The organism is Mycolicibacterium chlorophenolicum, assembly GCF_001044235.1.
Classification (GTDB): domain Bacteria; phylum Actinomycetota; class Actinomycetes; order Mycobacteriales; family Mycobacteriaceae; genus Mycobacterium; species Mycobacterium chlorophenolicum.
The window spans coordinates 225,668-338,402 of the sequence record NZ_JYNL01000023.1 but is presented as its reverse complement, the minus strand read 5'-3'; the positions used below and the strand labels follow the sequence as shown (position 1 = coordinate 338,402).

116 protein-coding genes, 2 pseudogenes and 1 riboswitch (2 of these 119 cut by a window edge) are annotated in these 112,735 nt (G+C 68.3%); of the genes and pseudogenes, 36 read left to right on the top strand and 82 right to left on the bottom strand.

Features of this window, described 5'->3' with window-relative positions:
• The 4 genes from MCHLDSM_RS13800 to MCHLDSM_RS13785 all read right to left on the bottom strand — a co-directional run.
• Positions 1 to 118 carry the 5' portion of a histidine phosphatase family protein gene (locus tag MCHLDSM_RS13800; protein WP_048470706.1) on the bottom strand. The gene continues 464 nt to the left of window position 1, outside the view, so 118 of the gene's 582 nt are visible here — the first part of the coding sequence; it begins with the start codon at positions 116 to 118; its stop codon lies off the left edge, out of view.
• A 35-nt stretch (positions 119 to 153) separates the two neighbouring features.
• Complete coding sequence (gene hemL, locus MCHLDSM_RS13795) at positions 154 to 1,458, bottom strand: glutamate-1-semialdehyde 2,1-aminomutase (protein ID WP_048470573.1); 1,305 nt, start codon at positions 1,456 to 1,458, stop codon at positions 154 to 156.
• 179 nt (positions 1,459 to 1,637) lie between these two features.
• Complete coding sequence (locus tag MCHLDSM_RS13790; protein ID WP_131722640.1) at positions 1,638 to 2,747, bottom strand: hypothetical protein; 1,110 nt, start codon at positions 2,745 to 2,747, stop codon at positions 1,638 to 1,640.
• 50 nt (positions 2,748 to 2,797) lie between these two features.
• On the bottom strand, positions 2,798 to 3,148 hold the full coding sequence (locus tag MCHLDSM_RS13785) for a hypothetical protein (protein WP_063899034.1): 351 nt from the start codon (positions 3,146 to 3,148) through the stop codon (positions 2,798 to 2,800).
• A 300-nt stretch (positions 3,149 to 3,448) separates the two neighbouring features.
• On the opposite strand from MCHLDSM_RS13785, the gene MCHLDSM_RS13780 reads away from it, so the two are divergent.
• From MCHLDSM_RS13780 to MCHLDSM_RS37740, 6 genes are all read left to right on the top strand, one after another.
• Positions 3,449 to 3,865 (top strand): hypothetical protein, encoded by a 417-nt coding sequence (locus tag MCHLDSM_RS13780; protein ID WP_048470571.1) that lies wholly within the window; start codon positions 3,449 to 3,451, stop codon positions 3,863 to 3,865.
• Entirely contained in the window at positions 3,862 to 4,020 is a 159-nt protein-coding gene (locus MCHLDSM_RS38115; protein WP_156455011.1) for a hypothetical protein, read from the top strand. The genes MCHLDSM_RS13780 and MCHLDSM_RS38115 overlap by 4 nt, the downstream gene beginning before the upstream one ends.
• Entirely contained in the window at positions 4,017 to 4,265 is a 249-nt protein-coding gene (locus tag MCHLDSM_RS38455; protein WP_170216884.1) for a hypothetical protein, read from the top strand. The genes MCHLDSM_RS38115 and MCHLDSM_RS38455 overlap by 4 nt, the downstream gene beginning before the upstream one ends.
• A gap of 61 nt (positions 4,266 to 4,326) precedes the next feature.
• A complete protein-coding gene (locus tag MCHLDSM_RS13775) occupies positions 4,327 to 4,653 on the top strand; it encodes an ion transporter (RefSeq protein WP_048470570.1) in 327 nt (108 codons plus the stop codon).
• A 357-nt stretch (positions 4,654 to 5,010) separates the two neighbouring features.
• Positions 5,011 to 9,855: a DEAD/DEAH box helicase gene (locus MCHLDSM_RS13770; protein ID WP_048470569.1), complete on the top strand. Its 4,845-nt coding sequence runs from the start codon at positions 5,011 to 5,013 to the stop codon at positions 9,853 to 9,855.
• Between the two features lie 29 nt (positions 9,856 to 9,884).
• The gene (locus MCHLDSM_RS37740; RefSeq protein WP_131722639.1) at positions 9,885 to 11,363 is read left to right on the top strand and encodes an ApeA N-terminal domain 1-containing protein; all 1,479 of its coding nucleotides are present in this window, start codon (positions 9,885 to 9,887) and stop codon (positions 11,361 to 11,363) included.
• Between the two features lie 28 nt (positions 11,364 to 11,391).
• Here the strand turns inward: MCHLDSM_RS37740 and MCHLDSM_RS36035 are convergent, their stop codons facing one another.
• The 7 genes from MCHLDSM_RS36035 to MCHLDSM_RS13730 all read right to left on the bottom strand — a co-directional run bounded on the left by MCHLDSM_RS36035 (position 11,392) and on the right by MCHLDSM_RS13730 (position 18,097).
• Positions 11,392 to 12,798 carry a phage major capsid protein gene (locus MCHLDSM_RS36035; protein WP_234713969.1) on the bottom strand — a complete coding sequence of 469 codons (1,407 nt, stop codon included), beginning with the start codon at positions 12,796 to 12,798 and terminating at the stop codon, positions 11,392 to 11,394.
• Positions 12,799 to 13,224: 426 nt separating this feature from the next.
• Positions 13,225 to 13,437: a hypothetical protein gene (locus tag MCHLDSM_RS13755; protein WP_131722638.1), complete on the bottom strand. Its 213-nt coding sequence runs from the start codon at positions 13,435 to 13,437 to the stop codon at positions 13,225 to 13,227.
• A gap of 347 nt (positions 13,438 to 13,784) precedes the next feature.
• The gene (locus tag MCHLDSM_RS13750) at positions 13,785 to 14,108 is read right to left on the bottom strand and encodes a hypothetical protein (protein WP_060937543.1); all 324 of its coding nucleotides are present in this window, start codon (positions 14,106 to 14,108) and stop codon (positions 13,785 to 13,787) included.
• A 130-nt stretch (positions 14,109 to 14,238) separates the two neighbouring features.
• Entirely contained in the window at positions 14,239 to 14,466 is a 228-nt protein-coding gene (locus MCHLDSM_RS13745) for a hypothetical protein (protein ID WP_048470565.1), read from the bottom strand.
• Between the two features lie 32 nt (positions 14,467 to 14,498).
• On the bottom strand, positions 14,499 to 16,199 hold the full coding sequence (locus MCHLDSM_RS36030) for a DUF3987 domain-containing protein (RefSeq protein WP_082168864.1): 1,701 nt from the start codon (positions 16,197 to 16,199) through the stop codon (positions 14,499 to 14,501).
• Between the two features lie 474 nt (positions 16,200 to 16,673).
• Positions 16,674 to 17,594, bottom strand: coding sequence for a tyrosine-type recombinase/integrase (locus MCHLDSM_RS13735; RefSeq protein WP_201780376.1), 921 nt, complete (start codon positions 17,592 to 17,594; stop codon positions 16,674 to 16,676).
• A gap of 116 nt (positions 17,595 to 17,710) precedes the next feature.
• On the bottom strand, positions 17,711 to 18,097 hold the full coding sequence (locus tag MCHLDSM_RS13730) for a nitroreductase/quinone reductase family protein (protein ID WP_048470563.1): 387 nt from the start codon (positions 18,095 to 18,097) through the stop codon (positions 17,711 to 17,713).
• A 22-nt stretch (positions 18,098 to 18,119) separates the two neighbouring features.
• Here MCHLDSM_RS13730 and MCHLDSM_RS13725 point away from each other — a divergent pair, with 22 nt between their 5' ends.
• From MCHLDSM_RS13725 to MCHLDSM_RS13715, 3 genes are all read left to right on the top strand, one after another.
• Complete coding sequence (locus MCHLDSM_RS13725; RefSeq protein ID WP_048470562.1) at positions 18,120 to 18,500, top strand: nitroreductase family deazaflavin-dependent oxidoreductase; 381 nt, start codon at positions 18,120 to 18,122, stop codon at positions 18,498 to 18,500.
• The gene (locus MCHLDSM_RS13720; RefSeq protein WP_048470561.1) at positions 18,497 to 19,585 is read left to right on the top strand and encodes a hypothetical protein; all 1,089 of its coding nucleotides are present in this window, start codon (positions 18,497 to 18,499) and stop codon (positions 19,583 to 19,585) included. Before MCHLDSM_RS13725 ends, MCHLDSM_RS13720 begins: the two co-directional genes overlap by 4 nt.
• Positions 19,586 to 19,759: 174 nt before the next feature.
• A complete protein-coding gene (locus tag MCHLDSM_RS13715) occupies positions 19,760 to 20,671 on the top strand; it encodes a hypothetical protein (RefSeq protein WP_131722637.1) in 912 nt (303 codons plus the stop codon).
• Here MCHLDSM_RS13715 and MCHLDSM_RS13710 read toward each other — a convergent pair.
• The 15 genes and pseudogenes from MCHLDSM_RS13710 to MCHLDSM_RS13645 all read right to left on the bottom strand — a co-directional run bounded on the left by MCHLDSM_RS13710 (position 20,643) and on the right by MCHLDSM_RS13645 (position 31,343).
• Positions 20,643 to 22,010 (bottom strand): cytochrome P450, encoded by a 1,368-nt coding sequence (locus MCHLDSM_RS13710; protein WP_048470559.1) that lies wholly within the window; start codon positions 22,008 to 22,010, stop codon positions 20,643 to 20,645. The genes MCHLDSM_RS13715 and MCHLDSM_RS13710 overlap by 29 nt on opposite strands.
• A complete protein-coding gene (locus MCHLDSM_RS13705; protein WP_109788813.1) occupies positions 21,995 to 22,480 on the bottom strand; it encodes a pyridoxamine 5'-phosphate oxidase family protein in 486 nt (161 codons plus the stop codon). Before MCHLDSM_RS13705 ends, MCHLDSM_RS13710 begins: the two co-directional genes overlap by 16 nt.
• Positions 22,481 to 22,525: 45 nt before the next feature.
• A complete protein-coding gene (locus MCHLDSM_RS13700; RefSeq protein ID WP_048470558.1) occupies positions 22,526 to 22,861 on the bottom strand; it encodes a hypothetical protein in 336 nt (111 codons plus the stop codon).
• A gap of 47 nt (positions 22,862 to 22,908) precedes the next feature.
• Positions 22,909 to 23,249: pseudogene (locus MCHLDSM_RS39275) on the bottom strand (TetR/AcrR family transcriptional regulator); the annotation flags it as partial.
• A gap of 1 nt (position 23,250) precedes the next feature.
• A partial coding sequence (locus tag MCHLDSM_RS39270; RefSeq protein ID WP_234713968.1) for a helix-turn-helix domain-containing protein occupies positions 23,251 to 23,472 on the bottom strand: 222 nt, incomplete at its 3' end.
• Complete coding sequence (locus MCHLDSM_RS13690; protein ID WP_048470557.1) at positions 23,459 to 24,319, bottom strand: oxygenase MpaB family protein; 861 nt, start codon at positions 24,317 to 24,319, stop codon at positions 23,459 to 23,461. The genes MCHLDSM_RS13690 and MCHLDSM_RS39270, both read right to left, overlap by 14 nt.
• 116 nt (positions 24,320 to 24,435) lie before the next feature.
• Positions 24,436 to 24,690: a hypothetical protein gene (locus MCHLDSM_RS13685; RefSeq protein WP_048470556.1), complete on the bottom strand. Its 255-nt coding sequence runs from the start codon at positions 24,688 to 24,690 to the stop codon at positions 24,436 to 24,438.
• Positions 24,687 to 25,187 (bottom strand): transport-regulating membrane protein Mce1N, encoded by a 501-nt coding sequence (locus MCHLDSM_RS13680; protein WP_048470555.1) that lies wholly within the window; start codon positions 25,185 to 25,187, stop codon positions 24,687 to 24,689. The genes MCHLDSM_RS13685 and MCHLDSM_RS13680 overlap by 4 nt, the downstream gene beginning before the upstream one ends.
• Complete coding sequence (locus MCHLDSM_RS13675; RefSeq protein ID WP_174545674.1) at positions 25,184 to 25,627, bottom strand: hypothetical protein; 444 nt, start codon at positions 25,625 to 25,627, stop codon at positions 25,184 to 25,186. The genes MCHLDSM_RS13680 and MCHLDSM_RS13675 overlap by 4 nt, the downstream gene beginning before the upstream one ends.
• A gap of 18 nt (positions 25,628 to 25,645) precedes the next feature.
• On the bottom strand, positions 25,646 to 26,059 hold the full coding sequence (locus MCHLDSM_RS13670; protein ID WP_048470554.1) for a hypothetical protein: 414 nt from the start codon (positions 26,057 to 26,059) through the stop codon (positions 25,646 to 25,648).
• The gene (gene hemB, locus MCHLDSM_RS13665) at positions 26,056 to 27,036 is read right to left on the bottom strand and encodes a porphobilinogen synthase (protein WP_048470553.1); all 981 of its coding nucleotides are present in this window, start codon (positions 27,034 to 27,036) and stop codon (positions 26,056 to 26,058) included. Before hemB ends, MCHLDSM_RS13670 begins: the two co-directional genes overlap by 4 nt.
• 14 nt (positions 27,037 to 27,050) lie before the next feature.
• Positions 27,051 to 28,733, bottom strand: a complete 1,683-nt coding sequence (locus tag MCHLDSM_RS13660) for a bifunctional uroporphyrinogen-III C-methyltransferase/uroporphyrinogen-III synthase (protein ID WP_048470552.1) — start codon at positions 28,731 to 28,733, stop codon at positions 27,051 to 27,053.
• On the bottom strand, positions 28,730 to 29,665 hold the full coding sequence (hemC, locus tag MCHLDSM_RS13655; protein WP_048418727.1) for a hydroxymethylbilane synthase: 936 nt from the start codon (positions 29,663 to 29,665) through the stop codon (positions 28,730 to 28,732). The genes MCHLDSM_RS13660 and hemC overlap by 4 nt, the downstream gene beginning before the upstream one ends.
• Positions 29,662 to 31,032 carry a glutamyl-tRNA reductase gene (locus MCHLDSM_RS13650; protein ID WP_048470551.1) on the bottom strand — a complete coding sequence of 457 codons (1,371 nt, stop codon included), beginning with the start codon at positions 31,030 to 31,032 and terminating at the stop codon, positions 29,662 to 29,664. The genes hemC and MCHLDSM_RS13650 overlap by 4 nt, the downstream gene beginning before the upstream one ends.
• Before the next feature lie 56 nt (positions 31,033 to 31,088).
• Positions 31,089 to 31,343 (bottom strand): glutaredoxin family protein, encoded by a 255-nt coding sequence (locus MCHLDSM_RS13645; protein WP_048418729.1) that lies wholly within the window; start codon positions 31,341 to 31,343, stop codon positions 31,089 to 31,091.
• A 39-nt stretch (positions 31,344 to 31,382) separates the two neighbouring features.
• On the opposite strand from MCHLDSM_RS13645, the gene MCHLDSM_RS13640 reads away from it, so the two are divergent.
• Positions 31,383 to 32,288, top strand: coding sequence for an HAD family hydrolase (locus tag MCHLDSM_RS13640; RefSeq protein WP_048470550.1), 906 nt, complete (start codon positions 31,383 to 31,385; stop codon positions 32,286 to 32,288).
• A 58-nt stretch (positions 32,289 to 32,346) separates the two neighbouring features.
• Positions 32,347 to 32,886, top strand: coding sequence for an FAS1-like dehydratase domain-containing protein (locus MCHLDSM_RS13635; RefSeq protein WP_048470549.1), 540 nt, complete (start codon positions 32,347 to 32,349; stop codon positions 32,884 to 32,886).
• A gap of 13 nt (positions 32,887 to 32,899) precedes the next feature.
• Here MCHLDSM_RS13635 and MCHLDSM_RS13630 read toward each other — a convergent pair whose 3' ends face one another.
• From MCHLDSM_RS13630 to MCHLDSM_RS13595, 9 genes are all read right to left on the bottom strand, one after another.
• Entirely contained in the window at positions 32,900 to 33,964 is a 1,065-nt protein-coding gene (locus MCHLDSM_RS13630) for a lysophospholipid acyltransferase family protein (RefSeq protein ID WP_048470548.1), read from the bottom strand.
• Between the two features lie 55 nt (positions 33,965 to 34,019).
• Positions 34,020 to 35,099, bottom strand: coding sequence for an SDR family oxidoreductase (locus MCHLDSM_RS13625; protein WP_048418733.1), 1,080 nt, complete (start codon positions 35,097 to 35,099; stop codon positions 34,020 to 34,022).
• Between the two features lie 27 nt (positions 35,100 to 35,126).
• Positions 35,127 to 35,228: a 30S ribosomal protein bS22 gene (locus MCHLDSM_RS36025; RefSeq protein ID WP_003402602.1), complete on the bottom strand. Its 102-nt coding sequence runs from the start codon at positions 35,226 to 35,228 to the stop codon at positions 35,127 to 35,129.
• A gap of 99 nt (positions 35,229 to 35,327) precedes the next feature.
• A complete protein-coding gene (locus tag MCHLDSM_RS13620; protein WP_043404963.1) occupies positions 35,328 to 35,591 on the bottom strand; it encodes a helix-turn-helix domain-containing protein in 264 nt (87 codons plus the stop codon).
• Between the two features lie 139 nt (positions 35,592 to 35,730).
• Complete coding sequence (gene proC, locus MCHLDSM_RS13615) at positions 35,731 to 36,603, bottom strand: pyrroline-5-carboxylate reductase (protein ID WP_109788830.1); 873 nt, start codon at positions 36,601 to 36,603, stop codon at positions 35,731 to 35,733.
• A gap of 34 nt (positions 36,604 to 36,637) precedes the next feature.
• Complete coding sequence (locus MCHLDSM_RS13610) at positions 36,638 to 37,459, bottom strand: thioesterase family protein (RefSeq protein WP_048470546.1); 822 nt, start codon at positions 37,457 to 37,459, stop codon at positions 36,638 to 36,640.
• 16 nt (positions 37,460 to 37,475) lie between these two features.
• Complete coding sequence (locus tag MCHLDSM_RS13605) at positions 37,476 to 38,321, bottom strand: sugar phosphate isomerase/epimerase family protein (RefSeq protein WP_048470545.1); 846 nt, start codon at positions 38,319 to 38,321, stop codon at positions 37,476 to 37,478.
• A gap of 4 nt (positions 38,322 to 38,325) precedes the next feature.
• The gene (locus tag MCHLDSM_RS13600) at positions 38,326 to 39,543 is read right to left on the bottom strand and encodes an Rv0497 family membrane protein (protein ID WP_048470544.1); all 1,218 of its coding nucleotides are present in this window, start codon (positions 39,541 to 39,543) and stop codon (positions 38,326 to 38,328) included.
• Positions 39,544 to 39,570: 27 nt separating this feature from the next.
• Entirely contained in the window at positions 39,571 to 40,563 is a 993-nt protein-coding gene (locus MCHLDSM_RS13595) for a Ppx/GppA family phosphatase (RefSeq protein WP_048418738.1), read from the bottom strand.
• Between the two features lie 12 nt (positions 40,564 to 40,575).
• Here MCHLDSM_RS13595 and MCHLDSM_RS13590 point away from each other — a divergent pair, with 12 nt between their 5' ends.
• Positions 40,576 to 41,373 carry a DUF3109 family protein gene (locus MCHLDSM_RS13590; protein WP_048470543.1) on the top strand — a complete coding sequence of 266 codons (798 nt, stop codon included), beginning with the start codon at positions 40,576 to 40,578 and terminating at the stop codon, positions 41,371 to 41,373.
• A 56-nt stretch (positions 41,374 to 41,429) separates the two neighbouring features.
• Positions 41,430 to 41,669, top strand: coding sequence for a YciI family protein (locus tag MCHLDSM_RS37215; protein WP_109788829.1), 240 nt, complete (start codon positions 41,430 to 41,432; stop codon positions 41,667 to 41,669).
• A 20-nt stretch (positions 41,670 to 41,689) separates the two neighbouring features.
• Here the strand turns inward: MCHLDSM_RS37215 and MCHLDSM_RS36020 are convergent.
• The 17 genes and pseudogenes from MCHLDSM_RS36020 to MCHLDSM_RS13505 all read right to left on the bottom strand — a co-directional run.
• A pseudogene (locus MCHLDSM_RS36020) lies at positions 41,690 to 44,113 on the bottom strand (glutamate-1-semialdehyde 2,1-aminomutase); the annotation flags it as partial.
• Entirely contained in the window at positions 44,094 to 45,128 is a 1,035-nt protein-coding gene (locus tag MCHLDSM_RS13580) for an NAD-dependent epimerase/dehydratase family protein (protein WP_048470542.1), read from the bottom strand. The pseudogene MCHLDSM_RS36020 and the gene MCHLDSM_RS13580, both read right to left, overlap by 20 nt.
• Entirely contained in the window at positions 45,125 to 45,784 is a 660-nt protein-coding gene (locus MCHLDSM_RS13575) for a PIG-L deacetylase family protein (protein ID WP_048470541.1), read from the bottom strand. The genes MCHLDSM_RS13580 and MCHLDSM_RS13575 overlap by 4 nt, the downstream gene beginning before the upstream one ends.
• Complete coding sequence (locus MCHLDSM_RS13570) at positions 45,781 to 46,584, bottom strand: glycosyltransferase family protein (RefSeq protein ID WP_048470540.1); 804 nt, start codon at positions 46,582 to 46,584, stop codon at positions 45,781 to 45,783. Before MCHLDSM_RS13570 ends, MCHLDSM_RS13575 begins: the two co-directional genes overlap by 4 nt.
• Entirely contained in the window at positions 46,581 to 47,825 is a 1,245-nt protein-coding gene (locus MCHLDSM_RS13565; protein ID WP_048470699.1) for a class I SAM-dependent methyltransferase, read from the bottom strand. The genes MCHLDSM_RS13570 and MCHLDSM_RS13565 overlap by 4 nt, the downstream gene beginning before the upstream one ends.
• Positions 47,822 to 49,927, bottom strand: a complete 2,106-nt coding sequence (locus MCHLDSM_RS13560) for a hypothetical protein (RefSeq protein ID WP_053082976.1) — start codon at positions 49,925 to 49,927, stop codon at positions 47,822 to 47,824. Before MCHLDSM_RS13560 ends, MCHLDSM_RS13565 begins: the two co-directional genes overlap by 4 nt.
• Positions 49,920 to 52,037: a family 16 glycosylhydrolase gene (locus MCHLDSM_RS39265; protein WP_063840629.1), complete on the bottom strand. Its 2,118-nt coding sequence runs from the start codon at positions 52,035 to 52,037 to the stop codon at positions 49,920 to 49,922. The genes MCHLDSM_RS13560 and MCHLDSM_RS39265 overlap by 8 nt, the downstream gene beginning before the upstream one ends.
• On the bottom strand, positions 52,034 to 53,320 hold the full coding sequence (locus MCHLDSM_RS13550) for a glycosyltransferase (RefSeq protein WP_048470696.1): 1,287 nt from the start codon (positions 53,318 to 53,320) through the stop codon (positions 52,034 to 52,036). The genes MCHLDSM_RS39265 and MCHLDSM_RS13550 overlap by 4 nt, the downstream gene beginning before the upstream one ends.
• Complete coding sequence (locus tag MCHLDSM_RS13545; RefSeq protein ID WP_082168861.1) at positions 53,317 to 54,315, bottom strand: glycosyltransferase family 2 protein; 999 nt, start codon at positions 54,313 to 54,315, stop codon at positions 53,317 to 53,319. Before MCHLDSM_RS13545 ends, MCHLDSM_RS13550 begins: the two co-directional genes overlap by 4 nt.
• Positions 54,290 to 55,243 carry a glycosyltransferase family 2 protein gene (locus tag MCHLDSM_RS13540; protein WP_082168860.1) on the bottom strand — a complete coding sequence of 318 codons (954 nt, stop codon included), beginning with the start codon at positions 55,241 to 55,243 and terminating at the stop codon, positions 54,290 to 54,292. Before MCHLDSM_RS13540 ends, MCHLDSM_RS13545 begins: the two co-directional genes overlap by 26 nt.
• Before the next feature lie 30 nt (positions 55,244 to 55,273).
• Positions 55,274 to 56,038, bottom strand: a complete 765-nt coding sequence (locus tag MCHLDSM_RS13535) for a glycosyltransferase family 2 protein (protein WP_048470693.1) — start codon at positions 56,036 to 56,038, stop codon at positions 55,274 to 55,276.
• Between the two features lie 549 nt (positions 56,039 to 56,587).
• Positions 56,588 to 57,274 carry a two-component sensory transduction protein RegX gene (gene regX / locus MCHLDSM_RS13530; protein WP_048470539.1) on the bottom strand — a complete coding sequence of 229 codons (687 nt, stop codon included), beginning with the start codon at positions 57,272 to 57,274 and terminating at the stop codon, positions 56,588 to 56,590.
• A 7-nt stretch (positions 57,275 to 57,281) separates the two neighbouring features.
• A complete protein-coding gene (locus MCHLDSM_RS13525; protein WP_048470538.1) occupies positions 57,282 to 58,466 on the bottom strand; it encodes a sensor histidine kinase in 1,185 nt (394 codons plus the stop codon).
• 139 nt (positions 58,467 to 58,605) lie between these two features.
• Positions 58,606 to 59,358: a phosphoglyceromutase gene (locus tag MCHLDSM_RS13520; protein WP_048470537.1), complete on the bottom strand. Its 753-nt coding sequence runs from the start codon at positions 59,356 to 59,358 to the stop codon at positions 58,606 to 58,608.
• A gap of 18 nt (positions 59,359 to 59,376) precedes the next feature.
• Positions 59,377 to 59,898, bottom strand: a complete 522-nt coding sequence (locus MCHLDSM_RS13515) for a type III secretion system chaperone family protein (RefSeq protein ID WP_048470536.1) — start codon at positions 59,896 to 59,898, stop codon at positions 59,377 to 59,379.
• Positions 59,895 to 61,205, bottom strand: coding sequence for a D-inositol-3-phosphate glycosyltransferase (gene mshA / locus MCHLDSM_RS13510; RefSeq protein WP_048470535.1), 1,311 nt, complete (start codon positions 61,203 to 61,205; stop codon positions 59,895 to 59,897). The genes MCHLDSM_RS13515 and mshA overlap by 4 nt, the downstream gene beginning before the upstream one ends.
• Before the next feature lie 37 nt (positions 61,206 to 61,242).
• Entirely contained in the window at positions 61,243 to 62,538 is a 1,296-nt protein-coding gene (locus tag MCHLDSM_RS13505; protein ID WP_048470534.1) for an ROK family transcriptional regulator, read from the bottom strand.
• Positions 62,539 to 62,729: 191 nt separating this feature from the next.
• On the opposite strand from MCHLDSM_RS13505, the gene MCHLDSM_RS13500 reads away from it, so the two are divergent.
• Positions 62,730 to 63,488, top strand: coding sequence for an SDR family oxidoreductase (locus MCHLDSM_RS13500; protein WP_048470533.1), 759 nt, complete (start codon positions 62,730 to 62,732; stop codon positions 63,486 to 63,488).
• Here the strand turns inward: MCHLDSM_RS13500 and MCHLDSM_RS13495 are convergent.
• Both MCHLDSM_RS13495 and MCHLDSM_RS13490 read right to left on the bottom strand, forming a co-directional pair.
• Positions 63,485 to 64,783 carry a L,D-transpeptidase gene (locus tag MCHLDSM_RS13495; protein ID WP_048470532.1) on the bottom strand — a complete coding sequence of 433 codons (1,299 nt, stop codon included), beginning with the start codon at positions 64,781 to 64,783 and terminating at the stop codon, positions 63,485 to 63,487. The genes MCHLDSM_RS13500 and MCHLDSM_RS13495 overlap by 4 nt on opposite strands.
• Positions 64,784 to 64,798: 15 nt before the next feature.
• On the bottom strand, positions 64,799 to 65,848 hold the full coding sequence (locus MCHLDSM_RS13490; RefSeq protein ID WP_048470531.1) for a UDP-N-acetylmuramate dehydrogenase: 1,050 nt from the start codon (positions 65,846 to 65,848) through the stop codon (positions 64,799 to 64,801).
• A 26-nt stretch (positions 65,849 to 65,874) separates the two neighbouring features.
• Between MCHLDSM_RS13490 and MCHLDSM_RS13485 the strand changes: the two genes are divergently transcribed.
• The 5 genes from MCHLDSM_RS13485 to MCHLDSM_RS13465 all read left to right on the top strand — a co-directional run bounded on the left by MCHLDSM_RS13485 (position 65,875) and on the right by MCHLDSM_RS13465 (position 70,189).
• A complete protein-coding gene (locus tag MCHLDSM_RS13485) occupies positions 65,875 to 66,381 on the top strand; it encodes a DUF2505 domain-containing protein (RefSeq protein WP_048418753.1) in 507 nt (168 codons plus the stop codon).
• Positions 66,382 to 66,389: 8 nt separating this feature from the next.
• Positions 66,390 to 67,199, top strand: a complete 810-nt coding sequence (locus MCHLDSM_RS13480; RefSeq protein ID WP_048470692.1) for a hypothetical protein — start codon at positions 66,390 to 66,392, stop codon at positions 67,197 to 67,199.
• A gap of 52 nt (positions 67,200 to 67,251) precedes the next feature.
• Positions 67,252 to 67,318, top strand: a riboswitch (guanidine-III (ykkC-III) riboswitch).
• Positions 67,319 to 67,329: 11 nt separating this feature from the next.
• Entirely contained in the window at positions 67,330 to 68,487 is a 1,158-nt protein-coding gene (locus MCHLDSM_RS13475; protein ID WP_048470530.1) for an agmatinase family protein, read from the top strand.
• 14 nt (positions 68,488 to 68,501) lie between these two features.
• Positions 68,502 to 69,326, top strand: a complete 825-nt coding sequence (locus MCHLDSM_RS13470; RefSeq protein WP_048470529.1) for a carbon-nitrogen hydrolase family protein — start codon at positions 68,502 to 68,504, stop codon at positions 69,324 to 69,326.
• Positions 69,323 to 70,189 (top strand): LmeA family phospholipid-binding protein, encoded by an 867-nt coding sequence (locus MCHLDSM_RS13465; protein WP_048470528.1) that lies wholly within the window; start codon positions 69,323 to 69,325, stop codon positions 70,187 to 70,189. Before MCHLDSM_RS13470 ends, MCHLDSM_RS13465 begins: the two co-directional genes overlap by 4 nt.
• 3 nt (positions 70,190 to 70,192) lie before the next feature.
• Here the strand turns inward: MCHLDSM_RS13465 and deoC are convergent, their stop codons facing one another.
• The 6 genes from deoC to MCHLDSM_RS13435 form a co-directional block, all read right to left on the bottom strand.
• On the bottom strand, positions 70,193 to 70,861 hold the full coding sequence (deoC, locus tag MCHLDSM_RS13460) for a deoxyribose-phosphate aldolase (RefSeq protein ID WP_048470527.1): 669 nt from the start codon (positions 70,859 to 70,861) through the stop codon (positions 70,193 to 70,195).
• The gene (locus MCHLDSM_RS13455) at positions 70,861 to 71,250 is read right to left on the bottom strand and encodes a DUF2599 domain-containing protein (RefSeq protein WP_048470691.1); all 390 of its coding nucleotides are present in this window, start codon (positions 71,248 to 71,250) and stop codon (positions 70,861 to 70,863) included. Before MCHLDSM_RS13455 ends, deoC begins: the two co-directional genes overlap by 1 nt.
• 20 nt (positions 71,251 to 71,270) lie before the next feature.
• Positions 71,271 to 71,552 (bottom strand): DUF2516 family protein, encoded by a 282-nt coding sequence (locus tag MCHLDSM_RS13450; protein WP_048470526.1) that lies wholly within the window; start codon positions 71,550 to 71,552, stop codon positions 71,271 to 71,273.
• Between the two features lie 58 nt (positions 71,553 to 71,610).
• Positions 71,611 to 72,234: a hypothetical protein gene (locus MCHLDSM_RS13445; RefSeq protein WP_048470525.1), complete on the bottom strand. Its 624-nt coding sequence runs from the start codon at positions 72,232 to 72,234 to the stop codon at positions 71,611 to 71,613.
• Positions 72,235 to 72,249: 15 nt separating this feature from the next.
• A complete protein-coding gene (locus MCHLDSM_RS13440) occupies positions 72,250 to 72,756 on the bottom strand; it encodes a helix-turn-helix domain-containing protein (protein ID WP_048418760.1) in 507 nt (168 codons plus the stop codon).
• Between the two features lie 92 nt (positions 72,757 to 72,848).
• Positions 72,849 to 74,174, bottom strand: a complete 1,326-nt coding sequence (locus MCHLDSM_RS13435; RefSeq protein ID WP_048470524.1) for a DUF445 domain-containing protein — start codon at positions 74,172 to 74,174, stop codon at positions 72,849 to 72,851.
• 83 nt (positions 74,175 to 74,257) lie between these two features.
• Between MCHLDSM_RS13435 and MCHLDSM_RS13430 the strand changes: the two genes are divergently transcribed.
• Positions 74,258 to 74,962, top strand: coding sequence for a TetR/AcrR family transcriptional regulator (locus tag MCHLDSM_RS13430; protein ID WP_048418762.1), 705 nt, complete (start codon positions 74,258 to 74,260; stop codon positions 74,960 to 74,962).
• Positions 74,963 to 74,966: 4 nt separating this feature from the next.
• Positions 74,967 to 75,833, top strand: a complete 867-nt coding sequence (locus MCHLDSM_RS13425; RefSeq protein ID WP_048470523.1) for a polyphosphate kinase 2 family protein — start codon at positions 74,967 to 74,969, stop codon at positions 75,831 to 75,833.
• A 78-nt stretch (positions 75,834 to 75,911) separates the two neighbouring features.
• Here the strand turns inward: MCHLDSM_RS13425 and MCHLDSM_RS13420 are convergent, their stop codons facing one another.
• The 4 genes from MCHLDSM_RS13420 to MCHLDSM_RS13405 form a co-directional block, all read right to left on the bottom strand.
• The gene (locus tag MCHLDSM_RS13420) at positions 75,912 to 76,787 is read right to left on the bottom strand and encodes an endonuclease domain-containing protein (protein ID WP_234713967.1); all 876 of its coding nucleotides are present in this window, start codon (positions 76,785 to 76,787) and stop codon (positions 75,912 to 75,914) included.
• Positions 76,788 to 76,814: 27 nt separating this feature from the next.
• The gene (locus MCHLDSM_RS13415) at positions 76,815 to 77,669 is read right to left on the bottom strand and encodes a 3-hydroxybutyryl-CoA dehydrogenase (protein ID WP_048418764.1); all 855 of its coding nucleotides are present in this window, start codon (positions 77,667 to 77,669) and stop codon (positions 76,815 to 76,817) included.
• Positions 77,670 to 77,744: 75 nt separating this feature from the next.
• The gene (gene aceA, locus MCHLDSM_RS13410; RefSeq protein WP_048470522.1) at positions 77,745 to 79,037 is read right to left on the bottom strand and encodes an isocitrate lyase; all 1,293 of its coding nucleotides are present in this window, start codon (positions 79,035 to 79,037) and stop codon (positions 77,745 to 77,747) included.
• Positions 79,038 to 79,275: 238 nt separating this feature from the next.
• Positions 79,276 to 80,052 carry an acyl-[acyl-carrier-protein] thioesterase gene (locus MCHLDSM_RS13405; protein WP_048470521.1) on the bottom strand — a complete coding sequence of 259 codons (777 nt, stop codon included), beginning with the start codon at positions 80,050 to 80,052 and terminating at the stop codon, positions 79,276 to 79,278.
• Positions 80,053 to 80,181: 129 nt separating this feature from the next.
• Here MCHLDSM_RS13405 and ramB point away from each other — a divergent pair, with 129 nt between their 5' ends.
• Positions 80,182 to 81,615: an acetate metabolism transcriptional regulator RamB gene (gene ramB, locus MCHLDSM_RS13400; RefSeq protein ID WP_048470520.1), complete on the top strand. Its 1,434-nt coding sequence runs from the start codon at positions 80,182 to 80,184 to the stop codon at positions 81,613 to 81,615.
• A complete protein-coding gene (locus MCHLDSM_RS13395) occupies positions 81,612 to 82,151 on the top strand; it encodes a carboxymuconolactone decarboxylase family protein (protein ID WP_048470519.1) in 540 nt (179 codons plus the stop codon). The genes ramB and MCHLDSM_RS13395 overlap by 4 nt, the downstream gene beginning before the upstream one ends.
• 3 nt (positions 82,152 to 82,154) lie before the next feature.
• On the opposite strand, the gene MCHLDSM_RS13390 is transcribed toward MCHLDSM_RS13395, so the two are convergent.
• From MCHLDSM_RS13390 to MCHLDSM_RS13350, 9 genes are read right to left on the bottom strand one after another with little or no spacing between them, the layout of a single operon-like run.
• Positions 82,155 to 83,240: a GGDEF domain-containing protein gene (locus tag MCHLDSM_RS13390; protein WP_048470518.1), complete on the bottom strand. Its 1,086-nt coding sequence runs from the start codon at positions 83,238 to 83,240 to the stop codon at positions 82,155 to 82,157.
• Between the two features lie 47 nt (positions 83,241 to 83,287).
• A complete protein-coding gene (locus tag MCHLDSM_RS13385; protein ID WP_048470517.1) occupies positions 83,288 to 83,566 on the bottom strand; it encodes a hypothetical protein in 279 nt (92 codons plus the stop codon).
• The gene (lpdA, locus tag MCHLDSM_RS13380) at positions 83,567 to 84,961 is read right to left on the bottom strand and encodes a dihydrolipoyl dehydrogenase (protein WP_048470516.1); all 1,395 of its coding nucleotides are present in this window, start codon (positions 84,959 to 84,961) and stop codon (positions 83,567 to 83,569) included. It abuts the gene before it with no gap.
• 32 nt (positions 84,962 to 84,993) lie between these two features.
• Positions 84,994 to 85,407, bottom strand: coding sequence for a hypothetical protein (locus MCHLDSM_RS13375; RefSeq protein ID WP_048418772.1), 414 nt, complete (start codon positions 85,405 to 85,407; stop codon positions 84,994 to 84,996).
• On the bottom strand, positions 85,400 to 85,678 hold the full coding sequence (locus MCHLDSM_RS13370; protein WP_048470515.1) for a putative holin: 279 nt from the start codon (positions 85,676 to 85,678) through the stop codon (positions 85,400 to 85,402). The genes MCHLDSM_RS13375 and MCHLDSM_RS13370 overlap by 8 nt, the downstream gene beginning before the upstream one ends.
• Positions 85,679 to 85,730: 52 nt before the next feature.
• Positions 85,731 to 86,207, bottom strand: a complete 477-nt coding sequence (locus tag MCHLDSM_RS13365; RefSeq protein WP_109788812.1) for a DUF779 domain-containing protein — start codon at positions 86,205 to 86,207, stop codon at positions 85,731 to 85,733.
• Position 86,208: 1 nt separating this feature from the next.
• Positions 86,209 to 87,507, bottom strand: a complete 1,299-nt coding sequence (locus MCHLDSM_RS13360; RefSeq protein ID WP_048470513.1) for a helix-turn-helix domain-containing protein — start codon at positions 87,505 to 87,507, stop codon at positions 86,209 to 86,211.
• A gap of 23 nt (positions 87,508 to 87,530) precedes the next feature.
• Positions 87,531 to 88,310, bottom strand: coding sequence for an acetoin reductase (locus MCHLDSM_RS13355; protein WP_048470512.1), 780 nt, complete (start codon positions 88,308 to 88,310; stop codon positions 87,531 to 87,533).
• A gap of 1 nt (position 88,311) precedes the next feature.
• Entirely contained in the window at positions 88,312 to 89,364 is a 1,053-nt protein-coding gene (locus MCHLDSM_RS13350) for a 2,3-butanediol dehydrogenase (RefSeq protein WP_048470511.1), read from the bottom strand.
• A 130-nt stretch (positions 89,365 to 89,494) separates the two neighbouring features.
• Between MCHLDSM_RS13350 and MCHLDSM_RS13345 the strand changes: the two genes are divergently transcribed.
• The 8 genes from MCHLDSM_RS13345 to MCHLDSM_RS13310 all read left to right on the top strand — a co-directional run bounded on the left by MCHLDSM_RS13345 (position 89,495) and on the right by MCHLDSM_RS13310 (position 96,722).
• Positions 89,495 to 91,327 carry a flavin-containing monooxygenase gene (locus tag MCHLDSM_RS13345; protein WP_174545677.1) on the top strand — a complete coding sequence of 611 codons (1,833 nt, stop codon included), beginning with the start codon at positions 89,495 to 89,497 and terminating at the stop codon, positions 91,325 to 91,327.
• Between the two features lie 91 nt (positions 91,328 to 91,418).
• Positions 91,419 to 93,449 carry a prolyl oligopeptidase family serine peptidase gene (locus MCHLDSM_RS13340; protein ID WP_048470509.1) on the top strand — a complete coding sequence of 677 codons (2,031 nt, stop codon included), beginning with the start codon at positions 91,419 to 91,421 and terminating at the stop codon, positions 93,447 to 93,449.
• Position 93,450: 1 nt separating this feature from the next.
• Positions 93,451 to 94,083 carry an LpqN/LpqT family lipoprotein gene (locus MCHLDSM_RS13335; RefSeq protein ID WP_048470508.1) on the top strand — a complete coding sequence of 211 codons (633 nt, stop codon included), beginning with the start codon at positions 93,451 to 93,453 and terminating at the stop codon, positions 94,081 to 94,083.
• The gene (locus MCHLDSM_RS13330) at positions 94,080 to 94,397 is read left to right on the top strand and encodes a hypothetical protein (RefSeq protein WP_048470507.1); all 318 of its coding nucleotides are present in this window, start codon (positions 94,080 to 94,082) and stop codon (positions 94,395 to 94,397) included. The genes MCHLDSM_RS13335 and MCHLDSM_RS13330 overlap by 4 nt, the downstream gene beginning before the upstream one ends.
• 47 nt (positions 94,398 to 94,444) lie before the next feature.
• Positions 94,445 to 94,915, top strand: a complete 471-nt coding sequence (locus tag MCHLDSM_RS13325; RefSeq protein WP_048470506.1) for a YkgB family protein — start codon at positions 94,445 to 94,447, stop codon at positions 94,913 to 94,915.
• Positions 94,916 to 94,940: 25 nt separating this feature from the next.
• Positions 94,941 to 95,576, top strand: coding sequence for an RNA polymerase sigma factor (locus MCHLDSM_RS13320; RefSeq protein WP_053082984.1), 636 nt, complete (start codon positions 94,941 to 94,943; stop codon positions 95,574 to 95,576).
• Positions 95,577 to 95,590: 14 nt separating this feature from the next.
• Positions 95,591 to 95,815: an anti-sigma factor family protein gene (locus MCHLDSM_RS13315; protein WP_048470504.1), complete on the top strand. Its 225-nt coding sequence runs from the start codon at positions 95,591 to 95,593 to the stop codon at positions 95,813 to 95,815.
• Positions 95,816 to 95,825: 10 nt separating this feature from the next.
• Positions 95,826 to 96,722 (top strand): crotonase/enoyl-CoA hydratase family protein, encoded by an 897-nt coding sequence (locus tag MCHLDSM_RS13310; RefSeq protein ID WP_048470503.1) that lies wholly within the window; start codon positions 95,826 to 95,828, stop codon positions 96,720 to 96,722.
• Here the strand turns inward: MCHLDSM_RS13310 and MCHLDSM_RS13305 are convergent.
• Complete coding sequence (locus MCHLDSM_RS13305; RefSeq protein WP_048470502.1) at positions 96,719 to 99,259, bottom strand: DEAD/DEAH box helicase; 2,541 nt, start codon at positions 99,257 to 99,259, stop codon at positions 96,719 to 96,721. The genes MCHLDSM_RS13310 and MCHLDSM_RS13305 overlap by 4 nt on opposite strands.
• A gap of 178 nt (positions 99,260 to 99,437) precedes the next feature.
• Between MCHLDSM_RS13305 and MCHLDSM_RS13300 the strand changes: the two genes are divergently transcribed.
• A complete protein-coding gene (locus tag MCHLDSM_RS13300; protein ID WP_048470501.1) occupies positions 99,438 to 102,044 on the top strand; it encodes a helix-turn-helix transcriptional regulator in 2,607 nt (868 codons plus the stop codon).
• Here the strand turns inward: MCHLDSM_RS13300 and MCHLDSM_RS13295 are convergent.
• Complete coding sequence (locus MCHLDSM_RS13295) at positions 102,032 to 102,439, bottom strand: nuclear transport factor 2 family protein (RefSeq protein ID WP_048470689.1); 408 nt, start codon at positions 102,437 to 102,439, stop codon at positions 102,032 to 102,034. The two genes, MCHLDSM_RS13300 and MCHLDSM_RS13295, sit on opposite strands and share 13 nt — an antisense overlap.
• 112 nt (positions 102,440 to 102,551) lie before the next feature.
• Between MCHLDSM_RS13295 and MCHLDSM_RS38110 the strand changes: the two genes are divergently transcribed.
• Positions 102,552 to 102,707 (top strand): hypothetical protein, encoded by a 156-nt coding sequence (locus MCHLDSM_RS38110; protein WP_156090888.1) that lies wholly within the window; start codon positions 102,552 to 102,554, stop codon positions 102,705 to 102,707.
• Here MCHLDSM_RS38110 and MCHLDSM_RS13290 read toward each other — a convergent pair.
• From MCHLDSM_RS13290 to MCHLDSM_RS13260, 7 genes are all read right to left on the bottom strand, one after another.
• The gene (locus MCHLDSM_RS13290) at positions 102,664 to 103,548 is read right to left on the bottom strand and encodes a hypothetical protein (protein WP_048470500.1); all 885 of its coding nucleotides are present in this window, start codon (positions 103,546 to 103,548) and stop codon (positions 102,664 to 102,666) included. The genes MCHLDSM_RS38110 and MCHLDSM_RS13290 overlap by 44 nt on opposite strands.
• Before the next feature lie 30 nt (positions 103,549 to 103,578).
• Positions 103,579 to 104,376: a polyphosphate kinase 2 gene (gene ppk2, locus MCHLDSM_RS13285; RefSeq protein WP_109788827.1), complete on the bottom strand. Its 798-nt coding sequence runs from the start codon at positions 104,374 to 104,376 to the stop codon at positions 103,579 to 103,581.
• A gap of 123 nt (positions 104,377 to 104,499) precedes the next feature.
• The gene (locus MCHLDSM_RS13280) at positions 104,500 to 106,020 is read right to left on the bottom strand and encodes an aldehyde dehydrogenase family protein (RefSeq protein ID WP_048470498.1); all 1,521 of its coding nucleotides are present in this window, start codon (positions 106,018 to 106,020) and stop codon (positions 104,500 to 104,502) included.
• A 53-nt stretch (positions 106,021 to 106,073) separates the two neighbouring features.
• Positions 106,074 to 106,592, bottom strand: coding sequence for a mycothiol transferase (locus MCHLDSM_RS13275; RefSeq protein WP_048470497.1), 519 nt, complete (start codon positions 106,590 to 106,592; stop codon positions 106,074 to 106,076).
• A 20-nt stretch (positions 106,593 to 106,612) separates the two neighbouring features.
• On the bottom strand, positions 106,613 to 107,971 hold the full coding sequence (locus tag MCHLDSM_RS13270) for a glycosyltransferase (RefSeq protein WP_053082975.1): 1,359 nt from the start codon (positions 107,969 to 107,971) through the stop codon (positions 106,613 to 106,615).
• Positions 107,968 to 108,966: a glycosyltransferase gene (locus tag MCHLDSM_RS13265; RefSeq protein ID WP_048470496.1), complete on the bottom strand. Its 999-nt coding sequence runs from the start codon at positions 108,964 to 108,966 to the stop codon at positions 107,968 to 107,970. Before MCHLDSM_RS13265 ends, MCHLDSM_RS13270 begins: the two co-directional genes overlap by 4 nt.
• Positions 108,963 to 109,910 (bottom strand): WcbI family polysaccharide biosynthesis putative acetyltransferase, encoded by a 948-nt coding sequence (locus MCHLDSM_RS13260; protein WP_063840627.1) that lies wholly within the window; start codon positions 109,908 to 109,910, stop codon positions 108,963 to 108,965. Before MCHLDSM_RS13260 ends, MCHLDSM_RS13265 begins: the two co-directional genes overlap by 4 nt.
• 101 nt (positions 109,911 to 110,011) lie before the next feature.
• Here MCHLDSM_RS13260 and MCHLDSM_RS13255 point away from each other — a divergent pair, with 101 nt between their 5' ends.
• The 3 genes in view from MCHLDSM_RS13255 to MCHLDSM_RS13245 are tightly spaced (each overlapping or abutting the next) and all read left to right on the top strand, a layout consistent with a single transcriptional unit that may run on beyond the window.
• Positions 110,012 to 111,076 carry a glycosyltransferase family protein gene (locus MCHLDSM_RS13255; RefSeq protein ID WP_131722635.1) on the top strand — a complete coding sequence of 355 codons (1,065 nt, stop codon included), beginning with the start codon at positions 110,012 to 110,014 and terminating at the stop codon, positions 111,074 to 111,076.
• The gene (locus tag MCHLDSM_RS13250) at positions 111,073 to 112,173 is read left to right on the top strand and encodes a glycosyltransferase (RefSeq protein ID WP_048470493.1); all 1,101 of its coding nucleotides are present in this window, start codon (positions 111,073 to 111,075) and stop codon (positions 112,171 to 112,173) included. Before MCHLDSM_RS13255 ends, MCHLDSM_RS13250 begins: the two co-directional genes overlap by 4 nt.
• A protein-coding gene (locus tag MCHLDSM_RS13245) for a glycosyltransferase (RefSeq protein ID WP_048470492.1) crosses the window boundary here: on the top strand, positions 112,170 to 112,735 show its 5' portion. It continues 406 nt past the right edge of the window; only the first 566 of its 972 coding nucleotides appear in the window; it begins with the start codon at positions 112,170 to 112,172; its stop codon lies off the right edge, out of view. The genes MCHLDSM_RS13250 and MCHLDSM_RS13245 overlap by 4 nt, the downstream gene beginning before the upstream one ends.

Sequence of the window (112,735 nt, the reverse complement as noted above, 5' to 3'; positions counted from 1 at the left end):
GGGCGGCCAGCCAGTCGGCGACCGCCTTGGCCTGCGCCTGCCCGCGTTCGGAGAGGTGGTAATCGGGCAACCGGCCGTAGAGGATCTTGTCGGGGTTGTGCACCTCGCCGTGGCGCATCACGTGCACGACGGTCTTCGTGCCCTGCGAATTCGTCACGCGGGCCTCGCCTGGGCCGCTGCGCGCGCCGCGCCGGGCAGCGCCCCGGCGATGCGCCCGAAGGCGTCGTCGTCGAGAGCCGTTGAGACGAACCAGCATTCGTAGGCGCTCGGCGGCGGGTAGATGCCCGCGTCGAGCAGGGCGTGGAAGAACGCCGGGAACCGCCACGTCTCGGTGGCCTTGGCCGACGCGAAGTCCGTGACCGGATCGACGTCGCCGAAGAACACGCTGAACATGTTGCCCGCGCGCGGGATCTGATGCGCCACACCGGCTTCGGTCAGCGCATCCCCGATCAGGCCGATCAGCCGGTCGGCGTTGGCGTCCAGCGTGGCGTAGACGGTGTCGTCGGCGGCGCGCAACGTGGCCAGGCCGGCGGCCATCGCGACCGGGTTACCCGAGAGCGTGCCCGCCTGGTACACCGGCCCCAGCGGGGCCAGTCGGCCCATCACGTCGGCGCGGCCGCCGAAGGCTGCGGCGGGCAGCCCGCCGCTCATCACCTTGCCGTAGGTGAACAGGTCGGCGTCCACCGGATCCAGGCCGTACCAGCCCGAGCGGCTGACCCGGAAGCCCGTCATCACCTCGTCGGAGATCAGCAGCGCGCCGTGCGCGGCGGTGATGCGGCGCAGTTCGGCGTTGAAGCCGGGCAGCGGCGGCACGGTGCCCATGTTGCCCGGGCTGGCCTCGGTGATCACGCACGCGATCTCGTCGCCGAACCGGGCGAACACGTCCTCGAGGGCGGCGACGTTGTTGTAGGGCAGCACCACGGTGTCCGCGGCGGCCGCACCCGTCACGCCGGGCGACGACGGCAGGCCCAGGGTCGCGACGCCGGAGCCGGCATCGGCGAGCAGCGCGTCGCTGTGGCCGTGGTAGCAGCCGGAGAACTTGATGATCTTCGCGCGGCCGGTGAAGCCGCGGGCCAGCCGGATCGCGCTCATCGTGGCCTCGGTGCCGGAGTTGACCAGCCGCAGCCGTTCGACCGGCGCGACGCGGTCGATGATCTCGCGGGCCAACTCGGACTCCGACGGCGTGGGCGCGCCGAACGACAGCCCGTCGGCGGCCGCGCGCTGCACCGCCTCGACCACCGCGGGGTGCGCATGTCCGAGGATCATCGGTCCCCAGGAACACACCAGGTCGACGTAGCGGTTGCCGTCGGCGTCGGTCAACCAGCAGCCCTGGGCGGAGGTGATGAACCGGGGAGTGCCGCCGACGGAGTTGAACGCACGCACCGGCGAGTTCACTCCGCCGGGGATGACCGAGGCGGCGTCGGCGAAGAGCTTCGCGGAGACGTCGGTACTGCTCATGGCACCAGTGTCCCAGCCGGGTCAAAACGGTCAACTACAGGGTGTAGCAGTACCGGTAGCGCTGTGGTGTCTCAATATTCTCGGTGGTTACAGCCAGCCGACTACCGCCGCTGTAGCCTTACTTATTCTACGGTTAGCAACCAGCACACCCCAGCGCGCCCACCAGCACAGATAGGCATTCACGAGCCCGAGGCCTCTTTAGAACCTTCGTCACCTGATGCAGTTTCCTGCCGGGCCGCCTTGCTCTCTTCCCAGCGCTTATTGAACTCCTGCAATTCACGTCGCGTTCTTAGGCGCTGTTCTCGATCACGTTGCCCATCCCGAAACTCACGCTCCCCCGATTCTCTTCCTCGCACCTGGTCACGAAACCCGTATACAGCGTGATTGATGCGATACCAATGCTCTGGACTCTGCGACAAATCAATCTCAACGAACTTCGGTATTTGAACTTGCCGAAGATTCCAGGCAAGTTCGATCATCGCCGCGTTGCGTCGCAGCAATTCTTGGTCATCGGTGGAGTCTGGCGTCCAAACCTCCGGGGGCCACTGGTCGATCCCCCAGTAATCGCGGGTCACGTCCACTTGGTAGCCGATCTCTCTTACGAAGTTCGTTGGCAGGGCGCCTACGAGGGCTTGAACGCGCATCTTTTTGCGCTCAGTCGGGTCTTCGCAGTACTCACCCCAGGCGGTAGCTAGCTCGATCAGAAGGCGTCTACATTCAGCCGCATATCTCTCGATTTGTGCGTCCTCATTGGCTCGCTGGTCGTCGAGCTTCTGCCGCTGCCTCGATTCGTACTCAGCTATGCGGTCAGGCGTCGGCTGCACCACGTCGTTATGGGTCCGCCTTTTCGCTTCTCCATCTGGCAACCAATCGATCTGAATTTCAGTTCCACGACTAGTCCAGGGGAAATCAGCGCGGAAACCCTTGGATTGGTTGTAGGGAATCGTTGGCCCGACTTCGCCCTCATGCTGAAGAAAAGCAGCGCGGGCACGTTCCCCCGGTACGACCAGTTTCACGTCTTTCGCTGTGACGGTGCCGGTGTTGCGGAGCACGTAGGAACCACCGTCTGGATGCAACACAATGGACCACCCGTACTTCTTGCGGTCCTCCGCCACCTTGTTGAGCTCAGTATTTATGGTTGCCGCCGTCGATGACATCGTTGTCTGGACTAAGGCCAGCAGCGCGATGGTGCCGACGCCCAAGGTCAAGTAGTCCCTGGGTTCGGGGGACCAGACAAGCGCCATCGTCAATCCGATGATGACCGCTACCAGAAACAGAAGCGTTGACACCAGCACACGCTTACGCACCGGACCCCCTGTCCAACCGACGCCGACGGAACTTACCTCCGTTTTGCACGGTAAGCATCCAGGGCGCCTGCGTCGACGAAAAGGTCGGCGTCAGGCGCGCTACCGGCAAGGCCGTGGAAGCGGGCTTCCTGGGCAAGGATGCGCAACGCCACCCGCACCGCTGTCAGGTCTCCTCTGATGGCTTGGGGCCACACCGCGCGCAGCATCTGCTCCAACCGCTCCAGATACACGACGCTAGCCTGCTGACCGATCGTGTTTTGGTTCGGGTTCGCCTCCGCCAGGTAGCGGTGAACCACATTGCCCACCCCCTTCGGTGACAGCTTCACCTTGGGGTGGCGTCCGATGTCCCGGTAGGAGTGCCCGGCCACGAAGAGCCGCATCACCCACGCATCCCGAGACACACGGACAGCGGTATCGGCGCGCGGCACAGCAACTCCCGGGGATAGACGGCTACTACACGCCATTGTCGCGAATTTGGGGGAAGATCAGCGGAAAGGACCGAATTCGGCGTGTAGTCGCAGGGGGGTACCCCACACCACCTAGGGACCGGGGTGGCGTAGGTCTTGTGGTTTGAGCTACCCCTACCGGGTGCCGGGGTCGTTTTAGTTGCGGCACAGGGGTTTTCAGGTCGAATTGACTGCGGCGGTCGGCATTATTTCCCGCCTCGCGGTGTTATACCTGGCATGGCAGCAAACGAGCAAAGACCCAGCAAGCTGGTCGCGCTGCCCGTCCAGCAATCACAGGAGACCGCAATGTCCACCACCGCCGCCGCGAAGGCCACCCCAGCCAAAAAGTCCGCCGTCGCTGAGACCAAGCCGGAGAAGAAGCCCGCAGAGAAGCGCGCCTATCAGGCGACCGGCCGTAGCGGCCAGGTCAGCATGAAGACCTCAACCACTCCGCTGGCCTTCGCAGTTGATGTGAAAAAGACCGAGGCGAAGAAGATCGCTTATCGCGAGGGCGTTGTCAGCCGCTTCTTTGCAGACCGCGCCAAGGCTGAGGCGTTCGCGGCCGCAGTCAACGACGGCACCATGGGGCAGCGCAACGACTTCTATTCCGACGCCACCGACGCGGTCGTGGTCGAGACGACGGTGGTGGCGTGATGATGCGCCGCGAGTCCCGGTATGCGGCGCACCGCCGCCGCATGAACCGCGTGAACTTCGAGGAACAGTTGTTGCAGCGCGGCGACGGGGGATCGTTCGACGGCTGGACCGAGGTCGTGACCGACGACGATCAGGACGAGGACGAGTCGTGGTGACGCCGACCGGTGGTTGGCCGGACTGCGAGACGCCGCGCGGCGCGTGCCCGAACTCGGCGCATCCATGGCGCTGCTGGCGTTCGGTCCCATGCAGCAATCAGACGCTTGCGATGGCGCTGGACCTGCTGCACGGCGGGGAGGCCGACGCGTGGGTGCAGGTGTGGGTCGAGAAGTGGAGGGCCGGGGAGCCGTTGCACCCCGCACTGGACCCGAACTGGAGGAAGCCCGTTGATGGCGACGAGTAGCCGCGAGACTCAGAAAGAAGGCCCCCGCCCAGGCGGGGGCCTTCCCCGTATCGAGCGGGTAGTGACTGCCGCCATCGTGGCCAATGCGGGCGTGTTCGTGTGGGGTCTGATCGACCACCACCACGAACGGCTGGCCGAGACCATCGAGCACGGCATCCTGGCGCTGTTCATCGTCGAGTTGGTAGTGACGATGGCGGTGCAGCGGGCTGCGTTCTGGCGCAACCCGTGGCACGTGTTCGACGTGGTGGTGATCGCCGCCAGCCTGCTGCCGCTGCTCCCCGGCGCGGCGGTGCTGCGGGTGGCGCGGCTGGCCAAGACGGCGAAGCTGCTGCACCTGGCCCGCCACACCGTGCAGCTGCGCACCGGCGAACTGATGCCGCGACGCTGACCGCCGTGTCCGAGCCGGGGAGGGGAATGCAGCCCGTCCCCGGCTCCGCGGTCGACGACGGCCGGCCCTCCCAGCCAGGGCCTGGCCTCCAGCCACCCTGGAGGCGGGGCTGTTCCGGGCCGCGCGGTAGGCGCGTCGACCCAGCCCGTCGATCGTGCGATCGTCCATCTCTCCGTTGATTGAGTAGCGGACTGGTTTGCCTTCGCAGCGTACGACCGCGCCGCAATACATCGTTTGCGGCTTTATCCCGTCGACGAAAAGTGGGTGCCGTTTGCCGGGTTGGCACCGTGCATGTCGGCACTGCCTAGCAATATGTTGGAGCAACGACGCTGTGCGGTGGGGAGGAAGTACGCGGGTATGGGCTCGATCAACGATGTCATTGAGGCGTTCCGGCAGGCTCCGACGAACGTCGACCGGGGAACGCTGTTCGAGAAACTGATGGTCCGCTACTTCCAGCTAGATCCCGCGCTCACCCAGCAGTACGACGAAGTGTGGCGCTGGATCGACTGGCCGGACCGCAAAGGCAAGCCCGATACCGGAATCGATCTGGTGGCTCGCGAGCGCGACACCGGTGAGTACACAGCTATCCAGTGCAAGTTCTATGAGCCAACGACAACTTTGCAGAAGGAACATATCGACTCCTTCTTCACCGCCTCCGGGAAGAAGCCGTTCACTAACCGGGTAATCATCTCGACCACCGACAAGTGGGGTAAGAACGCCGAGGACGCGCTCGAAGATCAGAGCACGCCGGTTCAGCGCATCAACATGGCTGACATCGCCGAGTCACCCATCAACTGGGACATTGCCTGGCCGCAGGGCAACCTGACCATTGATCTTGCACCCGCTGAACGGAAAGAACCCCGTCCCCACCAGGTCGACGCCATCAACGCTGTCATGAAGGGCTTCGAGGTCGGCAATGACCGGGGCAAGTTGATCATGGCGTGCGGGACAGGCAAGACGTTCACAGCCCTGAAGTTGGCTGAACGTATTGCCGGCGACGCGGGCGGTAGCGCGCGAATTCTGTTCCTCGTGCCATCCATCTCGCTGCTAAGTCAGTCGCTGCGGGAGTGGACTGCCCAATGCCAGCTCGACATGCGGGCATTCGCGGTCTGCTCGGACACCAAGGTGGGTCGCCTGCGCAACGCCGAGGACTTCAACGTCTACGACGTACCGATCCCCGTCACGACCAATGCAGCCAAGCTCGTCGACGAGATGAGCTACCGCAAGCGCGCCAAGGGACTGACGATCGTCTTCAGCACCTACCAGTCGTTGCCGACTGTCGCCGACGCCCAGAGTCTCGGCGTCGACACTTTTGACTTGGTGATCTGCGATGAAGCCCACCGGACCACCGGGGCCATCCTGTCCGACGGCGACGAGTCGAACTTTGTTCGCATCCACGACAACGACTACCTACGCGCTGACCGCAGGCTCTACATGACCGCCACCCCGCGCATCTACAGCGACGCGGTGAAAGATAAGGCCGAGCAGCATTCCGCCGAACTCGTTTCCATGGACGACGAACTGCGCTACGGGCCTGAGTTCCATAACCTTTCGTTCGGCGACGCGGTCGAGCGCGGGCTGCTCACCGACTACAAGGTCTTGGTCTTGACCATTGACGAGTCGGTGATTGCTGCCCCGATGCAACAGCAGCTGGCAACACTAGGCGAGCTACCACTTGACGATGCCTCAAAAATTGTGGGCTGCTGGAACGGACTCGCCAAACGCGCAGGAGCCAGTGTCGACGGCGAACCCAGTTTCGCTCCCGGCGAGCTGCCCATGCAGCGGGCAGTCGCATTTGCTCGTGACATCGCAGCCTCCAAGCAAATCGCCAGTCTGTTCCCGCGCGTGGTCGAGGCATACCAATCATCCCTTGACGCCCAAGAAAACGATGGTCACCGAGTGGCAGAGACCAACCGTGACCTAATCTGCGAGGTCCACCACGTAGATGGCACATACAACGCGCTTGAACGCAACGCCGAACTCGCATGGCTGAAATCCCCTGTTGCTCAGGGTGAATGCCGAATTCTAACCAACGCCCGGTGCCTGTCTGAAGGCGTCGATGTTCCAGCGCTAGACGCAGTCCTGTTCCTGCACCCCAGAAACTCGATAGTCGACGTAGTGCAATCTGTTGGCCGCGTGATGCGCCTATCGCCCGATAAGGACTACGGTTACGTCATTCTGCCTGTCGCAGTGCCCGCATGCATGAACCCATCTGAAGCCCTCGCCGATAACCAACGCTTTAAGGTCGTATGGCAGGTTCTCAACGCCCTACGCTCCCACGACGAACGCTTCGACGCCATGGTCAACAGCATCGCCCTCAACCAAGGCGGCCAAAAGACAGGCCAGGGCACCAATCAACTCCTCGGGGCACACATTGGACCCACCACCGACGACCCTCCCGAGGCCGAGACCACACTTGCCGCTCGACCTGCACAGATGGCGCTCTTCTCTCTCTCCCAATGGCAAGAAGCGGTCTACACCCGCATAGTCGAAAAGGTCGGCACCCGCGTCTACTGGGACCAATGGGCCTCCGACGTCGCAGACATCGCGACAGCTCAAATTGCCCGCATAAACGCCGTACTCAACGCCGCAGATGCCGAAGCCGTACTGACTCAGCAATTTGAGCGTTTCCTGAAAGGGCTGCGGGATAATCTAAATGAGTCCGTCACACGAGATGACGCGATTAGCATGCTGTCCCAGCACCTAATCACCAAGCCGGTTTTCGACGCATTGTTCACCGAACATGATTTCGCGTCGCGCAACCCGGTTTCTCAAGTGATGCAGGCAATGGTGGATGCGTTAGATGGAAGCGGACTAGAGGCGGAAACGACCCGCCTCGAAAAATTTTACGCATCGGTGAGAGCTCGCGCAGAACAAGTCGTCAGCGCTGAGGGTAGGCAGCGCCTGATCGCCGACCTCTATGAAAAGTTCTTCAGGACCGCCTTCAAGAAGCAATCCGAGGCGCTCGGAATCGTCTATACACCAGTCGAGATCGTAGATTTCATTCTCAAGGCTGCCGATTACGCAAGCCGCACCCACCTGAATTTCGGACTATCCGATCAGAATGTACATGTTCTTGACGGCTTCACGGGCACAGGTACATTTCTCACTCGCCTTCTGCAGTCTGGTCTTCTTACCCCTGCAGATTTATCAAGGAAATACTTAACCGAGTTGCACGCCAACGAGATCATGCTGCTCGCCTACTACATCGCTGCAGTCAACATCGAGACTACATACCACGCGTTGGTGGGCAGGTCCGGTCAAAGCGACAGCTACGAACCGTTTCCCGGGATTGCGCTCGCGGATACGTTCCAAATTAGCGAACAGCAGGACGCACTCGATATAGAAGTCTTTGCGACGAACAACGATCGCATCACGGCGCAGCTGAAGACGCCGATCAATATCATCGTCGGGAATCCGCCATGGTCTATACGGCAGTCGAACGTAGACGAGGACAACGCCAATCTGGCATACCCAACACTCGACAAGCGGATTGCCGACACCTATTCGGCCAAGTCGACAGCGAGAAACAAGAACAACCTCCGAGACCCCTACGTTCGAGCGTTCCGGTGGGCGAGTGATCGCATCGGCGATGCGGGCGTCGTCGCATTCGTGTCGAACGGAGGCTGGATTAATGGCAACACCGCCGATGGTATGCGGCTCATCCTCGCTGAGGAATACAGTCATATCTACGTGTTCAACCTGCGAGGCAACATGCGTGTCGCGAACTGGAGAGAAGAGGGCGAGAAGATCTTCGGATCCGGTTCGCAAGCCACAGTTGCGATCTTCGTTGGCGTCAAAGACCCGGCCCACAAGGGCGCTTGCGAGATTCGCTACCACCGTGTCGACGATTTCTTAACTCGGAAAGAAAAGCTCGCAACCCTCGCAAGGATTGATCTGGACTCGCAGGGATGGGAGCGAATCACACCGAACGCCGAAGGCGACTGGGAGGAGCAACGCAACGAGGTATTCGCCTCATGGCCCTCCCTAAGCAGCAGAAACTCACCCTCAACAGTCACCATCTTCAAGAGTCACTCTCAGGGCGTCAATTCGGGCCGCGACGTGTGGGTCTACAACTTCTCGAAATCAGCAGTAGCGAAGAACATGTCGCGGATGATCGATTTCTACAACGAGATGATCCTCGATGGGCGCACCCAGCCCTTGGTCGACCCGACACGAATGAGTTGGACGACGAACTCGAAAAAAGATTTTGCACGTAAGCGCTCGTACGCCTACAACCACGAGTTCACACGCATAGGCGTATACCGGCCTTTTACTAAGCAGTATGTCTACTTCGATCGCGAAATGCTGGAACGGGTTTACCAGCTCGATAGCATCTTCCCTACGGTGGCGCACTCGAATGTCGGCATCTGGGTCTCAGACCGTGGAGCAGGAGCGCCCTTCAACGCGCTGATGACGGACCAGCTGCCAAATCTAACGCTCGGCGGGGCGGGCAACCCAGGTCAGTTCTTCCCTCGATGGACCTACGAGAAGATCGAGACTGCTGAAGGGACACTACAGTTCACGACTACTGATGGCATTGATGACCATGGGTATCGCAAGATCGACAACATCACAGACGACATACAAGCCCTGTACCGGCGTGCGGTCGGCGAAGTTACTAAGGATCAAATATTCTCCTACATCTATGCATCCTTGCACCAGCGCCAGTACCGCCTGACTTACGCCGCCGACTTAAAGAAAATGCTTCCTCACGTCCCGACTCCTGACAGTGGCGAACGGTTCCGAATGATTGCTGACATCGGGCGTCAACTCGCAGATCTCCATGTCAATTACGAAGCGGCCGAACCTTATCCACTGCATATCCGCTTTCGATCCGGAGTTGACATTGCTCACCGGGACACCTGGAGAGTGACCAAAATGCGGTGGCAATCGAAGGCCGACCGCTCCGCGATCATCTACAACAGCGCGGTCACCATCGCTGGCATCCCCGACCAAGCTCACGAATATATGCTGGGTTCACGCTCCGGGCTCGAATGGATCATCGACCGGTATCAAGTTAAGACAGATAAGCCTTCCGGCATTGTCAACGACCCCAACGACTGGTGCGACGAGCATGACGATCCTTCGTACATCGTGGATCTAATCAAGAAGGTCACCACGGTAAGCGTCGAGACAATGAAGCTCGTTGCTCAACTCAGCGGCGGATCGACGCCTGCCGAAACGACTTCTTTGCCGTGAGAATTTCACCTCTGACGGCAGCTATCTAAATGCCTGAATCAGCACTGGAACTCAAGACGACTCCTGGCAATTACAGGTGTACCTGGCTACTGTCGAAGCCGGCCGACGAGGAGTGTTGGTATTCCGAAGGCGATATAGACTTGCGTGCGAGTCGACAACCTTACGGCGGCGTGTATGGGCGAGCGCCCATCAACTTCACCCGAACGCCGGGGGGAGGCATTTCCTACGGGGCTCCGCAGTACTTTCGCTACCCCGTTGTTCACGGCCAGTTGCTGAACGGCCGCAACGTAGCGCTCGTCGACCCAGTCCTGCGAGTGATGGACGCTGACCGCAGCAGTGGAATGTTCCCAGGCCCGAATGCCCACTTCGATGCCTGGGCAGCCCTTGTCGGGCGCGGGATTCCAAGAACCAGTGACATTTTGGTTGACTCCGGCGTTGTTCAGATCTCGCATCTCGACACCTTCGCCGCGAAAGGTCCCATTGAGGAGACTCGCTACTCGCGCAACCCTTTTGAGGACGAGGACCCTAGGTTTGAAGTGAAATTCCAACAGGCCAGCTACCAGGTCTGGTCTGATGATGCGGCAGAAGTCGCAGTTGAGTACCAAATATCGGCTGCTGTACACGGTGGCTATCACTTCGGGGTCACATTCAGTCCGACTATCCGGATCGAGCTAAGCGAACCAATACCTTTCAAAGAGTTCTTCACGTCCTGGGTGCTCCCTCTGCACGGTCTCGTATCTGCATCGACGGGAAGAAACGAAGACATCACTTACTGGTCATGCTCACCACTCCTTGAAGGTGGCGACAACGAGCCACCGGCACGGAGACAGTTCGCGATCTTCAATAGATGGATCACGCAGCAGCCGTACGCTTCCGACAACTCGCTCCGCGACAAGCACTTATCGGCGATACGACTTGCGGAAGGTGACTCCCTCCTGCATCTCCTTCGTCGTTGGCAGACTCTCGAAGCAGAACAGAACCCAATTCTCAACACCTACGATATTCATTCGCTCGGACCCGACCAAGCGCCGCGTGCCCGCTTTTTACTACTGTTGCAAGCCCTTGAGGGCTTATGCGGCCATGAGGACCGACTGGGTGGGCGGTGGGCGAGCCATGTGGAAAGACGGCAACGAATACTCGATGATTGCCGAGGACATCTCAGCGGCAGCGATTTCAGATTTCTCAAACAGTGGCTCGGTAAAACTCCGTACAGTCTCGATCACGCACTTGAGGCAATGCTCACCTCGCTACCCGTAGACCTTGAGCCGGAACTGGCGCAGACGGAACTGGTCAAGCGCATAATCGACGACGAAGATTCAGTGACAACAACTTTCGCGGCACTAAGATACGCACGGAACAAGCTCTCACACGGTACTGGAGCATTCGAGCCGCTTGCTCTACACGCAGTGGCACAAATCCTTGGACGTGCGGTGAGGGGACACCTGTTCCGATTGCTGGACGCCTCGCCCGAAGCCCAGGAGCGCGTAATCCGGCCCGCTGATCATTGAGCGGCAACCTAGTCCAATTAGAACTTCTTCATCCGAAGACTGGACCCGTTAGGCCCGCAATCTCGACTATTGATGCGGGATAGCGCGCCGCGCTGAACGCCAAATACGAAAACACCTGGAGGAGCACAGTCAGATTCTGTGCTTTCGTGTCCTGCAGGACCCTCGTTCTGACCGCACCCTCCCACAGCACAATGTCGCTTGCGCGCATCACGTAGATCACGTCCTCGGTGCCGTTAGTACCTGCGCCAAAAGTGGTGCCGATATTTGGGTCGGTGACGACCGGCAGGCCGTGCATCTGACCCACAACCTGTTGCGAAGCAACAGCCGACAGAACACCGGCGACGTTCATCGGACCGCTCGCGGCTGGCAAAAACAATGGCCGCTGCTGACCATCAAGCAATGACAAGAACCAGCCCCAGCGGCGGGGATGCATAACGATCACCTCGGGCGGCAGGTACCGCTGGGTGTGAATCCTCTGGATGGCATTAGCGATTGCGCTGTAGACGCCCTGGATGCTGACCGTTGAAACCGTTACGGTCTGAATTCCAACGGTCTGATGAACCCCCAGTATCTGGCCATTCGCACCAGAACCATTCAAGACTTGGCGATCTACCTGAGATGCGTGATCCGACATCAAGTCGCGAAACACCACCTCATCGAACGCAATCGGTGACTGTTCGATCAGTTGAATGGCGAGACCCTGCTGACCGGCGATAGTGCGAACCGGCGCGTTGATGAAGGTGTCTGTCAAGTCCACCTGGGTGACAGCAGTGTTGTCCGCAACCTGCGGGCCGGTGGCAGTACCGGTCAGCAGCTTCGGGATGTTCACCGAATCGGTGCCAGCAGGCAGCGGGAGGTTCTGGACGAGATTCGCGAAGGCGCGGCCAGGTCGGGCGAGCTCAACGTACGAGTCCATCAACCATGCAGGAGGGACGGCGTACCCGCCGGAACCGTCCACTCGACTGAGATCTCGATGCTCGCTGTACTCCGGGAGCGTGGCGACATCCTGCGCGTGTCGCAGAAGCCTCTCGCGGGCCGAACCCGTGTCGTCCATATTCATTTGGACACGAACCAGGTCCTGCACGTAAGAGTGGCGATGATCACCACGCTGGTAAGTCGACGATTCGTAAACGCGGCATCTCGCTACACCTGCGTTGGGCCGTCGGATGCGCTCCAGCGCAGGACTGTCTTCGCCCTTACGGGCTTGTTCTTCACGCTCGACGTCGTCACGGCTCGCCCCGCCGCCGTCCCGAGGCACGCGGCGCCCACCACCGCCTCGCAGTTCGCCGTCGATGCGCTGCATCTCAGCGCGGGTACGCCGAAGCCCATCGTCGTCGCCACGCTGCTCAAGTTGACCGAGGTATCCACCGAGGGCGAGCTGCTTCCACGCCATTGCGACGCGACGCTCGTCATTCTGGAAAAGTTCGATAGGCACGTTTACTCCCACTTCAGTTGGAGCGCACTCCAACCACGGAGCAGAACAGGACGCGTGCCACTTTCCGACCGTTGCCCTCGATGGGGTCGACCGCTGCCCACCGATATGGCGATGGGTTAACTGCTATCTCGATGCTAGCGCAACTGTCCGCCATCTGGTGACCAGGCACGTCGAGAGCATCAGTCAATTGTTCTGCAAGAGAACACAACTCACGTCCACGGTAAAGGCCGGCCCCAAAAGTGGTCCGCCGCCACCAACAGTTTGACACGCGCCGCTTACAGCGGCGGACCGTGGCCTAGCCTAGATCGTCAAGCTCTCGCTGCCGCGCCTCGACAGGCGCACCGCCAGGACAGTTGCCAGCATCGAGTGCATCGAGCAACGGGTCACAGGCTCGCTGACCAATCGGGTGCGGTGCACAACTCGTCGTTAGTCATTGCGTTCCTCTCCGAACAGCCCGGCCTCGTAGGCGACGACATGGCCGACACCGCGCCTGGTGTTGCCGATGCCTCCACCGGCACGTTCGGCCTGGCTCGGCTGTAGCGGCCACGGGTGGCGCGGCAGCGGCCGCCACACCGGCGGCAGCGCGAAGTTGCGCTGCCGCGCGGCTGGGACGGACGGCGCGTACCCGCAGGCGGCCATGCCCGCCACGCCACACCGTAGAGTGCACCCGCTCGCACCTCGCGTCGCAACGTTCAGCCGCAGCAGCGGCCGCCGCTGCCCGTGTCTCGAAAAACGTCACCCGAGGAGCGGTGTTCTTCCCGATGTGGCCGACTCGCACGCACACCACACAAGCCGCGCCTCTCATGTTGCGTCGCGCAACCTTTCAAGCCGCTCCTCGTCCACGCGTACTCGTGTCGCGCACACCGTGCACATCTCGCCAGGAGCCGCCGGTTCCCCACATCGGTAGCACTGCTTCGCACGCGGGCACCCCGGCAGATGTCGTCCGATGTCTGCGGCGCAGAACCGACATCGCCGCCGGGACCGCTTCACAGCGCGTCGTCCTGATCGTGCTCGCCGAGTTGGTCGAGCGCCTGGGCGAGCAGGTCGATGCCTTGGATGCCGAGATTCGCGCTGCTCATCGTTGCAGTGTGGGCGCGGAACCCCGCTTGGTCTTCGCCGTCAAGACGGTCGCGGCCCTGGGCGCGCGCCCGCGTCAACAAGCCGAGCGCGGCGGCGTGCGCCCGGTCATGGACGACGACAAAGTTCGCTCGCATCGCCGCCAACTCCTCAACCGGTTCGGTCACTTGAGTTTCTCCTTCCGGCGGTTCAGCTCGCTCTGACACCAGCAACACCACCGTGACCCAGGCCATCGCGGGAACTGCTCACACCGGCGACACGTCGCGCGCGAGCAGGTTTGGTGGTGACCTTGCGTGGCCGGATGCCAGCGACAGAGACGACAGCGCACAACGCCCGCCGGAGGGATCAACGTACGCGCGGTGCTCATAGCTGGCCTGCTGAGTCGAGGGCGTCGGCGAGCATGTCGGTGACTCTGTCGATGCCTCCAACACAGGTTGTCGCACCGGGTCCGTCTGTGGCGAGGACCGAGAAGGCGGCCGCGATCAGAGCCAATTCTTCGGCAACCTCATGAACACAGTTGCCGCAATCAGCAAACTCCCGGTAGGTCATGTAGAGCGCTTGGCCGTCCCCGGTGAGTTGCGCCAGAACCATGCGGAGGGCACGGCTGCGGACGACAGTCCCAGTCATGAGGCGTCGCCGCCTCTGGCTCTGAGGACCTCAAGGCGCTGACGATTCAGATGCAACAGGCAGACGTCGCTGCCCTCTTCCGGTGGCTTGTCGCAATGTTCGCCACCCGGCGGATTGCAACGCTCAACTGCCGTTTGCTGCGATGCTTTCTGACGGGCAATAATGTCAATGACGCGTTCGGTCATCCCAGGCGTGCTTGGTTTGACAGCACCGGGTGGCGCGTCGTCGTAGTGCGAAATAAGCGGATTTGCGAAAAATGCCTGCTCAGACGTTGCTTCTGCCCGCGCACTAAGGTCATGACGTTGCGGAGGAAGGGGTTTTGGCGCGGAAGAAGTGGGACCCTTTTTCCGCTGCTGATCCTGCTTCTTACGCGGCGTTTTCGGTTTCTCCGCAGGCTGCTTGGCCGCTTGATCTGCATTTTGCGCATATCCGCTTTTGCCGCACAACCGGTGTACGTAGCGGAGTTGCGGACGACCCCTAGTCGGCACCCGCATTTCGCTGACGGTCCCCGCATGGACGAGGGGCGCGAGGTCGGCTTCTATTTGCTTAGCTGTACGGTGACCGAAATAAAAATCGGTGTTGATTTCAGTTCGTGTGCGCCCCTGTGGCCCGCCATCTCGTATGTACTCAGCCAAATCCTCGGCACGCGTCCGCTCGACCTCCTCCCACACAGTGGAGAAAATCCAACGTGCCGACCAGTCGCAATACCGCCACATCGCCAGCGCAGCGCGGAGATGCTCAACCCCAATGGCGTCAGCGCGGTCCAGCAAGCAGTAGATGAGTGCTAGCCGCAGCACCTGAACATGACCACGCGCCGTCGCCTCCGCCGCCCATGTCTCGGGTCGGTCACGCACCAGGTCTTCATAGGCAGCCTCCCACTCAGACCAGAATTGTTCGTGTACCCCGACCTCGTTGCGTGGTCGGGCATGCTCATGCGCCTGCAGGAACAGCTCCGCGGCCTCGGCGAGTGTTTCTTCCGGCATATTGCCGAACCGTGGATTGAGACGCGTCCGTTGCGAGCAGCACAGCAACAGGCGGTTGACGGAGCCTCCGGCGAGGTCGGACTCAGTCACCATCCGGGTCAATTCCTTTGGCGTGCAATGCCCGACGACGACGATGTGGGGTCGAGTGCACGTCAGCGCAGATCGTTGCCGCGTCAGCGTCCGCAAATCGTCCAAATCCCATGCCTGCCGCAGGATGGGGGCCAACGTGCTTCCCTCGCGCCGTCCGCGCGCCAACACCGTCCGATACTCGGTTTCTTCGACGAGCAGTCTTTTATCGAGAATTCCCGGGTCATCGAGGCCGGTTCCGTCTCTAACTAATTCAATTAGACCTTCACCAGTGCTAAGGCCATGGACGACTTTGTCGACGTCGAACTCCGGTAGCGCCCGCCGCCGGATCGCCGTCACCACACCCAGCGCCGTCCCCTTCGCCCCTGACGACGTCCGACCAATCAGCAATGGATGGACGACTGCACGGTGCTGTCGATTGGCGACCCGAATCCACGGGTTTTCAACCGTCGCGCCGAACACTGCGAGAAGTTGCAGCAGGACTGCTGCCGGATCAGCCTCGGTATGCGGCGCAACCATGCTGACGATGTGCCCCGCTGCCCCGGCTAGAGCATCGGGTTCAAGGGTCGGCCAAGGTACCGTGGTGACCGGCAGATCATCACAATCGGCATCATGCGTATCGTTCATTTCGACGTGCCGCGTTTCCGGCCTTTACGTGCCCGCCTAGAAAGTTCGGCGTAATAGAGCTTTCGTGCAGACTCGGCCTGCTTCTTCTGACCTTCGGTCAGTTGACTTGGGTCAAAACCCATACGCAATGCGTGCCAGGCGATTTGAGACGGAGATGCGGCGTGAGCCGCTTCCAGCCGCGTAGCTCTGTCGGGAGTCTGACTCCAGCTCTTGTGGCCGCCTACGCGACCATTTAGCCTTCGATCATGCGGCGTGAGACCGCCGTGATTCCCCATATGATCGCACCAACCTTCCACAGGTTGATGCGTGATGTTGCGGCTCACGCTACCGCACCGGTCCGTCCTGTGCGGCTGCTCGGCTGACACTTCTCCGAGCCCGTTACAACAGCGATACTACAGCGCTTCGTCGAGCGCTGGCAACCAGGATCCTCAGGTAATCAACTGTCGCACAACACATTCCGTAGCGTGCTAAGGATTACGCCTCTAGGACGCCCAGGTTCAACCGCTCGAACTCTTGCGCCGCAAGCTTTTCCGAGGCGGCCCGCACATACCTGTCGATCTGTGTGCGCGACGACCACCCACTCCGACTCATCAGACTCGCTTCCGAGCCGCCCGCCGCGATCCATCGCACTGCATGGCTGTGCCGCAGACGATGAACATGGAATCCGACGACCCCGGCGTCGGCGGCGCGCTCCCCCAGGGTTCCTCGCAGTCCGGTATAGGACAGCCGCCGACCGCCACGTTCGCTCACGAACAACGGACCGTCATCTGACGTCAGTCCGGCAGCACGACGCGCTTTTCGATAAGTATTCAAAGCGGCGGCGCACCCGGGGCTAAAGCTGACCCGACGACCTTTGCCACCTTTACCCCGGTGGACATGCACGATGCAGTTCACAACGTCGATATCCCCCACGTCAAGACTCAACATCTCGGCTGCTCGAAGTCCCGTCTCCGCGAACAGGGCTAGCAATGCCCGATCCCGCTTGTCGCGCAGAGCGGACCCGGAGCACGCCCTAATCATGCGCTGGACCTCGTCTTCGGAAAGGTCGGGCACAACCCGTTCATCCGTCTTGGGATGCTTGATCAATAACACGGGTGTGGCGTCGAACTTCTCTGGATACTCGCCTGCCAGCCACTTCGCGAACAACTTTAGGACGGTTAGTTGCAGGCGCGCGGTAGAGGCCTGACCTGTTCGCGCTGCCATGAAGGCGACGACCTTCTCCTTGGTCAGTTCCTGAGGGATGTCCTCGGCTTCACACCACCGGAGAAACGCTCGCACGGCCACCGAATAGCCCTCCATGGTGCGTGGCGACTTGCGCTGACCGCGCAACTGGATGAGCCAATCGTTCAGCTCTTCTCGCAGATCAATCGGCTGAAACGGCAAACTTGCTCTCACGTTATAAAACTACAGTTGGCCACTGTAGTTCGCTACTACGTTCTATTTTGGCAACAAAACGCCTGGTAGCGGCGCTGACGGTGCGACCCGAAACTGTACATAACAGGGTGTAGTGGTCACTCCACGGGTGTGAGCGCGAACACGGGATGGTCGGCGTCCTCGGGCAGCGCGCGCCAGTAGCTCTCGACCACCGCGCCGGCCAGCGGCCGGTACGCGGCGATGACGCGCGCGCGCTCGGCGACCGGGATCTCCGAGGCGATGTACGCGGTGTCACCGACGGTGACCGACGGGTGAGCCCGCACGTTCTTGACCCAGTCCGCTTCCCCGCGCGTCGACACCAGGTACCGGACGCCGTCCACCTCGGGCACCACCACCGGGATCTGCTGAGAGGTGCCCGTCCCGCGTCGGGTCACGGTCAGCGTCGTGCTGCCGCCGACGCCGAACGCCATCGCGATGCGGTTGAAGATCCGCCGCGTGAACCACGGGGGCTTGAGATAAGCCACAACTGGAGAGTGTGATGTCCGTATGCAGTTGCCGCAATGGCTGGCACGTTTCAACCGCCACGTCACCAACCCGATCCAGCGGCTCTGGGCCGGCTGGGCCCCGACGATGGGGATTCTCACCCACGTCGGCCGCAGGTCCGGCGCGCAGTACCGCACACCGTTGACGGTGTTCCCGACCCGGGACGGGATCGCCGTGCTGCTGACCTACGGGCCCGACCGCGACTGGCTGAAGAACCTCACCGCCGCCGGCGGCGGGACGATGCGCCGTTACGGGCGGTCGTTCCCCGTCACCGATCCCCGGGTGGTGAGCAAGGCCGAGGCCGCGCCGGCGGTGACCGGCTGGATGCGGCCGCTGTTCGCCGTGCTGCCGTTCGAGCAGGCGGTGCTGCTGCGGCGGGGATGACCTTCGACCCTGTCTGCGGTCTCGGCGCCGGCCCTACCGTCAGCGGTTGTACGGGTGTGGTGTCAGCCGAGGGGAACATCATGCACGCAGCACTTCGTCCGTACGTCACCGCCAGTGTGGCCCTCGTGGGGGCCAGCGTCATCGCGGTCACGCCCGTCGCACCGACACCACTCGAGATACCAGTCGCCAGCCCCGCGGTGGAGCTCACCGCGGCGCCGAAGCCGCTGGACTTCTACGGGCAGGTCCTCGAGGCCGCGATCGTCAACGTTGTGGACCTTGTCTCGCAGAACAAGCAGACGGCCTCCTATCTTCTAGACCTCGCGCGGGAAGAACCGGGGTTGCTCCTGCGTACGGTGGCGAAAGATCTGTTGCCGCTTGTCCTCGTGGCCGCACAGACGTTGGTCAATCCACTCTTCAACACCCTGGGAGCGACCGCCGTTGCCGTCCGGGACATTGTTCAGGCGGTACTGAACCTCGACCCGCCAGATCTCGTCAACGCGATCGTGGACGTTCCGGCACGAATCGCCGACGGCTTTCTCAATGGCGGTTATACCGCATCCTGGGGTGGCTTTCTCAGCCCGTTCAACGCGATTACGGCTGGCCCATTCGGCTTTCCCACATTCGCACTCTTTGTCATTTCCGGCGATCTTGGGGGTGCACGTACCAACATCGACCGCAGAGGTCGAGTCCGGCAGTTGTCGTCCATTCCGAGCAGCCCAATCAACGAGAGTCCTACTCCGGACGCAGCGACGGTGATGCTGGACGCGACGGCGTCGGTCGAGACCGATTCAACGCCCGCAGACCCGGGACTCGACAAGGCACAATCCAGCCCGGACCAGGAGGCCGAGCAAAATCTCCAGGCTGAGCAGGCCGAGTCGGTCGCGGAGGCTTCGGACACCGCAGACGCTGAGACCACCCCGACCGAAACCGCGACGGCGCCGCCGGACCAGGGCCTTCGCACATACCAGGCCAAGCACCCCCTTCTCGACAAGCTTCGTCAGCGGGTCGCGGAGCGCAAGGCGCGACCCGACGGCGAGTCGCCGGGAGTCACGAAGCATGTGCGCGCGATTCGGTCCGACAACTGATCTGGTTAGGCGTTGGTGCGCCGGCGCGGATGACCTTCGACCCTGTCGACGCCGTGCACGCGACCCCTAACGTCGGCAGTCAGGGTGTGATGGTTCCGTAGGGGGATCGCCGTCATGCAGGCAGCAGCACTTCGCCCGTTCGTTACCGCCGGTGTGTCACTGGTCGCGGCCGGCATGGTCGCCATCAGCCCGGTCACGCCGCCTCCCGCTCCACTTTCCGTCGTCAGCACGGCGGTGCAACTCACCGCCGCTCCCGCGCCGCTCGCGTTCTACCCGAAAGTCGCCGGCGAGGCGCTCATCAACATCGTGACCTCGATCGGCTCCTATCCTGCCGTTGCGCCGCTGTTCATCGATGAATTCCTTGTGCACCCCGGGCAGGTCCTCGAGTCGGTGATCGGCAACTCCACACGACTTCTTTTCCACGCCGTGCAGTCGGTGATCAGTCCGTTCGCAAATGTCCTCGGCGCCACGCTGGTCGCTCTCCGGGACGTCGCGGTAGCCGCACTGAATCTCGATCCCGTGGATCTCTTCAACGCCGTTGTCGACATTCCGGCGCGCGTCACCGACGGCTTCCTGAACGGGGGTTATCCCGTTCTCGGCAGCTTGGAGGCTGGATTGCTCAGCCCTCCGGTCATCGACTTCTACTACGTGGGAGTCGGTGGACCGCTCAGCTTTCCGCCTTTCGCCGCGCTATACGTGCTGCTCAATGACCCGCCCGCCGCCATCTCACCGGACGTCGAACCTGCCGCCACAGAGACCGCCGCGGCAGGACGCCTCGCGAAGGAACCCACGACCACCGACGCCGACAGCCCCGTCGGTGGAGTCACCAGCGATCCCGCCACCGTCGACCCGGCCGCCGACTCTGCCGAAGGGACGGCCGTGGCGGAAGGTGCCGTGTCAGATCTCCAGGAGACCGACCTCTCGGTCGGCAACGATCACACGCCGACGACGCGCCCCGGCAGCTTCTTCGAGCGCATGCACCGGCGCATCGCCGCACGGCAGGAAGCGCGCGCCGAGCGGAGGCTGGCCCACGCCGCGTCCGCGAAGCGGCAGACGCCTAGGACCGCGGAACCAACCGCGCCCTGATCGGCCCCTTGGCGACCGTCGTGAACGGCACCTCGCACTCGAAGTCGTCGTCGAGAGATTCGACCGTCATCGCCCGGATCACCGTCGCGAGCGCGAGCGTCGTCTCGAGCCGGGCGAAGTGCTCGCCGATGCACGGCCGCCCGCCCCCGAGGAACGGCAGGAACTGCCAGCGATCGCGCGCCTGGACGTTCTCCGGGCTGAACCGGTCCGGATCGAAGGCCATCGGGTCGGGCCAGAGCTCCGGGTCGTGGTGCAGCGCGTACAGACCGAGCGCCACCAGGCTGCCCTTCTCCACCCGGTAGCCCGTCACCTCGATGTCGCGGGTCACCACGCGGGCCACCCCGGCGGCGGGCGGGCACAGCCGCACCGCCTCGTGCAGCACCTGCACGGTGTAGCCGAGCCGCGACACGTCTGCAGGCGTCAACTCGCCGTCGCCGACCGCAGCGGCCTCGGCGGCGACCCGCTCCTGCACCTCGGGGTGGTGCCCGAGGATCCACAGCGCGTACGTCAGCGCCGTCGCCGTGGTGTCGTGTCCGGCCAGCATGAAGATCAACAGGTCGTTCGAGATCTCGGCGTCGGTCAGCGGTCGGTCGGTCTGCGGATCCCTCGCCGCGATCAGCGCCTGCACCAGCGGCGCGTCCCGGTCGGGGTCGGCGCGGCACGCCGCCACCATCTCGTCGGTGATCGTGCGCATCGCGTCGACCGCCTCCCTCGCCCGCCGCCGCGATCGGGTCGGCAGCCAGCGCGGGGCGCGCACCGGCCGCAGTGCCCGGTCGGCGGTGTAGGACGACGCCACGTGCATGCACCGCGCGATCGTGTCGCCGCGTTCGTTCAGGTCGATGCCCAGCACCGACCGGCCCAGCGACTGCATCGCGACCCGGCGGCACTCCACATCCAGGTCCACCTCACCGCCCGTCGGCCAGCGGTCGACGAAAGCCTGTGCGGCCCTTGCCATGTGGCCCCCGAAGTTGCGCACACTGGCCTTGGTGAACACCGGTTGCAGTGCCCGCTTACGCGGCCGCCACTGCTGGTTGGGCAGCACGAAGAGACTGTCGCCCGCCATCCCGCGGACCTCCTCGTGGATGATGCAGCGGTCGGTGGCTGCGTCGTTGCGGCCCAGCACATCTCGCATCCCGTCCGGGGACATCACCGCGACGATCGGCGGGACGACCCTGGCCGGCCCCAACTGGATCCGGGTGACGGGACCACCCGCGGCGCGGATGACCTCCTGACCGGTGTCCAGGCGCCGCACCAGCTTCACCAACTCCCGCAGCGGCAGCGGGTTGCGCGGCGCCAGGGGCAGCGACCGCACGGCGGCGTCCGTCACGTCCTGTGCCACTGCTGGACCTCGCCGGCACCGGCCGTCATCACGGTGCCGGGCATCACACGCAGCCGGTAGGGCGCCAGACGCAGTACCGCGAACTGCTCCGAGGTCGGGCCGTCCTCCCACATCGGGATGATCGCGGGGTCGTAGCCGACCGGAGCGGGCGCCGTCGCGAACCGTTGCCACACCGCCTGGCGGGTCTCGTCGTCGGTGTACCACTCGACCAGGCACTCGGCGCTGCAGGTGTCGTGCGTGGTCGTCCAGTAGCTGACCGACACCTCGGGGTGAACGGCGAGGTGCGCCCGCTTGACGGGGCTCGGCACGGTGGCGATCCAGCCGAAGAGATCAGTGCCGTCCCACTCCCAGATGGGGTGCAGGATGCGTGAGCGCGGTTTGCTGTCGGCGTCCACGGTGGCCACCGAGGCCCACACGATGGAGTGCGCCATCGCCACGAACGCGGGCGCGATCCGGTCCAGTGGTGTCACAGGATCCCAGCCTAGGCACGCGGGCGGTGACCCGCGAGCGCCCTGCTACCCCTCGAGCTTTTTCTTGAACTCCTCGGTGTTGCGGTACTCCACGTTGCCGATGTCGGCGCTGGTCTCGATCTTGCCCTTGTCCTCGTCGTCGACCCAGTTGGTGACCGAGGTGCCCGAGACCGTGCCACTGCTGCCCGGCAATGTGGTGGTCTGGAGATTCTCGGTCTTGTAGGCCTCGGCCATCTCCTTGGCCTTCTCCTTGTGTTCCTCGGTGACCTCGGGCTTCTCGGTCAGCTTCTGATCCTCGTCAGGAGGTTCGGTGACGTGGTCGAGCTGGACGTTGGGGGTGTCCCCCTGCTGACGCTCTTCGGTCTTCTCTTCGGCGCTCATGGCCCTACGACTGCCCCAAAGTGTGAGCAACGAAACAGCGACGCGATTCAGGCGGGCACACCACGCAGCGCCATGGGCAGGCTCGGCAGGAAATGCCGGCGGGCGAACGCGCGGAGATCGTCGGGGGTGTCCAGGGGCTGGGTACTGGGCAGCAGCAGCACCATCGCCGCGTAGCGCAGGATGCAGTCGGCGAGGTCGTCGACCGCGTCGGCGCCGATGCGTTCGGCGAAGCCCGGCGGGAAGATGACCCGCAACGCCTCGGCCATCCGGTCGACGGCCGCCCGGTGGTAGCGCCCGGCGAGTTCGAGGACCAGCCCCGGCTCGTCGACGATCATCTGGTGCAGCACCCGGTGGCCGCGGAACTAGATCGGAAGAGCACACGTCTGAANCTCTTTGAGCTCGGCGGCGATGTCGGCGAACAGCCGGGTGTTCTCCCGCTCGATGACGGCGCCGACGAGTTCGTCCTTGTTGGCGAACCGGCGGTAGATCGTGGTGCGGCTGACCCCGGCGCGGCGGGCGACGTCGTCGAGGGCGACGCGGCGGAAGCCGTGCCGCTCGAACTCGACGACGGCGGCGTCGAGGATCTGCGAGGTGGCGTCAGCCGCGGGCATAGCCCTTGACCGCGTAACCGCTGTAGCGGACCCGCATCGGCAGGCGATCCCAGAGCCAGTTCACCGGCCGGGACCGCCACAGCGCCGCGAAGCGCTGATAGCGCCGCTCCTGCTGGGCGCTCCACGGCAGGTTCAACAGGTCGCGGGCGCGCGGCGGCAGCCCGCCGGTGGTCAGGAACGCCGCAAGCGGGTTGAAGACCGGAGAGACGATGCGCCACACCAAGGGGTGCACCGCCTTGGGCTTGGGGAAGCCCTTCGTGACGTAGCCGACGCCGTACTTCGCCGACGGGTGCGCGACGAGCACGCGCTCCATCATGGCGTCCCAGTACTGCTCGAACTCGGCATGGGTGGCCGGCATCGGACGGTCGCTGACGCCGTAGCGGCGGTACCACGTCTTCGACTCCAGCCAGATCTGTTCGCGCTCGGCGGGGGTCAGCCGTTTCACGAACGTGTCGGCGAAGTAGTAGATCTGCTCGACGAAGGTGGCGTGCGCCCAGAAGTAGGTGTCGGGATCGAGCGCGTGGTACCGGCGATCCGTTCCGGGCATCTCGCCTTTGACGTGGTGGTGGAAGTCGCGGACCCGGGTGCCCGCGTTGTCGTCGTCGGAGCCGTAGACGGTGTTGAAGATGGGCGGGATGGTGCGCCGCAGGCGTTCGGCGGTGTCGGCGAAGAACGTCGAGTGGTCGTACACGCCCTGGCCGAGCTCGGCGAGCATGTTCTGCAGTACGGCCGGGCGGGGCCCGATCAGAAACATCCGGTTGTCGCCGAAGTACTTCCACACCAGGGAGCCGAGGCCCAGCGGCAACGCGTCGTCGAGCGGTTCGGTCTGCTGCGCCACCTCGGTCATGAGCGACAGTGTTACAGATTTTGCACTCTGTACCAACAGTGGTGTGGCGAGGGACACACGCCGCGGCCGTTGAGAAGCCAGGGCTGTGATGAGGGGGTGGTGCGCAGCCAGGAACGCTATTCCGCGGGAGACGGGGGCGGGGTGCGGCGCAGGTGGGCGATGCCCAGCACCGCCAGCACCCCGGCGACGGTCGCGAGCAGCAGCGACAGCGTCAGCATCGGGGTGTCGTACACCACCGACATCGTCGACGGTTGCCCCTCCAGCAGGGGCGCGACCACGACCTGCCTGCTCGCCGACAGCCAGCTCAGCACGCAGCCCACCGCGGCGAGCACCGCGAGCGTGAGCTCGATGACCGCGCGCCGGCGCGTCACGGCGTGCGCTCCGGCGGGATGCGCTCCTCGACGATGTTGGTCAGCGCGGCCCGCAGCTGGCCGTGCTTGCGCGCCCAGGCCTGCGCGGTGCGGTCGTTGGTCAGCTTCAGCCCGATCCCGGTGCGCCCCCGCGGGACGCCGGTGAGCTCGCCCAGCGCCCGAGCGTACTGCCACTTCGGGGCCTCCGCGCCCTCGGCCTCCGGGTACACCCGCAGGATCTCGCTGGTACGGATCGTCTCGGTCCCCTGGCGCAGCGCGTCCGCGGTCAACTCGACCGAGGTGTGGATGCGGGCGGCCTTGACCTGGATCGCCAGGAAGCCCGATACCAGCACGAAGAAGGCGCCCGGGACCACCCACTGGATGCCGTAGCCCGCCGACAACTGGATCAGGGCCATCGAGATGCCGGCCGCAGGCCCGGCGAGCACCCACAGCCAACTGGCGCCCTGTTCGGCGAACAGGGGCTCCGTGGCCGGCCCGGTGGCGACGGGTTCGGTCATGCCACACCCCCGCCCACCTGGTCGTACCACGCCCGTGCCGCAGGCCGGGTCATCAGCGCCGCGCCGACCAGAACGGGCAGCAGCCCCAGCAGGATGAGCGGCTGGGCCACCCCGACCCCGATCGCCATCAACAGCACGACGGCGACCAGGGCGAATGCCATACCGAGCAGTGCGAACCGGAATCGTCCGTCACCGCGGCGGGCCCGGCCCGCGAGGAACGCCAGCGCCCCCGCCGCCAGCACCGCTCCGATGCCAGTCAGGCGGTAGACGGTGAGGTAGCTGCGCACCCGGTCGTCGCTCATCTCGGACGGGATGGCCGCGCGCGCCGCGTCGTACGTGGCCGTCGCCGCGAGCAGCCCGCCGACGATCATGATCACCGCGCCGCCGACGAAACACCAGAACGCGGCGTCGACGAGGCGCGGGCGGGAGTGGGTCGGCATCGGGGTCAGCGTAGCCAATCAGCGGGTGAAGAAGTCGTGGGCGTCCTTGCGGTGCAGCAGATAGGTTCCGCCGCCGATCAGCACCGACCCGATGATCACCGCCGCGGCATAGCCCAGCGCTGGGATCTCGTGCCGGTCGACGGTGAACAGGTCGCTCACCGAGTAGACGACCGTCGCGATCGCGCCGCCGGTCAGGGAGGTCCGTGCCCAGCGATAGCCGTGCCGCATCAGGATCAGGAACGTGACGACGACGGCCGCCAGCAGGACGACGAACACGACGTTGATCGCCAGCAGCAACCCGGTCGCGCGCTGATCGCCGGTGAGCAGGTCCACCAGATATCCCGCGACCATCAACGGCAGCGCGACCACCCACAGCCAGAAGCCGGTGTCGACATCGGGCGGGCGTACCGGTGGCGCCGACGGATCCGTCACGCGAGTCGGCGGGCCACGTCGACGGCCCAGTAGGTGAGCACGATGTCGGCGCCGGCGCGGACGATGCCGGTGAGCGTCTCGAGCACGACGGTGTCCAGGTCGATCCAACCGTGCTCGGCCGCCGCGCTGATCATCGAGTACTCCCCCGACACCTGGTAGGCGGCGACAGGCACCGGTGAGCGGTCGGCGGCGGCCCGGACGATGTCGAGGTAGGCCATCGCCGGCTTCACCATGATGATGTCCGCGCCCTCGTCGATGTCGAGGTCGACCTCGTGCAGCGCCTCGCGGGCGTTGCCGGGCTCCTGCTGATAGGTGCGACGGTCGCCCTGCAGGCTCGAGGACACCGCCTCGCGGAACGGGCCGTAGAAACCGGAGGCGAACTTCGCGGCGTAGGCCAGGATCGCGGTGTCGATGTGCCCGGCGGCGTCGAGCCCGGCCCGGATCGCGGCGACCTGCCCGTCCATCATGCCGCTCGGGCCCACCATGTGAGCCCCCGAATCCGCCTGTGCCACAGCCAGTTCGACGTAACGCCGGTTGGTCTCGTCATTATCCACTCTGCCCGCCCGGTCCACTATCCCGCAGTGCCCGTGGTCGGTGAACTCGTCGAGGCAGGTGTCGGCCATCAGCACGGTCGCGTCGCCGAGATCGCCTGCGAGGTCGCGCAGTGCGACGTTGAGCACGCCGTCATGGTCGGTGCCTGCCGACCCGCGTGCATCCTTGTCCTCGTCGCGCGGCACCCCGAACAACATCAGCCCGCCGACACCGGCCTCGACCGCCTCGGCGGCGGCACGGCGCAGCGACTCACGGGTGTGCTGCACCACGCCGGGCATCGAGGCGATCGGTCGTGGTTCGTCGATGCCGTCGGCGACGAACATCGGCAGCACGAGTTGCCGTGGCGCCAGCGTGGTCTGCGCGACCAGCCGGCGCATGGCCGGGGAGGACCGCAGCCGCCGCGGACGATGACTCGGGAAAGGCATGACCGTCCTGTCGATCAGCGGCGGCGGCTCTTCTTCCGCGGCGGGGGTAGCGCACCCTCGGCACGCAGCCGGGCGGCGTGCTCGGCGAGCGCCTCGACGAGCGGTCCCACCGCGGCCACCTCGGGCTGGACGTCGACACGCAACCCGAATTCGGCTGCGGTTTCAGCGGTTTTCGGCCCGATGCACGCCACGATCGTGCGGGCGTGCGGCTTGCCGGCGATGCCGACGAGGTTGCGCACCGTGGAGCTCGACGTGAAGCACACCGCGTCGAAGCCGCCCGTCTTGATCATCTCGCGGGTGTGCGCCGGCGGCGGGGCCGCGCGCACGGTCCGGTACGCGGTGACGTCCTCGATCTCCCAGCCCCGTTCGCGCAGCCCCTCGGCCAGCGTCTCGGTGGCGATGTCGGCGCGCGGCAGCAGCACGCGGTTCACCGGATCGAAAACGTCGTCATAGGGCGGGAATTCGTCGAGCAGACCCAGCGACGACTGCTCACCGGTGGGCACCAGCTCCGGGTTGATGCCGAAGGCGCGCACCCGGTCGGCAGTAGCCTGCCCCACGCAGGCGATCTTGACGCCGGAGAACGCGCGGGCGTCGAGGCCGAACTCGTTGAACTTCTCCCACACCGCACGCACCGCGTTGGTGGAGGTGAACACCACCCACTGGAACCGGCCGTCGACCAGACCCTTGACGGCCCTTTCCATCTGGGCCGGGCTTCGCGGCGGCTCGACCGCGATGGTCGGCACTTCGATGGGCAGCGCGCCGTGGCCGACGAGCCGATCGCTCATCTCACCGGCCTGGTCCTTGGTGCGCGGCACCAGCACGGTCCAGCCGTACAGTGCGCGGCTCTCCCACCAGTTCAGCTTGGCGCGGTTCGCCACGGTCCGGCCGATGGTCACGACCAGCGTGCCGGTCAGCGGGCCCGACGGCTCGACACCGGCCGGCTTGTCCAGCACCGCCTTGTCCAGCAGACCCGCGAGCGTGGTCTCCACCGAACGCTGCTGGCACGTGGTGCCGTTGGCGGTGACGACCGCGGGGGTGCTGTCGGCCAGCCCGTACTCGATCAGTGTGCGTGCCGCCTCGGGCAGATGCGAGGCGGTCGCGTGCAGGATCAGCGGCCCGGGCGCGGCGGCCAGTGCGGCCCAGTCCACGTTCGGGTCGCGGACGTCGGCGACGGTGTGCGACGACCCCAGCGGCAGTCCCGCATAGGTCGGCACGGCCGACGTGTCGGGCAGACCGGGAACGATCTCGAACGTCAGCTGCGTGCGGGCCAGCGCGTTGATCTCGGTGATCACCGCGTCGATCGACAGCGGGTCACCGGCCACGAGGCGGACCACGTCGACCCCGGTGCGGGCCTCGGTGGCCAGCGTCTTGGCGACCTCGGCCGGGTCGCCGAGCGCGGGCCGGATGTCCGGGCCGCCGGGGATGACGGGTTCGGCCGCCTTCGCGGGCGCGGCGTCGGTGGCCGCAGCCTCCGGGGCGCCGGCCGCCGGAACGGGTCCCGACGGCGGTGGCAGCTCTGAACCCGCGAGGGCGAGCACCGCTTCCGGTACGTCGGGGTCGGTGAAGACGAGGGCGGCGTTGGCCAACACAGCACGGGCGCGCGTCGTCAGCAGGCCCGGATCCCCGGGCCCGGAGCCGACGAACGTGATGCGGCCGGGCTTGCCCTTGCGTCCTCGCAAGGTCATCTGGCGAGTCATGTACCTCTCCCGCGTTCGTCCAACAGGTCCCGTGCTCCCAGCTCGAACAGTTCCGCGGCCACCGAGAGCCCCAGCTCCCGTGCCCGCTCGGGTGTTCCGATACCGGACGCCCGGATCACGTCGGATCCGTCCAGCGTCGCCACGCAGCCGCGCAGCGACAGCTCTTCGAAGACGCGGCCGTCCTCATCGATCGACTCGACCACCTCGGCGATCGCGCCCACCGGTGCGGAGCAACCCGCCTCCAGTTCGGCGAGCAGGGTCCGCTCTGCGATGACCGCGGCCCGGGTGTCGGCGTCATCGAGTTCCGCCAACAGTTCGGCCAGGCCGGAGTCACCGGCACGGCACTCGACTGCCAACGCACCTTGAGCCGGCGCCGGCAACATCTGTACCGGTTCCAGCGTCTCGGTGACGGCGTCGAGGCGACCGATGCGGGCCAATCCCGCTCGGGCGACCACGACGGCGTCGAGAACACCGCTGCTTACCCTGTTCAACCTGGTATCTAGGTTGCCTCGTAGGGGGCGGATTTCCAAACCGAGACCCAGTGCTCTAAGCTGCGCGGTCCGTCGCGGGGACGAGGTGCCGATCACCGAACCGGTGGGCAACTCTCCGAGCACCATCCCGTCCCGGGCCACCAGCGCGTCGCGGGCGTCCTCGCGCACCGGGATCGCGGCGATGACGAACCGTGGATCGGGTGCGGTCGGCAAATCCTTGTAGGAGTGCACCGCCATGTCGACGGTGCCGTCGGCGATGGCTTCGCGCAGTGCGGCGGTGAACACCCCGACGCCGATGTCGGCGATCGGCGCCTGCGACCGATCGCCGTCGGTGGAGACGATCACGAGTTCGGCGTCGTGCCCGGCGGCGATGAGCGCGTCGCGGATGGAACCGGCCTGGGTGGTGGCCAACAGACTGCCCCGCGTGCCGATGCGGATCACTCGGTGCTGTCGAGATCGGTTGTCAGCAAGGGGATCTCACCCACCGCGACGGCCCCCAGCTCGCTTCCGGCGACCGCGTCGACGGCGTGCTGGTCGAGTTCGAAGAGTTCGCGCAGCGCCTCGGCGTAGCTGTCCCCGCCGGGCGCGCTGGCCAGCTGTTTGACGCGCACGGTCGGCGCGTGCAGGAGTTTGTCGACGACGCGGCGCACCGTCTTGGCGACCTCGTCGCGGTGCGCAGAGTCCAGCCCGGGCAACCGGTTGTCCAGCCGCAGGAGTTCGGCCTCGACGACGTCGGCGGCGCGCTGGCGCAACGCGGTGACCGTCGGGGTGACCTCCGCCATCCGCTGGCCGGCCAGGTAGTCGGCGACCTCGGCGGCGACGATCGAGCGGGCGGCCTCGGCGTCGGAGGTGGCGGCGCGCGCGGTCGGTTCCCGCAGGATCCGCTCCATGTCGATCACGTACACCCCGGGCAGCCCGGCCACCGCGGGGTCGATGTCGCGGGGCATGCCGAGATCGCACATCACCAGCTGCTTGCTGTTGCCGAGCCGCTGGGCCAGGCCGCGGTGCACGTCGGCCAGCGACACCACCGGACGCACCGCGCCGGTGCAGCTGACCACCACATCGGCGTCGGTGAGCAGCGGCGGCAGGTGGTCGAACGGGTAGGCCTCGGCGGTGACGCCGTGGCCGCGGATGTTCTCGGCGAGCCGTTTGGCGCGCGGCAGTGAGCGGTTCACCACGTGGATGCGTTCGATCCCGGCGCGCATCAGCTGCCGGGCGGCCAGGGCGCCCATCGACCCGGCGCCCACGACCACCGCGGACCGCCCGGCCAGCGAGCCGATCCGGGCCTCGGCCATGTCAAGTGCGACGGAGACCACGGACGCGCCGGCGGCGTCGATGCCGGTCTCGGAGTGCACCCGCTTGCCGACCGACAGGGCCCGCTGGGACAGCTCGTGCAGGGTGCGCCCGACGGTGTGGTTGGTCTCGGCGGTCGCGTAGGCCCGCCGCACCTGGCCCAGCACCTGGGCCTCGCCGACCACGGCCGAGTCCAGCCCGCTGGCGACGGCGAACAGGTGCTCGACCGCGGCTTCGGCGTAGCGGACGTAGGCGTACCTGGTCAGATCCTGCAGCGACATACCGGAGTGCTCGCTGAGCACCTGACCGATCACCGACAGACCGCCGTGGAACGCCTCGACGACCGCGTACATCTCCACCCGGTTGCAGGTCGACAGCACCATGGCTTCGGTGACCAGTGAGGACTGCAGAACCTGCTCGATGATCTTGGCCTGATCGGCCTCGTCGGTGCTCAGTTGTTCGAGCACGGATACCGGCGCGCTGCGGTGCGAAACCCCGAAAAGCAGTACGCTCACGGCTTCCTCACCACCCCACCAAGGTAGTCGTTCACCAGCTGGCCTTCCAAATTTGCTCAGCCGGCCAGATCGGCCCGCAGCCGGGCCTCGTCGACCTCCCAGTAGCTGTGTTCGGCGCCGTCGAGGAGCACGACGGGCAGCCGGTCGCCGAACTCGGCGCGAAGTGCGACGTCACCGGCTGCGGCGGCCTCGTCCACGTCGGTCACGGTCAGCCGGAATCCGAGCTCGTCGCCCAGTTCGGCCAGCCGCGTCGCGGCGGCCTGGCACATCGGACATCCCTGGCGAGTGAGCAACTGCACAGCGCGATCCACCCCGCCAGTATCGCGACCAGGTGACTTACTGTTGTAGCCGTGTCCGATATCGGGGGCTTGGGCGTCGGGACCGACGGCCGGGCGCAGCAAGTCGCGGGCGAGGTCAGCGCCGCGGTGGCCGCCGAGGGCCTCGTCGAGCCGGCCGAGGAGCTGCCGGGGCCGCCGCCTCCGCCGCCCGACCTGACCGCGGCGGCGTTCTTCGACGTGGACAACACCCTGGTGCACGGCTCGTCGCTGGTGCACTTCGCCCGCGGCCTGGCCGCCCGCGAGTACTTCACCTACAAGGACCTGGCCCGCTTCGCGATGGCCCAGGCGAAGTTCCAGCTGACGGGCCGGGAGAACAGCGACGACGTCGCGGCGGGGCGGCGCAAGGCGCTGGCGTTCATCGAGGGCCGCTCGACCGCCGAGCTGGTCGCCCTCGGCGAGGAGATCTACGACGAGATCATCGCCGACAAGATCTGGCCGGGCACCCGCGCGCTGGCCCAGATGCACCTCGACGCCGGCCAGCAGGTGTGGCTGGTCACCGCGACGCCTTACGAGCTGGCCGACACCATCGCGCGCAGGCTGGGGCTGACCGGCGCGCTGGGCACCGTCGCCGAGTCGGTGGACGGGGTGTTCACCGGCCGGCTCGTCGGCGACATCCTGCACGGCACCGGCAAGGCGCACGCCGTCCGGTCGCTGGCCATCCGGGAGGGACTGAACCTGCGCCGCTGCACCGCCTACTCCGACAGCTTCAACGACGTGCCGATGCTCTCGCTGGTGGGCACCGCGGTGGCGATCAACCCCGACGCGGACCTGCGCGACCTGGCCCGCGAGCGGGGCTGGGAGATCCGCGACTTCCGCACCGCCCGCAAGGCGGCCCGCATCGGGGTGCCGTCGGCGCTGGCGCTGGGCGCGGTCGGCGGTGCGCTGGCCGCGGCGGTGTCGCGCCGGGACAGGAAGTAGCCGGGGCGGCGCTGATAGGCTCGCGCCGCCACCGCCGAGCAACGGAGACTATCGCCGCATGGCCATCGCTGCGAACATCATCGGAACCCATTACCGGTATCCGGACTACTTCGAGGTCGACCGCGAGAAGATCCGCGAGTTCGCCCGCGCGGTCAAGGACGACCATCCCGCGCACTACAGCGAGGAGGCCGCGCAGGACTGCGGCCAGGCCGCGCTGATCGCGTCCCTGACGTTCCTCGCAGTGGCCGGCAGGCGCGTGCAGCTGGAGATCTTCAACCAGTTCGACGTGCCGATCAACATGGAGCGGGTGCTGCACCGCGACCAGAAGATCAAGTTCCACCGGCCCATCGTGGCGGGCGACAAGCTGTTCTTCGACTCATATCTGGACTCGGTGACCGAATCGCACGGCGCGGTCGTGACCGAGGTCCGCGGCGAGGTCACCGACGAGCGGGGCGAACCCGTGCTGACGAGCGTGGTGACGGTGATGGGCGAGGCGCAGTCGGACACCGAGGCCGACGAGGTGAGCGACCGGATCGCCGCGGCGCGCGACGAGGCACTCCGCAAGATGGTTGCCAAGCAAACAGCCCAGGCGGACTGACCGGCGCGAGCGCTCAGCCGAAGAACGTGTTCCGGCGGTTCGCGAGCAGCTGGTACAGCGTCTGCTGGATGGTCTCGCGCACCTGATCGGTGAGCTCGAAGGTGACCATCGGGTCCTCGGCGGCCGACTCGTCGTAACCGGCGGTGTCGATCGGCTCCCCGAACTGGATGTACCACTTCGACGGCAGCGGGACCACGCCGAGCGGGCCTGCCAGCGGGAACAGCGGTGTGACGGGGAAATACGGCAGGCCGAGAAGCCGCGCCAGCAGCTTGACGTCGGCGACCATCGGATAGATCTCCTCCGAGCCGACGATCGAGCACGGCACGATCGGCGCCTTGGTGCGCAGCGCGGCCGAGACGAAGCCACCGCGGCCGAATCGCTGCAGCTTGTAGCGGTCCTTGAAGCCCTTGCCCAGGCCCTTGTAGCCCTCCGGGAACACTGCGGTCAGCTCCCCGGCGGCGAGCAGCCGGTGCGCGTCGTCGGTGCAGGCCATGGTGTGGCCGGCCTTGCGGGCGGCCTGCCCGACGCCCGGCATGTCGAACACCATGTCGGCGGCCAGAAGGCGAAGGTCGCGGTGCGCGGGGTGATGGTCGCGGACCGCGACCGAGGTCATCAGACCGTCGAACGGCAGCACGCCGGCGTGGTTGGCCACCACCAGAGCCGCGCCCGTCTCGGGGAGGTTCTCGATGCCACTGACCTCGACCCGGAACCAGTTGTTGAAGAACACCCGCAGCAAAGGAAGGAAGATTGCGTTGTTGAGGTGCGGGTCGAAGCCGAACTCATCGACGGTGTAGTCGCCGGTCATCCGTTTGCGGATGAAGTCGGCGACGGCGGCGATCCGGGTGGCGAGTTCGGTGGGCGTCTCCCCCGCGGTGCTCGCGCCACCGGCGCGGTGCGCGTCGATGTCGCGGACGACGGCGGCGAGCTCCTCGGCCGTGGCGCGGCCGTCGGCGTCGCCGATCAGCGAGGGATGTCGGCGCGATCGGTCGACCCGCTGGGCCGCTGCCCGCCGGGATGCCGCGCTACGCCCCGAATTGGAGTGCAGCGGAATGACTTTCGCTTTCGACTCTCCCGCCACAGTTTCCGTTTCCCTCTTTCTCCGGGTGTCCCCGCCCCCACGCGCAGCCCTGAGTCTAGCGTCCGAACCGCTGAGCCGCCGCTACAGCGCGATGCTCCACAGCAGAAACCCAGCGAGGATCCACGATGGGCTTCAATCCCCGTCCCCGCACATAGTCGTCGAAGGCCTCGGCCGTCGTCCACTTCGGCGTGTATCCGAGCTCGGTACGCATCCGCGTGGTGTCCATGACGCGGCCGTAGCTGAGGTAGTCGAGCTGCTCGCGATCCAGTTCGCTGTTGCGGGTGGCCCGCCACAGCGAATCCACCGCCACCAACGCCGACCGCGGCAGCGGCAGCGCCAGCCGGCCCGATCGGCGGATCGCCTGACTCATCATGATGATCCCCGACGCCCCGATGTTGAAGGTGCCGGCCTTGCCCGCCATCGTGGCCCGCTCCAGTGCCCCGAGCGCGTCCTGCTCGTGCAGGAGCTGCATGCGGGCGTCGTGGCCGATGACCGTCGGCACCACGGGCCCGGCCAGGTACCGCGACAGGGCGGTGTCCATCGCGGGCCCGATCATGTTGGCCAGCCGCAGGATGGTGACCGCGATGTCGGGCCTGCGCCGGCCCAGCCCACGCGCGTAGCCCTCGATGTCGATGCTGTCGCGGGCGAAGCCCTCGCCCGGCGGTCTGCGCCGGCTGCGCGCCTCGGTGAAGAGCACCGGATCCCGCGACGTCGAGCCGTAGACCTCCGACGTCGACTTGAGGATGACCCGGCGCACCGACGGCGCCTTCTGGCAGGCGGCGAACAGCTGGATCGCGCCCATCACGTTCAGTTCCTTGAGCGTGGCCCGGCCGCCGGAGCGGGGCGCATACGACGCGGCCGCGGCGTGCACCACGGTGTCGACATCCCCGTTGCGGATCACCTTGGCGATGAACGGGTTCCGGATGTCGGCGCGGACGAACTCCGCGCGCCCCATCCGGCGCAACAGGTCCTTGCTCGGGGCGATCGCGTCGACCGCGATCACGTGATTGATCAGCGGGTTCTGCGCCAGTCGGGCCGTCAGGTAGCCGCCGAGGAATCGGCAGGCTCCCGTGACGAGCACGACCTTCGGGTAGTTCAGCCCGTCAGATCCGCCCGAGGTGCCTCCAGCATCCATCTCCGACACCCTACGGGCGCGTCGCGACTACTTGCCGAGTTTTCTGCGCTGCACCCGTGTGCGGCGAAGCAGCTTGCGGTGCTTCTTCTTCGACATGCGCTTGCGACGCTTCTTGATGACAGAACCCATGAACTCCGCTACCTAAGTGTTGTCGTGACGAGCGTGAAGGAATCTCGTCAGCCTCGACCGGCCACCTTACCGAAGGGCGGATTCACGACGAAATCCCGGCTAGCCGGCGTCGAAGTACGAGCTCTCCAGCATGTCGTGGACCGCCTTGGCGTGGACGCGGAACGACCGACCCACCCGGACCGCCGGCAGCTCACCGTTGTGCACCAACCGGTACACGGTCATCTTGCTGACCCGCATGAGGCTGGCTACCTCGGCAACGGTGAGAAATTGAGCTCGAGGCGGCTGGCCCTCGGACTGGCCGGCGTCCCGCGCCGCCTTCCCACTGGCCGAATCCCGCGCCGACGGCCCGTTCATAGACGTCATCGCAACCCAATCCATCAGGCGCGGGCAGTTCCAGCGGCTTCCCCACCGCTGGCACCGACCCGTGCTTACCACTGGGAGAATAGCGTGGCAGGTGGGGTTACTGCGACGGGTGTGGGCTAATCCGTCCGAAATTCCTGAACTACTCGGGTGTAATTCCTAGCTGCTCAGAGCGCCTTTTCGCGGCCTCGACGGCGTTGGCCACCGCCGCGCGCAACCCACCCCGCTCGAGTTCCCGCAGCCCAGCGGCGGTGGTGCCGCCCGGGGAGGTGACGGTGGCCCGCAACTGGGCGGGCGAGGTGTCGACCTTTCCGGCCATCGGTGCGTCCTCGCCGCCGGCGCCGTCGTCCAACCGGTCCAGCAACATCGCCGCCGAGCCGGCCATCGTCTGCACCACCAGATCGGTGGCAACCGGGCGGGCGAGCCCCGCATCCACGGCGGCGTCGACGAGGGCCTCGACCATCAGGAAGAAGTACGCCGGCCCCGAGCCCGAGACGGCGGTCACCGCGTCGATCTGCGACTCGGACACCGTCAGCACCCCGCCGACGGCGTCGAAGAGCGACGAGACGCCCCTGAGGTGTTCGGCGGTGGCGAAGCGCCCCGCTGCGACGGCGCTGACGCCGCCGCCGACGAGCATCGGCGCGTTCGGCATGACCCGGACGACGGGAGATCCGGCGGGCAGCTTGTTCTCGTAGTAGGCGGCGCTGACACCGGCCGCGACCGTCACGAAGATCTGCTCGGCAGCGTCACTCTTCGCGCGGGCGGCGGTCTCGACGATGTCGCCGATGACGTTGCCCACATCCGAGGGCTTCACGGCGACGATGACGTAGGTGGCGCTGTCGACCGCTTCGGGCACCGAGGTGACCCGCACCGCGTACTTCTCGGCGAGGTAGGTCGACCGGGCGGGATCCTTCTCCGCGACGACGAGGTCCTTGACCTGACGCCCGGCCCGCAGCAACCCCGCCAGCAACGCCTCGCCGATACTCCCGCCGCCGATGATCGCGATTCTGGCCATGCCGCACAGCATGTCACGGCCGGATCGGGCCGGCTTATCGGCTCTCCGCTGCCGGTACCAGCGCCAGCTGGCGGGTCTGCACGATGATGCGCCCCTCGCAGTCGACCACCACGTGGTCCTCGTCGAACCAGTCCTGGCCGATCTGGGTCGTCGTGCACATCACCCGCAGCCAGCCGTCGGCAGGCACGGCCCGCAGATAAGCCGTCAGCTGCACCGTGGGCGCCCATCCGAACCTGTTGACGCCGAACGTGACCGGCGCCGACACGTCACCGCACAGGAGCGCGAACAGCACGTCGGGCGCGACCCCCTTCGGCCGGACCCAGTACTCGATCAGCGGCGGTCCGCCGTCGCCGCGCGGGCTGAACGACGTCAGCGAGGGCCGGATGTCGCAGCCGTGCGCGAGGTGGACGATGTCGGCCATCGGATGGCCGGGGCCGATCGGCTCGAGCCCGGGCGGCGGGTCGGGCGTCATCAGCGGCAGCACCGGGTTGACCGACAACAGCGGCGGCACATGGTGTTCCGGGGTGCCCATGGTGATCGCGGCACGCAGCGCGGTACGTGTGCCCTGGTTCAGTTCGACGTCGATGAGGCTGACCCGGCGGCCGCGTTTGCGGACCGTGGTGACGATCTTCATCGGGCCCGGGTCGGGCGCCCACAGGAAGCTGCCCGACACCGCGATCGGCTCGACGCCCGCCTCGCCGAACTCCGTGCGGGCGGCATTGGCGCACAGCGCGAGCATCGCGCCGCCGTGCACCTTGGGCCCGATCGTCCAGTGCTCGTTGAGCAGCCCGCGGTAGACACCGTCGCCGCCGGGTGTCAGCGTCATGGCGTCGGTGAACAGGGTCGAACTCGTCATCTACCGTCCTCGGCTCTCAGCGCAGCAGATGCGCGCGGGCGAACTGCAGCGACTCGGTCAGCAATGCCTCCCGCTCGGCGGCTGAGCGCGCGCCGGAGGTCGTCACCTCGAGGATGACATGGCCGGCGAAGTCGCTCGCGGCGAGCGTCTCGCAGATCTCGACGGTCGGCTGGGTGCCGCGGCCGGGCACCAGATGCTCGTCGGCCGAGGCGCCGCTGCCGTCACACAGGTGCAGATGCACCAGGCCCTCCCCCATGCGGCGGGCCATGTCGACGGCGTCGGTGCCCGCCGTCGCGGTGTGCGACAGATCCAGCGTGTAGTGCGCGTGGCCGCCGTCGAGCGGGTCGTACGACGGGGCGAAAGCGGAGATGCCCGGTCCGGGGCTGCCCCCTCGCTTGCGCATCCGCTCGATCGACGTCTGCCCCGCACCGAAGAACCGGTCGGCCCGGAACGGGAACATGTTCTCCACCGCGACCAGCACGTCGCTGCCGGCCTCGAGGTCGGCCACCTGATCGGAGAACCCCTCGGCGTAGCGGCGCTGCCAGCGGAACGGCGGGTGGACGACCACGGTCTGCGCCCCGAGCTGCTCGGCCGCCCGGACGCTGCGCTCCAGCTTCGGGATCGGGTTGGCCCCCCACACCCGCTGCGAGATCAGCAGGCAGGGCGCGTGTACCGACAGCACCGGCACGTCGTAGCGCTGGGACAACGCCGCCACAGCCTCTACGTCTTGGCTGACCGACTCCGCCCAGACCATCAGCTCGACACCGTCGTAGCCCAGTTTGGCGGCGTACTCGAAAGCGGCCTCGGTCTTCAGCGGATAGACCGAGGCCGTCGACAGACCGACCTTGATGGCAGGGCGCACCCGGTCAGCCTGATTGCAGCAGCGCCAGCGGACCGAGGGTGACCAGAGCGCCGACCGCCACCGCGATCAGCGTGCTGCCGATGTCCTCGGTCTTGCGCACCACTCGCACACCGACCACCAGGCCCAGGATCACCAGGACCGAGAGCACCAACGCGACGATGTTGTTCCACTTCCAGAGCTGGTCGAACGCCACGAACAGACCCGCTCCGAACACCACGGCGACAACGCTCTGCCCGACCACCCACAGGCCGTGCACCAGCGGCGACATCTCGCGGGGCTGGTCCTCCTCCTCGTCCTCCTCGTCGAGGTCGAGGTCCTCGGGCGCGGGCCGGGCGCCGCGGCGCGCGACATCGTCGGCGACGGTCTCCCCGCCGAACAGCGGGTCGGCGGTGGAGCGCAGATAGGACGGCAGCTCGTCGTCCTCCGAGTCGGTCTCGGTGTCGGTGTCCTCGGTGTCGGTGTCCTCGTCGGTGTCGAGCGCGGCCGCATCGACCTCGGTGTCCTGCTCGGCGACGGGTGCTTCGTCGAGGTCGTCGACGGCGTCCTCGGCCTCGGCCTCGGCGTCGATCGGGTCCGGGCTCATCAGCTCGGCGTCGACGGCGGCGGTGTTCTTGCGGCCGAACCGTCCGAAGGGCGAGCGGCGTGGCGGTGCGACGAACTCGACCGGGTCGGCCTCGGCGTCGCGGTGTTCGACGTGGGCAGCGTACTCGGCCACGGCGTCGGCGTATTCGTCCTCGTCCTCGTGCCGGTCTTCCGCCTCCGGCTCGACGTCGCCGAACTCGACCAGTTCGTCGTCGGCCTCGGTCACCTCGGCCGCGTCGGCGAGCTCATCGGCCTCGGTGTCGCTCTCGGCCTCGGCCTCGATCTCGGTCTCGGTGTCGGCCTGGGCCTCGGGCTCCGTCTCGACGTCGGCCTGGGGCTCGGGCTCGGGCTCGGGTTCGGTCTCCGGCTCGGCGACGACGACCTCGCCGTTGCCCGTCACGGTGTCCTGATCGTCCTGGGCTACCTGCTCGACCTGCTGCTCGTCGCGCGTCGGCGCCGGTTCGTCGGGCCGGACGATCGGGATCTCACCGGTGAGTTCGGCGACGGTGACGGCATCGGCGTTGCCGCGGCGCCGGCGGCGCCTGCCGCCGACCGGGGGTGCGCCGATCGTGCCGTTCTTCGCCAGCAACTCGGCGACCGAGATCGGCCGGGTGTTGCTGTACTCATCTGATCCAGTCATCGCCTGCTTGCCTTTGAGCCTCGCTGCTTACCGTCCAGCATTGCGCACTGACATCCGCCGGGAGGCCGTTTCACCGCCCACGAGGGCCGTGCCGTCGGCTTCGCTGTCGAGTTTGCGCAGAATCAATCCCTCCCGCAACGCCCAGGGACAGATGTCCACACTTTCGATACCGAGCGCCTTCATGCTCGCCTCGGCGACCAGTGCGCCGGCGACGATCTGCGGTGCACGGTCGGCGCTCACCCCTTCCAGTTCGGCACGGTCGGACGCGGTCATCCTAGAGATGAAAGCTATGAGCTGACGAAGACCCGCGGCGGTCAGGGTGCGCTTGACCCGCGGTCCGGCCCCCGAGGGCGCGGCGCCGGTGAGCCGGGCCAGCGAACGAAACGTCTTGGACGTGGCAACCGCCAGATCGGGGCTGCCGGCCTCGGTGATGGCGGCGCCGGCCTCGGAGAGCTCATTGGCCAGCCAGTCCCGCAGCATCGCCACGCGCCGGCGGCCCGGCGGATCGTCGGGCAGCCACTCGCGGGTCAGCCGGCCCGCACCGAGCGGCAGCGACATCGCCACATCGGGTTCCTCGTCGACCCCGCTGGACAACTCCAGCGAGCCGCCGCCGATGTCGATGTTGATGATGCGTCCGGCGCTCCAGCCGTACCAGCGCCGCACCGCGAGAAAGGTCAGCCGCGACTCGTCGACACCGGTGAGCACCCGCAGATCCACGCCGGTGTCCGACTTCACCCGCGACAGCACGTCTTCGGAGTTCTTCGCATCGCGCACCGCCGACGTCGCGAACGCCATCAGCTCCGAGCAGCCCGAACTGGTGGCGATCTTGGCGAACTCGTCGATCGTGCCGATCAGCTTGTCGGCGCCGCGGCGGGTGAGTTTGCCCGAGGTGTCGATGGCCTCGGCGAGCCGCAGCGAGGCCTTCGTCGAACTCATCGGCGTCGGGTGCCCACCGCGGCGGGCATCCACCACCAACAGGTGGACGGTATTGCTGCCCACGTCGAGCACGCCTAATCGCACCCGTCCAACCTAATGGGTCTACCGTGGAAAACCGTGACTGGACCGTATCCGGGTGAGGTGGAACTCGATTTCGCCCGCGAATGGGTGGAGTTCTACGACCCCGAGGACCCCAACCATCTGATCGCCGCGGATCTGACGTGGCTGCTGTCGCGCTGGACGTGCGTGTTCGGCACGCCGGCCTGCAAGGGCACGGTCGACGACCGTCCGGACGACGGATGTTGTTCGCACGGAGCGTTTCTCTCCGACGACGATGACCGCGCCAAGCTCGACGACGCGGTCAAACTGCTCACCGACGACGACTGGCAGTTCCGCGGCAAGGGGCTGGGCCCGAAGGGCTACCTGGAGTGGGACGAGTACGACGACGAACCCACCCTGCGCACCCGAAAGTACAAGGGCGCGTGCATCTTTCTGAACCGGCCGGGATGGCCGGCCGGAATCGGATGCGCGCTGCACACCAAGGCGCTGCAGATCGGCGTGGAACCGCTGACCCTCAAGCCCGAGGTCTGCTGGCAGCTGCCGATCCGGCGCACGCAAGAGTGGGTGACCCGACCCGACGGCTCGGAGATCCTGAAGTCGACGATCACCGAATACGACCGGCGCGGCTGGGGTGAGGGCGGGCTCGACCTGACCTGGTACTGCACCGGCGATCCCCACGCCCATGTCGGCGAGAAGCCGGTGTGGCAGTCCTACGCCCCCGAGCTCACCGAACTTATGGGAGAGAAGGCCTACGCCGAGTTGGCGGCAATGTGCAAGCGGCGCACCGGCTTGGGCCTGATCGCCGTGCACCCCGCGACGCGGGCCGCTCAGTGAGCGAACAGCTCTTCCTGTTCCGGCTGATCCCCCCGCGCGCCGACTTCGCGCAGACGATGACCGATGCCGAGCGCCAGGCGATGGACGGGCACACCGAGTACTGGCGGCAACTGCTCGCCGAGGGCCGGGTGGTCGTCTACGGACCGGTCGCCGACCCTGAGGGAATGTGGGGGCTCGGCGTGCTGCGCGGCGCGGACCGCGCCGAGGTGCTCGCGATCGGTGAGGCCGATCCGTCGGTGATCGCCGGGGTCAACTCGTTCGAGGTGCTCGAGATCCTCGGCGGCAGGACCGGATAGCCGGCCACCCGCCGGGGCGCCGACGTGCGCCGGATCGCCGGCGCGACCGGCCGGCCCTGCAGCAGGCCCGCGACGCTGCGGGCGTCGATGGCGTACCGGTAGACCGGCAGCGCGTCGCGCACCGCGGCGACGGTGGCGTCGACGTCGTCCTCGCCGTGCGCGGCCGAGGTGACGAACGACTGACCGAGCACGCCGCGGCGGAGCAACTCCTGCAGGAACAACGTCCGGTACGCCTGCGATGGGACGCCGTCCGCGTCGGCGGTGCCGAACACCAGGCAGGACGGGCGGCCGGTGACCGTGATGTGGTCGGCGAGGCCGGCCTCGGCCACCGCGGCCGTCACGCCTGCTGCGAGCCGAATGCCCGCGTGCTCCATCCGGGCGACCGGGTCCTCGCTGCGGTACGCGGCGGCGACGGCGCGGAACGCGGCCAGTGACGCGGCCTCCGGACCGTGGGTGCTGGACAGCAGGAACACCCGGTCCCGGTCGGTGCGCAGTCCCCCGAGTTCCATGTACCGGCGCCGCCCGGCCAGTGCGGACAGCGGGAAGCCGTTGCCCATCGCCTTGCCCCAGCACGACAGGTCGGGCGTGACGCCGTAGACGGCCTGCGCGCCGCCGGCAGCCCAGCGGAACCCGGTGATCATCTCGTCGAACACCAGCAGGGTGCCGTGCCGGTCGCACAGCCGCCGCACCCCGGCCAGGAAACCGGGGTCGGGTTCGGCGGTCGCGGTCGCCGCCTCCATCACCACACACGCCACGTCGCCGGCAGCCAGCACGGCCGCCAGCGAGTCCAGGTCGTTGTAGGAGAAGCGCACCGTCGCCGCGGCGTGGTCGGCGGGGACGCCGCCGGACATCGCGGTGGTGCCGATGAACCAGTCGTCGGTGGAGAAGAACGGCTGATCGCAGACCGCGACGGTGACCCGGCCGGTCACGGCGCGGGCCAGCCGCACCGCAGCCGTCGTCGCGTCCGAACCGTTCTTGGCGAATTTCACCATCTCGGCCCCGGGCACCAACGCCAGGAAGTCCTCCGCCGCAGCGGCTTCCAGCGCCGTGGGTCGGCTGAAGCCGACGCCGCCGGCGATCGTGCGCGCCACCGCGTCGACGACCGGCGGGTAGCCGTGGCCCAGCGTCACCGCCCGCAGACCCATGCCGTACTCGATGTAGTCGTTGCCGTCGACATCCCACACCCGGCAGCCCCGACCGTGGGTCAGTACCGGTGGCATCGTCTCCGGATACTGGTCGGCTCCACGCGCGTAGGTGTGCGCACCGCCGGGAACGAGTTCGTGCAACCGGTTCTGCAGCAGCCGTGACCGCGCGAAACGGCGTGCCGGCCGGGCGAACTCGTCGTCGACGACCCAGCGGCCGGCCAGCTGGGGCCAGCGCGCCGCGACCTCGGGCAGCAGGTCACCGAGCGTGAGCAGCACCCGGTCGGGCGCCGCGTCGACCAGTGTCTGCGGCGCGATGATCGGAATGTCGGTGCCCGGCATGCGGCGGCCCTGTTTGGCCGGGGACGCGTCGGCGACCGCGGTGATCAGCGACGAGTTCAGCGCGGCCCGGCTGAACAGTGCCACTGCGCGTGATGCGGCGCCGTACGCGTAGACGCGGCGGCCGGCGCGGCGCTCCTGCTCGAGCCAGCAGCGCAGCGCCACCGTCTGCGCGTCGGCCGCATCCTGCAGCACGCCGACGGTGGCCGGATCGGTCAGTGCGGCTTCGGAATCGAGAAGCGCGCGGACCGTCGGCCCCGGGTCACCGGCGCCGTGCACCGCCGCGACGAGCACGGTGCCGCCGTAGAGGTCGAACCTCCATGCCTGCACGGCCCGCATGCCGACCCTGGCGAGCTGGTCCACCAGCGCCGGCGTGGAGTAGTACCCGAAATGTCCGTGCCGCAGAGCATTCCACTGACCATGCGCGACGATCGCGCCCAGGCTGTGGAACTGCAGCAGCAGTACACCGCCCGGTGCGGTGGCGGCGGCGCGCTCACGGAACGCCGCGCCCTGGTCGGCGTCGTGCATGATGCCGAAGCAGTCCACGACCACGTCCGCGCTGCCCGAGCCGGGGTGGTAGCCGCGGTCGGCGAGCAGGGGCATCCAGCTGCCGCCGTGCGGGCTGCCGAATTCACAGACCGTGCCACCCCCGGCGAGCCAGCCGGCCTCACCGACGCGCCGGATCGCGTCGGCGGCTTGGCTGGTCAGCGCTTCGGGCTCGACACCGCGGGGTTCGGCGGTACGGGTGTCGTCGTCGGCCAGTTGCGCCAGGCCGCAGTCCGCGCACACGTCCATGGCCAGCGGGTGCGATGTCTCCGCCTGCTCGACCGGTGAGTCCGCCGGCGGGAAGTGGTCCGCGGCGGGCACCTCGCCCAGGTCGAGCACCCGCTGCAGCCGTCGGCCCCCACAGCCGCGGCACGTCACGCGGCCGTGGCCGCTCTCGTCACACGAACTCGCTGACATGGCGCATCGTTTCGTCGATCCGGCCGGTGCGCTGTAGGTGGGCCAGCCGGTTCAGCCGGGTGAACCTGTGCTCCAGGTCCGCGGAGGTGAGGCCGTAGCGGACATAGGCCGAATGGAGTTCGGCGGCACCGTCGGCCACCGAGATCTCCGCTTCGAACCCGAGGTCGGCGCGGGCGCGGCTGAAGTCTACTCGGTACGAGCGCGGATCGGACCCGGTCTCGCCGGTGATCAGCACATCGGAGCCGGGAACGGCGTCGGCGACCCGACGTGCGATCTCGGCGACGGTGACGTTGTTGGTCTCGCTGCCGACGTTGAAGGCGCGGCAGGAGATCACCGGGGCCGGCACCTCCAGACAGCGGACGAACGCCGCGGCGATGTCCCGCGCGTGCACCAGCGGGCGCCACGGGGTGCCGTCGGACAGCACGCGCACCACACCGGTCAGTACAGCGGAGCCGACGAGGTTGTTCAGCACGATGTCGGCCCGCAGCCGCGGTGAGAAGCCGAACGCGGTCGCGTTGCGCAGGAACACCGGGCTGAACCCGGAGTCGGCGAGTGCCGCCAGGTCGTCCTCGACGCGCACCTTGCTGACGGCGTACGGCGTCAGCGGACGCAGCGGGGCGTCTTCGTCGACCAGACCGTCCCCGGCGGCGCCGTACACCGAACACGTCGACGCATAGCAGAAGCGTTGCACTCCGGCCTCTTTGGCCAGCCGGGCCAGTCGGACCGAGGCGTGGTGGTTGATGTCGTGGGTGACCTCGGGCATCAGTGCGCCCAGCGGGTCGTTGGACAGCGCCGCGAGATGCACGACCGCGTCGACACCGCGCAGTTGGTCCACGGTGACCTCGCGCAGGTCGACCGCCAGCGCGGGCGGATCGTCCGGCCGCGGGCCCAGCACGCAGTCGGCGAACAGACCGCTGTCCAGTCCGATCACCTCGTGGCCGGCCGCCCGAAGCGCGGGCACCAGCACGGTGCCGAGATAGCCCTGGTGACCGGTGACCAGCACACGCTGCGTCATACCGCCGCCTCCCGCCCGAAGCGCAGCACCGTCTTCTCCACGGTGAAGGCCTCGGCATGTGCGCTGCGGCACTGCACACCGCGCAGCCGCGACAGCCCGAGGAAGGCGTCCTCGTCGAACCAGTCCCGCCCGGTCTGCGACGGATAGTGCTTGTGCAGCAACCGCGCCTTCTCCTCGGCGGTGGCGGTGTCGACGGGATGGAAGACGTTGGGCGACGGGGTGTCCGCCTCCCATTTGAGGATCTCGTAACCCAGCGTGAGGTGGTCGCGGAACTCGGTGGGGGTCAGCTCGGCGAGCAGCCGGTGATCCTGATGGGCATCGGCGCGCTGGGTGCTGAACACCAGATCCGGTTCGCAGGTGCGACGGAACGCGCGCAACCCCTCCTTGACCTCGTTCCAGTGCGCTGGCGTCTGGCCGTCGGGAAGGCCCAGCAGCGTGAGACTCACCTCCGCGCCCGGGCAGAACGCGGCCAGCGCACCGCGCTCCTCGGCCTCGCGGACGGTGTCCGCGCCGGACAGCACCAGCGCATGCACCCGCAGTCCCGGATGCGACCGGCTCAGCGTGAGAAGTGTTGCGCCCATGCCGATCGCGATGTCGTCGCAGTGGGCGCCCAGCACGGCGATCTCGCGCAGCTCCCCTGTCTGTAGATCGATCACGACGCGGCCACCTTCTCGTGCTCCCACAGCGCCCAGGGACGGTTGCCGCTGCGGTAGGCGGCGTCGAGTTCGGCGCGTTCCTTGAAGGTGTCGGCAGGCTTCCAGAACCCGAGGTGCTTGTAGCCGTAGAGCTTGCCCCGGGCGGCCAGGTCGCCGCACACGTCTTCGACCAGATCGCAGTTCTCCGTGAGCATGTCGAGCACCGCGGCGGACAACACGAAGAAGCCGCCGTTCTCCCAGATCGGCAGCCGGGACACCGGCGTGATGCCGGTGACCGCACCGGTGTGCGGACCGGACTCGACGACGTCGACGCAGTGGAACGACGACTGCGGCGGGACGATCAGCATCGACGCCAACGCACCGGACGCCTTCACCTCGTCGATGATTTCGTTGAGCGGCGCGTCGGTCAGCACGTCGGCGTAGTTGGCCAGGAAGTACTCGTCGCCGTCGAGGAACGAGCGCACCCGCCGGAGCCGTTCTCCGATCGGCGATTCCGGGCCGGTGTCGACGAACGTGATGGTCCAGTCGCTGATGTCGGTCTGCAGCAGCTCGACCTTGCCGCCGCGGATCACGAAATCGTTGGACGCCGACTCCCGGTAGGACAGGAAGTAGTCCTTGATGTGCTCGGCGCCGTAGCCCAGGCACAGCACGAACTCGGTGTGACCGAAGTGGGCGTAGTACCGCATGACGTGCCAGATGAGAGGCCGCGGACCGATCATCTGCATCGGCTTGGGGATCTCGTCATCGCTGCCGTTACGCATCCGCATGCCGTACCCGCCACAGAACAGAACGACCTTCATCTCCGATTTCCTTCCGTCATGTCGACGACGTGCAGGGTGGGCAGCGGGTACACCAGGCGGGCGCCCCACTCGGCGGTGTAGCCGAGCTGATCGGTGATCTCCGCCTCGAGGTTCCACGGCAGCACCACGATCACGTCGGGCCGGTCCTTGTCGAGCTGCGCCGGATCGAGGATCGGGATGCGCGTGCCGGGCGTGAATCGACCGTGCTTGTAGGGATTCCGGTCCACGGTGTACTCGAGCAGGTCGGTGCGGATGCCGCAGTAGTTGAGCAGCGTGTTGCCCTTCCCGGGAGCCCCGTAGCCGACCACGCGTTCGCCGCGCGCGCGGCACTCGAGCAGGTAGCGCAGCAGGTCGTGCCGGATCGTCTCGGTCCGCGGCCGCAGCCCGAGATAGCCGTCGACGCGGTGCAGTCCCGCGTCCTGCTCGGCGGCCAGCGCGGCGGCCACCCGGGGCGACGGTGCAGCGGCCAGTTCGGTGGGCCGCGCCCACAACCGCAGCGACCCGCCGTGCGTCGGCAGCATCTCGACGTCGACGACCGCGAGGCCGCCGGCCGCCAACGCCCGGATCGCGGAAAGCACGGTGTAGTACTGGAAGTGCTCGTGATAGATGGTGTCGAACTGTCCGAGCGCGACGAGGTTGAGGGCGTGATGCACCTCGATGCTCAACCAGCCGTCGTCGGCGAGCAGGGTGCGCAGCGACCGCGTGAACCCGGTCAGGTCGGGGACGTGGGCGTAGACGTTGTTGGCGACCAGCAGGTCGGCGGCGCCGTGCCGGGCCCGGACGTCGGCGGCCACCTGCTCGTCGAGGAACGCGGTGACCGTCGGTACCCCGCGGCGCCGCGCGGCCTCCCCCACATTGACCGACGGCTCGATGCCCAGGCAGCCGATGCCGGCCCCGGCCACGTGCGCCAGCAGGTATCCGTCGTTGCTGGCCACCTCGACGACGAACGAATCCTGGTTCAGTCCCACGCGGTCCGTCGCGTCGGCGACGAAGCGACGGGCGTGGTCGACCCAGCTGTCGGAGAACGAGGAGAAGTACGCGTACTCGGTGAACGTCTCCTCGGGCGTGATCAGCGCGGGGATCTGCAGCAGCAGACAGTCCTGGCACAGCCGCAGGTGCAGCGGGTAGGTCGCCTCAGGGGCATCGAGTTCGGTTGCGGCAAGGAACTTCTCGCACGGCGGCGTGGCGCCGAGGTCCAGCACGCTGTGCAACCTCGCCGACCCGCACAGTCGACACGTCATGACCTGCACCCCCCGGCCTGGTAGCGGTACACCGTGGTGGTCTCGTCCTGCAGCCGCAGGCACCACACCGGGCTGGTCGCGAACATGCGCTCGAAGCGGTCGACCGTGTCGGGCGCGGCGTAGCCGAAGTAGTCGAACGCGGTCTTGGCGTCGGCGGTGAACACGAAGTACGTCTCCCCCGCTGCGGCAGCGGCTTTTTCGGTGACGTCGTCGAACTGGCCGGCGTCGGGGAAGCCGTCGAGGAACCCGGGCCAGCGCTCGACGATCGGGGTGTCGAACGAGTCGTCGTGCGCGGCCAGGTTCACCCAGGTGGCCGTGGCGCGCGTGGGCATGCCGGCCGAGTGCAGGCTCCAGACGGTGGCGGGCGCCCGCGCACCGTCGACGAGGTTGTTCAGCAGCGCCAACTCCGAGGGCCGGGCCATGTTCAGGTACCAGGTGCCGTAGTAGCCCTGCAGACCGGCGGCGGCGATCAGCGCGAGCGCGACGGCGGCCAGGTGGTGAGCGCGGCGCGCCGTGATCGCGGCGACCAGCAGCGGGGCGATCAGCACGGCACAGCCCGGCAGCGCATAGAGGTAGACCCGGAACACCGCCTCGCCGCCGTAGCTGCTCAGCCCGAGCAGCACGAAGGGGCTGAACGCCAGGATGGCCGGGACGGCCACCGGCCGCCTGCGGCGCCACCACACCACTGCGGCCACCACCGCGGCCAGCATGATCGTCGCGGACAGCCCGCGACACACCAGCGAGGTGATCATCTTGTCGAGCGACCCCGCGTACTCGACGTTGCCGGCACCGTTGGCCAGCGGGTTGAGGCTCGACAGTCCGCCGTGCTCGAACACGATGTAGCGCCGCGGATACAGGTAGCCGAAAAGCACTGCAGCATAAGGGAGCACGATCCACCGCGGGCCGATCTGGCGGGCGATCGTCAGCGCCACCACCACGCCGAAAATCCAGAACGGTGTCAGCTGATGGGTCGGCACCAGGGCGGCGAACAGCAGGAAGGCCAGCCACCCGGCGCGGCGGTCCACCCGCGCCGCCAGCAGCGCCACGATGATCCCGAGTCCGACGACGAAGGCGAACGCCTGGGGCGCGAAGTAGTCCTGGGCCACCCAGTTGGCCAGCTCGGAGACCATCACCGCGGCCAGCACCGCACGCCGGTCCAGCCCGAGCGTGGCCGCCAGCGACCCGACCACCAGGGCCAACAGCACGTGCACCACCGGGGCGAACCAGTGCGCCACCGCGGTCGGGTCGACGGAGGTGACGTCGCTGAACCACGCGAACGTCGTGAAGAACGCCGGCCACTCGCGGTAGACGTCCACCCCCGACGGCGGCAGCACCCGGTTGGTCAGCAGGTAGTCGACGATGCCCAGGTGCTTGTAGGTCCACGCGTACATCGGCAGATCGGTGATCAGCGTCGCGGTCAACCGCAGCACCAGGATCGCGGCGCCCACCGCCGCGGCCGCGGCCACCAGCGCGTCGGTGCGCAGCGCGACGACGAACACGCACGCGAGCACCGCGCCGACGACGACGAGCACCGGTCCGGTCCCGGTGACCAGCAGACCCAGGGGTGACTCGGCGGCCGCGGCCATCCCCGGCAGTGCCACCGCCCACACGCACAGCGCCGCCACGATCCACGCGTACGGCGCGCTCACCCGCCACCGCCCGGGTGCCAGCGCGGCCGGCCACCGCAGCGCCGGGCGCGGCCGGCGCCGCGCGCACAGCACCGCCGAGCCGGCGACCGCGGCGACGAGCGTCAGCAACAGCGGGACGGGCAGCCACGCGCCCGCCCACGTCACGGTCACGGTGGCACCTGCCGCCACGGCCATGCCGGTCACCGGGACGACGGCCACGGCCGCGGCGGCGGGAAGCCGCATCCACAGCACCGTCGCCAGGCCGGGGCCGGTGAGCAGGAACGCCGCCAGCAGCACGGCGCGCAGCCACGGCGCCACCGGGACCAGCGACAGCAGACCCAGAGCCCCCGACGCCAGCGTGAGCCACTCCGGCCGCAGCACGCCGATCGGTCGGCGGGCCGGTTCGACGCGGCGATGCCGGCCGCGCACCGGTGCCGGTGCGGGCGGGGCGGGCCGCTCGAGCAGATCAGTCACCGGTCACCCGCACCCAGTCGACCGTCATCGCGGCAGGAGACGGCGTGGTGTCGTCGGCGGGGCCGGGCCAGGTGCCGCCGACAGCGACGTTGAGCAGCAGGAAGAACGGCTTGTCGAAGACCCACTGCTCGTCGGCGGGCAGATCCTCGGCACGGAACACGGTGGTGGTCCGGTCGTCGACGCCCATCGAGATCACCCCGGGGTCGCGCTGCACCCAGTACGTGTGGAAGTCGTCGACGAACGGCGGATCGATGGGCAGGGTGCCCGCGAGCTTGTACTCCCGTCCGTCGGTGTCGGGTCCGATCGCGCCGTTGTGGATGAAGCGGGCGTCGGAGATCGTCTCCACCACGTCGAGCTCGCCGCTGCGGGGCCAGCCGACGGCGTCCACGTCGTCCCCGAGCAGCCAGAAGGCGGGATGCAGCCCGGCGCCGCGGGGCAACCGCACCCGGGCTTCGGCCCGGCCGTGCACGAACGACAGCCGGCCCTTGGTCGTCAACCGCGCCGAGGTGAACCGGTCGCCGTCCCGGCGCGCGGTGATGACCAGGTGGCCGTCGCCGTCGAGCGCCACGTTGTCGGGAGAATCGGTGTAGACCTGCGATTCGTCGTTGCCCCACCCGCCGCCGCCCAGGTCGTAGCCCCACCGCGCCGGGTCGGGCCGGCTGCCTGCCGGGCCGTTGAAGTCGTCGAACATCATCACCGCGGCCGAGGCGGTGGGCCGGTCGACGGTGCACAGCAGCGTCACCGGCAGCGCGGTGGCCAGCAGCACCGACCCCACGCGCAGCCAGACGCGCCCGGCCCCGGCGGCGGCGTGACGCGGGCGGCCGTCCTGTCCGGCACGCACCCGGCGCAGCCACGCGACGGCCGGGCCGATCAGGATCGCCGCCGAGAGGGCCTCGGCGCCCAGGTACGCCCAGCCGACGCCGGTGATGCCCATCGATCGGGTGGCGACCCATGAGCCGGCGATGATCACCACGGTCATCAGCGCCTGCACCGAGAGGTAGAGCGCCAGCTTGCGCTGGACCCGGGAGAAACCCTCGTAGACGGCGGCCACCCCGGACAGCGGCAGGAACGCCGCGGCCAGCCACAGCAGGCTGTGCCCTTCGGCGCGGTAGTCGCCGCCCGCGAGGCCGAGCATCAGCGGACCGACCAGCACCAGTCCCGCCGACGCGGCCACCGCCACCACAGCCATCGTGCGGACCATCCGCCACGACAGGGCGGCGACCTGCTCGGGGTGGGCGGCCACTTCGGCGACGTAGGGGCTCACGACGAGGTGCATCATCAGATACAGGGCGCTGATCATCGCCCAGGTCACGGCGAAGTACGCGTTGGCGGCCTGGCCGACCTGCGTGACCACGATGAGCGGCACCACCAGCGGACCGATCGACCACAGCGACGCGATGCCGAACGACGACCCGAAGTAGGACCACATCTGCCGGCGCGGCGGTAGATCCGACGCCTGCCGCCACCGCGGATGGGTCGCGCTGCGGCGCTGCAGGACGACGTAGGTGCACAGCGCGGCCACCGCGGCGGTCAGCGTCCAGCTCAGCACGATCGTCACGGCGTGATCCCAGATCGCCAGCGCGGCGACCGCGGCCAGCTTCGCCACCGCGTGCACCAGGTTCTTCACCGCGGCCCACCGCGCGACGCCGAGGCCCGCCGAGGCCTTGTCCAGCAGCGCGAACACCGCCAGCACGAGCACCATCAGCGGGAAACCGGCCATCGCCCAACCGGATTGGAACAGCGGGTCGCGGGGCCCGACCGCCACCAGGACGGCGCCGGTGAGCAGACCCATCGCAGCGACCAGCAGGAAGCCGCGGCGCAGTAGTGCCGGTGCGCGGACCCCGGCGATCGGCAGGAACCGCTCGTAGAGCACGTCGAGACCCAGCGTCGACATCGTCGACAGCAGCACCGCGGAGCTGATCAGCGCAGAAGCAAGCCCGACCTCCGCGGGCGGGAACAGCCGGGCCGTCACCGCCCAGAAGGCAAGGCCCAGAACACCGGTCGACGCGGTGGACGCGATCAGTGCGACGGTGTTGAGTCGCAGGTTGCGCTCGGCGGGCAGGTCCGCTGCCGCGTCGCCCTGATCGAGGACGGCGGCGTGGGCGCTCATGCGGGCACCGCCAACGGCAGGGGGTCGCGTCCCTCGCGCAGCGCCGCCCGGTACGCGCGGAAGCCGGCGAGCACCGAGCGCCACGCCGGGGTGGTCAACCCCTCGGGCAGCAGGTGCACGAGCTCCTCGGCGGGCTGTGCCGTGGACGCCGAGTAGGAGAGGTACTTGAGGAACTCGGGTGCCCGCAGGAGCGCCGTCGAGAACGCCTGCGGGGCCGTCGCGCGATCGCAGGCGATCTTCGCGATCCACGCGCCCAATCCCACGCCGTAGGTGCGGCTCTGGGCGGCGAGTCCTTCACTGCTGGCCCGGTGCCGGTGCCACACCACCGAGGCCGGGTCGTACACCAGCGTTCCGCCGGCCCGCAGCAGCCGGAAGAACATGTCGAGGTCCTCCCCGCCGCCGGTGGGCGATCCGGCGCCGAGCGCCTCGTCGAACCCGCCGAGGCGCAGCACCGCGGCGCGGTCGACGGCGAAGTTGGCGCCGGTGCCGTAGTGGCCGACCGCGAACGGGAACAGCGGGATGTCCGACGGCGGGGCGCCCCACGCGAACACCCGCGTCCGCAGGCAGGCCGACCAGCCGACCCGGGCGTCGAAGTACGCCTGGGCGGGCGTGCGGAGTTCGGCCGCGGGCACCAGCCCGGACACGCAGGTGACCGACTCGCCCCGGGCGAAGCCCCGTGCGATCGCAGCCAGCCAGTGACGGTCGACCACCACGTCGTCGTCGGTGAACGCGACCACGTCCCCGGTGGCGGCCAGCAGGCCGGTGTTGCGGGCGCGCGAGAGCCCGGGCCGCGGCTCGTCGATCACCCGGACGCGGGGGTCGGCGAGTGCCTCGACGTACCGTCGCGTGGCGTCGGTGGCGGCGGCGTTGTCGACGACGATGATCTCGACGTCGGGGTAGTTCACCGCCCGCACCGAGTCGAGTGCGGTCTGCAGCATCGACACGCGATCACGGGTGCAGATCACGACGCTGATCGCCGGCGTCGACGAGATCGGAACCGGGGCGGGCGCGGGAAACCGGGCTGCCAGTGCGCGCAGCCGGCGCACGTCGACGGCGCCGTCGGTGATGTCGAGGTCGACGAATCCCAGCGGCCCGGCGTCGGTGCGGACCAGCAGTCGGGCGCGCGCGAAGCCTGCGGCGTGCTCCAACCGGGCGGCAGCGCACCCCAGGTCGAGGGCATCGGTCCAGATCTCACCGATCCAGGTGGCGCCGTCCCACGCCGGCGGGGCGGCGGCGGGCAGCACCGGGCGGATCGTGGTCTCGGGGAGGGTCAGGTCGGTCATGCCCACCCGCTCCGACGGGCCAACGCGCCACGCACGTAGCCGGCGGTGGTGGCACCGAGGCCCAGCACCATCATCGCGGCGCGACGCCGTCCGCCGCGCCGCGGCGACACCGCCTCCCGCGCCACCGCGCGCGGCAGCACCCGGGTGGCGTAGCTCTGCTCGCTGTCGAGCGATCCCGGTGCCGCGGCCAGTCGCGTGACCACAGCTTTGGACAGGCCCTCGTGGTAGCAGCGGCTCAGGAAATAGCGGGGCGTCGCCCGGTCCGGGCTGACCCAGTGCCGCACGGCGGCGGCGGGATCGAGCAGCACCCGATCCGAGGGACGGCGAGCACGCAGTCGCAGGAACAACTCCGTCTCCTCACCGCCGACCGGCACCGACCCGACCCGTCCGACCTCGGACCGGAAGCCGCCGAGGTGCGTGAACACCGATCGACGCAGGGACATGTTGCAGCCCAACGGGTTCCGGACGAGCGCCACCCGGTCGGGTTGACCGACGTAGCTGCAGCCCACCACCCAGTCGAACTCGGCCGGCATCCACCGGGGCCGGCCCTGCGGCCAGACCGGTGCGGCATGGCCGCCGACCCCGACCACGCGAGGATCCTCGTAATGGCTCAGCAGCGCACGGCTCCACCCCGGCTGCACCGCAGCGTCGTCGTCGAGGAACGCCACCACCTCGCCGTCGGCCGCCTCCACCCCGGTGTTGCGGGCACCCGACAGGCCCCGCGGACCGGTGTTGCGGCGCAGCATGATTCGCGGGTCGTCGGCGAATCGCGCTGCAGCGCGGGCGAACAGCTCGTCGTTGTGGTCGATGACGATCACGACCTGCAGAGCGGGCGCGTCGTCGGCGAGCACCGAGTCCACCGACCGGCAGAGGCCGTCCCAGCGGTCGGCGGTGTAGGAGCAGACGACCACCGACAGGCTCTCGACGGGACGGCGGTCCGCGGGATCCAGGTACGGCAGCACCCGGCAGTTATGAACGGTCTGGGGCACCGGCATCGCTGTCCGGCTCCTCTCCTGCTGTGCGGGCCGCCGCGCACCGGCGGCGGTTACGAAGATTGCTCAACGCGTACAGGCCGGTCCGGCGCAACTGCATGTCGTAAGAGCGCAACCGGCCGTACAGCACGTCGGCGGTGGTGATGTTCCAGCGCACGTCGTCGGCCAGCCGGCCGCTGAACCCGAGCTGCTGGCGCAGCTGCGACCGCGCCGACGTCAACGCCGTCGTCGACCCGCTCGCGATCCGGAACGCGGCGAGCGTGGTGGGGACGCCGAAGAACTCGCCCCGGTTGAGCAGCCGCACCCACAGGTCGAGCTCGCTGAGGAACGAGGTGACGGGGTGGAACCCGCCGCAGCGGTCGAAGTCGGCGCGCCGGAACATCGCCGCGACCGGAGGGCCGATCGGATTGGTGCCGCTGCGGACGATGCGCCGCACCACGTGATCGGCCGGCTGCAGCCCGACGATGCCGGGCAGCCCGCGGTCGGGCCGCATCATCTCGCCGCCGTCGTCGATGAAGTCGGTGCGCGCCGACACCAGGCTCACCGTCGGCATCGCGTCGAGCACCGCCGCCTGCACGCGCACACAGTCGGGGGTCAACGTGTCGTCGGCGCACACCACCTTGACGTAGCGACCCCGGCTGTGGCGCACCGCGATGTTGAAGTTGTCCATCATCGGCACGGTTTCGGCGTTGCGCAGCACCCGAACCCGCGGATCGGCGACACCCTCGAGGATCTGCCCGGTGCCGTCGGAGCTGTTGTTGTCGATGACCACGACCTCGAAGTCGCTGCTGTCCTGAGCCAGGACACTGTCCAGAGTGGCGCGCAGATGGCGGCGCGCCTGATAGGCCGGGATGCAGATGGACACCGCTGGGCGAGCCGTGCGCTCGCGAGACGCCGGCGCCGCTACGGGACGTGAAGTGATCGTGGCCATGTCGTCAACCCCCCCGGTTGATGTCGTCGGTTACTTGTCGGCGGCCAGTGCCTGCACCACGCGGCCCGAGACTCCGGAGCGGTGATCGCGTAACACGGTGCGCAACACCCGGATTCCGTCGCGCACGGCACGAAGGTTTGACTTGCCGTGGCGGCGTGGCATCTCCATGCTCGGCACCTCAGCGACTCGAAGGCCGGCCTGCATCGCGCGGACAGTCATCTCCGCCTCGATCTCGAATCCGGTCGCCTGCAGAGCCATCACCTCGAGGTAGCGGCGGTGGAACGCGCAGAACCCGTAGCACAGGTCGGTCAGGTCGGCGTCGAAGGCGGAGTTGAACACCGCCAGTAGGAACTTGTTGCCCAGCCGGCGGAACGGTGTGATGTCCGAGGACCCGCCGCCGGCGATGAACCGGGAGCCCTTGACGAAGTCGTAGCCGTGGGACAGGAAATGCAGGAAGTGCCGGATCTCCTGCGGGGCCATGCTGCCGTCGGCGTCCATCATCACGATGACGTCGCCGGTCGCGGCGTGGAACCCGGCGCGCAGCGCGTCGCCCTTGCCGGTGCCCTGCTGGGCGACCACCCGGATGTCGGGCCGGTAGCTGCGCGCGGTGATCACAGTGGCGTCCGTCGAGTTGCCGTCCACGAGCACGATCTCGTCGACGTCGTCGCTGATCTGCTCCAGCACCCAGGCGATGTTGCGCGCCTCGTTGCGCACCGGGATGACGAGGCTGACCGTCATCGTCGACGGGCCGGCGGGTCGGCGGCCGGCGATCGAGGCGTGGCCGCTGCTGAGCAGGCCGGCCCTGCGCGCTGCGGTGGTGTCGTGTCCGTTCTGGGCTACCAGGTCAGTCACCGTGTGGCTCCGTTTCTGTTCGGGATCGTGACGCTCCCCGTGGTGTCGATCCGCTCGCCCACACCCCGGATGCCGTTCGCGCGCAAACAGTCGTGCATTCGCTGTCTCTGCGCTTCCGGCTCGCGGGGACGTCAAGGCCAGACGTTATCACCGGCCTCCAGGGCTAGCGAAGCAAAGATTTGCCGCTTCAGCTAACCGATACCGGCGGCCTCACCTGGGAGGATTCTGCGGGTCCGTCAGAGGAGATTTTCTGCACTTCAATCGACGTTTCTGTCACACGGCCAGCTGGCCGAGCACGGCGTCACCCATGCAATTCTGCTCCCGCAGATGCAGAGTTAGCGAATAAAATCTCGTGTGATCGCCTGAGCGGATTGTGACCAAAGTCACAGCCATTGATCACTGGGCGTGTTGGGAATTGTGATCGCCTGTTAACAACAGGCAAACTCTGTGACGAAATAGGGACGATTTCAGCCCCCGCCTAGCGGAAGAGTGTCAGCCCTCGAGCTTGTACCCGAGCCCGCGCACCGTGACCAGATGCACCGGGTTGGCGGGGTCGGCTTCGATCTTGCTGCGCAGTCGCTTCACGTGGACGTCGAGCGTCTTGGTGTCCCCGACGTAGTCGGCGCCCCACACCCGGTCGATCAGCTGGCCGCGGGTCAGCACCCGCCCACTGTTGCGCATCAGGTACTCGAGCAGATCGAACTCCTTGAGCGGCAGCGTGATCGGGCTGCCGTTCACGCTGACGACGTGACGCTCCACGTCCATGCGGACCGGGCCGGCCTCGAGCACGCCGTCGGCGATGCCCTGATCGTCGGTGTCGGCCCCTCGCCGCAGCACCGCCCGGATGCGCGCGATCAGCTCCCGTGCCGAATACGGCTTGGTGACGTAGTCGTCGGCGCCGAGCTCCAGCCCGACCACCTTGTCGATCTCACTGTCGCGCGCAGTCACCATGATCACCGGCACGCTCGAGCGGGCCCGCAGCTGCTTGCACACATCGGTGCCGCTCATCCCGGGCAGCATGAGGTCCAGCAGCACGATGTCGGCGCCCGCGCGCTCGAACTCGGCCAGGGCCGACGGGCCGTCGGCCACCACCGTGGCCTCGAAGCCCTCCTTGCGCAGGAGGAAGGCCAGGGGATCGGCCAAGGACTCCTCGTCCTCCACGATCAGCACACTGGTCATCGCTGTCCTAGTCCTCTCGGTCGTCGTGCTCGTTCGGGTCGTCCTCGCGCAGATACGCGGGAATCGACAGGGTGAAGGTGGAGCCCGTGCCCGGCTGACTCCACAGCCGGATCGAGCCGTTGTGGTTGGCGGCGACGTGCTTGACGATCGCCAGCCCGAGCCCGGTGCCGCCGGTGGCCCGGGACCGTGCCTTGTCGACGCGGAAGAAGCGCTCGAAGACACGCTCCTGATCGACGGGGGCGATGCCGATACCGCGGTCGGTCACCGCGATCTCGATGTTGTCACCACGTCGCCGTCGGCTGATCGACACGGGAGATCCATTGGGAGAGTAGGCAATTGCGTTGGACACCAGGTTCGCCAGCGCGGTCACCAGCAGTGTCTCGTCACCGAGCACCCGGAAGCCCGTCGGCGCGTCGGTGGTGATCTCGATGTCGGCGTTGTCGGCGGCCACCTTGTGGCGCGACAGCGCCTCGGCCACCACGGTGTCCACGTCGACCGCACCGAGGTCGGGCAGCCGCTCGCCGCCCTGCAGCCGGGACAGCTCGATCAGCTCGCCCACCATGTCGGCGAGCCGGTGTGACTCGGTGACCATCTTCTCGGCGAAGTGGCGCACCGTCTCCGGGTCGTCGGACGAGGCGAGCACCGCCTCGGCCAGCACGCCCATCGCACCCACCGGCGTCTTGAGTTCGTGGCTGACGTTGGCGACGAAGTCCCGCCGGGTCGCCTCCATGCGCGCGTGTTCGGACTGGTCGTCGACGTAGACCACCGCGAACCGCCGGTCGTCCTCGGTGAGCAGCCGCACGTGGCCGCGCACCGACAGCCCGGAGCGCCCCGGATGATCCCGCTTGCGCGGCACCAGTTCGAATTCGATGTCCTGCCCGCTGGTCAGCGTTCGTTGCGCGGCCTGCCACGCGCGGTCGTCGAGCAACCGGTCGCGCACCAGTCCGAGTTCGGTGGCCCGGGTGTTCGTGTAGACCACGTCACGGTGGGTGTCGACGACCACGATTCCGACCGGGGACTGCGCGACCGCGTGGCCGAGCATCTGGGAAACGGTGATGCCGTTCTGCTCCACCATCCGGCGCTGACGGCGCTCGCGCAGCCGCGGTGCTGCCCTCACGCCGACCACCACACCGGCCGACAACGCGAGCAGTGCCACGATCGCCGCGAGCAGCAGCGCCGATACGACACTCACGCGAAAATCGTACGCACTCGGTGAACGTCATCCCAGCAGCGTGCGGCCAAATCGGGACACGTCACAGACACAAAGACGGAAGTTCGGTTCCGCGTTCTGCGCTGTTCACCCACTGTTCGCCGGGCGGGGATGCGAACCCCTACTTGGCGCCCTGGGCGGCCACCGCGGCCGCACCCGCCGCCGCGGCCTCGGGGTCCAGATAGGTGCCGCCGACGACCGTGGGCTTCAGGTCGCCGTCGAGGTCGTAGCGCAGCGGGATACCCGTCGGGATGTTCAGCCCGACCACGTCGTCGTCGGACATCCCGTCGAGGTACTTGACCAGGGCCCGCAGCGAATTGCCGTGCGCGGCGATCATCACCGTCTTGCCGGCACGCAGGTCGGGCACGATCACGTCGGTGAAGTACGGCACGAACCGTTCGACGACGTCCTTGAGGCATTCGGTCAGCGGCGCGCCGCCGGGGATGTCGGCGTAGCGCGGGTCGGTGTCCTGGCTGTATTCGCTGCCCGGCTCGATCGGCGGCGGCGGGGTGTCGTAGCTGCGCCGCCACGCCATGAACTGCTCGTCGCCGTACTTGGCCTTCGTCTCGGCCTTGTCCAGCCCCTGCAGCGCACCGTAGTGACGCTCGTTGAGACGCCAGTCGCGGTGCACCGGGATCCAGTGCCGGTCGGCCTTGTCCAGCGCGATGTTGGCGGTGGTGATGGCGCGGCGCAGCAGCGAGGTGTAGAGCACGTCGGGGAGCCGGTCGAGCTCTTTGATCATCTCGCCGGCCCGCGCGGCCTCAGCCCGGCCCTTGTCGGTCAGATCGACGTCGACCCATCCGGTGAACAGGTTCAGCGCGTTCCATTCGCTCTCGCCGTGGCGGACGAGGATCAGCGTCGCGGTATCTGCCATGGGCCGATCCTCTCACGCTCAGTTCTTGTCGTGGTCCTCGATCAGATGCTCGAAAGCCTTCAGGTTCTTCAGCGACTCACCCCGCGAGACACGCCACTCCCACTCCTTCTGGATCGAGGTGCGGAACCCCAACTCCAGCAAGGTGTTGAAGTCGTTGTCGACGGCCTCGAGCACCTGGCCCAGCACCCGGTCGATCTCGTCGGGGCTCACCGACGACAGCGACATCCGGCCGACGAGGTAGATGTCCCCGACGTTGTCGAGCGTGTAGGCGACGCCGTAGAGCCTGCGGTTGCGTTTGAGCAGGAACTTGTAGACGCCCTCGAAGTTCTCGTCGGGTTTGCGGCAGACGAACGCCTCGATGCGGACCGAGTGCTCGCCGACGGTGAGGATCGTGTTGGTGGTGAGCCGCCGCTCGCCGGGGAGCGCGACCACCAGCCCCGGCAGGCCGCCTGCGGCGCCCTTGTGGCGGGTGAACGGCAGATCGTGTTCGGCCAGCGTGCTCTCGATGACGGCCTGCACGTCCTGTGTGCGATCGGTCATGCCCGTACTCCCCTGCGCATCGAGAATCGGCGCCCGCCGCGGCGGGCCGTGGGCTGGCGCTGATGGCGGCCGCGGTGATCGGCGATCGCCCGGCCGTAGCTGTCCAGCAGCATGTCGACGGTGTGCCCCCAGGAGAACGACGCGGCGTGCTCGATGGCGGCGCGGCTCATCGTGGCCGGCCCGGCGGCCAGGACGTCGGCCAGGGTGCGGGCCCAGTCCGCGGGGTCGTGGCCGTCGACCAGCGCCCCGGTGACCCCGTCGCGCACGGCGACGGGCAGCCCGCCCACCGCGGCCGCGACCACCGGAGTCCCGCAGGCCTGCGCCTCGACCGCGACCAGCCCGAAGGACTCCGAATAGCTGGGCACCGCGACGATGTCCGCGGCGCGGTAGACGGCCACCAGTTCGTCGCGCGACTGCGGCGGCAGGAACGTCACCCGGTCGGTGATGCCCAGCTCGGCGGCCAGGTCGACCAGACCGTCGGGGGTGGCCAGGCCCGACCCCGAGGGACCACCGGCGATCAGCAGCCGCACCTCGGGCAGCCGGGCGACCGCCCGCAACAGCACGTCGGGCGCCTTCAGCGGCTGGATGCGGCCGACGAACGCGACGACCGGCACCTGCGGATCGAGGCCGAGCGCCGCGCGAGCGGCACCCCGGTCGCCGGGGGTGAACGTGCCCAGGTCGACACCCGGGTACACCACGTCGATCCGCGATGGATCGGCCTGATGCAGCGAAACCAGTTGCGCCGCTTCGTGTTCGGTGTTCACGATGAGCCGATCGGCTTCGTCGACGACCTGCTGCTCACCGATGGCGCGCATCGGCGGCTCCGGGGAGTCGCCGTCGGCCAGCGCGGCGTTCTTGACCGCGGCCAGCGTGTGCGCGGTGTGCACCAGCGGCACCGCCCACCGGTCGGCGGCCAGCCAGCCGACCTGACCGGACAACCAGTAGTGCGAGTGCACGATGTCGTAGTAGCCGGGTTCGTGGGTGGCCTCGGCACGCAGCACGCCCGCGGTGAACGCGCACAGCTGGGTGGGCAGATCGTTCTTGTCCAGGCCCTCGAACGGCCCCGCGACCACGTTGCGCACCAGCACCCCGGGCGCCACCCGCACCACCGCCGGATCCGTCGACGACGTCGCCCTGGTGAAGATCTCCACCTCCACGCCGCGCTGCGCCAGCTCCAGGGCCGTCTGCAGCACGTAGACGTTCATCCCGCCCGCGTCGCCGGTGCCCGGCTGGGCCAGCGGGGAGGTGTGCACGGACAGCACCGCCACCCGGCGCGGCACGGGCAGAGGGTCGGTCGCTGGACGCACACCGTCATGTCTACACGCCCCGCGTGAGGCGACCTGCTCAGGCACTCACCTCGGGCCGGCGGGACTGCGCCCGGCGCATCGCGCCGATCGGGTCGGCGTAGAGGCCGCCCAGCGACACGATGCCCGCGCCGGCCTCCTGCACCCTGTTGCCGAACGCCGTCACCCGGATGTCGCGATGCGGCAGCACCGAACGCGCGGCGAACGCCGACTCGACGGTGCTCATGCCCTCCGGATATTCGGTGAAGGCCTGACCGCCGACCACCAGATCGTCGGGATTGAGCATGTCGCGCAGCAACGCGACGGCCTCGCCGAGCACACGGGCGCGTTCGGCGACCAGCGCCGCGGCCTGCTCGTTGCCCTGCCGCGCCGCGCGCAGCACGGCGGTGACGGTCGACGCCGGGCCGTCGGCCGGAATGATGCGGGCCTTGCGCGCGGCGACCAGCACCGCCTCGTCGCTGACCGTGGACTCCAGCTCACCGCTGCCGCCCAGCAGCTCCGACCGGGCCGGCAGCGCGGCGATGGTGCCGGGTCCGCTGGCCGGGGAGTGCACCTGCCCGCCGATGGCCAGCGCGTAACCGACCGTCTCGCGGGCGTACACGTACAGGCTGGTGGAGGTGCGACCCGGGGGCCGCCGGACCCCGAGCAGCAGCTCGGCGCCGGCCATCGCGTCGACGTGCGAGGCGATCGACACGGGCAGGCCGAGCGACTCGGCGAGCACCGGGCCGACGGGCGCGTCCGACCAGCCCAGCCGTGGATGGTCCAGGTAGCCGGTGGTGCTGTCCACCACACCGCCCGCGGCCACCCCGACCCACAGCGGGCGGCGGCGGTGCCAGCGGCTCAGGTAGCGGCGGGCGCTGGCGGCGATGGCGTCCAGGGCGCCGGTCTGGACGCCGCGCGGCGTCGGCGTCTCGACGACGTCGAGGGTCCGGCCGAGCAGGTCGGTGGCGACGATGCTGGTGGTGCGGGCGCCGATGTGCACACCCAGGGTGAGGAACGGCTCGTGGTTGACCTCGACCGGCACGCGCGGGCGGCCGATGGCGCCGGAGACCGCGAGGTCGGCGCGCTCCCGCAGCAGTCCGGCGTCGAGCAGCGCGGTGACCTGCCGGTTGACCGTGGCGATCGACAGGCCGGTGACCTGCGCGATGACGTCACGGGCGATGGGGCCGCGCTGTCGGGCCGCGGCGAACACCGACGCCGCGGCGGCCTCAGGGACGCGCAGCGCGGGGGCCACGATGTGGTGCAGCAGTGCCTGCGGGTAACGGCCGCTGCCGGCGGCGGCTGCGGTGCGCTTGGCCTGGGCGGCGTGGGAGCGGGCGGCGAGGGAGCTGGTCATGAAATCGTCCTTGAGTCGGTCGGTCGGTGGGGCGGGGCCACACCTGGCGACTCAGCGGGACGGGATCTCGTCCGGGCGCAGTCAGGCGCGGCGGGGTGCGCAACAACAACACGCACGCCGCGCGGCAGCCTGGACTGCCTGACCGGTTCGGATCACGGGGTCAATTTAACACGAGCGCTAGGGTTGCGTGCATGACGACGCCATCTGATGCCCGCCGAGTCGCCGTGGTCACCGGAGCCAGCGCCGGGATCGGCGAAGCCACCGCGAGAACCCTTGCCGCACAAGGCTTTCACGTGATCTGCGTGGCTCGTCGCGAGGAACCCATCCAAGCGCTGGCCGCCGAGATCGACGGCACCGCGATTGTGGCGGACGTCACTGACCCCGAGGCCGTGGCGGCAATGGCCGGCCGACTGGACCGGGTGGACGTGCTGGTCAACAACGCCGGCGGGGCGCGCGGGCTGGAGTCGGTGGCCGACGCCGACGTCGACCACTGGCGCTGGATGTGGGAGTCCAACGTGATGGGCACCCTGCACGTCACCCGCGCGCTGCTGGGCAAGCTGATCGCCTCCGGCGACGGGCTGATCGTCACCGTCACCTCGATCGCGGCCGTCGAGATCTACGACAACGGCGCCGGCTACACCACGGCCAAGCACGCCCAGGGCGTCCTACATCGGACGCTGCGCAGCGAACTGCTCGGAAAACCGGTGCGGCTCACCGAAGTCGCGCCCGGCATGGTCAAGACGGACTTCTCCCTGAACCGCTTCGAGGGCGACACCGACCGTGCCGAGAAGGTGTATCAGGGCGTGACGCCGCTGGTGGCCGAGGACATCGCCGAGGTGATCGGCTTCGTCGCGAGCCGGCCGTCGCACGTCGATCTGGACCTCATCGTGGTGCGCCCCCGGGACCAGGTCAGCGGCGCCAGCGGATCCCGCTTCAACCGCGAGACCTAGCCGCCGGGGCGGCCGCTGACCGACGTCGGTGCTCCGGGCGGGGTGGCCGGCGCGCTCTCCGGCATGTTCGACGGCTTCTGCGACGACAGCGCCGACATCGCCGTCCACTCGTCCCACGGCACCGCCCAGTCCCAGATGTCGCCGTCGGCGTAGGACAGGTCGATGCGGGTACCGGTCACCTCGACCGGGTCGCCGTAGACCGCGGTCTGGAAGTACTGCTCGGCGTCGGTGGTGGACAGGTTGATGCACCCGTTGGTGACGTTGCTGTTGCCCTGGGCGCCGGCACTGTTCGGGTTGGCGTGGATGAACTCGCCGTTGTTGGAGATGCGCACCGCGAACCGCTCGTGGGCGTTGGTGTAGCCGCCCGCCGGGTTCGACATGTAGAAGTCCTCGTACTTCTCGGTGACGACGTGGATGCCGCTTCGGGTGACGTTGCGGTCCTCGTCGCCCTCGCCGTAACTGCACGGGAAGTCCATGATCACGGCGCCGGCCTCGTCGAGAACCTGGATGCGGTGGCTGGAGGCCTCGGCCTTGACCACCTGGCGACGACCGATCGTGAAGTCGAGCGTGGAGTCCGACGCACCGTAGGCGCCCTCGCCGAACGGCACCCCGTACAGCTTCGCGTCGACGTGCACCGTCGTGCCCGGCGGGTAGTACTCCTTGGTCCGCCAGTGCATGCGCGAGCCGCCGGCCTCGTCGGGCAGCCACGCCCAACTGCCCTCGACCTCGGGGGTGGTGGTGACCTTGACGGCCTTCTCCACCTCGGCGCGGTCCTCGTCGGCGATCGCGGCATCGAACTGCAGGATGATCGGCGCCGCGACGCCGACGGTCTGCCCGTCCGAGAGCTGGAACTGCCCGTTGACCTGCGTGTCGGGGTCGACGGTGGTGAACGACGCCTTGACCGGCACCGCCTTGCCGTCCTGCCCGACGACGGTGCCCGCCCAGCGGTACTCGACGCCGTAACCGAGCGGCTCGGAGGCGGTGAACTCGGTGCGGTCCCGGTTGAGCGCCCCGGCGACGGGTTTGCCGTCGGTGTTGCTGAGGCTGATCTTCTGGAACCAGCCGTTCTCGACCGTGACGGCGACCCGCGAGGTGGGCGCGACGTCGGACGCGGCATCCTCGGGTTCGTAGCGCAGCTGCGGCGCGGCGGGCGCATCCTCGGCGGACTGGCCGGACGAGGAGTTCTTGTCGGTGGACATACACGCCGCGAGTGCGCCCGGTGCGACGACACCGACCGCCAGGGCGGCGAGTGCTCGCCGTCTGTTCAGCGACGGCACCGGGTTGGCAGGGCTCACGTGTTGCCAGCGTACCTAGAGAGCGCATCCGATCAGAATCGGTTCGGGTGTGAGATCGATCCCGAAGGCCGCCGCGACACCGTCGCGGATCGTCCTGGCCAGCGCGATCACGTCCGCCGCGGTCGCATTCCCGCGATTGGTCACAGCCAGCGCGTGCTTGGTCGACAGCCGTACCGCAGCGCCGTCGCCGGGGTAGCCCTTGCTGAATCCGGCGCGCTCGACGAGCCAGGCGGCCGCCAGCTTGACCCCGGCAGCGGCCGGATAGTGCGGGACCCGGCCGTCCACCTCGGCCGCCAGGCGCTCGAACTGCGCCTGCGTCACGACGGGGTTGGTGAAGAAGGACCCGACACTCCAGGTGTCGTGATCGGCGTCGTCGAGCACCATGCCCTTGCCGGCCCGTAGCCGCAGCACGGTCTCGCGCACCCGCACCGGGTCGGCACGCTCCCCCGGTTCGACGTCCAGCGCGGCGGCCAGCTCGCCGTAGCGCAGCGGCGCGCTGCGGCCGGACGGGTCGAGCCGGAACTCGACCTCCAGCACCACGGCGTCCGCGGAACCCTTCAGAATGCTTGTGCGATAACCGAATTCGAGATGGTCCGGCGTCACCCAGCGGTCCTCGCCGGTCCGCCGGTCCAGCAGCCGGACCCTGCTGATGGTGTCGGCGACCTCGGCGCCGTACGCGCCGACGTTCTGCACCGGCGTCGCACCCGTCGACCCGGGGATGCCCGACAGACACTCGAGTCCGCCCAGCCCGTGCGCCAGTGACGCCGCGACGACGTCGTCCCAGACCGCCCCCGCCTCGGCCCGCAGCAGCTCCCCGTCGACCGAGATCCCGGGGGTCGCGAGCCGTACCACGGTGGCCGCACCGAGACCGTCGCCGAGCACCACGTTGGACCCACCGGCCAAGATCAGCGCCTCCGGACCGACGGCGCGCATCACCTCGACCACCTGCTCGGTCGTCACACAGGTGATCAGCCGGTGCGCCACAGGGCCGACGCGCAAGGTGGTCAGCGGCGCCAACGGCACATCCTCGGCGACCGCCACGCCCGCGATAGACGAAGTGACCACGGGCGGTAACGGTAGCGTGGTTTGCCATGCCGCGTTCATTCGACATGGCCGCCGAGTACGGCGGCACGGTCGAACAGGTCCACCAGGCGTTCCGCGACGAGGAGTACTGGCTGGTGCGCCTGCAGGATTCCGGCGCCGACCACGCCACGCTGGACGACATGACGATCGACGCCGACGGCGGGATCCGGATCAAGACCACGCAGACCCTGCGCGCCGACCGGCTGCCCGGGGTGGTCACCCAATTCCACCGCGGGGACCTCAGTTTCGTGCGGGAGGAGCTGTGGTCGCCGGTCCGGGAGGGGCGGGCGACCGCGAAGGTCAGCGGCGCGATCCCCGGCGCGCCGGCCGGGCTGACCGGCACCGCGGTGCTGGCCCCGGCGCAGCCCGGCTCGCGGATGGCGTTCACGGCGACGGTCGAGGTGCGGGTGCCCCTGGTGGGCGGCAAGATCGAGAACTTCATCGGCAGCCAGCTCGTCGACCTGCTGATCGCCGAACAGCGGTTCACCACGGTGTGGATCACCGAGAACAGCTGAGCTGCCAGGTGACCGGCGCCGCCTCCCGACCGCTCGGAGCGGTCACCCGCGGCACCACCGGCCACAACCGGCTGCGACGCAGCGACCGATGGCTGGTGCACTCGCCGCGGGTCCGCACCGCCGTGCAGAGCGCCGCCGACCCGTTGATCGTCGACCTCGGTTACGGCGCGCTGCCGGTGACGACGCTCGAGTTGGCGATGCGGATGCGCCGGGTGCGCGCCGACGTGCGGGTGGTCGGGCTCGAGATCGATCCCGGGCGGGTGCGGGCGGGCCTGGCCGCGGTGGCCGACGGGCTGGCCCCGGGTGTCGACTTCGCGCTGGGCGGTTTCGAGCTGGCCGGCCACCGCCCCGTGCTGGTGCGGGCGTTCAACGTGCTGCGCCAGTACCCGCCCGAGGCGGTGCCGGACGCCTGGGCGGCGATGCGCCGCGGGTTGGCGCCGGGCGGGCTGATCGTCGACGGCACCTGCGACGAGCTCGGCCGCCGCTGCGCCTGGGTGCTGCTGGATGCGACGTCGGAGGTGACCCTCACGCTCGCCTGCGACCCGTTCGCCATCGAGCGGCCCTCCGATCTGGCCGAGCGTCTGCCCAAGGTGCTGATCCACCACAACGTGCCCGGTCAGCCCATCCACACGCTGCTCACCGCCGCCGATCGCGCCTGGGCGAGCAGCGCGGCACACGGTGTGTTCGGGCCGCGGGTGCGCTGGCGGGCGATGCTGGACATGCTTGCCGCGCAAGGGTTTCCGGTGGTCCCGCCGCGGCGCACGCTGCGCGACGGCGTCCTCACGGTGCCGTGGCCCGTCGTCGCGCCCGTCCAGTGAAGTGTCGCTGTCTGAGTGGACAGGTCCTCGCGGGCGTGCTGACAATGACTCCCAGGAGCCGGTGACCCCGCTCCCCGGACGAGGTGCGTCGTACCCGGACAGCGACAAGACGACGCGATGAGGAGAACTCATGTCCGACGTACCCGAACGTCCCGACCCCTCCGTGACGAACGCCGAAGGCGCCTGGGCGCAACAGGCCGAGGCGAAGCTGGGCGATCGCCGGCTGCGTGAGGAGATCGACCGCGGCCTCAGCCACGGGCTCGAGGCCGCGCCGTCCATCAACGACCGCACGATCTCGACGTTCGTGCGCGGCGAGAAGCCGCACTTCGCCGGTGAGCGCGGCACCTTCCTCAAGTGCCCCTTCATCGAGGACGTCAACGAGGTCGACGACGCCGAGGTCGCGGTGTTCGGCGTCCCCCTGGACGCCGGAGCGACCTACCGGCCCGGCACCCGGTTCGGGCCGCAGGGTATCCGGCGCTCGACCAACCTGTTCGGTACCTACAACTACGAGTCCGGTGTCGACCTGCGCGAGCAGCTGAACATGGTCGACATCGGCGACGTCTTCACGATCCCCGGCAATCTCGAGAAGTCCTTCGACCAGATCAGCCAGGCGATGGCGCACGTCGTGCAGAAGGGCGTCATGCCGATCGTGCTCGGTGGTGACCATTCCATCGGGTTCCCAACGATCCGCGGGATGGCGCCTTACCTGGACGGCAACATCGGCATCATCCACTTCGACCGCCACGTCGACACCCAGGAGACCGACCTCGACGAGCGGATGCACACCACGCCGTGGTTCCACGCCACCAACATCAAGAACGCGCCGGCGACGAACCTGGTGCAGATCGGCATCGGCGGGTGGCAGAGCCCCCGCGAAGGCGTCAAGGTCGGCCGCCAACGCAAGTCGACCGTGATGACCGTCGGCGACGTCGAACGGGTCGGCATCGAGAAGATCGCGGAGATGGCCCTCGAGATCGCGTGGAAGGACGCCAAGGCGGTCTACCTGTCGTTCGACATCGACGTGATCGACGCCGGGTTCGTTCCGGGCACAGGATGGCCGGAGCCGGGCGGGCTGCTCCCTCGCGAGGCGCTCAACCTGGTCAAGATGATCTCCGAACCCGGGTTGGCCGGTATCGAGGTCGTCGAGTGCTCGCCGCCCTATGACTGGGCCGAGCAGACCGCGTTGATGAGCTCGCGCGTGATTCTCGACAGCCTCGCCGCGCAGGTCCGGTCCGGCAAGCTCGGGAAGAAGGCCGCCAAGGCCGATCGTCCCGCCTGGGGTCCGTAACTAGTCTGGAGGGCATGCGTGTAGCCCTGGCACAGATCCGCAGCAGCAGCGATCCCGCCGACAACCTCCGCCTCGTCGAGGAGCAGACGCGGCGGGCCGCCGAAGCCGGCGCGGCGCTGGTGCTGTTCCCCGAGGCCACGATGTGCCGCTTCGGGGTGCCGCTGGGCTCCGTCGCCGAACCGTTCGACGGTCCGTGGGCCGACGCGGTCCGCCAGAGCGCGGACCGCGCCGGCATCGTCGTCGTCGCGGGCATGTTCGTGCCGTCCGACCTGGATCATCGGGCGCGGGTCACCAACACGCTCCTCGCGACCGGCCCCGGCGTCGACGCGCGCTACGACAAGATCCACCTGTACGACGCGTTCGGGTTCACCGAGTCCGACACCGTCGCGCCGGGGCACGAGCCCGTCACCATCGTCGTCGACGGCGTGACGGTCGGGCTGACGCTCTGCTACGACATCCGGTTCCCCGAGCTGTACGTGGAGCTGGCCGAGCGCGGTGCCGAGCTCATCACCGCGCACGCGTCGTGGGGCACCGGGCCCGGCAAGCTGGAGCAGTGGACGTTGCTGGCCCGCGCCAGGGCGATCGACACGTCGAGCGTGGTCGCCGCGGTCGGACAGGCCTACCCCGGTGACGAGCTCGCGGCCCTCGGCCCGACGGGGGTGGGCGGCAGTCTGGTGGCGTCCGCGCTGGGCGAGGTGCTCGCCGGAGCCGGCGCGGATCCGGAACTGCTGGTCTGTGACGTCGATCTCGACGCCGCGCGCAAGGCCCGGACGACCGTCGCGGTCATGCAGAACCGCTCAGGGTTTGCTCATGCCGGTAGGGCAGAATCCCTGAGGTGACCGATCCCTGGGCCCGCCCGCCGCAGCAATCCGGCCCGGCGTTCCCACCGCCACCGCCGCAGAACCCGCAGTACCCGCAGCATCCGTCTGCGCCCCCGCAGGAAGGCTCCTCGTTGCCGGCGAAGTTCAAGAAGTTCTTCAGCGACCCGCTGTCCGTCGTCCTGGTGGTGGTGATCGTGGTGGCGCTGGTGTTCGCCGGCCTGCTCGGCGGCGAGCTCTACGCCCGCAACCGGGCCGACACGGTGGTGGCCGGGGTGGTCGAGTGCGTGGTGCAGGACGACGCCACCGCGTCGTTCGGGGTGCTGCCGCCGTTCCTGATGCAGCACATGTCCGGGCACTACACGAACATCCGCATCGAGACCGCGGGCAACCAGGTCCGTGACGCCAAGGGCATGAAGGTCAACCTCGACATCGACGACGTGCGCCTGCAGGACACCCCGACCTCCAGCGGCACGGTCGGCTCCCTGGTGGCGAACATCGACTGGTCGGCCGACGGCATCAAGCAGACCATCCAGGGCGCCATTCCGTTGATCGGCAGCTTCGTCACCGGGGTGACCACCAACGCCAGCGACGGCACGATCGAACTCGAGGGCGCGCTGGGCAGTATCACCGCCAAGCCGCAGGTCGTCGACGGCGGTATCGCGCTGTCGGTGCAGAAGGTGACCGGGCTGGGCTTCACGCTGCCCCGCGAGGCCGTGCAGCCGGCGCTGGACGCGTTCACCGCGCAGCTGACGCAGAACTATCCGTTGAACATCAAGGCCGACTCGGTGTCGGTCACCGATACCGGTGTGCAGAGCCGCTTTTCGACGCAGAACGCGTCGATGCCCAAGCAGACCGACGACCCCTGCTTCGGCACCCTGTAGGGCCTAGAGGCCGTCGAGCACCGCTCGAGTGCCGGACAACCCGAGGCGGGTCGCGCCCGCGTTGAGCATCGCGGTGGCGTCTGCCGCCGATCGGATGCCGCCGCTGGCCTTGACGCCGAGACGGCCGCCGACGGCGGCGGTCATCACCTCCACCGCGCGCACCGAAGCGCCGCCGGAGGGATGGAAACCGGTCGAGGTCTTGACGAAGTCGGCGCCCGCCTCCTCGGCGACCCGGCACACGTCGGTCAGCAGCGGCCAGCCGCCGAACTCCACCAGGGCCGACGACTCGACGATCACCTTGAGCAGTGCCCCTGGTGTCGCGTCACGGACGGCCGCGATGTCGGTGCGGACGACGTCGAGTTCGCCGCCGATCGCCGCGCCGACGTCGATCACCATGTCGATCTCCCGGGCGCCTGCGTCCACCGCCACGGCAGCCTCATGGGCTTTGATCACCGAAAGGTGTTTGCCTGACGGGAATCCCACCACCGATGCCACAGCGCGGCCGGCGGCCAGCGACACCGCGGTCGGCACGAACGGCGGCGACACACACACGGCGTAGACGTCGAGTTCGACGGCCTCGGCGAGTAGCGCGACGATATCGGCTTCTGTCGCTTCAGGTTTGAGCAACGTGTGGTCGACGGCGGCGGCGACCTGGGCGCGGGTGTAGCCCATCAGAACGGTTCTTCGGTGCCACCGGGATTGCACCCCGCGGCGATCATCTGGTCGGGGCTCACCTCGGGTCGCCAGGGCTCGAGATTCCAGCTCACCTTCCCGGGCTGGGCGATCTCGGCGAACTGCCAGTGGCAGACGAACTGCTCCTTCATGCCGGCGATCGCGGCGTCAGGCGACAGCGCGAGGATCTCGTTCCACGCCTCATCGGCCTGCGCCGCCGTGCCGGGCCGGCCCGAGGTGTCACGCCCCGCGGCGGTGGGATACACCCGCAGGCTCGACAGGTCACCCCACTTGGCCCACTTCGCGTGGTCGATGTAGGGCGGAGGTTGCAGGGCCGGGGTGGCGGCGGCGTGGGGAGCCCCGGAGAGCGCGACCGCGCAGGCGGCCATCCCGATCAGCGCCAGCCGCACTAGCGCGACTTCCCTTGGATCTCCAGGATTTTGGGCCGGACGTCGACCAGGTACACCCCGGCGGCGACAGCCGCGATCGCCACCCCGGTGATGCCCAGCACCAGCGCCAGCAGGATCGCGACGCCGAGGATCACCAGCCACACGGGCTTGGTCAGCTTCTCGGCCGCGGTGTAGGCGTCGGGCCGCTGGATCGCGGCATGGACGAACGCGTACACCGTCGTCACCAGGACGGCGGCCTGCAACGCGAAGAGGACGTAACCCGTAAGGCCTTGGAGCTCCACGCTCGACAGCCTAGGCGGGTTACGTCCCCTTTTCGACTTCCCCGAAGGGAGTCATCGCTTACTTCTGGGTGACCTTCTTGGCCGGCGCCTTCTTGGCGGGGGCCTTCTTGGCGGCGGCCTTGGCCGGAGCGGCCTTCTTGGCCGGGGCCTTCTTGGCGGCCTTCTTCACCGGCTCGGCGGCCGACTCGGCGCGCTTGGGCAGCTCGACGCCGACCAGCTTGGCGGCGCGCTCACCGACCGCGCGGGTCTGCGACGCCACGTTGCCCAGCGCCTCCTGGGTCAGCTCCACGGCCTGGTCGGTGTACTCCTCGACCCGGCTGGCGGCGCCTTCGAGGGCCGGCTGGGCGCGCAGGCGCTCCAGGGCGGCCTCGCCGCGCTCGATGAGCTTGTTGTAGGTTGACTGCGCGGCCTCCGCGTAGCCCTCGGCGACCTTGCGCAGCTCCTCGGGGGTCAGCTTGCCGCGGATGTCCTCGAACTGGGCCGGCAGCTCCTCCTGCAGCTGGTTGATGCGGGCGCGGCGCTCCTCGAGACGGGTCTCGGCGTCGCTGCGGGCGTCGCCGGCGCGCTCACGCAGCGTCGCGACGATCTCGTTGACGCGCTCGAGCGCGAGGTCGGCTGCGCCGACGGCGGCGAGCAGCGGGGCCTTCAGGTCTTCGACGTCGAGCTGATTCTTCTCAGCCATGGGGATTTCCTTTCACTAACTGATGGAGGTCTGTTGGGGTGATTGCGTGATCTGCAGAGGGCTGTTGTCGTGTTCCGTCGTCGGCTCCTCGTCGTCGTCACGGACACTGTCGTCTGCACTGGACGGTCCCGCCGCGGCCGCAGCCTCGAGCAGTGCCGCCTCGTTCTGCTGGCAGAACGACGTGTAGATGTCGAGCAGCACCTGCTTCTGCCGCTCGTTGATCGCCGTGTCGGTGATGATGGCGTCGCGCACCTGGTTGGTCTCGCTGGGCTCGAGGATTCCGGCCCGGATGTAGAGCACCTCGGCCGACACCCTCAGCGCCTTGGCGATCTGGTTCAGCACATCTGCTGAGGGCTTGCGCAATCCCCGTTCGATCTGGCTCAGGTAGGGATTGCTGACACCGGCCTTCTCGGCGAGCTGCCGCACCGAGACCTGCGCGGCTTCCCGCTGGGTCCGGATGAAGCTGCCGATGTCCTGGGCGGCGCTGGAGACGACCGCGGCGAGATTCTCGTCCTGCGCCATGGTGCTGTCCTCCTTCGCTGCCGTGGTGTGTTTACCGACAACTCCACGGTACGACTGAGTGCTAACTTTTGCAAGCACCCAGTTAGCGCAGGTCAGAACAGTAGCTGGGCGATCGTGTAGATCGCCAGGCCGGCGAGCGACCCCACCACCGTGCCGTTGATCCGGATGAACTGCAGGTCGCGGCCCACGTGCAGTTCGATCCGCCGGCTCGCCTCGTCGGCGTCCCAGCGCTCGATGGTGTCGGTGATGATCGTGGTGATCTCCGCCCCGTAACCGACGACCAGGTGCTGGGCGCCGCGCACGATCCAGTTGTCCACCTTGTCGCGCAGATCGGCGTCGTCGCGCAGGGACTCCCCGATGCGCACGACGGAGTCGGCGATACGGGTGCGCAGCGCCGACGACGGATCGTCGACCGACTCCAGGATGAGCCGCTTGGCGGTGCTCCACGCCGTCTCGGCGGCCCGCGCGACCTCGTCGCGGGCCATGATCTGCTCCTTGACGTTCTCGGCCTTCTGGATCGTCGCCTCGTCGCTCTGCAGATCGCCGGCGAACTCGAACAGGAACTTGGTGGCCGAGCGGCGCAGCTCGTGGTCGGGATTGCGGCGGACCTTGTCGGTGAAGTCCATCAGCTCGCGGTGGATGCGCTCGCCGACGAGGTGGTCCACCCAACGCGGCGACCACGTCGGCGAATCACGCTCGATGACGCGCTCGATGACCTCACCGGCGTTGAGCGACCACTGGAACGCCCGGTCGGCCAGCAACTGCAGCAGCGCCTCCTGGCGGCCCTCCTCCAGTAGCGACGCCAGCACCCGCCCGATCGGCGGTCCCCACTGCGGCTCGGCGATGCGCTTGACGATCATCCGGTCCAGCACCTGCTGGACGTCTTCGTCACGCAGCATCTCGACCAGCACGCGCAGCACCGTCGACGCCTCGGCGGCCACCCGCTCGGCGTTGACCGGTTCGGCGAGCCACTTGCCTGTCCGGCTGGCGACGTCGGCGTCGCGCAGCTTGGTCTCCACGTTCTCCGGGGACAGGAAGTTCTCCCGGACGAAGTCGCTGAGACCCTCGCCGAGCTGGTCTTTCTTGCGCTTGATGATCGCGGTGTGCGGGATCGGCAGACCCAGGGGGTGCTTGAACAGCGCGGTCACCGCGAACCAGTCGGCCAGCGCACCGACCATGCCCGCCTCGGCGGCCGCCCGGACATAGCCCACCCACGGCGCCGCCCCGTGGGACTGCGCCCAGGTGCACAGCAGGAAGATCACCGACGCCCCGAGGAGGAAGCCGAGCGCGACGGCCTTCATGCGTCGTAGGGCGCGCCGCCGCTCGGCGTCAGCCGGCGAATCGGCTCCGGCGAGCTTCTCGGCGAAGCTTGCGCGGGGTCGTTGCCCGGCGTCGGGGATGTTCACTCGATGTGCCACGTGTCCATCATCCCTGCGCGGCCAACCAGCCCCGCCCGACCACCGTATTATCGACAAGGACTAACGAACGGATCACCGCGAACGTGGCACAACATTCCCCGCCGGTGGCGGTCAAAACCGATGGGCGCAAACGGCGCTGGCATCGGCACAAGGTCGAGCGCCGGAATGAGCTCGTGGACGGCACCCTGGAGGCCATCCGCCGGCTCGGCAGCAACGTCAGCATGGACGAGATCGCCGCCGAGATCGGGGTGTCCAAGACCGTTCTGTACCGCTACTTTGTCGACAAGAACGACCTGACCACCGCGGTGATGATGCGCTTCGCGCAGACCACGCTGATCCCCAACATGGCCGCCGCGCTGTCGTCGAACCTGGACGGCTACGCCCTGACCCGCGAGATCATCCGCGTGTACGTCGAGACGGTGGCCGCCGAACCGGAGCCCTACCGGTTCGTGATGGCGAACAACTCCGCGAGCAAGAGCAAGGCGGTCGCCGAGTCCGAGCAGATCATCGCCCGCATGCTGGCGGTCATGCTGCGCCGGCGCATGGTGTCGGTCGGCATGGACACCGGCGGCGCGGAGCCGTGGGCGTTCCACATCGTCGGCGGCGTGCAACTGGCCACGCACTCGTGGATGTCGCATCCGCGGATGAGCGCCGACGAGCTGATCGACTACCTGACGATGCTGTCGTGGAGCGCGCTGTGCGGCATCGTCGAGGTCGGCGGTTCGCTGGAGCGGTTCAGGTCCGAAGCCCATCCTTCCCCGGAACTGCCCCCTCAGCTGCTTGACTAGGTGCGTGAGCGAGCCCCTGGATCTTCCGTCGCTGTGGTCGCACGAACCGCACTCGCTGCTGAGGTTCACGCCGGGCGACCTCGTCGCCGACATCGACCCCGACGCCACGCCCGGTTTCCGTGGGGTCAAGTCGGATGCCCCGACGCTGCAGGAGGAGCGCAACGTGCGCTTCGCCGAGCTGCAGGAGATGCTGTACGCCCGCAGCCGGGTCGACGACACCCGCTCGGTGTTGCTGGTGCTGCAGGGCATGGACACCGCGGGCAAGGGCGGCATCGTCAAACATGTTGTCGGAGGCTGTAATCCGCAGGGCGTCGACTACTTCAACTTCGGCAAGCCCACGCCCGAGGAGCTGTCGCATCACTTTCTGTGGCGGATCCGCAAGGCTCTGCCGCGGCCGGGCCACATCGGGGTGTTCGACCGTTCCCACTACGAGGACGTGCTCATCGTCCGCGTGCACAACCTGGTGCCCCCGGCGGTGTGGGAGCCACGCTACGACGAGATCAACGCGTTCGAACGCGAACTCGTCGAGAGCGGGACGAGCCTGGTGAAGGTCGCGATGTTCGTCTCCCTCGACGAGCAGAAGAAGCGACTGGCCGAGCGTCTCGAGCGGCCGGACAAGTACTGGAAGTACAACCCGGGCGACATCGACGAGCGGCTGAAGTGGCCTCTGTACCAGGAGGCGTACCAGGCGATGCTGGACCGCACGAGCACCGAGTACGCGCCGTGGCACGTGGTGCCCTGCAACCGGAAGTGGTACAGCCGCCTCGCCGTCACCGAGTTGATGATCGAGGCGCTCAAGCAGCTCAACATGTCCTGGCCGCCACCGGATTTCGACGTCGAGGCGGAGAAGAAGCGGCTGAAGAAGGCCTAGGCTCTTTGGCGGCGCCGAGCGTACGGTTTCTGACGCTTTTCGCCCGATTTCCATCACAATGCGTGCATTCGGCGCCTATCAGGTGCCGGTCCAGCCCCGTCGTCGGAGCGCCTGCTCGGCACGCCGCCAGATGTCCTCGGGAGCGTCGCGCAGATGCCGCGCGCTGACACGGATGATGATCCAGCCCTGCTCGACCAGGAAGTCCAGCCGGGCGGTGTCCTCGGCGTGCGATACCGGATCCGTCCAGTGCTGCTCGCCGTCGTACTCGACGCCCACGCGGTACTCGGGCCAACCCATGTCGATGCGTCGCACCACCCGGCCCGACGCGCTGCGGATCGGGATCTGAGTCTGCAGGGCGGGTGCCCCCGATCGGATGAGGACGAGACGGGTCCGGGTCTCCTGCGGTGACTCGGCCCCTCCGTCGACGAGTGCCATGACCTGCCGCAGCCGGCGAATCCCCCGGGCGCCGGGATGACGGGCCGCGACGACGGCGACGTCCGCCACTGCAGCGCGGGTGGCGTTGAAGAGCGCATCGATGCGAATGATCGCCTCATCACCGGCAATTCGACGGCCGATGTCGAAAGCGGTGCGCGCCACGGTCGTACAGTCGATGCTCTGCACGAGGCACACCTCGTCGTCGAGCAACGCCTCCCGATGGATCCGAATCCCGGGCGCGAGGGCCGACCGCATCCGCGTCAGCTCCGCGGCGTGATCATGCGGCAGCCACCGGGAGCCGTGCATCGCCGCCGCCGACAGCCCCGCCAGCGTGGTGCTGCGCCCTGACCACAGCCAGGCGGCGTAGGCGCGGTCCCGGGGCGCGAGCACCATTCCCACCGGGGCGTAGACGTTGTGATGCAGTTTCACGTACCGGCGCCGCAGGTCTTGGCGCGTCGCTGTTCCGTCAGCGAGTGCCTCCGGCCCGACGATGATCTCCCCACATCGAGTCAGGCGCACGGCGCACCCGTTCGGTTCCCGGGAGGGTCAGTAGCTGTAGAAGCCCTTGCCGGTCTTCTTGCCCAGCTGGCCCGCCTCGACCATGCGCTGCAGCAGCGGCGGCGGCGCGTAGTGGGCGTCCTTGTACTCGTCGTACATCGAATCGGCGATCAGCTTCATGGTGTCCAGGCCGATCAGATCGGACAGCCGCAGCGGACCCATCGGGTGCGAGAGCCCCGCGACGACCGCGGTGTCGATGTCCTCGACGCTGGCCACGCCGGCCTCGGCCATCCGGATCGCCGAGAGCAGGTACGGCACCAGCAGCGCGTTGACGATGAAGCCCGAGCGGTCGCCGCAGCGCACCACCTTCTTGCCCAGCGTCTCCCCGGCGAACTGCTCGACCCGTGCGATCGCCTCGTCGGACGTGACGAGCGTGTTGACCAGCTCGACCAGCGGCAGCACCGGCACCGGGTTGAAGAAGTGCAGACCCAGCACGCGGCTCGGATTCTTCGTCGCCGCAGCGATTTTCATGATCGGGATGCTCGAGGTGTTCGACGCCAGCACCGCGTCGGGGTCGGTGACGATCTCGTCGAGCTTGGCGAACACGGACGCCTTGACGGCCTCGTCCTCGACGATCGCCTCGATCACCAGCTGGCGGTCGGCCAGGTCGGCGAGGTCGCTGGTGAAGGTCAGCCGGGCCTGGGTGATCTCGAACTCGTCGGCGGCCAGCTTGCCCTTCGCCTTCGCCCGCTCCAGCGACGCCGTGATGCGCGCCCTGCCCGCCTCGGCCAGCTCAGCCGACGGCTCGTAGACCACCACGGCCGCACCGGCCCTGGCGCACACCTCGGCGATGCCGCCGCCCATCTGCCCGGCGCCCACGACGCCGACTCGTTCGATGCTCACATCTCTCCTACCGTCGCAGCGATGAGCCCCGCCCGGGAAGCCCAGGCGGGGCTCATGCTGTCATGCGTCAGCGATCTAGTGGAACTGGCCCTCTTCGGTCGAGCCCGCGAGCGCGGTGGTCGACGAGGTGGGGTCCACGGTGGTGGCGATCCGGTCGAAGTAGCCGGCGCCGACCTCGCGCTGGTGCTTGGTCGCGGTGTAGCCCCGCTCCTCGGCGGCGAACTCGCGCTCCTGCAGCTCGACGTAGGCGCTCATCTGGTTGCGGGCGTAGCCGTAGGCCAGGTCGAACATCGAGTAGTTGAGCGCGTGGAAGCCGGCCAGCGTGATGAACTGGAACTTGAAGCCCATCGCGCCGAGCTCCCTCTGGAACTTCGCGATCGTCGCGTCGTCGAGGTGCTTGCGCCAGTTGAACGACGGCGAGCAGTTGTACGCCAGCATCTGGTCCGGGAACTCGCTCTTGACGCCCTCGGCGAACTTCTTGGCCAGCTCGAGGTCCGGGGTGCCGGTCTCCATCCAGATCAGGTCGGAAAACGGCGCGTAGGCCTTGGCGCGGGCGATGCACGGCTCGAGGCCGTTCTTCACCCGGTAGAAGCCCTCGGCGGTGCGGTCGCCGGTGATGAACGGCTGGTCGCGCTCGTCGACGTCGGAGGTGATCAGCGTGGCGGCCTCGGCGTCGGTACGGGCGATGACGACGGTCGGCACGCCGGCGACGTCGGCCGCGAGACGGGCCGAGGTCAGCGTGCGGATGTGCTGCTGGGTCGGGATCAGCACCTTGCCACCGAGGTGGCCGCACTTCTTCTCCGAGGCCAGCTGGTCCTCCCAGTGCGAACCCGCGACACCGGCGGCGATCATCGCCTTCTGCAGCTCGTAGACGTTGAGCGCACCACCGAAGCCGGCCTCACCGTCGGCGACGATCGGCGCGAGCCAGTTCTCCACCGAGCGGTCGCCCTCGACCTTGGCGATCTCGTCGGCGCGCAGCAGCGCGTTGTTGATGCGGCGCACGACCTGCGGCACCGAGTTGGCCGGGTAGAGGCTCTGGTCGGGGTAGGTGTGGCCGGACAGGTTGGCGTCACCGGCGACCTGCCATCCCGACAGGTAGATGGCCTTCAGGCCGGCGCGAACCTGCTGGACGGCCATGTTGCCCGTCAGCGCACCGAGCGCGTTGACGAAGTCCATGTCGTGCAGCTGCTCCCAGAGCACCTCGGCGCCGCGGCGGGCCAGGGTGTGCTCCTCGACGACGGTGCCCTGCAGGGCCACCACGTCCTGCGGGGTGTAGGTGCGGGTGACACCCTTCCAGCGCGGGTTGTGGTCCCAGTCGTGCTGGATCTGTTCGGGGGACTTCGGCGTGCCCACGGTCGACTTGGTCATGAGGGACCTACTCCTTCAACAAGTTGTTAACGTTCCAGCGACTTCACTGGTGTGCTGAACCGAGCATGCATCACGCCATAACCGCAGGTCCACCCGTTTCGCTTGTAAACTTTCGCCAACGGACCCGGAGAACTTGCGAAGGTTGCGAAGGTACGTCGCTGCTGAACCGGTTCAGAAGTTACCGGCTGGTAAACGATCGTCGCAGGTCAGTACGGCCGTACTGTTTAAGTGAAGCGATTCAGAGCGCGAAGATCGACGCGACCGCTTTGACCTCATCGCCGACCGCATATGTGAGCGTTGTAACAGTCCGGTCGCTCAGGTCGGTGCCGAACTTCTCGGTCGATCCGGCCGGATAGGTGTGGCGGAGGATCTCCAACTTGTCACCGAGCGCGACGGGGAGATCGTGCTCGATGGTCACCCGCAGCGGCGCTTTCAACAACTCGGGATGGGACTGCAGGTAGTCCTCGACCACCGACCAGTACACCGAGTTGTTCATGTGGTCGAAGATGTCGATGTCGCTGACGCGCACGGGGTAGTCGCGAATCTGCTCGGCGTCCTCGCGCCCACCCGCGCTCAGATAGGCCTTCCAGCGCAGCCGGCCCTCGCTGGTCGTGCGCCGCAGGCCCTCGATGAAGTCGTCGGCGATGCGGGCGGGGCCCTGCGTCTCCCTGTTGATGTTGATCCAGAACGCCTCGGATTCGACGACGCCGCCCTTGCGACCGTCGATACGCACCCGCATCTCGCACCAGCGGTTCGAGGTGCCCGAACACCAGCGCCGCAGCCGCAGCATGTCCTTGAACACGATCGGCTCGATCATGTCGATCATCGTGCGGCGCACGATCCACAGCGGGTGGGTCTCCTCGAACCCCATCTCGCGCAGTTGATCGGTGCCGACGTCTTGGATGTGCCGGGTCGCCGCGTCGAATTTCAGCCTGCCCTCGCGGTCCACGTCGGCCACCCGCAGCGGCCATTCGACGTCGAAGACGTCGGGGTGCCCCTCGGGCACCGGCATCATCGTCTTGGCCAGGCCCTGCGTCGCGGCAGTCGGCCGACCGGGGGTACTCACGAATCCTGATGATGCCACACGCACCCGGCTTGCCAATGATGCAAATCAGCACTTAGCAGGGTTGTTAGGCTGGTTGACGTGGCCAAAACCTACGTCGGGGCCCGGGTCCGGCAGTTGCGCAACGAGCGCGGATTCAGCCAGGCCGCGCTCGCTCAGATGCTCGACATCTCGCCCAGCTACCTCAACCAGATCGAGCACGACGTGCGCCCGCTCACGGTGGCGGTGCTGCTGCGCATCACCGAGGTGTTCGGCGTCGACGCGACGTTCTTCGCCTCCCAGGACGACACCCGCCTGATCGCCGAGCTGCGCGAGGTGCTGATGGACCGGGACCTCGACGTCGACGTCGGGCCCGCCGAGGTCGCCGACATGGTGGGCGCGCATCCCGCGCTGGCCCGCGCCATGGTCAACCTGCACCGCCGCTACCAGCTGACGACGACGCAGCTGGCCGCCGCCACCGAGGACCGATTCACCGTCGGCAACGCCACCTCGGGTGCCAGCGGCACCGGTGCCATCTCGATGCCGCACGAAGAGGTGCGCGACTACTTCTACCAGCGGCAGAACTACCTGCACGAGCTGGACACCGCCGCCGAGGAACTGACGGCCGGGATGCGCATCCAGCGGGGCGACCTGGCCGGCGACCTGTCCGACCGGCTGCGGTTCGTACACGGTGTGACGATCATCCGCCGACTCGACCTCGGCGAAGGGGTGCTGCACCGCTTCGACCCGGTGTCCAAGACGCTGGAGATCACCGCGCACCTGTCGACCGGGCAGCGGGTCTTCCGGCTGGCCTCCGAGCTCGCCTACCTCGAGTACGGCGACCTGATCGACAAGCTCGCCGACGAGGGCCACTTCACCAGTGAGGAGTCGCGCAAGCTCGCCCGTCTCGGGCTGGCCAACTACTTCGCCGCGGCGACGGTGCTGCCGTACGCCCAGTTCCACGACGTCGCCGAGAAGTTCCGCTACGACGTCGAACGGCTCTCGGCGTACTACTCGGCCAGTTACGAGACCATCTGCCATCGGCTGTCCACGCTGCAGCGGCCGTCGATGCGCGGGGTGCCGTTCTCGTTCGTCCGCGTCGACCGCGCAGGCAACATGTCGAAACGCCAGTCCGCCACCGGGTTTCACTTCTCCTCCAGCGGCGGCACCTGCCCGCTGTGGAACGTCTACGAGACGTTCGCGAACCCCGGCAAGATCGGCGTGCAGATCGCCGAGATGCCCGACGGCCGCGCGTACATGTGGGTGGCGCGCACGGTGGAGCGGCGCGCGTCGCGCTATGGTCAGCCGGGTAAGACGTTCGCGATCGGCCTGGGCTGCGAACTGCGGCACGCGCACCGGCTGGTCTACTCGGAAGGCCTGGACCTCAGTGGTGACAATGCGACGCCCATCGGCGCCGGCTGCCGGGTCTGCGAGCGGGACAACTGCCCGCAGCGGGCGTTCCCCGCGCTGGGCCGCGCGCTCGACATCGACGAACACCGCTCGACGGTGTCCCCCTATCTGGTGAGGCAGTCATGAGCACCGCACGCATTCCTCCGGGTGGCTTCAAGGAGCTCGGCCCGGTCAACTGGGCGATCGCCAAGGTCGGAGCCAAAGGCATCCGGCGGCCGCGGTTCAGCCTGCTGAATGTGCTCGGTCACCACAAGACCCTGTTGCTGGCCTGGTTGCCGCTGTCCATTCATCTGCTCGGCGCCGGCAAGCTGTCGCGGCGCGACGCGGAGTTCGTGATCCTGCGCGTCGGCCATCTGCGCGACTGCGAGTACGAATTGCAGCAGCACCGCAGGCTGGCCCGCACCCGCGGCGTGGACGCGGCCACGCAGGCCGCGATCTTCGCCGGGCCCGACGCCGACGGCCTCACCGACCGGGAACGCACGCTGCTCACCGCCACCGACGAGTTCGTCGTCACCCGCGGTGTCTCACCGCAGACGTGGCAGGCGCTGTCGCGGCACTACACCACCCAGCAGCTGATCGAATTCTGCTTGCTCACAGCGCAATACGACGGTCTGGCCGCGACGATCACGACACTTCAGGTGCCGCTGGACTTCCCGGACTAGGGCTCACCAGACGTCGGCGGCGATCACGACGCGGTCCCCGCCGCGAGCCTTGGCCTCGTACATCGCCGTGTCCGCCGCGGTGATCACCTCTTCGAGGTCCGAGCCCCATCTCGTGCTCGTCGCGAGGCCGATGCTGACGGTCACCGTGGGCTGCGCGGGTGCGGAGACCGACGCCCGGATCCGTTCGGCGACCGCACCGGCCTGCCTGGGCGAGATCCGATCCACGACCAGGAATTCCTCGCCGCCCCAGCGCACGACGACGGCCTCGCTGCGCACGCTCTGCCGGATCCTGCGCGCGGTGCGGATCAGCACCTCGTCCCCGACGGCGTGGCCGAGGGTGTCGTTGACCGCCTTGAAGCCGTCGACGTCGATCAGCAGCGCGCACAGATCCGACTGCAGCGGCGCGCTCTCGTCGAGCCGTGTGATCGACACCGCCAGACCGCGCCGGTTCGTCAGTTCGGTCAGCGGATCGGTCAGCGACTGTTTGGAACTGCCCTGCAGCAACCAGAATCCGAACTGCAGGGCCGGCAGGATGCAGACGGTGACCAGCAGCGCGATGACCGCCCGCGACACCGCGACCTGCAGCCCGTATTCCGGCGCGCTCACCGCCAACCACACCGCGATGCCGACCACCGAGACGGTGCACCACGCGATGTGGGCCAGATGCAGTCGCGGGCCGTGGAAGAACACCACGTAACCTCCGGCGCACAACAGGATCGGGATCCCCGACATGGCCAGGTTCGCGTCGCCGAACAGCAGCGCCGAGATCGTCATGATCACGTCGACGAACGCCACGAGCACCGCCGACTCGCGGGCCGACGGCCACGGCAGCAGCGCCCAGCGCGCCGCCCAGCCCAGCGAGCCCAGGGCCACGAACGCCCAGCCCGCGCGGATCAGCGGTGCGTCGACCCCCGGCGGCGCGTACACGTTCAGCAGGGACAGCACGCCCATCGTCACCCCGATGCCGGCGATCACGTGCCTCAGCACCGACAGCAGCCCGCGGCTGCGCAGAAAGTCGATGCGCCACTGGTATTCGTCGCGCTGGCGCCACCAGCGCAGGATCAAGTTGTCGGCCACCCCGTCCCCCACCGGCTCATTGTCTGGGATCGGGCAGCAACGCCGTCAGGGATTGGCGGTTATAGGTAGGTCACGCCCAGCACGGTCAGCGAGAACAGCACCGGCGACACCGGCAGCGCCCAGCAGAACACCGCCCACGCCTCGGCTCTGCGCGACTTCTGCTGCCATTGCCGCCAGCCCAGGTATCCGCCCGCGATCGCCACGAGGAACGACGCCGCGGCGACGACCAGCACCCACATCGGGATGTCGGTCGACCCGATGGCCGCGGAGATCCCGGCCAGCCACAGCATGTGGCCGACCACCAATCCGCCGATCCCGGCGACCCAGATCGCCCTCAATTAGAAGTTGATCATGTGGCCGACCAGGCCGTGGAAGCACTCCTGCAGCGCCTCCGACAGGGTCGGGTGGGTGTGCACGTTGCGGGCGAGCTCGTTGGCGGTCAGGTCCCACTTCTGCGCCAGGGTGAGTTCGGGCAGCAACTCGGAGACGTCGGGACCGATCAGGTGACCGCCGAGCAGTTCGCCGTACTTCTTGTCGGCGATCAGCTTCACGAAGCCGGTCGGGTCGGCCAGGCCGTGCGCCTTGCCGTTGGCGGTGAACGGGAACTTGGCGACGACGACGTCGTAGCCCTCGTCCTTGGCCTGCTGCTCGGTCAGACCGAAGCTGGCGACCTGCGGCTGGCAGAACGTCGCGCGCGGCATCATCCGGTAGTCGCCGAGTGCCAACGTCTCGGCGCCGGCGATCGTCTCGGCGGCGACGACACCCATCGCCTCGGCGACGTGGGCGAGCTGCAGCTTTCCGGTGACGTCGCCGATCGCGTAGATGTGCGGCTTGTTGGTGCGCATGTAGTCGTCGATGCCGATGCCGCCGCGATCGGTCAGCTCGACGCCGGTCTTCTTCAGGTCGTAGCCGTCGACGTTGGGCACGAAGCCGATGGCCTGCATGACCTTGTCGGTCTTGAGCTCGTCGTCCTTGCCGTCCTTGCTGATCTTGACCGTGACCGTCGACCCATCGTCGTCGATGGATTCCACTTTGGTGCCGGTCAGGATCTTCACGCCGAGCTTCTTGTACTGCTTCTCGATCTCCTTGGAGACCTCGGCGTCCTCGTTGGGCAGCGCGCGCGGCAGGAACTCGACGATCGTGACGTCGACGCCGTAGTTCTTCATCACGTACGCGAACTCCATGCCGATCGCGCCGGCGCCGGCGATGACGATCGAGCCGGGCAGGTCGCGCTCCATGATCTGCTCTTCGTAGGTGATGACGTTCTTGGACAGCTTGGTGCCGGGCACCAGCTTGGTGTGGGCGCCGGTCGCGATGATCGCGTTGTCGAACGTCACCGTCTCGGTGTCGCCCTCGTTGAGGTCGACCACGATCGTGTGGTCGTCGGTGAACTTGCCGTAGCCGTGGATCTCGGTGATCTTGTTCTTCTTCATCAGGAAGTGCACACCGGCCACCCGGCCCTCGGCGACCTTACGGCTGCGATCGAACGCGGCGCCGTAGTCGAAGCTGACGTCCCCGCTGATGCCGAACGTCTTGGCTTCCTTGGTGAACATGTGCGCCAGCTCGGCGTTGCGCAGCAGCGCCTTGGACGGGATACACCCGACGTTGAGGCACACGCCGCCCCAGTACTTGGGTTCGATGATGGCGGTGTTCAGCCCGAGCTGGGCGGCGCGGATGGCCGCCACGTACCCGCCGGGGCCTGCTCCGAGAACGACGACGTCATAGTGGGTCACGCCTTACCACCCTAGTGGTCTTCGGCAACTAGCTACCGGGTGATCCAGCCGAACACATATCCGCCGTAAAGCAAGGCGGCCCCTGCCGTCGAGGCCAGCGGCGCCGACATGAACGCGATCGCCAGCGCGGTGACCGACGGCCGGTTCTGCACCATCGCGGTGAGCAGGCCGCCGACGATGCAGGCGACCAGGTACACCAGCACCGCGAACACCGGCAGGGACTTCTCCAGCGAGTGATACCACCAGTAGTACAGGCCCGCCCCTGCCGCGGCGGCGAGGATCCAGACCGCCGCCGTGACGAGCACGAACCGCCAGCGGCCGAGGAACTGCGGCACTCCGGGAACGACGACCGGTGCGGCGGTGTGCGGCGCGGGGTCGTCGATCACGCTCTGCGCGGCGAAGCCGCCGGTGAACTCCGGGGTGTAGGGCTGCGTGTGCTCAGACACCGGTGGCCACCTGCAGGGCGGCCAGCGCGCCGAACCAGCCGGGCCCGACGGCGAGAACGAGGGCGCCGAGGGCGGTGACCCAGCGTCGGCCGGACATCAGGATGGTCAGGGTGCCGAGGACGCCGGGGACACCGACGACGAGGGCGATGACGACGTCGGGGCGGACGGGCGCGGTGATCTCGACGGCGGCGAGGAGCGCGCCCATCATGCCGAGGGCGACGCCGACGATCATCACTCCGGCCAATACCGATGCGCGGGGCAGCGGGATCACCTCTCGACGGTAAACCCGGCGAAGCGGCTTTCCGGGGAGGCGCGCTGACGGCCTACCGCAGCGGCATCGGGCAGGCGTCGACGCCCTCGGCCACGACGTGCGTCCCACTCGACACGGGACGCTCGCCGCGCTCGTACGCCGCGCCCGTCACCACCGTTTCGGCGGCCAGCGCGCGGTTCTCCTCGTCGGTGAACGCGCGGCCCCGGGACAGGAACCGCTTGCCCTCGGGGGCCTCGAGGCTGAAGCCGCCGCCGCGGCCCGGCACCACGTCGATCACCAGCTGCGTGTGCTTCCACGCGTCGAACTGCGGACCGGAGATCCACACCGGCACCCCGTCGCCGACGTCGAACACGGCGAGCAGCACGTCGCGGTCGCCGACGACGAAGTCCCCGTCGGGGTAACACATCGGTGAGGAGCCGTCGCAGCATCCGCCGGACTGATGGAACATCAACGCGCCGTGGCGGTCCTGCAGCGTCCGCAGCAGGTCGGCCGCCGCGGCGGTGATCAGGGCTCGGTTCGGTGCGGGCACGTCATCCATCCTCCCCCAGTCGGGCGGCGCGGATCGCCGGCGCCGTCGACGGCGGCAGCAGCGCCCGCCGATCCTCGGGATAGCAGACCGTGAGCCCGACCGACGACGCGAACCGGTACGGCTGTGCGGCGAGCAGGCCGACGAACTGCTTGCGCAGTCGCGACATCTCCGCGCGTACCGTCACCACCCGGGAGCGATCGCCGTAGAGGTCCTCTGCCAGTTGCGGCGCGGAGCGGCCCTGTGGTGAGCGCGCCAGCGCGCACAGGATCTCGGCGTGGCGCAGCGACAGGTCGTTGCGCCAGCAGCCGAACTCCCCCGTGAGTTGCAACGACGGCCTGTCCGGATCGGCGAAGTCCAGCGTCACCTGCGACACGTGCGGTGAATTGTCGTCGTCGGCCAACCCGTCTCCCTTGGCCAACCGCACCAGCCAGCCGCCGGGCAGCGGCTCGACGGCGCACGGTCCCAGCGTCGCGAGCCACACCCGGCCCGGACCCATCTGGTCGGGCAGCAGGATCCGGTTGTGCAGCGGCATCGCGTCCACCGCGGCGACCCAGCCCTCGGTGTCCACCGCCAGCGCGGGCGTGCCCATGCGGGCGAGGATCGGCGCGGCGACCGTACGCAGCCGGTTCAAGGTGCGGTCGTGCTCGGAGCGCAGGTGCGATTCGGCCAGGCGTGCGACGGCGTCGACGAGCGCGATGGTGGTGGGATGCACGGTCGCGGCCGGGCCGGACACGTCGACGACGCCGATGACGTGCCCGGTCCGCGGGTCGCGGATCGGCGCCCCCGCGCACGTCCAGGCGTGGTGGCTGCGCAGGAAGTGCTCGGCGGAGAACACCTGGACGGCGCGTTGCGCGGCGAGCGCGGTGCCGATCGCATTGGTGCCGACGGCCCCTTCGCCCCAGTGCGCGCCCTCGACGAACCCGAGCCGGTCGGCGTTGCTCAGCACGCCAGGCGAGCCGGAGCGCCACAGCACCCGGCCCTGCGCGTCGGCGACGACGAGGATGTTCTCCCCGTCGGCGACCAACGATTCGAGGCCGTGGGAGATCTCGTCGAGCACCTCCATCAGGCCCGACGCGCGCCGCAGCGCCTCCAGGCCTCCGGTCTCGACCACCGGGGTGTCGCTGGGTTCGATCCCGCTGGCCAGCAGCCGCTGCCAGGAGTCGCCGATCACCTCGCGGGGGCGCGCCGGTGCCCGGTGCCCGGCCATCGTCGCGTCGTAGACAGCCGACATCAGCCGCGCATAGCTGCGCGGATCCTCGCCGACGGCCACGGCGGGTTCAGGCACGGACGACCCTGGCATCACTGGCGATTGTGCTCTCCATCTCAGCGGTAAACCAGGCCGCCGTCGATCAGGCCGGCCTGGCCGGTCATGTAGTCGGAGTCGGGCCCGGCCAGATACGACACGAAACCCGCGACGTCGTCGGGCGTCTCGGCGCGGCCCAGCGCGATGCCGCCGACGAACGTGTCATAGGTCTCGCCTTCGGCGGCGCCGGTCAGTTCGGCGAACCGCTTGTCGATCTCCACCCACATGTCGGTGCCGACCACGCCGGGGCAGTACGCGTTGACGGTGATGCCGTCGGCGGCGTGCTCTTTGGCGGCGGCCTGGGTGAGGGCGCGCACGGCGAACTTGGTCGCGCTGTAGGGGCCGAGCATCGCGAAGCCGTCGTGCCCGGCGATGGACGAGGCGTTAATGATCTTGCCGCGCGTGCCTGACTTCCTGAATTGTGCGACGGCGGCCTGGATCCCCCACAGCACGCCGTCGACGTTGACCGCCCACAACTTCTTCAGCTCCGCGGGCGTCACGTCGATGATCGGACCGACCAGGGCGATGCCGGCGTTGTTCACCATGATGTCGAGGCCGCCGAGTGCGGAGGCGGCGTGCTCGACGGCGGCGAACACCTGATCGCGGTCGCTGACGTCGGCGACGAACGTCGTTGCTTTGCAGCCGATGTCGATGATCTCACCCGCCACGCTCTCGATGCTGTCGCCGGTGACATCGACCAGTGCGACGTCGGCGCCGTCGCGTGCCAGCCGCAGCGCGATCCCGCGCCCGATGCCGCGCCCGGCTCCGGTGACGAGGGCGACTTTCCCGTTGAGCCCCATATCAGTTCGCTCCGTTCGGATCGACGAGAACTTTCATCTTGGTGCCGGCGTGCAGCGCCTCGAATCCCTCGTCGACGACGTCGTCGAGCGGGATCCGGGTCACCCAGCCGGTGGTGTCGTAGCGGCCGTCGGCCATCAGCGCGATCACCGCTTCGAAGTCCGCGCCGGTGTAGCACAGCGACCCCTGGATCCGGGACTCGTTCATCACCAGGTTGAGAAGCGGTGTCTCGAGCGGCTTTTCGTAGATCGCCACGCTGATCATCGGCCGTCGGGAGCCGACACAGGCCAGCGCGGTGCTCACCGCGGGCGTCACGCCCGCAGCGTCGAACACCGCGTCCGCTCCGTTGCCGGAGGTGTGCTCGGCGATGAAGGCGGGCACGTCGGAGGCGGTCGGGTCGATTGTCTGCGCGCCGAGGGCCTCGATGGCCGCGCGCCGGGTCGGCGACGGCTCGACGACGAACACGTCCTCGAGTCCCTTGCCGCGCAAGGCGAACCACAGCCCGATGCCGATCGGGCCGGCGCCGAACACCATCGCGGTGTCGCCGGCTTTGACGTCGCCGAGGGTGGCCGCGTGGTAGGCCACCGACATGGGCTCGACGAGCGCACCGAGTTCCAGCGACACGTTGTCGGGCAGCCGGTGCAGCATCGACGTCGGCACGACGGTGGACTCGGCCATGCCGCCGTCGGACATCAGCCCGTGGAAGCCGATCTGCTGGCAGACGTTGTAGTTGCCGGCCCGGCAGGGTCCGCAGTGGTCGCACTTGTAGATCGGCTCGACGGCGACGCGGTCGCCCTCGCTCCAGCCGGTCACCCCGTCCCCGACGGCGGTGATGGTGCCGGAGAACTCGTGGCCCATCGTCAGCGGCAGCTGCGCACCGGTCAGCGGGTGCGGGGACGTCGGCACGAAGATGGGGCCGGCGTAGTACTCGTGCAGATCGGTGCCGCAGATGCCGTTGAAGCCCACCTGCAGCTTCACAGTGCCGGGGCGGACCTCCGGTTCGGCGACGTCGTCGATCTCGAGCTTGTTGGGTCCGTAGTAGACAGCTGCTTTCATATCGGCATGTCTATGTGACGGCGGCCACACCGCGAAAGAGTTGCAGGGGGTTGCAGCGGGCACAGGCGGCCGGGGTTGCAACGCTTCGCAACTCTTGTGCCGGCCTCGCCCAGGGTGTGCTCTGGCTCACATGACTTCAACTCTCGACCCTCAGACTTCACACCCCAAGAGCACTGATCTGACCCCTCAGCAGCGCATCGACGCCTGGCTGGCCGACTTCGAGGCCGCGCTGGCCGTCCGCGACATCGAACGCGCGGTCGGCATGTTCGCCGTCGACAGCTTCTGGCGCGACCTGGTGTCGTTCACCTGGAACATCAAGACCCTCGAGGGCCGCGACCAGATCGCCGACATGCTGGGCGCCCGGCTGATCGAGACCGACCCGTCGGGCTTCCGCACCAGGGAGCCCGCCACCCAGGACGGCGACGTCACGTCGGCGTTCATCGAGTTCGAGACCGGCAGCGGCCGCGGCACCGGCCATCTGCGACTCAAAGGTGATCAGGCCTGGACGCTGCTGACCGCGCTGCAGGAACTCAAGGGACACGAGGAGCCCAAGGGGTCGACCCGGGTGATGGGCGCCGTGCACGGCGACGACCCCGATCCGCGGTCGTGGGCCGAGAAGAAGGCCGCCGAGGACGCCGAGCTCGGCCGCACCACGCAGCCCTACGCGCTGGTGATCGGCGGCGGCCAGGGCGGCATCGCGCTCGGCGCGCGGCTGCGTCAGCTCGGCGTGCCGGCGATCGTCGTCGACAAGCACGAAAGGCCTGGCGATCAGTGGCGCAAGCGGTACAAGTCGCTGTGCCTGCACGACCCGGTCTGGTACGACCACCTGCCCTACCTGCCGTTCCCGCAGAACTGGCCGGTGTTCGCCCCGAAGGACAAGATCGGCGACTGGCTGGAGTTCTACACCCGCGTGATGGAGGTGCCGTACTGGTCGAAGACGACGTGCCTGTCCGCCACCTTCGACGATGCCAGCGGAACCTGGACCGTCGAGGTCGACCGCGACGGCGAGCGCCTCACCCTGCATCCGACACAGCTGGTGCTGGCGACCGGCATGTCGGGCAAGCCGCACGTGCCCACGCTGCCCGGCCAGGACGTCTTCCGCGGTGAACAGCACCATTCGTCGGCGCATCCCGGACCGGACCCGTACGTCGGCAAGAAGGCCGTCGTGATCGGCTCGAACAACTCCGCCCACGACATCTGCAAGGCGCTGTACGAGAACGGCGTCGACGTGACGATGGTGCAGCGGTCCTCCACGCACATCGTCAAGTCCGACACCCTGATGGACATCGGGCTGGGCGACCTGTACTCCGAGCGGGCGCTGGCGTCGGGCATGACCACCGAGAAGGCCGATCTGACGTTCGCGTCGCTGCCGTACCGGATCATGCACGAGTTCCAGATCCCGCTGTACGACCAGATGCGCGAGCGCGACAAAGAGTTCTACGACCGCCTCGAGGCGGCCGGCTTCGAACTGGACTGGGGCGCCGACGGATCCGGTCTGTTCATGAAGTACCTGCGCCGCGGCTCGGGTTACTACATCGACGTCGGCGCGTGCGACCTGGTCGCCGACGGCCGGATCAAGCTGGCGCACGGGCAGGTCGACCGTCTCACCGAGGACGCGGTGGTGCTGGCCGACGGCACCGAACTGCCCGCCGACGTGGTGGTCTACGCGACCGGCTACGGCTCGATGAACGGCTGGGCCGCCGACCTGATCGGTCAGGAGGTCGCCGACCGGGTCGGCAAGGTGTGGGGCCTGGGCAGCGACACCCCGAAGGATCCCGGTCCGTGGGAGGGCGAGCAGCGCAACATGTGGAAGCCCACGCAGCAGCCCAACCTGTGGTTCCACGGCGGCAACCTGCACCAGTCGCGGCACTACTCGCTGTATCTGGCGCTGCAGCTCAAGGCCCGCTACGAGGGAATGGCCACCCCGGTGTACGGCCTGCAGGAGGTGCACCACCTCAGCTGAGCCCCGCCCCCGCCGAAATTGCATTCCGGCAGCAGAAGTGCGAGTGAGGACCTGCTGGAATGCAATTTCGGCGCACCCGCAGAATGGGGGCGTGACGAACGCGGAGCAAGCACCGGACCCCTACCTGTGGCTGGAGGAGGTCACCGGCGACGACGCGCTGGCGTGGGTGCGTTCCCACAACGAGCCGACGATCGCCGAACTGGGCGGTGAGCGCTTCGAGCAGATGCGCGCCGAGGCACTGGAGGTGCTCGACACCGATACGCGGATCCCCTACGTGCGGCGTCGCGGCGAGTACCTCTACAACTTCTGGCGCGACGCGTCCAACACCAAGGGTCTGTGGCGGCGCACCACCCTCGAGAGCTACCGCACCGAGACGCCCGAGTGGGACGTCGTCATCGATGTCGACGAGTTGGCGCGCGCCGACGACACCAACTGGGTGTGGGCGGGCGCGGACGTCATCGAACCCGATCACACCCGGGCGCTGGTCAGCCTGTCCCGGGGCGGCTCTGACGCCGCGGTGGTGCGCGAATTCGACATGGCGACGCGGTCTTTCGTCGACGACGGGTTCGAGCTCGCCGAGGCGAAGTCGCAGACCACCTGGGTCGACGAGGACACGCTGCTGGTCGGTACGGACTTCGGGGAGGGGTCGCTCACCGAGTCGGGATATCCGCGGCTGGTCAAGCGCTGGAAGCGCGGTCAGCCGCTCGACGAGGCGGAGACGATCTTCGAGGGCGACCCGGCCGACGTCCTGGTCGCCGCGTCGGTGGACCGCACCCCCGGCTTCGAGCGCACGCTGATCAGCCGCGCCCTGGATTTCTTCAACGAAGAGGTCTACGAGCTGCGCGGCGACGAGCTGATCAGGATCGACACCCCGACCGACGCCAGCATCTCGATCCACCGCACCTGGCTGCTGATCGAGTTGCGCACCGACTGGCACTACAACTACGGGGCGGCGTCGACGACCTACCCCGCAGGCTCCCTGCTGGCCACGGATTACACCGAATTCCTCTGCGGAACAGCCGAACTGACGCCCGTCTTCACCCCCGACGCGCACACCAGCCTGCACCACTACGCCTGGACCCGAGACCGGCTGGTCGTGGTCACCCTCGCCGACGTGGCCAGCCACGTCGAGGTGCTGACCCCCGGCACGTGGACCTCGGAGCCGGTGAGCGGGCTCCCGGACAACACCAACACCGCGATCGTGGCGGCCGATCACCTCGGCGACGAGATCTTCCTGGACTCCTCGGGTTTCGACACCCCGTCGCGGCTGCTGTACGGCGCGGCGGGCGGTCCGCTGAGCGAGATCAAGCGGGCGCCGTCGTTCTTCGATGCCGCCGACCTGTCGGTGAACCAGTACTTCGCGACGTCGGACGACGGCACCGCGATCCCGTACTTCGTGGTGGGCCACCGCCACGCGCACGCCCCCGGACCGACCCTGCTCGGCGGCTACGGCGGCTTCGAGGTGGCCCGCACCCCCGGTTACGACGGGGTGCTGGGGCGGCTGTGGCTGTCCCGCGGCGGCACCTACGTGCTGGCCAACATCCGCGGCGGGGGCGAGTACGGCCCCACCTGGCACACGCAGGCCATGCGGGAGGGCCGGCATCTGGTCGCCGAGGACTTCGCCGCGGTGGCCCGCGACCTCGTCGCGCGCGGCATCACCACCGTCGAACACCTGGGCGCCCAAGGCGGCAGCAACGGCGGCCTGCTGATGGGCATCATGCTCACCCAGTACCCGGAACTGTTCGGTGCACTGGTGTGCAGCGTGCCGCTGCTCGACATGAAGCGCTTCCACCTGCTGCTCGCGGGCGCGTCCTGGGTCGCCGAGTACGGCGACCCCGACGATCCCGACGACTGGGCGTTCATCTCCGAATACTCGCCCTACCAGAACATCTCGGCCGATCGGCGCTACCCGCCGGTGCTGATCACCACGTCGACGCGCGACGACCGCGTGCACCCCGGACATGCCAGGAAGATGACCGCCGCACTGGAGGCCGCCGGGCATCCGGTGCGGTATTACGAGAACATCGAGGGCGGGCACGCCGGCGCAGCGGACAATCCGCAGGTGGCGTTCCGCTCCGCGCTGATCTACGAATTCCTGCTCCGCACACTGGGAGGCAACTGACGTGACGATCACCCGAGCGGGCTGCGCCGCGCTGCTCGCCACCGCGCTGCTGCTCACCGGCTGCGCCCGTGACATCACCGGCACCGCGGTGACCGCCGCCGCCGGTGCCGCCGCGACGGGCGAGGGACAGTGCGCCACGGTGACGGCACCGCTGACCGACGTCGAGCCGAAGAATCCCCGCGAACCGAAACTGCGCGTCCCCGTGCCGTCGGGGTGGGAACGCAACACCGTGATGGACAACCAGATCATCCGGTTCGCGATCGTCGCGCAGGACCTGATCTCCGACCAGTTCGCCCCGAATGCGGTGGTGACCCTCGAGTCGGTGCCCGGCGCTCAGGATCCCGAGAAGGTGTTCGCCCAGAACCGCAACAACCTGACCGCCATGATGGGTGCCTACGACCTGCGTACCGAGAGCAACACCACCTGCGGATTCCCCTCGGAGACAACGCGTTACACCGCTCCCCCGATGGGGCCGGCGCCGCTGCGACCCGTCATCATGCACGCCGTCGTCGCGCAGAGCCAGACCTCGACCTATCTGGCGACGCTGACGGTGCAGACCACCGACGCCGGCAACCCCACGTACATGCGCGACTCCTCGGAGATCGTCGACGGGTTCCAGCTCGTCCTGCCATGACGATCTCGGAGATCCTGCTGATCGCCGGCGCCGCGCTGCTGCTGGCCGGCATCGCCGTGCCCGGCTGGGACACCGCGCGGCTGCCGAGGCGCGCGGTCAAGCGGCGGATCTACTGGTCGGGTACCGCCGCCGGTGTGGTCCTGCTGGTCCTCGGCGGCCTTCCCGACGTGCGGAGTTCGGTCGCCCTGGCGGCAGCGGCGCTGATCCTGATGACCGGGTGGGCCTATTTCCGGACGCCCAACATCAAGATCGGCGGCCGGATCCACTCGGCCGATCCCCCGATGCGCGAACCCGATCCTCCACCGGGCATGTAACGCCCCCGGCTCCTGCGGGCACTACCGGTCAACGGAAAGGAGCCGTCATGACCACCCTCACCCGCCGGCCCGGGCTCACCGCCCTCGAGCACGCCGGTGCGCTGTCAGCCCGGTACGGCCTGGTCGTCGTCATCGCGTGGATCGGCGCGCTGAAGTTCACCGCCTTCGAGGCGGAGGGCATCATGGGGCTGGTCGCCGGCAGCCCGCTGATGAGCTGGGTGTACGACATCATGTCGGTCCGGACGTTCTCCTCGGCGCTGGGCGTGCTGGAGCTCGCGACGGCTGCGCTGATCGCGGTGAAGCCTTGGTGGCCAAGGCTTTCCGCGGTCGGCAGTCTGATCGCCGTCGGGCTGTTCGTCGCCACGCTGAGCTTCCTGTTCACCACGCCGGGTGTGCTGGAGGCCTCGGCGGGATTCGCGGTGCTTTCCTCGACCGGCCAGTTCCTGATCAAAGACGTTGCGTTGCTGGGTATCTCCGTGTGGACGCTCGCCGACGCGCTGCGGGGTTCCCAGGCGTGACATGTCGGGTTACGATCTCGCAGACATGACCGTCACCTCCGCGGAAGAGGCCGACCTGATCGCGGCGCTGCGCGCCCGCGACGAGTCGGCCTTCGCCGCGCTGGTCGACAGGCACACACCCGCCATGCTCCGGGTCGCGCAGGGCTATGTCAGCTCGCGCGAAGTCGCCGAGGACGTCGTGCAGGAGGCGTGGATCGCGCTCCTGAAGGGCATCGACGGTTTCGAGGGTCGATCCTCGCTGCGCAGCTGGCTTTTCACGGTGCTGATCAACATCGCCAAGAAACGCGGCCTGCGCGACCGCAAGGACACCGAGGTGCAGATCGCCGCGTACATCGGCGGCACCGTGAGCCCGGACCGGTTCTGCGACCGCGACGAGCGGTGGTCCGGCCATTGGCGCGACGGGGAGGAGCCCTCACCGTTCCCCGAGTCGCCGGAGGGCTCGGTGCTCGGCGCCGAGCTGATGGCCGTGACCCGGCGTGAGCTCGAGCGACTGCCCGAACGGCAGCGCGTCGTCGTCACGCTGCGCGACGTGCTGGATGTCGACTCGGCGGAGGTGAGTCGACTGCTCGGCATCACGCTGGCGAATCAGCGGGTACTCCTGCACCGCGGGCGGGCGGCGATCCGGCAGGCGCTCGAGGACTACGTGAGGGACGCGACGTGACCGGACAGCGATCGATGAACTGCAACGAGCTCGTGGAGCTGGTCACCGCCTATCTGGACGGGGCCCTCGATCCCGAGGCGCGGGCGCGTTTCGAGGAGCATCTGCACGGCTGCGACGGCTGCGGGAACTACCTGCAGCAGTTCCGCACCACCATGGGAACCTTGAGCGCGATCTGCGAGGACACCGTGGACACCGCCTTCCGGGACCGCCTGCTCGACGCGTTCCACGACTGGCGATAGACCTGCTCAGGTGACCGAGTTCGAGACCATTCTGTACCGAGCGCACGCGCCCGTCGCCACCATCACGCTGAACCGTCCCGAGCGGCTGAACACCATCGTGCCGCCGATGCCCGACGAGATCGAGGCGGCGATCGGGCTGGCCGAGCGCGACCCCGCCGTCAAGGTCATCGTGCTGCGCGGCGCAGGACGCGCGTTCTCGGGCGGCTACGACTTCGGTGGCGGCTTCGAGCACTGGGGTGAGGCGATGAACACCGACGGGCGGTGGGATCCCGGGAAGGATTTCGCGATGGTCAGCGCCCGGGAGACCGGGCCGACGCAGAAGTTCATGGCGATCTGGCGGGCGTCCAAGCCGGTGATCGCGCAGGTGCACGGCTGGTGCGTCGGCGGGGCCAGCGACTACGCCCTGTGCGCCGACCTGGTGATCGCCAGCGACGACGCCGTGATCGGGACCCCCTACGCCCGCATGTGGGGTTCCTACCTGACCGGCATGTGGCTCTACCGGCTGAGCCTGGCCAAGGTGAAGTGGCACTCGCTCACCGGCGAGCCGTTGACCGGAAAGGAAGCTGCCGCAGTCGAATTGATCAACGAGTCGGTACCGTTCGAACGTCTCGAGGCGCGGGTCGCCGACATCGCGGCGAAGCTCGCCACGATTCCGCTGTCGCAGCTGCAGGCCCAGAAGCTGATCGTGAACCAGGCATACGAGAACATGGGCCTGGCGTCGACGCAGACCCTCGGCGGCATCCTCGACGGCCTGATGCGCAACACCCCCGACGCGCTGGACTTCATCGGCACCGCGGCCACCGACGGGGTGCGCGCGGCGGTCGAACGCCGCGACGGCCCGTGGGGCGACTACAGCCAGGCCCCGCCGGAGCGCCGGCCCGACCCGAACCACGTGATCGAGCCCTAGTCCATCCGTCCCACGTCCACCACGCGCAGCACCGCAACGCCCTCCTCGTCGGACGCTGCGAGATCGACCTCCACGTCGATACCCCAGTCGTGGTCACCGGCCGGGTCGTCGAGGATCTGACGCACTCGCCAGATCTCGGCCTCGCGCTCGATGATCAGCAGGGCAGGGCCGCGCGCGTCGGGGCCGATACCGACGTCGTCGTGCTCGTCGAAGTACGCGTCGCCGGCGTCCTGCCAGCGCTGCGCCGTCCAGCCCGATCCGCCGTCCAGCGCGCCCAACTCGTCGTAGCGTTCCCGCGCGAACAGTTCCACGCGCCGGAACAGCGCGTTGCGGACCATCGCGGTGAACGCGCGCTCGTTGCCGGTCAGCGGCCGCGGCCGCACCGGCACGGCCACCGGAGCGTCCAGCGGCTGATCCGGACTGGTCAGTTGCTCCCACTCGTCGAGCAGACTCGAATCCACTTGGCGCACAAGCTCGGCCAGCCACTCGGTGATGTCGGTGAGCTCCTCGGTCCGCGCCGCGGTGGGCACGCCGGAGCGCAACGCCTTGACCGCGTCGGACAGGTAGCGCAGCACCGCCCCCTCCGACCGGGTCAATCCGTAGACGCTGACGTACTCCCGGAAGGTGAACGCCCCCTCCCACATCTCGCGCACCACCGACTTGGGCGAGAGCGCTCCGTCGGCCGCCCACGGATTGGACTGCAGATAGATCTCGAAGACCCCGGTCAGCAGATCGTCCAGCGGCTTGGGATAGGTCACGTCGTCGAGCAGTTCGATGCGCTCGTCGTACTCGATGCCCTCGGCCTTCATCGCCGCCACCGCTTCCCCCCTGGCCTTCTTCAGCTGGGCGGTCAGGATCTGCCGCGGGTCCTCCAGCGTCGCCTCGATCACCGAGACCACATCGCGCGCATAGCTTTCCGCGGTCCGATCGAGGACGTCGATCGTCGCGAGGGCGAACGTCGACAGTGGCTGGTTCAGCGCGAAATCCGGCGGCAGGTCGACGGTCAGCCGGTAGCGCCGCCCGTCGGGCTCGGGTTCGGGCAGCCGCTCGACGACCCCCGCCTGCAGCAGGGAGCGCGCGATCCCGACCGCCTCGCGGATCAGTCGCAGCTGACGCTTGCGGGGTTCGTGGTTGTCGGTCAGGAGTCGGCGCATCGCGGCGAACGGGTCACCGGGACGGTCCACCACGTCGAGGATCATCGCGGTGAACACCCGCATGTTGCTCGTGAGCGGCTCGGGTGCGGCGTCGACCAGGCGTGTCATCGTCTTCTCGCTCCACGGCACCATGCCCTCGGGGACCTTGCGCCGCACCAGTTTCCGACGTTTCTTCGGGTCGTCGGCCACCTTGGCGAACTGCTTGAGGTTCTCCACTTCGTGCTCGGGCGCCTGCACCACGACGGTGCCGGCCGTGTCGTATCCGGCCCGTCCCGCCCGTCCGGCGATCTGGTGGAATTCGCGCGCGGTGAGCAGCCGGGTTCGGGTGCCGTCGTACTTCGACAGCGCGGTGAACACCACCGTGCGGATCGGCACGTTGATGCCGACTCCGAGGGTGTCGGTACCGCAGATGACCTTCAGCAGGCCGGCCTGGGCGAGCTGTTCCACCAGCCGCCGGTACTTGGGCAGCATGCCGGCGTGGTGCACCCCGATGCCGTGCCGCACCAGCCGCGACAACGTCGACCCGAAAGCCGATGAGAAGCGGAACGCCCCGAGATGTTCGGCGATCGCGGCCTTTTCGTCCTTGGTGCTGACGTTGACGCTCATCAGCGCCTGCGCCCGCTCCAGCGCCGAGGCCTGGGTGAAATGCACGATGTAGATCGGCGCCTGGCGGGTGTCGAGCAGATCGCCGATGGTCTCGTGCATCGGCGTGGTGGCATACGAGTAGAACAGCGGGACCGGACGCTCGGCGTGGGCCACCAGTGCGGTCGGCCGCCCGGTGCGCCGGGTGAGATCCTCCCGAAGGAACGTGACGTCGCCCAGCGTCGCCGACATCAGGAGGAACTGAGCGCGCGGCAACTCGAGCAGCGGCACCTGCCAGGCCCAGCCGCGGTCGGGGTCGCCGTAGAAGTGGAACTCGTCCATCACGACCACGCCGATGTCGGACTCGGCGCCTTCGCGCAGCGCCGTGTTCGCCAGCACCTCGGCGGTGCACACGATGATCGGGGCGTGCGCGTTGACCGCGGCGTCGCCGGTCAGCATGCCGACGTTGTCGGCGCCGAAGACGCCGCACAACGCGAAGAACTTCTCGCTCACCAGCGCCTTGATCGGCGCGGTGTAGTAACTGCGCCGGCCGGCCGCCAGCGCCGCGTACTGGGCGCCCGTCGCGACCAGGGACTTGCCCGAACCCGTCGGTGTCGCCAGCACGACGTTGGCGCCGCTGACGAATTCGATCAGCGCCTCCTCCTGCGCCGGATACAGCAGGGTGCCGGCGGCGTCGGCCCACTCGGCGAACGCGGTGAACAGCGCGTCGGGGTCCGCGCCGGCGGCGCGGAGCGCGGTCAGGTCACTCAGGTCGTCGAGCAGCGGTCGGGCAGTCGTCATGGTGACACCAGACTGCCCGATCGGCCCTCGGAACGCGCCAGTCAGGCCGAGATGTCGAATTCCGCAGGGAGCGCCGCTGGCACCCGCCCTCGGTAGCCCGGTACTGCAATATTCGCAGTGCCGGCCAAGATCAGCTGATACGCCCTCGACAGCGGTGCTGCGCTCCTACGCTTGCCAGGTGCGGTTGACATGGCCGCTCACAGGGCGCACGCAGGAAACGCGGCTCATCGAAGCCGCGCTGCTCGATCCCGGTTCCGCCGGGATCGTGGTCAGCGGCGCAGCCGGGGTCGGAAAGAGCCGGATCGTGCGAGAGACGCTCAACGCCTTCGCGGCGCGTGGCTGGTTGATGCGCTGGGTGGTAGGGACGTCGGCGGCACGCAACCTCCCCTTCGGTGCCCTGACACCCTGGACGGCGACAAGCGGCGACGACAGCCTGGAGCTCGTTCACGGTGTCATCGAGGCGCTGACGTCGTCTGAGGCGCCGGTGCTCGTTGCGGTCGATGACGTGCCGTTGCTCGACGACCTGTCGGCCGTGGTCGTGCACCAGATCATTCACCGCCGGCTCGCGAAGATCGTGCTGACGATGCGCACCGGCGAACCGGTCAGCGATGCGACGCGTGAACTCTGGAAGGGCGGCGACTTCGACTGGCTGGACATCGCACCGCTCAGACCGGAAGACACCGAGCGGCTGGTGCGCCTCGCCGTCGGGGGTCCGGTCGATGGCGTTGCGGCGCAGCGCTTGTGGACGCTGACCGAGGGCAACCCGTTGTATCTGCGGTTGATCGTGGAACAGGAGGTCGCCGACGGACGGCTCGCCTACGACAACGGCGTATGGACATGGACCGGTGATCCCGTGGTTCCTCCGGGTCTGGTCGAGCTCGTCGAAGCGCGGACGGGCGGGCTGCCCGAGGCCGTCAGCGACGTCGTCGACGTGCTCGCCGTCGGCGAGCCCCTCGAACTCAGGTCACTGACCCGGATCGCCGGCGCCGAGGCCGTCGAGGAGGCAGACAGGCGTGGCCTGATCTCCTGCGAATCGGCCGATGGCTGCATGCATGTCCGTCTGGCTCATCCGCTGTACGGCGAGGTGCGCCGCCGCCGTGCCGCTCAGACCACATTGCGCCGCCTCCGAGGCGTCGTCGCCTCCGAACTGGCCGCGACCGAATCGCGGGACGACGTCCATGCCGTGGTCCGCCGGGCGGCCCTGAGCGTCGACTCCGATCTCGAACACGACGTCAACTTGCTGCTCGACGCAGCACGCGGGGCAGCCTGGATGCTCGATCTGCCTCTGGCCAACCGGCTGGCCGAGGCCGCGATCGCCGCCGGCGGGCGGGTCGAGGCGAGCCTGATCCGCGCCTTCGTGCTGTCCTGGGCCGGCAAGGGCGCCGCCGCAGAGGCCGTGCTCGCCGACGTCGACACAGGCGCCCTCACCGCTGTGGAGCAGGCACGGGTGACCTTCCTGCGGGCGGTCAATTTGTTCTTCACACTCGCCGACCCCGACGCCGCCAACGCTCTCGTCGACCGCACCACGGGCGCTGAACCGCCGGAGCGGCATTGCTTCGACGCCTTCCGGTGTGTGGCCGCGGCGGCGCTGGGCGATCCGCACGCCGCTCGTGCGCTCGCGCGGTCCTTCGACGCGAGTCTGCTGCCCGATCACCTCGAGCGCCGGCTGACGGCATGGGCGGTGACGGTTGCCTGCGGGGAAGCAGGTGCCGCAGCGGAGGCGGTGGCCGTCGCGAGTGCGGGCTATCCCATTCCGGTGCGGGCGTTCATCGTCATCTCCGACGCCCACATCAACGCACTGCTGCTGGCGGGTGACACGGCCGGGGCCCAGGAGGTCGCGCAGATGATGCGGGGGCGCGCCATGGCCTCGCGGAGCACTCCGTTCGGACAGATCGCCGACGCTGTGACCGGGCTGGCCGAGCTGGGCGGAGGTCATCTCGACCAGGCGTGCACGAATCTGTCCACCGCATTGCATCGCGTCACCGCATGGAACACCGCAACCGGCTTCCGCTACCGGTACGAGATCCTGCTCACCACTGCGCTCGCGATGCGCGGACACACCCACGACGCGCTCGTGGCGCAGGCTGCGATGGAAGCCGACCGCCATCCCGGGTGGCGGTACCTCGACTACACGCGCGCGATCGCCGCCGGATGGGTCGCCGGAGCGCAGGGTGCGGTCAGCGAAGCGATCTCGATGGTCCGGAAGGCGGCCGAGGATGCCGGTGCTCGCGGTCAATACGCGGCCGAGGTGATGTGTCTGCAGACGGCGACCCAGTTCGGTGATGCGTCCACCGCCGACCGTCTTCATGAGCTGCAGACTCGTGTCGAGGGTCCGCGTGTCGGCATCGCGGCGCACTTCGCTGATGCCCTGGGTTGCTCAGACGGCCGCGAACTCGAGCTGATATCACGACAATTCGAAGAGATCGGCGACCTGATCGCTGCCACCGACGCGGCGGCGCACGCCGCGATCTGCTTCCGCGCCAGGAGCTTGCGCGGTTCCTCATTGCGGTGTTCGCTGCGCGCCGACGCCCTGGCAGAGGCCTGCGGCGGGGCCCGGACCCCAGCACTCCGACGATGCACCGACCACCTGCCGTTGACCACTCGCGAACGCGAGATCGTGATGCTCCTCGGGACTTCGGCATCCAACCGCGACATCGCCTCCCGACTCAAGGTGTCCGTGCGCACGGTCGAGAGCCACATCTACAACGCCATGGCCAAGACCGGCGCGATGAGCCGGGAGGAACTCGGGGCACTGCTTCCCTGTGGCAACGGTCAGCTCAGCTGAGCGATCACCGACGCCCCGTCGATCCAGACGTTCTCCCGGCTGATCAGCCCATCCCGGAACTCGAACACGTGGAGCATGCGGAACGTGATGCGCCTGCCCCTGCCCGGCACGCCGAGCATCGAGCCGGTCACCGTTCCGGTCATGTCCTGTTCGAGGATCATCGCGTCGTCCGTGACGAAACGGCGTCGTTCCGACCACGTCTCGGCCAGGAAGTTCGCGGTCAGCTGAACGTAGAAATCCCGGGCACCGGCCTTCGAATGGTGCAGCCCGTCGGGGAATCCGACGACGTCGTGCTCGACGTCGTCCGTATAGACCGCGAGCGCCCCGTCGACGTCCCCGCGACCCTCGGCCTCGAGGTGGCGGTCGATGAGCGCCCGCATTTCGCGCTCCTTCATGTACTCAGGGATAGCACCGCACGGCACCGCGAAAATCAGTACTGCACTACTGACGTCTCCCCGGTTGACGCACGCGACGATTTTCTGCAGGTCGAACAAAAGGGGGACCATCATGACGATCCACATGCCGCATCCGGTATCGGCACTGACGCACTGGCGGGAGCACCACCCCCGGCACGTCAAGTCCGACTGGGACGTCCATCTGCACCCGCACCATCAGGCGTTCATCGAGAATGCGGCGATGGCGCGGATGATGGACCACCTGTAGTCCGGCGCAGGCCGGCGCCCAGGGCCGCCCCGACCGCTCCGAGCAGGACCAGGGCGACCCCGGCGATCAGCGAGTAGTTCAGCCACTGGTGGGCACTGCCTTCGGCGGTGCCCACCATCACCTCGGCGACGGTCCGGATGTCGCCGGTGGTGCGGTTCAGCGCCGCGTCGACGAAGCGGCGTCCCATCTCGATACCGGCCCAGCCGGCGGCACCGACCAGCAGGGCCGACACTCCGAGCGCGGTGAGCGCCCGGCCCCGCGAGCGCGCGGCGGCCAGGGTGAGCAGGGCCAACACGGCGGTCAGCACGGCCGTCGCGATACTCACCCACGGACCCCAGGTCGCCAGCGGCCGCAGCTTCCCCGGCCGCAGATCCGGCGAGTCCACGGTGATCGGCACGGTCAGCGCGTCGGGTACGGCCAGGTCGAGGTTGCCCAGTGTGGCGTCGAACGAGGGGTCCGACAGCATCGGCGCGACGTCGATCAGCCACTGATCGGTGGAATTGCCGGCCGGCACCGCGCCGGTGAACATCCACCGGTGCGCGATCCGGTTGGCCTGCGCGAACTGCCCGGGAAAGCCGGAGTTACGGGTGTAGGAGTCGGCGACCGTGCGGACCAACTGCGGGTTGAGGGTGTAGCCCTTGTCGGCGCCCAGCGACAGCACCTGGGTGGTCAGTTCACCGGCCATGGCGTCCTGCAGGCGGGGGTCCCCCGCGGCCCGCGCGGCGAGCGCGGCGTAGCCGTCTTCGTCGACGATGTGCAGCTGCGCCCACACAGCAGGCACCGCCGCCGCCAACGCGACGGTGGTGAGCAGCCACAGCATCAGCGCGGCGAGAAAGCGCACGGATGCGTCCTCCTGTCAGGACGCGTGTGGTCAGTCGCCCAGCGCGCGTCCCACGATGAGCGGGTCGGGCCTGCCGACCACCTCGTGGTCCTTGTTGTCGTAGTCGAACTTACTCAGCACGTAGCGCATCGCGTTGATGCGGGCGCGCTTCTTGTCGTTGCTCTTGACCACCGTCCAGGGCGCGATCTCGGTGTCGGTCCAGGCGAACATGTCCTCTTTGGCCGCGGTGTAGTCGTCCCACTTGTCCAGCGACGCCAGGTCGGTGGGCGAGAGCTTCCACTGCCGCACCGGGTCCACCTGGCGGATCGTGAACCGGGTGCGCTGCTCGGACGGCGAGACCGAGAACCACAGCTTGGTCAGGCTGACGCCGTCGTTGACCAGCATCTGCTCAAACAATGGCGCCTGACGGATGAACTCGGCGTGCTGCTTGGGTGTGCAGAACCCCATCACCCGCTCCACGCCGGCGCGGTTGTACCAGGACCGGTCGAAGAGCACGATCTCACCGGCCGACGGCAGGTGCTCCACGTACCGCTGGAAATACCACTGCGTCCGTTCCTTCTCGGTGGGCTTCTCCAGGGCGACGACGCGTGCCCCGCGTGGGTTGAGATGCTCCATGAAGCGCTTGATCGTGCCGCCCTTGCCGGCGGCGTCGCGTCCCTCGAACACGATCACGTGCCGGTGGCCGTGGGCCTGGCTCCACTTCTGCAGCTTGAGCAGTTCGATCTGCAGCAGCCGCTTCTGCTCCTCGTAGTCCTCGCGCTTCATCCGCTCGTCGTACGGATAGTTCTCGCGCCAGGTGTCGACGATCTCGCCGCTGGGATGCAACATCAGGACGGGGTCGTCATCGTCGTCGTCGACGACGTGGAAGCCGGAGAGGTCCAGAGCAGTCACGCGCAGAAGTTATCGAGCCCCGCGGACGGGAACGTGACGCGTGGGTGAACGGCCGGTGGATTACTTGGCGATGCGCTTGGGCCTGATCAAGGCCAGCTTGGTCATCATCGTGTTCATCCGCTTCAACGCGCGCTGGGAGTTGTTGTAGTAGTTGCCGCCGGCGCCGACGTTGGTCCGGGGAGCGACCACCGTCTCGATGCGGCAGTACTTGCGCAGACCCTCCGGGCCGCCGAAACGCGCCCCGATGCCCGAGGTCTTCCAGCCGCCCATCGGGGCGGTGGTGCACATCAGATTGGAGATCACGTCGTTGATGTTCACGCCACCGCAATCGAGTTGCAGCGCAATCTTTTTGGCGCGCTCGATGTCACGGGAGAACACCGCGGCCGACAGTCCGTAGGGGCTGTCGTTGGCCAACCGCACCGCCTCTTCGACCGAGGTCACCTTCATGATGGGCAGCGTCGGACCGAACGTCTCCTCGGTCATGCACGCCATCGAGTGGTCGACGTCGACGAGCACGGTCGGCTCGTAGAAGCTGCCCGAACCGACGCCCCGCTTGCCGCCGGTCAGCGCCCGGGCACCCTTGGCGAGCGCGTCGGCGACGTGGCGTTCGGTGACGGCGACCTGGCTGTCGTCGATCATCGCGCCGAAATGGTGGCCGTCACCGGCGCCCATCGCGAGGTTCTCGACGTCGCGCACGACGGCCGCGACGAACTGGTCGTAGACCGGTTCGAGCACGTAGACCCGCTCCACGGACACGCACGTCTGGCCCGCGTTGAACATCGCGCCCCACACCGCGGCATGAGCGGCGAGGTCGACGTCGGCGTCCTCGAGCACGATCATCGGATCCTTGCCGCCGAGTTCCAGGCTCACGGGGGTGAGCCGGCGCGCGGCCCGCTCGGCCACCTTCGCGCCCGTCGCGCTGGACCCGGTGAACTGGATGTAGTCGCTGACGTCGATGACCGCCTCGGACACCTCCCGCGCGCCCTGGGCCAGCGCGAGAACCTCCGGTGCGCCGGAGTCGAGCCAACCGCGCATGAGCAGTTCGGCGGTCAGCGGCGTGCGCTCGGATGGTTTGAGCAGCACCGCGCAGCCGGCCGCGAGCGCACCGATGGCGTCCATCAGGGCGTTGGCCACCGGATAGTTCCACGGCGCGATGATCCCGACGACCGGGCGCGGTCGGTAGTGCACCTCGATCTTCTTGATCGACAGGAACGGCAGTGCCGCGGGGCGCTTGTCCGGCGCGAGCGCCTTCTCCATGGTGCGGATGTAGTAGGAGGCGATCATCAGGATCAGCGGCACCTCCTGCGCCGCGTCCGTGGCGGATTTGCCGGTCTCCTTGATCAGCAACTCTTCGATCTCTGCGCGGTGCTTCCCGAGCCACACCGCGTAGCGCGCCAGCACCTTCGCGCGGCCCGCGGCGCCGCGCGCCTCCCACTCGCGTTGCGCCTCCCGCAGCCCGGCCGCGATGCGGGTCACGTCTGCGGGGTCGGTCCAGCGCACCTGACCTGCGGGCGCGCCGGTCGCCGGGTTGGTGATGGTGCCGGTGCCGGTGAACGGCTTGACGTCGGAAGTCGCAGTCATGACCCCACTCTAACCAGCCGTGTGACGCAGGTCGCACCCGGGGTTGACACGTGTCAAGTCGTCGGAGCGATGCCCCGGATGTACGCGGCCTGGCCCAGGTGCTGGGCGGCGTCGTCGATGATGCTGACCAGCCGGGCGCTCGCCGTCACCGGCGGCGTCCACCGCTCGTCGATGACCCGGGCCAGTTCGTCGGCCGATACCGACGCGACGTAGGACAGCGACTCACGGTGCACCGCGTGGTAGTAGCCGCCGAGCAGGTCGGCCGACGCGCGCACCTTGGCGACCTCCTCGGGGGTGTGGCCGTAGCCGTGGGCGTCGCGCGGCAGGTCGAGACCGAACCGGTCGACCCAACCCTCCCGGAACCAGACCTGCTCGAGACCGGCGATGTCGCACAGCTGCGCGTCCTGGATGCGGGCGCTGTGCCAGAGCAGCCAGGCGATCGTGTTCGCCTCCGGTGTCGGCCGGTAGTACGCGACGCCGTCGGTGAGGCCGTCGGTCAGGTCGTCCGCGTGCTCGATCAGGCGGGTGAACGAGTCGCGCAGGAGTTCTCGGGCAGCATCGATATCAGCCATGTGGCCCAAGCTACGCCGAGTCACCACGCCAGGTCCGCCTCGCGGTCCACCTCCGTCATGCCGAACTCCTCCCCGGAGCAGTGCTCGACGGCGCCGAACGCGACGGCCCCGGGATCAGCCAGCCGGACCGGTCCCTGCGTCCACCGCCGCAACCGGTTCACCGCCCACGAGGAATGGCACGCGACGACCGACGTGCCCCCGTGGACGTGCACCGCGGCCACGTCGGGCGCCGCACAGCGGCGCACGAGTTCGGCGACCCCGGACGCCGGCAGCGCGGGCCGACCGGTCACCGAGACGAGGAACCGGCAGCTGCGCCGGATGCGGTCCGGCACCGGGCCGACCCGGATCCGATCGTCCTGCAGGTGGGCCCGCTCGAACAGCGCCTGCGCCTGCCGCCCGGTGAGCCAGATGCCGACGTCGTTTGCGAGGAACCCGCGCACCGTGGCGACGAGCGATCCCAGCCCGTGCGCGTCCGCGTCGAGTTCCACTGCTACATCGGGGATGTCGTAGCGCAACCCGTGGCTGCGAGCGGCCGGATCGGTGACCAGCCGGGCCAGCGCGAGAGCCTCGGCGTTCTTGGCGGCGGCGCGGTCGGGTACGTCGCGCCCGGCCCAGTCGGGACCGTTGTGCCACGCCACCGCCCGACGCGCGTGGTGCAGAACCGCCCCACACGCCACGGCGCGGTGGGCGAACTCCCAATCCTCGCCGCCATACCGGTCGAAGGTTTCGTCGAAGCCGCCGCAATAGGTGAAAAGCTCACGGCTGCAACACATCACCGAACTGATCACGAATCGGTAGGCACCATTGTCGGCGACGGCGAGGTCTGCGGTGCGCGCGTAGGCGTCGGTCAGCCAGCGCGGTTCCTCCAACACCGCCGGCGCCGACTCACCCGCCCACCATCGCGAGAGATCGGCCGCCGACCAACCGGCGAGATCGGCGTGGCGGCGGCGCCCGACGACCAGAGCGTCCGGAAGCATCGACGGCAGCCGCGAGATCTCGCGCAGGTAGCCGGGTTCGGGCACGGTGTCCGCGTCGAGAAAGCACAGGATCTCTGCCTCGGTGGCCGCGGCGCCGAGGTTGCGCGCCGCGGCGGCACGGAAGCCGCGGTCCTCCTGCCTGACCACGGTGCACGTCAACGACGACGCCGAGGTGTCGGGCGGCTCTCGCGATCCGTCGTCGGCAACCGCGACTTCGATGAGGTGAGCCGGATAGTCCTGGGCGTCAAGGCCTGCCAGCACACGGTTGAGATCGTCCTGCTGTTCGAAGAACGGGATGACCACCGCGACGCTCGCGAGTCTGCCGGCCCTGCCGTCGAGCAGGTCCCAGTGATTGCCGGGCACACACACCCGGCCGTCGGTCAGCGGGAACGGTCCGTTCATCGGTGCCAACGCTGGAAGAAGCGGTGGTAGGCGAACGCGGTGTCGGCGTCGGTGGGCCGCGGCACCGAATCCTCGGGCAGCCAGGTGGATTCAGGCTTCTCGAGTGCGAGCGCGAGTGCTGTTCGCAGACCGTGCCCGGTGTCGGGATACAACGTCAGCATGCCCGGATTGCGCTCCTCGACCTCGCGGGTGTAGCGGTTGGTCGGCGCGAGCGGACGCCGTGATGCCGAGAGCCAGGAGCCGAGCGAGCCGGACGCCGACACGTGGGTGTGGGCGACGACGGGAACGGCGATCCGCTGCAGCGCCTCGGTCAGCAGATCATCGGGGACATGCCCCGTCACGTGGAACCGCCGGCCGAGCAGCCGCGCCCGTGCCGTGAGATCCGCCACCAGATCCTGGTGCCCCGAGGAGGTTTCGCCGATGGCGTGCACCTCGACATCGGGGGGCAGGTCTGCCGTCGCCGCGATGACCTCCTCGTGCCCCTTGCCGGGGTAGAGGAAGCCGAAGACCCCGACCTCCCGCGGCTCCGCGGGCCGGACGTGTGCGGGCGCCCGCTGCCCGATCGGCAGCGGGATCACCGCCACAGGGCCGACGTCGACGCCGAGGTCGCGCAACAACTCCCGTTCGTGTGCGCTGCTGACAGCCACACCGGCGGAGCGCGCGACGACGTCGGCGTACGCCGCTGCGCGGCGCGCGAAGTTCTGACCGTCCGACGGTTGCGGTAGATCATGCAGCGTCACGGTCAGCCGGGATCCGGTGCGCCGGGCCAGAGCCGCCAGCACACCAGCCGCGGCCTGCGGGCTGTCGCCGAAGAGCCGATCGGTGAACTGCAGATGCAGTGCGCCGCCATCCAGGGCGCGGCTGAGCTCGGCTGTCCCCGGATGCCACACCTGCCGCAGCGGAAGACCGCAGGACTGCAGGGAGTCGTGAAGCGCGAGCCCGAAGCGCACCACCCCGTGGTGGCGCGGACCGACCAGGGCCTGGGTGACGGTCATGATCGGCCCGAACGGGACAGCAGGCCAAGCAGATCCATGACGATTCCGTGACGTTCCACGGCGAGGTCGGCGAAGTCGGGGTTGGACCGGTACCACTGCAGCTGCGCGGCGTGCACTTCCTGCGGCGAGACGGTGCGCCCGTCACAGCGCCAGTCGGGTCGCGCCGTCCCGGCGAGCCCCAGAGCCTCGATCACGCGCGCCTCCAGCGGAGCGGTGACCGCGGACAGCAGCACAGCGTCGACCGCCGCGACCGCCAGCGGCACATCGAGCCGGTCCAGAATGCGTTGAGCGAGCGCTTCCAGCAAAGGGTTTCCCGGGTGATTGACGGTGTGTGCCACGTCCACGCCGAACGTCGCGAGCAGATCCGCGACGCCGACGTCGCAATCCCGGTCCTCCCGACGGGCGAGTTCGTCCCGGCTGAAGGCGGCCACCGCCCTGATCTGATCGGCGCTGACGTCGACATTCCAAGGGTCCTCGGGCGACCGCCCGTCCCGCGCCGCGGTCACTGTCCGCAGGTCGTGATAGGGCACCACCGGCGGGTTCAGCGACCGGTCGGCGGGACGGCGGACGATCGCCTGAAAGGGGTAGAGACCCGCATAGCGGATCACCGGCCAGCGAACGCACACTGCCCCGGGTGCGAGGCGCTCGACGAGTTGACCGGTGCCCAGCGGGAGATCGCGATAGTCGGGCCGGATCGGCTGACTCAACAGCACTGACGTCCGCGCGAGAAGGGCGTCCAGATAAGGCAGGTCGCGGGCCGTGAGCTCGTGCACCGGCGGGATGCGCGCCGTCCGGTACGGCCGGCCCGGCACGGCGTCGAGGACCCGCCTCAACGCCTCGGCCTGGCAGTTGCCGACCACCAACCACAGCGGGGAGTCCGACCCACCGGCGGGCGGTGAGTAGAAGTCGCGGTAGTGCCGCGTACGGCCGTCAAGGGGGTCCACTGCCGCGAGGTTACTTGTCGCCGATGCGTGGTATACCTGTCCCGCACATTCGTCCAGACAGCGGCGAGATCAAACGTCGTTGCCGAAGGGATTGTGTGAATGTGATTCGTGTCGCCTCAGTTCCGGCTGCACACCCCTATGTCTCCGCGATCGTCGATCCCACGTTGATCGCGTTGCTGCCCGATCCGATTCCCCTCGACGCCACCGTGCCCGGCCAGTGGTGGCCGCCGCGATGGCTGGACCCCGACTATCTACTGAGTCACATCGACGACATCGATGTTCTGCACGTCCATTTCGGGTTCGAGGGCGTCGAGCACGACGACCTCGTCGCCGTCGCCGACGTGCTCGCCGCACACCGGGTTCCCCTCGTCGTCACCGTGCACGACCTGGTGAACCCCCACATGGACGACCAGTCGCACTATGTCGCGAAACTCGGCACGCTCGTGCGCCGGGCCGATGCGCTCACCACCCTCACCGCGGGGGCGGCCCGCCGGGTGGCCGATCGCTGGGACGCTGTCCCCGCGGTGCTGCCCCACCCTCATCTGTTGCCGATCGACCGCGTCGGCGTGCGCCGCACGCCCGCGTCCCGACCCCGGGTCGCGGTGCACGGGAAGTTCCTGCGGGCGAACATCGACCCGTGGCCCGTCGTCGACGCTCTCGTCGACAGTCACCTTGTGCCGGACTCGATCTCGCTTCGCGTCGACCTCGACGCGAACGCCTTGACGTCCCCGAGGGCCGACGCGCAACTCCCCGGCCGGCTCGCGGACTATCGGTCCCGCGGCGTCGACGTCCGGATACACCCGCCCTTCACCGACCACGAGCTGGTCGACTACCTGCACGAGATCGACATCCTGGTTCTGCCGTACCGTTTCGGAACGCACTCCGGCTGGATCGAGGCGTGCTTCGACAGCGGGGTGCTGCCCGTCGTCCCCGATTGTGGCCTGTTCCACGAGCAGTTGGCGTGCAACACCTTTGGTTACGGCACCGACCGCTTCGACGAGGCCGGCCTGCTCTGCGCCGTCGACCGCGCGGCCGCTGCGGTGCGGGCGCTGCCGGGCGGAGACGACCTCGATCGGCGACGGATGCGGGCGACCCAGCGCCGTGAGGTCCGCCGCGCGACCGCGCAGCTGTATCGGCGCCTGCTGGACACGGCGAGGATCGCATGAGCGCGCGGCCGCTTCGCATCGCCATGCTGGCGTCCTCGCGCTATCCGGTGCGGCAGCCGTTCGCCGGTGGCCTGGAAGCCTTCGTCTTCGAGCTCGCCCACGGCCTCACTACGGCCGGGCACAGCGTCACGGTGTTCGCCGCACCGGGGTCGGACATCGACGCTCCGTGGAATGTCATGCCGCTGCGCACCTTTCGGATGAGCGAGGAGACCCGTCGACTCGAACCCACGACACCAGAGTGGGTGGTGGAGGAGACCCACGCCTACCTGTCGGTGATGCTGGAACTGGCTCGCGCCGAACTGGGTTCGTTCGACATCATCCACAACCACAGCCTGCATTACCTGCCGCTGGCCATGGCCCACACCATCGACGCGCCGATGCTGACCACGCTGCACACACCGCCGTTGCCGTGGCTCGAGCAGGCGGTCGCCCTGCCCGGCGGGGTCGCCAGCAGCTTCGTCGCCGTCAGCGAATTCACCGCCCGCCAATGGGAACCGATCAACGGGCCGGTGCCGGTGATCCTCAACGGAGTCAACATGGCCTACCGGCCGGTGGGATCGGGCGGTGGGCGCTATGCGGTGTGGACGGGCCGGCTCGTCCCCGAGAAGGGGGTTACCTCGGCCATCGCTGCCGCCCGGAGGGCAGGCGTCCCACTGCGCATCGCGGGCCCGGTGGGCGACCGGGAGTACTTCGACACCGCCGTGCGTCCGCTGCTCGGCGCCGGCGCCGTCTACGAAGGTCACCTGCGCCGCGACGAGCTCAACGCCCTGGTGGGCGACGCTGCGGTGGCCCTGGTCACGCCGCACTGGGACGAACCGTACGGGCTGGTCGTCGCCGAGGCGCTGGCGGCGGGCACACCGGTCGCGGCGTTCGCGCGCGGCGGCATCCCCGAGATCGTCGACGACTCCTGCGGGCGGCTGGCCACGCCGGGAGACATCGACGGGCTGAGCCGGGCGATCAGAGAGGCGATGACGCTGCGCAGAGCCGACGCCCGCGGGCGCGCCGAGCGCCGCTGCTCGCACGAGGTGATGGTGCAGTGCTATCTCGACCACTACCGGCAGCTGATCTTCCCTCCGATGGAAGGGGTTTCGGCGTGATCGGGTACTACGTGCACCATCACGGCCGCGGCCACGCCGCCCGTGCCCGGTCGATCTGCGCACGGCTGGACGAGTCGGTGACGTTCTTCTCCTCCCTCCCCGAACCGGTGTCGATGCGCGCTCGAGACACCTGGGTCCAGCTGCCCCTCGACGTCCCCGCCGACGACGACGAACCGGTCGACGCCCAGTGCCGGGGCCGCATGCACTGGGCCCCTCTGCATGTCACGGGTCTGGCCCGGCGTGCCGCCGAACTGCTGCGGGTCGCGGCGGACGCCGGACTGCGCCGTCTGGTCGTCGATGTGTCGGTGGAGATCGCGACGCTGGGCCGGCTCGCGGGCATACCCGTCACCGTGATGGCGATGCCCGGCGAGCGCACCGATCCGGCGCACCGACTGGCCTACGACATCGCCGACCAGATCGTCGCACCCTGGTCGGCAGAGGTGTACCAACCCCCTTGGCTGCGTGACCATCTGGATCGGACGCACTTCGTCGGATCGATCAGCCAGTTCGAGGGCCGGCACGGTGCGACACCGTCCGCCGGCACCGGCGTGCTCCTCGGCGG

Excerpts from the sequence above, each read along its gene's own strand:
- hemL (WP_048470573.1), bottom strand. The coding sequence starts at position 1,458 with ATGAGCAGTACCGACGTCTCCGCGAAGCTCTTCGCCGACGCCGCCTCG.
- MCHLDSM_RS13780 (WP_048470571.1), top strand. The coding sequence starts at position 3,449 with ATGGCAGCAAACGAGCAAAGACCCAGCAAGCTGGTCGCGCTGCCCGTC.
- MCHLDSM_RS13770 (WP_048470569.1), top strand. The coding sequence starts at position 5,011 with ATGGGCTCGATCAACGATGTCATTGAGGCGTTCCGGCAGGCTCCGACG.
- MCHLDSM_RS37740 (WP_131722639.1), top strand. The coding sequence starts at position 9,885 with ATGCCTGAATCAGCACTGGAACTCAAGACGACTCCTGGCAATTACAGG.
- MCHLDSM_RS13755 (WP_131722638.1), bottom strand. The coding sequence starts at position 13,437 with ATGGCCGCCTGCGGGTACGCGCCGTCCGTCCCAGCCGCGCGGCAGCGC.
- MCHLDSM_RS13750 (WP_060937543.1), bottom strand. The coding sequence starts at position 14,108 with ATGGCCTGGGTCACGGTGGTGTTGCTGGTGTCAGAGCGAGCTGAACCG.
- MCHLDSM_RS13745 (WP_048470565.1), bottom strand. The coding sequence starts at position 14,466 with ATGGTTCTGGCGCAACTCACCGGGGACGGCCAAGCGCTCTACATGACC.
- MCHLDSM_RS36030 (WP_082168864.1), bottom strand. The coding sequence starts at position 16,199 with ATGAACGATACGCATGATGCCGATTGTGATGATCTGCCGGTCACCACG.
- MCHLDSM_RS13725 (WP_048470562.1), top strand. The coding sequence starts at position 18,120 with ATGCAGTTGCCGCAATGGCTGGCACGTTTCAACCGCCACGTCACCAAC.
- MCHLDSM_RS13720 (WP_048470561.1), top strand. The coding sequence starts at position 18,497 with ATGACCTTCGACCCTGTCTGCGGTCTCGGCGCCGGCCCTACCGTCAGC.
- MCHLDSM_RS13715 (WP_131722637.1), top strand. The coding sequence starts at position 19,760 with ATGGTCGCCATCAGCCCGGTCACGCCGCCTCCCGCTCCACTTTCCGTC.
- MCHLDSM_RS13700 (WP_048470558.1), bottom strand. The coding sequence starts at position 22,861 with ATGAGCGCCGAAGAGAAGACCGAAGAGCGTCAGCAGGGGGACACCCCC.
- MCHLDSM_RS13690 (WP_048470557.1), bottom strand. The coding sequence starts at position 24,319 with ATGACCGAGGTGGCGCAGCAGACCGAACCGCTCGACGACGCGTTGCCG.
- MCHLDSM_RS13680 (WP_048470555.1), bottom strand. The coding sequence starts at position 25,187 with ATGACCGAACCCGTCGCCACCGGGCCGGCCACGGAGCCCCTGTTCGCC.
- MCHLDSM_RS13675 (WP_174545674.1), bottom strand. The coding sequence starts at position 25,627 with ATGCCGACCCACTCCCGCCCGCGCCTCGTCGACGCCGCGTTCTGGTGT.
- hemB (WP_048470553.1), bottom strand. The coding sequence starts at position 27,036 with ATGCCTTTCCCGAGTCATCGTCCGCGGCGGCTGCGGTCCTCCCCGGCC.
- MCHLDSM_RS13660 (WP_048470552.1), bottom strand. The coding sequence starts at position 28,733 with ATGACTCGCCAGATGACCTTGCGAGGACGCAAGGGCAAGCCCGGCCGC.
- MCHLDSM_RS13635 (WP_048470549.1), top strand. The coding sequence starts at position 32,347 with ATGGCCATCGCTGCGAACATCATCGGAACCCATTACCGGTATCCGGAC.
- MCHLDSM_RS13625 (WP_048418733.1), bottom strand. The coding sequence starts at position 35,099 with ATGGATGCTGGAGGCACCTCGGGCGGATCTGACGGGCTGAACTACCCG.
- MCHLDSM_RS36025 (WP_003402602.1), bottom strand. The coding sequence starts at position 35,228 with ATGGGTTCTGTCATCAAGAAGCGTCGCAAGCGCATGTCGAAGAAGAAG.
- MCHLDSM_RS13620 (WP_043404963.1), bottom strand. The coding sequence starts at position 35,591 with ATGACGTCTATGAACGGGCCGTCGGCGCGGGATTCGGCCAGTGGGAAG.
- proC (WP_109788830.1), bottom strand. The coding sequence starts at position 36,603 with ATGGCCAGAATCGCGATCATCGGCGGCGGGAGTATCGGCGAGGCGTTG.
- MCHLDSM_RS13610 (WP_048470546.1), bottom strand. The coding sequence starts at position 37,459 with ATGACGAGTTCGACCCTGTTCACCGACGCCATGACGCTGACACCCGGC.
- MCHLDSM_RS13600 (WP_048470544.1), bottom strand. The coding sequence starts at position 39,543 with ATGACTGGATCAGATGAGTACAGCAACACCCGGCCGATCTCGGTCGCC.
- MCHLDSM_RS13590 (WP_048470543.1), top strand. The coding sequence starts at position 40,576 with ATGGGTCTACCGTGGAAAACCGTGACTGGACCGTATCCGGGTGAGGTG.
- MCHLDSM_RS37215 (WP_109788829.1), top strand. The coding sequence starts at position 41,430 with ATGACCGATGCCGAGCGCCAGGCGATGGACGGGCACACCGAGTACTGG.
- MCHLDSM_RS13580 (WP_048470542.1), bottom strand. The coding sequence starts at position 45,128 with ATGACGCAGCGTGTGCTGGTCACCGGTCACCAGGGCTATCTCGGCACC.
- MCHLDSM_RS13570 (WP_048470540.1), bottom strand. The coding sequence starts at position 46,584 with ATGAAGGTCGTTCTGTTCTGTGGCGGGTACGGCATGCGGATGCGTAAC.
- MCHLDSM_RS13565 (WP_048470699.1), bottom strand. The coding sequence starts at position 47,825 with ATGACGTGTCGACTGTGCGGGTCGGCGAGGTTGCACAGCGTGCTGGAC.
- MCHLDSM_RS39265 (WP_063840629.1), bottom strand. The coding sequence starts at position 52,037 with ATGAGCGCCCACGCCGCCGTCCTCGATCAGGGCGACGCGGCAGCGGAC.
- MCHLDSM_RS13550 (WP_048470696.1), bottom strand. The coding sequence starts at position 53,320 with ATGACCGACCTGACCCTCCCCGAGACCACGATCCGCCCGGTGCTGCCC.
- MCHLDSM_RS13545 (WP_082168861.1), bottom strand. The coding sequence starts at position 54,315 with ATGCCGGTGCCCCAGACCGTTCATAACTGCCGGGTGCTGCCGTACCTG.
- MCHLDSM_RS13540 (WP_082168860.1), bottom strand. The coding sequence starts at position 55,243 with ATGGCCACGATCACTTCACGTCCCGTAGCGGCGCCGGCGTCTCGCGAG.
- regX (WP_048470539.1), bottom strand. The coding sequence starts at position 57,274 with ATGACCAGTGTGCTGATCGTGGAGGACGAGGAGTCCTTGGCCGATCCC.
- MCHLDSM_RS13520 (WP_048470537.1), bottom strand. The coding sequence starts at position 59,358 with ATGGCAGATACCGCGACGCTGATCCTCGTCCGCCACGGCGAGAGCGAA.
- MCHLDSM_RS13515 (WP_048470536.1), bottom strand. The coding sequence starts at position 59,898 with ATGACCGATCGCACACAGGACGTGCAGGCCGTCATCGAGAGCACGCTG.
- MCHLDSM_RS13505 (WP_048470534.1), bottom strand. The coding sequence starts at position 62,538 with ATGACCAGCTCCCTCGCCGCCCGCTCCCACGCCGCCCAGGCCAAGCGC.
- MCHLDSM_RS13500 (WP_048470533.1), top strand. The coding sequence starts at position 62,730 with ATGACGACGCCATCTGATGCCCGCCGAGTCGCCGTGGTCACCGGAGCC.
- MCHLDSM_RS13485 (WP_048418753.1), top strand. The coding sequence starts at position 65,875 with ATGCCGCGTTCATTCGACATGGCCGCCGAGTACGGCGGCACGGTCGAA.
- MCHLDSM_RS13475 (WP_048470530.1), top strand. The coding sequence starts at position 67,330 with ATGTCCGACGTACCCGAACGTCCCGACCCCTCCGTGACGAACGCCGAA.
- MCHLDSM_RS13470 (WP_048470529.1), top strand. The coding sequence starts at position 68,502 with ATGCGTGTAGCCCTGGCACAGATCCGCAGCAGCAGCGATCCCGCCGAC.
- deoC (WP_048470527.1), bottom strand. The coding sequence starts at position 70,861 with ATGGGCTACACCCGCGCCCAGGTCGCCGCCGCCGTCGACCACACGTTG.
- MCHLDSM_RS13455 (WP_048470691.1), bottom strand. The coding sequence starts at position 71,250 with ATGGCCGCCTGCGCGGTCGCGCTCTCCGGGGCTCCCCACGCCGCCGCC.
- MCHLDSM_RS13445 (WP_048470525.1), bottom strand. The coding sequence starts at position 72,234 with ATGGCTGAGAAGAATCAGCTCGACGTCGAAGACCTGAAGGCCCCGCTG.
- MCHLDSM_RS13440 (WP_048418760.1), bottom strand. The coding sequence starts at position 72,756 with ATGGCGCAGGACGAGAATCTCGCCGCGGTCGTCTCCAGCGCCGCCCAG.
- aceA (WP_048470522.1), bottom strand. The coding sequence starts at position 79,037 with ATGACCAAGTCGACCGTGGGCACGCCGAAGTCCCCCGAACAGATCCAG.
- MCHLDSM_RS13405 (WP_048470521.1), bottom strand. The coding sequence starts at position 80,052 with ATGATGCCGGTGCCCGAGGGGCACCCCGACGTCTTCGACGTCGAATGG.
- MCHLDSM_RS13395 (WP_048470519.1), top strand. The coding sequence starts at position 81,612 with ATGAGCACCGCACGCATTCCTCCGGGTGGCTTCAAGGAGCTCGGCCCG.
- MCHLDSM_RS13360 (WP_048470513.1), bottom strand. The coding sequence starts at position 87,507 with ATGCCAGGGTCGTCCGTGCCTGAACCCGCCGTGGCCGTCGGCGAGGAT.
- MCHLDSM_RS13355 (WP_048470512.1), bottom strand. The coding sequence starts at position 88,310 with ATGGGGCTCAACGGGAAAGTCGCCCTCGTCACCGGAGCCGGGCGCGGC.
- MCHLDSM_RS13350 (WP_048470511.1), bottom strand. The coding sequence starts at position 89,364 with ATGAAAGCAGCTGTCTACTACGGACCCAACAAGCTCGAGATCGACGAC.
- MCHLDSM_RS13345 (WP_174545677.1), top strand. The coding sequence starts at position 89,495 with ATGACTTCAACTCTCGACCCTCAGACTTCACACCCCAAGAGCACTGAT.
- MCHLDSM_RS13330 (WP_048470507.1), top strand. The coding sequence starts at position 94,080 with ATGACGATCTCGGAGATCCTGCTGATCGCCGGCGCCGCGCTGCTGCTG.
- MCHLDSM_RS13325 (WP_048470506.1), top strand. The coding sequence starts at position 94,445 with ATGACCACCCTCACCCGCCGGCCCGGGCTCACCGCCCTCGAGCACGCC.
- MCHLDSM_RS13320 (WP_053082984.1), top strand. The coding sequence starts at position 94,941 with ATGACCGTCACCTCCGCGGAAGAGGCCGACCTGATCGCGGCGCTGCGC.
- MCHLDSM_RS13315 (WP_048470504.1), top strand. The coding sequence starts at position 95,591 with ATGAACTGCAACGAGCTCGTGGAGCTGGTCACCGCCTATCTGGACGGG.
- MCHLDSM_RS13305 (WP_048470502.1), bottom strand. The coding sequence starts at position 99,259 with ATGACGACTGCCCGACCGCTGCTCGACGACCTGAGTGACCTGACCGCG.
- MCHLDSM_RS13295 (WP_048470689.1), bottom strand. The coding sequence starts at position 102,439 with ATGAAGGAGCGCGAAATGCGGGCGCTCATCGACCGCCACCTCGAGGCC.
- MCHLDSM_RS38110 (WP_156090888.1), top strand. The coding sequence starts at position 102,552 with ATGACGATCCACATGCCGCATCCGGTATCGGCACTGACGCACTGGCGG.
- ppk2 (WP_109788827.1), bottom strand. The coding sequence starts at position 104,376 with ATGTTGCATCCCAGCGGCGAGATCGTCGACACCTGGCGCGAGAACTAT.
- MCHLDSM_RS13280 (WP_048470498.1), bottom strand. The coding sequence starts at position 106,020 with ATGACTGCGACTTCCGACGTCAAGCCGTTCACCGGCACCGGCACCATC.
- MCHLDSM_RS13275 (WP_048470497.1), bottom strand. The coding sequence starts at position 106,592 with ATGGCTGATATCGATGCTGCCCGAGAACTCCTGCGCGACTCGTTCACC.
- MCHLDSM_RS13270 (WP_053082975.1), bottom strand. The coding sequence starts at position 107,971 with ATGAACGGACCGTTCCCGCTGACCGACGGCCGGGTGTGTGTGCCCGGC.
- MCHLDSM_RS13265 (WP_048470496.1), bottom strand. The coding sequence starts at position 108,966 with ATGACCGTCACCCAGGCCCTGGTCGGTCCGCGCCACCACGGGGTGGTG.
- MCHLDSM_RS13250 (WP_048470493.1), top strand. The coding sequence starts at position 111,073 with ATGAGCGCGCGGCCGCTTCGCATCGCCATGCTGGCGTCCTCGCGCTAT.